Source organism: Flavobacterium sp. ASW18X (assembly GCF_005144745.1).
In the GTDB taxonomy this organism is placed as follows: domain Bacteria; phylum Bacteroidota; class Bacteroidia; order Flavobacteriales; family Flavobacteriaceae; genus Croceivirga.
On sequence record NZ_SWKK01000008.1, the window covers coordinates 1 to 115,343 of the forward strand.

Consider the following 115,343-nt stretch of genomic DNA (forward strand, 5'->3'; position numbering starts at 1 on the left):
ACATTAAGTTACGAAATATCACCAAGGTGACAAAGTAAATTGAGGTGATAAAAGGGTGGGTTTTGAGACAGTCTGACGGTCTGGTGTATGAGCAGTAGCGGGTTTTATACAAACACTTTTCGGATTGTAATATACTTTAATTTACATTGAAACCTTTGGATTAAGCACTTAAACCGCTATTGCTTATACACGTTGTTAGCCACTGGCTTTTTCTTCAAATTCTGGGCAATCCAATCGAATTTCGGTTACCTTTAATTCCTTTTGAAGAAGGTTGCAGTAGTTTAATCCATTATCTTTTTGATAAAACGTACACCCAAAGCAAGTCCGTTGGACAGTCAAAATTCCGCTTCGGTTTAATTTATAAATCAGTTCACTTAATGTGCTAAAAAGGCTTACTAATTCACTCTCGTTGAATTTGTCAATATGCTTTTTGAGAGGTTTAGCGAAATCGTTTGTTTCCTTAACCAATTTTTTTCCCAATTCGGTCAGCTGTAGTGAGTAGCTACGACTATCCGAAATTGAAAAGTCTTTTAAAACCATCCCTTTTTTGTCCAAAACCTTTACTGCATCGCTAATGGTTGGCTTGGTTACATTAAACTCTTTAGCTAAATGGCTTACATTACACAATTCCTGTTTGTGGAATGCTATGAAAATCAGTATCTGAATTTGGATTGGGCTTAAGCCTACCAATTTGGCTTTTTCCCACAACAACACCTTAAACACTTCTGAAATTCGTTCCAATCCTGCAACGATTTTGCTCGAAGTATCTATTTCCTGTTGTTTTGGGTTAAATAAGCTATTATCCATAAAAAAGTCCCGTTTGATTGACGGGACAAAGTTAGCAATCCTAATTAATTTAATCGCAGTTTTCCATTTCAATGATGTGAAAGCCAACATTCTCAATAGATGAAATTATCTGTTCGGTAGCTTGTTCGATGTGGCAGAACCTGCATTCTTTTGCCGTTAGATGCTTTGTGGCAAAAGGTTTTGTTTTTAGATATTGCTTTCCGAAACCAAAAATGGTTTCTTCGTCAGTAACTTCATTTGGCACGAGGATGTCAAAATGCATTACTTTTCCGTCTTCTCGCTGAACGTAGGTATCCCAAACTGAAACTTTCATTCTATTGTTTTTTTTACGGTGTAAGGCAATGATAAATCGCCACTTGCAACGCCAAACACTTCGTAAACGCCCAACATTGGCATATCGTCATTGCTCGTGTTCACTTTCATAAAAGCTGTAACACCATCATAGTTAAAATCTGATTGATTGTTCATTCTGTAATTTGGAACGATGAGCTTTATCGTATTTCCCATCGTGGTTACAGAAAACCCTGGTGAGTCCATATACATTGGCATTCCTGGATTTGTTGGTGGTAACACAACCGTTTTGTCCGCTTTTTTGAATTGTTTTACGGAAAGACCACCTGCGACTCTGTCGTCTTTGGTCAAGACCACCCAATGCGGATGCCAAACAAGTCCGTCATTGTCAAAAATCTTGTCGTTGTTCTCGTCCCAAAGCGGTGTGTCGTCAAAATCGGGATGCGATGTTAGTGCAAGTGCAACGATACCATCGGTTTGACCAAACCCTACATCAGTCGGTTTTAAAGTTGTTGGGAACACATAACCCAAAACAGGTGCGCCATCCAATTGTCCTGCCTTTGTTGGTGTAGTTTTTCCTGCTGTTCTGTTAACATCAATTTCCCAAACGGTTATTCCCAAATCAGATTTATGGGTCACACGAACATCTTTTATGGCAAAGTCCTCGTTTTTATATTCACTTTCCTGTGCACAGGACTTTGTTGTGCTGAAAAGCATTGTTGCTGAAAGTAATAATACTATTGATTTCATAATTTTAGATTTTAAAAGTTAGGATTCCATAACAATATTAGGAATCCTAACTATGTAGTTTAAAAATTTTAACCTTTTACATCATCCATTGATGCACCAAAGTTGATGTGTAACGTATTTCCATTTGGTGTTACCAAGGCTGGTACAGATTTTACACCTGCTTTTTCGGCTTCGGTAATTCTCGACCTTTCTTCGCCAATGTGTACCACTTCCACATTTTCTGCTCCGATTAAGTTTACTATGTCCTGTTCTGCACTTACACATACTGGACAACCTGCGTGATAAAAAATTGATTTGCTCATTTTCTGAATGAATTTAAACTGTTATTGCATTATTGCTCTGCAAATATAGTAAGGAATCCTAACTGTACAAATAAAATTTAAGATTTTACATAGACCCAACCTTGCCTTCCCGATTGAAATGTTACCTTTACTCTCTTGTAATCAGCCACTTCATATAAATCTGCTTTCTTTAATTCATCGGTGGAAATTTCGTAGAGTGTTCCGTTTACTCGGTCATTTGGGTCTTTACTTGGAACAGCAATTGGGTGAAACTCCTGTTCGCTTTTTTCAAGAACAGTTTTGTCTGTTATTTGAAGCTGTTCCAATTTAAAGCCTGTTAGTATTTCCTTTGTTCCATTCAGTTCTCGTCCGAACGATTCGAGCTGTACTTTTTCGAGTTGAAGTGTTCCGTATGAAAACAAGAGTTCTTTCAATTGCAGAATGTTTGTTTAGCTTGTGGCTAACAATTGAATATCCGTCATATTACTGATATTCCACATTTGGCATAAAGATAAACCAATTCTTATACACTACTGTTTTAAATAGTGCAACCGTCCAACCCATATAGTCAGTCTACTGTAATTCGCTAAAAGCAATCTCTTTAAAAGAAGTAATTACCTTATCGGCTAGGGTATAATCTTGATTTTTAGAATGTGGACTATCAAACGCTACCGCATAAATACCTGCGCTGTGTGCAGCTTTTATGCCATTGGTAGAATCTTCTATTACCATACAATGCGCTTTGTCGTAACCAGATGCTTCTGCCGCTTTTATAAAAATCTCTGGATGCGGTTTAGATGCTTTTAAGTCTGCCCCACTTAATTTTGCCACAAAATACTGGTCCAAATTAAACCGTTTAAAGACGTTATTTATGCTGGGCATACTGGCAGAACTTGCCAAAACCAAGGTAAGTCCGTTAGCGTAGTAATCCCTAATCAGGTCTAGAACGCCAGGTATAAGTTCTAAATCCGTATCTAGGGCAAAAAGCGACTTAAAGTGTTTGCGTTTGCTGGCTACCAAGTCTTTGGGGTGCGCATCTAGGTTAAATTCGGTCACCAGTTCCTCACAAATAGCCATGGTGGCCTTTCCAGTAAAACTTTGGTATAAAGCAGTAGATACATCTATACCAAATTCTTTGAACATGGCGTGGTAGGCTTTTGTATGCAGAGGTTCAGAATCTATGATTACCCCATCCATATCAAACAAAACTGCTTTTATCATCTTACAACAATTTGGTGTAAAAATAATAGGAATACTAGAGGAAACCCTCTTTTAAGCTACATTATAAAAAGCGCGCCTTAATTTGTGAATATTCACACTAATTCTGTTTAATTTTACGGGGTGATAAATTCAACAATAAAAGAAGTATATGAAAACCTACCCAATAGGTTGGTAGCGCAATATCCTGAATTGCCTTTTGAAAACCATTGCTATTTGCGTATTGCTCTAGATTGGCTATTTAAGGCGAAATGGGATACAAAAATTAACAGACCTGCCTATAAACACCTAACCGAAAAACAAAAGCTGCAACTACAGCTACTTTTAAAAGGTTACTTAACCCATAAAAAACAGCTTTTAGCACATCATAAAGCCTCTCTAACATATAGAAAATCATGGAAAAAACAGCTAACATTACCATTATAGGTGCTGGAGTAAGCGGACTGCTCGCCGCCAAAACTTTGGAAGAAAAAGGCTATAGCCCAACCGTTGTGGAGGCTACGGAAACAGTTGGCGGTAGAGTTAAAACCGATTTTATAGATAGTGTGCCTTTGGACCACGGTTTTCAAGTACTACTTACGGCCTACCCTATGGTACAAAAACACTTGAATTTAGAAGCGCTTAACCTCAACTATTTTAAACCTGGAGCCCTTTTGTTTTCTAACGGTAAAAGAGAACGTATTGGCGACCCACTTCGGGATTTTAGCGCTTTGTGGCCCACCTTGGTTGCAGAAGCGGGTACCTTTAAGGACAAATGGAAAATTTTTAAACTTTCGCTGCAATTAAAACGTACTTCACTAAACGACATTTTTGCATCTAAGGAAACCACTACACTTGCTTTTTTACAAGACTACGGTTTTACGGATAGCATAATCAATAACTTTTTTAAACCTTTTTTCACAGGCATTTTTTTAGAAGAAGAATTACGGACCTCATCCAGAATGTTTCAATTTGTATTTAAGATGTTTGGCGAAGGCCATGCAGCTGTTCCCAAAAATGGTATTGGCGCTGTGGCTCAGCAACTAAAAAACAGTTTAAAACAGACCACATTCCAGTTTAATACCAAAGTAAATTTTTCTGCAACGGGAAAAATCGCAACTGAAAAGGGCGAAACGATTACTACCGATGCAGTCCTCTGTAGCGCTCCGTTGCAAAGCGAAGTAGCCTGGAAAAGTTGCCATAATTTTTATTTTGAAACTTCAGAATGGGCTTTTGAACCCGGTATCATAGGATTACTTACGGCCCCAGAGACCTATGCCAACAACATTAATTACTTGTTCCAAACCAAAACACCCATACTATCGGTTACCGTGGTGAAAGAAAGTACCCATGCTGTAACTGATTTAGAACAATTGGTTCGTAAAGAATTAAAATTACATTGTGCCATAGAAACGGGTAGGCTAGTGAAACACTACCACATTAAAAAAGCATTGCCTGATTTAGAAAACATACGACAAGATTTTACACAGAAAAGGGACTCATCCAATAGCATTTTTATTGGTGACTATACCTTAAACGGCTCCTTGAATGCTGCCATCCAATCTGGAGAAGCAGGCGCCTGTGCAGTAATGAATCAACTACAACACACCTAATGGGTATGCTTGTGTTCTAGCAACATATCAAACGAAACCGTTTTTAAGGCTTTTTCATGGGTAGCCTCTAAAATTACCGGTGGTGCAACATGGGCAACGTAGGCTTCTTTCCAACGAGAAACACACAAACACCATTTATCACCAGGTATTAAACCTGGAAAATTATAATAGGGTATGGGTGTTATTAAATCATTGCCACGGCTTAATCAAAATGCTAAAAACTCTTTGGTCATTAGCGCACATACCACATGCGTACCCGTATCCATATCGCCCGTTTTGCAATAGCCATCCCGGTAAAATCCGGTTTTTGGTGCAAAACAACAAGGCTCTAAAGCGGTACCAAGAACGTTATTGGGCATTGTTTTCTTTTCGATACTTAGTTTCAGCAATGGTTTGCTGGTTTCGTAAGGCTTCAATAATGGACACATCAAAACGCACGCCATCAGCATGCATATCTGCCAAAGGACGCTCAATCATGTAAGGTGTTTTCTTTTTCATAGCAATTTTTTTCCGCTTCACCTTAAAAATAATCATTTTGTTTAATTTATTTGTCTTTTAATTAAACATTTAAGATTGATTTAATAGATGATATACTGAATTGTCTGTAACATTTAGTTTTAATTTGATACCTATCTAAAGCAAAGCTTGGCAATTTTTGTTAGCTTTAAGGCAAGGCAAAGCCTACCATTTTAAACCGTACTAATAACCAAGAAACACCTTTAATACATTGTTGTTTCTACTATAAACCTAAACTCTAAAACATGGATATCTTCGGAAAAATCAAGGAAAAGCTCAGTAATGAATTTATAGATATTATTGAGTGGCTAGACTACACGGACGACACCATTGCACACCGTTTTGAGCGGTACCAGAATGAAATTAAAAACGGCGCCAAACTCATCGTTAGAGAAGGGCAGACGGCAGTTTTTGTAAACGAAGGGCAACTTGCAGATGTGTTTACCCCCGGTACTTATGAGTTAACTACCCAAAACCTACCTATCCTTTCTACTTTAAAGGGTTGGAAATACGGTTTTAACTCCCCTTTTAAGGCCGAAGTTTATTTTGTGAACACCCATTTATTTACCGATGAAAAATGGGGCACTAAAAACCCAATTACCTTAAGTGACGACCGTTTTGGCTTGGTAGAGATACGTGCCTTTGGAACCTATGCCTTCCGTATTTCCGATGCGGGCAAATTTATTATTGATATTGTAGGCACGGATAACAACTTTACCAATTTTGAAATTAACGAGCATTTAAAAAGTTTAATCGCTACCCGATTTACAGACACCGTTGGCGAGGCCAATTTACCCATTGAACTGTATGCCGCCAATACCACAGAGCTTTCTGAAACGTGTAAGGAAGTAATGGCTCCCGAGTTCCAAAGTGTAGGTATTTCTTTAGAAAAATTCTACATAGAAAATGTTTCTATGCCAGAGGAACTTAAGAAAGAAATTTTTGAATATAGCCGCATAGACAAGTTAGATTTAGATAAGCTAACCAAGTTCAAAGCTGCCAAAGCTATTGAAGCTGCTGCCCAAAACGAAGGCGGAACCGCCGGTGCCGGTATGGGTATGGGCATGGGCTTTGTTTTGGCGCAACAAATGGGCGGTTTAATGAATCCGCAAATGGGCGGCCAAGCTGTTGCGCAGCAGCCTGCTACAACTGGCGCCGTACCCCCACCAATGCCGGTACAGGTACAATACTTTTATGCGGCCAACGGCACACAACAAGGTCCGGTTACGTTTGACCAATTAAAAACCTTATTTGCCAACCGTACCATTAATAGGGAAAGTTTGGTGTGGAAACAGGGCATGAGCAATTGGGCGCAGTTACAAGAAGTAGAAGAATTAAAGTCCTTCTTAGGAGGTAACACGCCTCCACCACTACCGCCAACAGCGTAATTAGCATATTTTATAAAACTAATTCATGGGCAGCAGCTTTGCTGCTGCTCACTTATAAAAACCAAAGCATACCCAGCTCATGGAAGCGGTGAATACTCAACAAACCGAACTTAAAAAACCCTGCATCAACTGTGGTGCAGAAATGAAATATAGCCCAGGCACTAAAAGTGTCTTGTGCGAATATTGTGGCCATACCGAAGAAATTCATTTAGACGAAAATGGTTTTGAAGAGCTAGAGCTGTATCCCTACCTTAAGGAAATGGGGGCGCAACGCCACTCCGAAGAAATTTCCATGCTCAATTGTAAAAATTGTGGTGCTACCCAGCATGTAGAAGAAAATTACAAATCGCTACACTGTGTATACTGTAGCATGCCTTTGGTTTTAGAAGACCAGTATAAAGAAGAATGGATTTTGCCGGGTGCCGTATTGCCTTTTCAAATAGATAAACAAAAGTCCTTTCAAATCTTTAAAAAATGGGTTAATTCACTTTGGTTTGCACCAGACAACTTAAAAAAAGCGGCATTAGACCCGCAATTTACCAAAGGATTGTATTTACCCTATTGGACGTTTGATGCCCAATTACAAGCCCAATATTCTGGTCAGCGTGGTGAGTATTATTATGAAACCAAACGGGTACGTAACAGCAATGGTAAAATGGTAAACCAGCGGGTACGGAAAACACGTTGGTATCCAGCCTCTGGCAGCGTAGCTGGTTTTGTAGACGATACTTTAGTGGAAGCTAGTAAGCAAAGAAAGGGCCGAGTTCCCAGTAAAATTGCTAGGTGGAACCTCAACTTATTACAGCCTTTTAACAGTAGCTTTTTGCGTGGTTTTGTAACCGAAAAATATACCATTCCCTTATCCCAAGGGCATTTGGCTGCCAAGGGCGAAGCTAAACGGATTGCAGAACGCTGGTGCAGACAAGATATTGGTGGAGATACCCAACGGGTAAGCAGTATGGATGTGCAATTATCAGAGGAAACGTTTAAGCACATCTTACTACCCGTTTATGTAAGTTCTTACCGGTATAACGGAAAGGAATATAACTTTTTTGTTAATGGCGAAAATGGAACCATTTCTGGTTCTAGACCGTATAGTGCTTGGAAGATATTTTTTGCCGTTTTAGTAGGGCTTATTATCATAGGAATTCTAGTAATAGTTGGCAGATAGCTTTCCATATATTTAATTTAGATTAAACCATTTTTTGAAAGCATTACCTACCAAAACCAACCGATTACATGCACTAGATGCGCTGCGCGGTATTATGATGTTATTGGGTATTGTATTACACAGCGCACTAACATATTCGGTTACCCCACATGGTGATGCTTGGTCTATTAAAGACCCTAATAGCACTAGTTTGGCAACGGACTTTCTGGTGTTACTGATTCATACCTTTAGAATGCCGCTATTTTTTATGGTGGCTGGCTTTTTTGGGGCGCTTCTTTTTTATGAAAGGTCTGCCCTAAAAATGATTAAAAACAGGTTTTCTAGAATAGTCTTACCCTTTATAGTGTTTCTAAGTCTTTTATGGCCTGTTATTGTTTTTGCTTTTGGGTATACCCACGGGGTGTTTCTAGCTAAACCAAAACCTCTAAAACATGCTTTGAGAATGTTATCATCCATACAGGATTTTATTCCAAAAAGCACCTCACATTTATGGTTTTTGTACTATTTAATGCTTATCACAATAGCCACTGTTCTCATCGCTTTACTATTAAGAACGCTACCTATATTAAAGATTAAAACAAAAGCGGTATTTAAGGCTATTCTTAAAAACCCTTTGATAAGAATCATCAGTTTAGCAACTATAGTTGGTCTATTGTTAAAAGTATTTGGCAGCAGCATGGTTGCTACTTCCGTGTCTTTAGTACCAGATTACCATACCTTCTCTTATTATTTTATATTTTATTTGCTTGGTTGGTTGGTCTACGCCTCCAAAGAACCCTTAACCCTATTTGTAAAATACAGCTGGCTCACTACGGGTCTTGCTGTTGTTTTTTCTATTGCTGAGGGTTTAATAATAACGGCCTATAATTTAAACCCTAGTGGAAACTCCAACCTACTCATTGCGTTTAGCGCAATTATTGTTAGCCTATTTATTTTTGGTTTAACAGGTTTGTTTGTACGCTATGCCAGTACACATTCTCCTAAACTACGGTACATTTCAGACGCTTCGTATTGGGTGTACCTCATTCACCTACCCATAACCGTGCTCATCCCCGCAGCACTTGCAAACTTATCCTTACCTGCATTAATAAAGTTTTTTATAGTGATTCTAGTCACCGGAGTTATTTGCTTTGTGAGCTACCATTACCTAGTACGAAACACCTTTATTGGTAAATTTCTGAATGGAAAAAGGTTTCCTTTAAAAGCGGTTCAAGACTAATACTGTCTGAACAAACTATGTTTTTACCAGCAATAGCTTTATAAAAACTACTAATCATTCGTAAAACTCATTTAAATTTTAAAAAACGACAGGATATTTTACAATATGTTAAAATAAACCCAAAAATTAATAGTTTAACTTAGTGACAAACCGATAATTATTGTTTCTAAATATATATACGTTTTAAATCTAGTAGTATGAAAATCAAATTAATCGCAATTCCAGTCCTAGCAATTGGTCTACTAACCGTTTCTTGTAAAGACAACAAAAAAGCAGAAGAAGAAATGGTTCAAAAACAAATTGAAACCATAGAATCTGTAGAAGAATCTGTGGATAGCACCATTACAGAAGTCCATGAAAAAGCGGTAGAGGTAGAAGAAATGATTCAAGAATTAGATAGTTTATAATTTAACATAAAACACAAACCATGAAAAAAATAATTATTGCAGCATTAGTGCTTTTGGCATGTTCTTTTAGTATGCAAGCGCAAGGCAAATCTCAAGAAGCTAAAGGTAAAGCCAAAGAAATGAGGGCTAAAGGCAAAGACAAAGCCGATAAACTTAAGGACGATGTAGAAGCGGAAACGGAAGAACTACAGGAAAAAGGCCAAAAAGGGAAAGAAAAAGCCCAAGAAATGAAGGAGAAGGCCAAAGGGAAGGCTGATGAAGCCAAAGACCGTAAAGATGAGCTAGACGAAGAGTTAGAAGATATGGATGAAGCTGCTTCTAAAAAAATTAAGGAGAAAAAAGAAAAATTAAAGGAAGCTAAAGAAAATAAAGGCAATGCCTATGGCAAAGCAAAAGGCGAAATGTCTGGTAAAGAGTTTGGTGCCTATAGAGCTTCTATGGCGAAAGAAAAAATAAAGGAGAGTGAGGCTACTTTAAATGAAGATGAAGCTATTTTAAGAAAAGGACGCCGTTCTGTAGAAGATGCTAAAAAGCGTGTAGAAGAGCAGAAGAAAAACAAAAAGGCTTCTCCTGAAGAAATTAGCATGAAGGAAGAAAAGATTAAAAAAGCGGAAGAAAAACTAGATGAGCTAGAGGTTTCTATTAAACGCGGAAAAGAAAAAATAAAAGAGAAGACGGAACAATTGAAAAAAGTTGGCACCCCTGTAGAGCAATAAAAAATAAAAAATCCCCGAAATTTCGGGGATTTTTATTTTTATTCAAACACCAGACAAACGGGACTATCCAAGGCTACCTCATGCAAAAAATTTAAAGTACCTTCTTTTTCATCTCGTTTAAACACGGTAATATTATTGCTCTTTTTATTCGCTACCAAAACAAACTTACCGTCTGGAGAAAGGGTAAAGTTTCTTGGCCAATCGCCTTCCACAGAAGTCCTGCCCACTAGACTAATTTTTCCAGTAGCTTTGTCAATTTTAAAAATTACCAAGGTGTTTTCTCCTCGGTTGCTCCCATACAAGAATTGCCCATCTGGACTCATATGAATATCCGCACAGGGGTGTGGACCAGCATAATCGGGGTCGATGGTGCTTTCTGTTTGCAAGGGCTGAAACTTACCTAATGCGTCTCTTTTAAATACCGTTAATGTTGCATTAAGTTCGTTGATAACGTACATAAAATTTCTGCTTTCATCAAAAACAAAATGTCTTGGACCAGCTCCTTTGTCTAAAGTTAAAGCCTCTTGCTCAGCAGGCACCCAACCATAAGGTTGTTTTGTATATCTTTTTACTTGGTCTAAGCCTAGGTCTGCAGCAAATAATCCATCCGCATTAAAATGAGCCATATGCACATGGCTTATGCCCGTAGTGTCTGGCGGATTATGATTAATTAATTGTCGGTCTCCTAATTGTCCATCTTCTAACAAATCAAAAATAGCCAGATTGCCCCCAGAATAGTTAGAGACTGCCAATTGACCAGATGGCGAATAGGCCACATGGCAAGGATTTGCCCCACCTGTTGCTTTCGCATTTAGCTTTTTTAACCCTTCGTTGGTCACCGCCAACGCCACAACACCACCGCTATCCCCGCCAAAGTCCGAAGACTCTTCTACAGCATACATCATTTTACCATCATAAGATAAAGTTAAAAAGGAAGGACTGTTTAGCTTTACCTCTAACTTTAAAGAATCTAAGGCACCCGTTATCGGATTAAATTGGATAGAATAAATGCCTTCGCTGCTACCGTTAGTATACGTACCTATATATATTTTTTGCATCTCTTGTGGTTTTTCTTTTTTACAAGCAGTAAATAATAAAAGTACTACGGCTAAAATGTGGTATTGCATTTTCATGTTTAGTGTGGTTTGTGGGCTTCTAAAGTAACTATTTCTAGCTAAAACCAAAGCAACCATTAACGTTCTTTATCTTTACGCCGTGGATAAAGACAGTATCATCTTAATTCTATGTAGCCTTGGTATTGCGCAAGGACTATTTTTGTGTGGTTATTTACTCAGTCTTAAAAAGGGGAATGTACTTGGCAATCAACTCCTGTCTTTAATACTCATTGGTTTAGTACTACGTATTGGCAAGTCTATTTTACATGTTTATATAGACCTAAGCCCTTGGCAACGTAACATTGGCTTGGGCGGCATACTACTGGTGGGGCCTAGTCTTTGGTGGTATGGAAAGGTGCTGCTTTTTAAATTAAAATCATTACCCAAAAGTGCTTACCTACACTTTATACCTTTTGGTCTATTTGAGTTGTTTTGTTGGTTAATTCCCAACGATGGTCAACTATGGGCCTATCTAACGTATTACGCCGTATTTGTACATTTAGCCATCTATATAGTATTGGCGATTCGCACCTTAAAATTTGGTAGCCCTTTGGCTTCCAAAGTTGCTATACGATGGTTTAGAAACTTGGTAATTGGTGTAGGTCTAATTTGGTTCTTTTATATCGGTAATATTTTAGGTATTGTCCCTTTTTACATCGGAGGAGCTCTTTTCTTTTCTTTTTTGGTATACGTGTTTTCTTTTTTAATGTTGAAACAGCACACCTTTACGCTAGAAAAATATGTGAACACAACTGTAGACCCCAAGGAGGTACGCCTTATCATCAATAAATTAGAACGGCTATTTACAACCGAAGCAACGTACCTACAACCCAACATGAATTTAGCTAGTGTTGCAGAACAATTACAGGTAACGCCTAGAGCATTGTCCCAAGCCATAAATGAAGTTTTGCACATGAATTTTTCGGAATATGTAAACTCCCATCGCATTAATAAAGCAAAACAACTTTTGGTACACCCTGATTATGCAGAAGAAAAAATTGCAACCATTGCTTACGATGTTGGTTTTAACAATCCTACTTCCTTTAATATTGCTTTTAAAGCAATAACCAAGATAACGCCCACACAATACAAGAAAGGCCACATTGCAGCGGTAAAATCATCTTAAAAATCATGATTTTTAAAGTTCAACCATGCTAAAAAAGGCAGTTTTGGCAAAAACAATTCTATGCGTTATTTGCTGTCACTGCTTTCCGTTTTCTTTCTGAATTGCATTACCAAAGATGCCACACCCGTATTTAAACCTGTACCTATTCCGGTAAAGAAAGTAGTTGTTGAAGGCTTAAACAAACCTTGGAGTATTGCCTTTTTATCAGAAGAAATAGCCTTGGTATCCGAGAAAAATGGTGCTTTGGTAAAAGTGAATTTAACCTCCCAAACAAAGACTAGCATCAAAGGTTTTCCAACGGATTTAAAAGATAGTATAGGAGCTGTAGATTTTGGTGACAATGCTGGTATTTTTGATGTATTAATAGACCCTAATTACAACCAAAATAAGCGAATCTTTATAGCCTATGCCGCTGAAAAACCTAATATAGGCAGCACTACCAAATTTATTTCCGCACGTTTAGCAAACGATTCGCTAACAGCTATCCAGACTATTTTAGTCGCTGCACCTTTTACTCAAGACAACTTTCATTATGGTGGCGGTATGGCTATTGGTACAGACCAAAAATTATACCTAACGGTAGGAGAACGTTTGTATTGGGAAGATGACGAGCCTACCACGCCTATTGCGCAGGATTTAAACGACCCCAGAGGTAAAATACATCGGTTTAACCTAGATGGGAGCATTCCAAAAGATAATCCCCTTATAGGTAAGGATGCTATTGCCAGTATTTACGCCTTTGGAATAAGAAACGCACAAGGCATCGCTCTAAATCCAAGCACCCAATCTTTGTGGTTTACAGAGCATGGCACCATACAAGGAGACGAGCTTGATCTTTTACAATCTGGTGGCAACTATGGCTGGCCTAGCAGAACCACCGGCAAATTACGGAGTAAGACCTATAAACCCCCTGTATTAGCAGACGGTAGTGTAGTTGAACCAGTCTGGTATTGGCAACATACGGTGGCGCCCACTGGCTTATGCTTTTATACAGGAACTACCTTTCCACAGTGGACCAACAGTCTATTTGTTCCTGGACTTTCTAGAGGGAGTCTATGGCGATTTAAACTGGATGAGGATGTACCCATTTCTGCAGAAGAATTGTTCTTAGATAGTCGAGTACGTTCTCGTAAAATAGCTCAAAGCCCTGCGGGTAAACTATACCTACTTACGGATGAAGAAAACGGAAAAATCATTGAAATAAAACCTAAAACAAACGAATTATGAAAAAAGTATGTATCGTCTTAACCCTATTCATTTCACTACTAAGTTTCGGCCAGAACGAGGTGGCTGCCATAACCACAACGCTAAATTTATACTTAGAAGGTTCTTCTTATAATTATCCAGAAAAAATCACTGAAGCTTTTTATAAGGATGCGCCTCTATTCTTATCCAAACCAGACCAAGAAATATGGCTTGTTAGTCCAGAAGCGTATGCTGGGTTTTACAAAAACAAAGAAAAAGGAGCGTATAACGGCAGGGCTACAAAAGTGCTTTCTATAGAAGTATTAAATGATATCGCCCTAGCAAAAGCGGAAATATATTTTGAAAAAACAAAAGATACTTATGTGGATATATTCTTGCTTAAAAAGCTATCAGGGACTTGGAAAATTATTAGCAAGGCAGCTACCAATACTACTCAAAACGAGTAATTAGTGCAATGTTCTTTTCACTTCTTTATATAAATAGATACCGGTGACAATTGTAGCAAGTACATCTGCTATAGAAAAAGACATCCATACGCCCAATTCTCCATAGATGGATGGCAACATTAAAATTAGCGGTATAAAAAAAATGCCTTGTCTGGTAAGCGTTAAAATTAATGCAGGAACAGCCTTGCCAATTGCCTGAAAATAAGCGGCTCCTATTAACTGCAAAGCAATTATAGGTGTAGCCAAAAATACCAAACGCATTGCTAGCGGTATGTGTTCCAAAACATAGGCGTTGATGGCCAAGGCTTGTTCATCTAAATCTGGCCTATCACTTAAAAATAACTGGGCAATTTCTTTGGGAAAAACCATTAAAATCACAAAAACCAATGTGGCAACCAAAGCGGCATATTTAATAGCGGTAATTATTGTTTTCTTTACCCGATCATATTTTTCTGCACCATAATTAAAGCCAGCAATTGGTAAAAAGCCCTGTGTAACCCCAAAAACAGGAAATAAGGCAAACATGAGCATACGCCCAATAATGGCATAAACCGCAACTAATGGCTCACCACCTAGATTAAAGAGAATATTATTCATTATTAAATACGTAACACTAGTAACTGCTTGTCTAGAAAGGGTTACAAAACCCAGAGAGCCTATTTCTTTTAAAATGGGTGCTTGTAATTTAAAATGCTGTGGACTTAGTTTTAATTCTGAATGTGAAGAAAGAAAAAAATAGAGTACATAGCCAAAACATAGCAAGTAGCCAGCAGTAGTAGCCCATGCAGCACCTTCCATACCCCAATTAAAAACATAAATAAAAATATAGTCTAAAAACAGGTTGCCAATGGAAGGAATTATCATGGCAATCATCGCAAATTTAGGTTTGCCTTCCGCTCGGATAACGGTATTACCCATCATACATAAGGCTAAGAAGGGCACCCCATATAATACTATTACATAGTACACTTTAGCTGGGTCAAAAATAGAACCTTTACCTCCAAAAGCAGGTATTAGTACATCTACAAAATAGAGTCCTAAAACCACCATAGATACGGTTACCAATAAGGTTAAGGTAATTTGATTGCCGAAGGTTTGTAAGGCTTTTTCTTTTTGACCTGCTCCTAGCGCTCTAGAAATTATACTAGACCCGCCAATACCTATGGCCATACCTAGAGCTGCTATGAAGAAAGAAACAGGTAAAACTACGTTAATAGCAGCGATTGCCATGGGGCCAATCCAGTTACCAACAAAAATAGAATCTACTAGGACATTGATAGACATTACTAAAATCCCGATAGAAGCTGGCACTGCCTGTTTTACCAGTAACTTACCAATGGGCGCTGTACCCAACTCTTCTGAAGAAACTTTGGCCATAGTCTATTTTTTGCCAAAGATACGTCTTAAAACAGCCTAAGCCATTTGTAACTTTTCTTTGTTTTCTTTTAATTGAGCGGCTATACTTGACCATAAATTGATGCGCTGTTGTAAAGCCTCTTTAGATACTTGTAATACCTCTTGCCACTTATGTTCATCCTCTCCACAGAGTTCAGTAATCATCTTTAAAGCCAAAGGACCATGCTCATCACCATCTAATTCTATATGTCTATTTAAATAGTACTTCATCTTAGGAAAAACAAGCTCACCGTTACGCTCTGCACCTGCAATAATATTTAAGAACATATCTGGGATTACATCTTCCCTACCAAAGGTAAAAGCTGCAGCGATAGTATGCACTTTATCTTCTTTTATAACATTGAAAGAAAAGTTTAAAAACGATTTTTCTGCAGCATTCAAAGGGGATGAATTTATATAACCCTGGATAGTTTCTAAATCTTTTATTCCCAGTAAAAATTGAGTTATCTGCTTAGTATTAGCCCCTACCTCTTCCATAGCATCTAAATACATGCTAAAGTGACTTTTAGGAACACCCAACTCATTGACATCCGTTTCTTCTTCTAAAACAATTTCATTAATAAACCGAGCAGTGGTACTATTGTTCACAGGTAACCAAGGCACTTGAGTACAGGTTAGCTTACGCTGTAATGCTTTAAGGAGCGACATAAAATCCCATACGGCGTACACATGGCTCTCCATAAAGCATTGAATGTCCTTTACATCCTCTAGTAAACTGTACAACTCGTGGTTTTTTAACGCTTCGCGCTGTGGCAATAGTGCTGTCTCAATTTGTTCAATCCTCGTCATTGTATCTTATCGTCTTTAATAAAAGCTTATCTAATATGCATTTGTGGCAAAGCATCTGTTGCCTGCCAATCCTTAATCCATTGAGTCATTAGGTCTACCCAATCCTGTCTATCATTTAGACATGGAATATGAATGTAATCCGTACCGCCTGCTTCCATAAATTCTTCTTTGCCCTCCATGGCAATCTCTTCTAAGGTTTCCAGGCAATCACTTACAAAGGCAGGGGTAATAACGGCCAATTTGGTCTTGCCCTCTTTTGCCAAACGTTCAAATTCAAAATCGGTATATGGTTTTAGCCACGGATCGTTGGGTAATCTAGATTGAAAGGAAGAACTTACCTTGTCTCTTGGCAAACCTAGTTCCTTAATTACCAATTCCGTAGTATCATAGCACTGATGGCGATAACAAGTCTGGTGTGCCACCGAATTAGTTTGGCAACAACTACCATCTATTTTACAATGAAACTTTGTGGGGTCAGACTTTCTAATATGTCTTTCTGGAATACCATGATACGAAAACAATACATGGTCATAGGCAAACTGGTCTAATTGCTCCTTTATGCTTGCCGCCAATACCTTTATGTAATCTGAATTACTATAAAAAGCAGGCAAAGTAGTGACCTTCATTTTAGGAAAATGTACCGATTGGTCTTCCAGTGCTTTTACCACAACTGTTTCATAGGAAGACATGGCATAATGCGGGTATAATGGCACCAATAACACCTCTTCTACTCCTTTATTGTGCAACTCTTGCAATCCTTCTTTAATACTACCACTACCATAGCGCATACCTAAAGCCACAGGCATGTCTAATTGCGCTGCTACTTTACTCTTAAAACGCTCAGAAATTACTATAAGAGGAGAGCCTTCTTCCCACCAAATTTTAGAATATGCTGCTGCGGATTTTTTAGGTCTTGTTTGCAAGATGATGCCCCGCACTATAATATTACGTAAGATTGGATTTACATCTATTACGCGTTCATCCATTAAAAACTCGTCCAAATACGGTTTTACATCTTTAGGGGTAGGACTATCTGGGGAACCCAGATTTACAAGAAGTACACCTTTTTTCATTGCTCTTTTTTTTCTGGATACAAAAATACAACAAGCCAGCGTATTCGTTAAGATGGGGTTAAATTGTTTTTTTATAGGCCATAAACAAAATTTATATGACGATAAAATCCTATATTTTGCAGAGACACTAAAACTATGAATGCTTTTTTATCTTCCTTACAAAAAGAATCCCTACTGTTTTTTGTAGCCACCTTAGTGCTTTTAATGTGTGTTTACGCCCTACTTTCTTATATTTTAAGAAGGTTTGGCAAACATCCCAAGTATTTATTGCCAAAGGGTACCTTTAAAAGGTTATCCATACCCATTATATTAATCTTACTTTCTATTTTAGTAAGAACACGTTCTTTTAGAAATTTACTCAGCTTAGAGCAATACGATTATTGGTTTAAAAAAGGCAGTACACTCCTTTTTATTTTTGCGTTTACCTGGCTTGTTATAATCCTAATTAAAGTTAGCAAGCAGGTAATTTTAAGCAGATATGATGTTGGTTCTGCCAACAACCTAAAGGCTAGAAAGGTTTACACGCAATTTACCATACTGGAGCGCATTGCCATATTTGTCATTGTTTTATTTGCCATGGGTGGTGCTTTAATGACTTTTGACGAAATACGGGAGATTGGCGTAAGCGTTTTTGCATCTGCAGGTGTAGCAGGTATCATCATTGGGTTTTCTGCCCAGAAATTTATCGGTACTATTATTGCAGGCATACAAATAGCCATTGCACAACCTATAAAATTAGATGACGTAGTTATTGTTGAGGGCGAATGGGGCCGTATTGAAGAAATAACACTTACTTACGTGGTTGTAAAAATTTGGGATAAGCGCCGCTTAATTGTACCTACCCCCTATTTTATAGATAAACCGTTTCAAAATTGGACCAAAACATCTTCTGAGATTTTAGGTACCGTATTTCTTTATACCGATTACAACGTACCGTTTGACAAACTACGTGAGGAATTAACGCGAATTTTAGAAAATACAGATTTATGGGATAAAGAAGTTAACGTCTTACAAGTAACAGATACCAAGGCCAATTATGTAGAAATACGTGCTTTAATGAGCGCTAAAGATTCTCCCACGGCTTGGGATTTACGTGTTCATGTACGCGAGAAACTGATTACCTATTTACAACAAAATTACCCTGAAAGCATTGCTCGTAATCGTGTGCTTCTTTGGGATAAAACAACTAATGAAAATGAGAATGAAGTTTAGCTTTATCTTATCCCTACTATACTGCTTAACACTACAAAGTCAAAGGGTTTATCAACCAAAAGACAGCATCCTTCTTAGTCAGAAGATAGCAGCCTTGCCTGATTATAAAAGTTTAACTTTAGAAAAAACGATTTTAGCGATTGGCAAAACCTATCTAGAAACACCTTACGTGGAGCAAACTTTAGAGGTAGCTGCTGATGAACCTTTAGTTATTAATCAGCAAGGCCTAGATTGTACCACTTTTTTAGAAAATGTATTGGCATTGGCACACACGGCACAACAGGATACTATTAATTGGGAACAATTTGTATCTACCTTAGAAACCATTCGGTATAGAAATGGTATTCGTGATGGCTATACTTCTAGATTACATTATTTTACAGAATGGATTAAAGACAACCAAAGAAAGGGTCTAGTTAAAGATATCACTAATGAACTAGGAGGTATTTCTCTTGAAAAATCCATCAATTTTATGGGTACTCATAGAGATTTATATCCACATTTAAAGGACAATGATGCTAATTACCAGAAAATTTTAGCGGCTGAATCTCAATTGGCAATGGAAGAAATATGTTATTTGCCACAAAATAAAATACGAAAAGCAGAAGCAAACTTGCAAACAGGAGATATTGTAGCCCTTGCCACTAATATCAAGGGCTTAGACGTAACCCATACCGGTATTCTTGTAAAAAAACCGAATGGTAGAATTTATTTATTACACGCCTCTAGCAAACAAAAAAAAGTGGTACTAAGTACGGTACCACTGGTAGATTACCTTAAGAGTATAAAGAGCAATATAGGTATAATTGTTGCTCGTCCTGTTTAATTTTCTTCTTGCCGGTCCATACACCAAAGCAGCGCTTCTAACAAGTGTTTTCTAAAGTGTGGCTCGTCAAAGGTAGCATCAGTATGGCCACTTCCGGTATAAAAGGCACGGCCGCCATCAAACTCATGATACCAAGCTATTGGATGGTTGTCTCCGTTAGTTCCGCCTTCATAACTTGTTTCGTCTAACTTCATCAAAACATTAATATCCGGATTTATATTCTTATAGTTATACCATTCGTCCGTACGTTCCCAAACACTAGGCAAGTGTGCTGTACAGGCATGCATTTTATCAACTACATTTATTCTAGCTGTTCTAACATTAGGATTGTTAGGATGACCCGCAAAGTAAGCACCTACCAACTTTCCATACCAAGGCCAATTATATTCTGTATCTGCAGCTGCATGTATGCCCATAAAACTACCGCCACCTTGTATATAGCGCTCAAAAGCCTTTTGTTCTTGGTCATTTAACACGTCCATAGTAGTATTTAAAAACACTACGCATTTATAGTTTTTTAGGTTTTCCAAGTTAAAATCTGCCGAAGTTTCTGTTTGCAAAACGATGAAACCATTTTCACGACCAATTTCTCTTAGGGTTTTTACTCCTTTTTCTATACTCTTATGCCTAAAACCAGCCGTTTTAGTAAAGGTTAATACCAACTCTGGAATCCTTGCCTCTTTAAATTTAGGATTGCTGTATTGCGCTGTAAGGTGTTGGCCCATAAAAACTACGGCCAACAATAGGGTAACTAACTTACTCATCTGTTATGTTTTAATAATGGAAGTTAAATATTTTTTAGGTGTAGTACCATATTTCTTTTTAAATGCAGCAATAAAATGACTAGCGGTACTATAACCCACTTTTAGGCCCACCTCGTTGACATTGTATTTACCGGATTCTAGCATTTGCCGCGCTAAATCCATTTTGTGGTCTAATAGGTATCCGTAAACAGAATCGCCATAAATCTGTTTAAATCCTTCTTTAAGTTTTTTAAGACTTAAGTTAATTTCTTCAGACAGCGCCTGCAGTGTCGGCGGTTCCATCATACGTTCTATAATAATGTCTTTCGCCTTTTTAATTTTACGCACGTTGTCTTCATCGGCTAAAAAGGGACATTGTTCCAAATCGGCATCCTCATTTCTGTTGAAATAAAGCGCTAACAACTCATACACTTTTCCCTTTACATACAATTTTTTAATAGAAGGATGCAGGTTATAGTGCATTAATTGACTAAGTACTACCGCCATTCCCGGAGTTAGCATCTCTTGGGCATAGTACTTTTTTTCACTATACGTTTCACTTAAAAAAGGGATTGCATTAGTATCCTGAGAAAAAAGGGAGTGGAATTTACGTATGGTCATCACCACAGAAAATACCCAACTATTGGGATTAAGTTTTAAGTGAATAGGTAAATCTTTCTGTGTATTGTATAATAATAATGAGTTTTCATCAGAAACATTTAAGTGGTAATTGCCTTGGTTAAAAAAGAACTTACCACTTCCTTTTAAGCTAAAATGAAACTGAATAAAACTACTGCTCAATTCATGATACACCTCTTTTTCTGTTTCTGTATCATTCTGAATTTTAAGCACATAAAAGTCTGGCTCCACAAACACCTGTTCATAAGCACCAATTGCGTTATTTTCTTCCATAGGAGTGCGATTTTAACTGCAGCGTAAATTTATTTAGAACTGCTCTAAATAATTTATAAGTCGATAAAACACCAGTAAAAATGATGCTTAACAAAAATAACGATAAAAGGGAAAGACAGTAAAAATCTACCGACAAAAATGGTACGGATAGCGTTATTTTTTAGTTAATGCACCTTGTATCTTTGCCGCTCAGGTTTTTGAGTAAATGAAGAATTACCATCTTTCTAGGCATAGTTCTTTCTACGCTATTGGTCTAAGCTATAAAAAAGCAGATGCCGAAACTAGAGGAAAGTTTAGTCTAGATGTTCCAAAAATAGACAGTATTACCCGTGACGCCAAGGCGCAAGGCGTAGACGGTCTATTGGTTATCTCTACCTGTAACCGTACAGAAATGTATGGATTTGCCCAGCACCCTTTTCAATTAATTAAAATTCTCTGTGAACATACTAAAGGTAACGTAGAAGAATTTCAAGAGGTGGCTTATGTGCATAAAAACCAAGATGCCATCAGTCATTTATTTAGGGTCGGCACCGGTTTAGACAGTCAGATTTTGGGAGATTTTGAGATAATCTCGCAAATAAAGCAAAGTTTTTATCGCGCTAAGAAACATCAAATGGCCAATCCATTTTTGGAACGTCTTTGCAATTCTGTTATACAAGCAAGTAAACGGATAAAAAATGAAACAGAGATTTCTTCTGGAGCTACATCTGTATCCTTTGCCTCTGTAAAATATATCCTAGAACACATCCCAGCTATTGAAGAAAAAAACATTTTGCTTTTTGGCACAGGTAAAATTGGAAGAAACACCTGCGAAAACTTAATTAAGCATACCGGTAATAGCCACATCACGCTAATTAATAGAACTAAGGAAAAAGCTGAAAAAATTGGAGGTAAATTTCATTTAACGGTAAAAGATTTTGGCGATTTACAGACTGAAATAAGAAAAACAGATGTTCTTGTAGTAGCTACAGGGGCGCAATTACCTACCGTTTCTAAAGCCCTTATCCACAACAAAAAACCACTATGGATTTTAGACTTATCCATCCCAAAAAATGTGGCAGATGATGTGGAAGAATTGGAACACGTAACCTTAGTACATTTAGACCAATTATCTAAAATTACTGACGAAACTTTAGCTATGCGCAAACAGTACATTCCTAAGGCAGAAGCTATAATCAAGGATATACAGCAAGAGTTTTCGGCCTGGTTAGAAACTAGAAAGTTTGCCCCAGTCATTAAGGCCTTAAAGAATAAGCTAAAAACCATCAAAGAAGAAGAGCTTAATTTTCAATCTAAAAAACAGCAAAACTTTGATGAAAAACAGGCAGATATGGTGTCAGAACGTATCATTCAGAAAATCACCAAACAGTTTGCCAATCATCTAAAAAATGACGCCGTGGATACCGAAGAGAGTCTACAACTGATCCAACAGGTGTTTCAATTGGAAATTGAAAAAAAATGAAAAAGCCCATCCGTATTGGAACCAGGGATAGCGAACTTGCCCTCTGGCAAGCAGAAACCGTACAACAAAAGCTAGAAGCTTTAGGCTATGATTGCATTTTGCACCCGGTAAAATCTACAGGAGATATTATTCTAGACAAACCTTTATACGAGCTTGGTATCACTGGTATTTTTACCAAAACTTTAGATGTTGCTTTAATCAATGGTGATATTGATATTGCCGTACACTCTATGAAAGACGTGCCAACTGCTCTGCCAAAAGGCATGATACAAACCGCCGTTTTAGAGCGTGAAGTTACTACCGATGTCCTAATCCACAAAGGCACCCATTTTTTAAAGGATGAAGACGGTAAAGCCACAATAGCTACTGGTAGTTTAAGAAGACGCGCACAGTGGTTGCACAAATATCCAAACCATGCCGTTACGGATTTAAGAGGCAATGTAAATACACGCTTGGTAAAACTGATTGAGAACAATTGGCAGGGAGCTATTTTTGCACAAGCAGGTCTAAAACGCATTAAATTGTTGCCTAAAGATGCGGTAGAGTTAGATTGGATGATTCCTGCGCCTGCTCAAGGAGCTATGGTCATTGTTGCCCTAGAGGCTAACACAGATGCTGTTAATGCTTCTAAAATGTTAAACCATGCAGAAAGTGAATTGGCTACCACTATAGAGCGGGAGTTTCTAAGAAGATTAGAAGGTGGCTGTACCGCTCCCATTGGAGCTTTAGCAACCGTAATAGACCAAGAGGTACAATTTAAAGGATGCTTACACGCACTAGATGGGACAGAAGTATTACAGGTAGAAAAAACACTTTCATTATCAGAAGCGAAGGGAATGGGAATCCATTGCGCCGATGAAATTTTAGCCAAAGGTGGTAAGGAGTTGATGCAAAAAATAAAAGATGAGCAAAACAATCCTATCGACTAAAATTTTAAAACCACACCAACAAGAACTTATTCTAAATTCAGGTTTGGGGTATGTTGCCTATGATGGCATTACTATAAATTTTATACCGATTGTTTTAGACTTTAATACAGACTTCTTTATCATCACTAGTAAAAACAGCGCTAAGGTTTTAGTAAATTACGTAAACACTCATTTAGAGAAAGAAAAAGGCCAAAACATTCCTGTATGCTGTGTTGGGGACAAAACAGCGGATTACTTAAAATCTCATGGATTCACTATAGCCGAACAGGCTAATTTTGGAACCGAATTAGCAGAACGTATACAGCAACATTATAAAGCCGCGTCTTTTACTTTCCTCTCTGGTAATTTAAGACATAATGCTATTCCAACAGCGTTACAGGAAAATAATATTCAGTACAAAGAAGTTACTTGCTATATCACAAACCTTGCACCCAAAAAATTTGAGCGAAGTTTTGATGGCGTGCTATTTTTCAGTCCCTCTGGTGTTCAAAGTTTCACCAGAGCAAATACATTAAAGGAGACAGAAGCCTTTTGTATTGGTCGTACAACAGCTGCAGAAGCTAGGAAATATACCGAAAAGATTATTATTGCAACAAAGCCTACTATAGAAAACGTAATTGTACAGGCGATAAAAACATTAAACTATGCTTAAAAACGATTTGTTCCTTAGAGCTCTTAAAGGTGAAACGGTAGACAGACCCCCTGTTTGGATGATGCGCCAAGCCGGGCGTTATTTGCCGGAGTTTATGGAATTAAAACACAAGTACGATTTTTTTACGAGATGTCAAACCCCAGAGTTAGCATCAGAAATTACCGTGCAACCCATTAAAAGGTATGGAATGGATGCTGCTATTTTGTTTAGTGATATTTTGGTAATTCCACAGGCTATGAATATAGATGTAGAGATGAAACCCAACTTCGGTCCGTACCTACCGAAACCAATTAGAACCACTAAAGATTTAGAACATGTTGTGGTACCAGATATACATGATAGTTTAGGTTATGTGCTAGATGCGATTAAAATGACCAAAGAAAAACTGAATGACGAAGTACCTCTAATTGGTTTTGCAGGTTCCCCATGGACAATTTTGTGTTATTGCGTACAAGGGCAGGGTTCTAAAAGTTTTGACATGGCTAAAGGCCTATGTTTTTCTGACCCAAATACAGCACATAGCTTGTTACAGAAAATTACTGACACTACCATTGCCTATCTAAAAGAAAAGGTAAAAGCTGGGTGTAATGCAGTTCAAGTTTTTGATTCTTGGGGCGGTATGTTGTCTCCCACAGATTACCAAGAATTTTCTTGGCAATACATTCAACAAATTGTAGATGCCTTGAAAGATTTAGCACCTGTTATCGTATTTGGTAAAGGTTGTTGGTTTGCTTTGAATGATATGGCAAAATCTGGAGCTTCTGCCCTAGGTGTAGATTGGACCTGCTCTGCAAAAAACGCTCGGTATTTAACAGGTGGTAATATTACGTTACAAGGTAATTTTGATCCTTCTAGATTGTTATCACCACCTAAAGAAATTAAGAAGATGGTCACCCAAATGATTCGTGAATTTGGGAAAGATAAATACGTGGTAAATCTAGGTCATGGTATTCTACCTAACATACCTTTAGAAAATGCAGGAGCATTTATAGAGGCTGTAAAACAATTCAAAGAATAATTTATACCATAAGTTATAATTTAAAATGAGGTTAAGACGATGCAACCGCTTAAAATTCTAAAACGAGTTTCGCTTTCCTCATTTTGGTTGTTAATAAAAATCGGGCTACGTTATCCTATGGCAATTTTACCCACGCTTAGCGCCACGAAAGTTTGCATGCAGACCGCAGACCAATGGTACGGAAAAGCTCATCATCTAAACGGTAAGGCTAACGCGTTTAGACATGCTTATTGGAACTATTGTATTGCTAAAAACTGCTACAATAAATCGTATACGATAGAGCACTCATTGCAGTACAGTAAATGGATAACAGACTGGCATGAAAAAGCCTTTCCGAATAGAGATTTGCCGAGAGCCATGGATTTACATAACAACAAAATTGGACGTTTGTTATTTAAATCGCATCCTAATTTGTCTTTAGAACAAGCGGCAGAAAAGTGCAGAATTTTAGCAGAGCAATCTGTATTTATTAAAAGCGTTCCAGAGATAAAAAATATTAAAAACCAAATGGTACATATTGTAAAATGACACTAAAAGATAAATTTTACCACTACATACAAAGCTTACAAGATAACATCACTACCGCACTAGAAGCAGTTGATGGCAAGGCAAAATTTAAGCAAGATATTTGGGAAAGACCAGAAGGCGGCGGGGGTAGAACTCGTGTTATAGAAAACGGAGCTGTTTTTGAAAAAGGCGGGGTAAATATTTCTGCAGTTCATGGGGCATTACCAGAATCTATGCAAAACTATTTTGGGGTTAAAGATGCAGATTTTTTTGCCTGCGGGCTGAGTTTAGTATTACATCCAAAAAACCCTTTTGTACCGACCGTTCATGCCAACTGGCGTTATTTTGAAATGTACGACAAAGACGGTAACATTGTTGACCAATGGTTTGGTGGCGGACAGGATTTAACACCATATTATTTGTTTGATGAAGATGCAGCACACTTCCATACTATCTGCAAAAAAGCATGCGATGCACATCATCCAGAATTTTACCAAAAATATAAAGAACGTTGCGATTCTTATTTTTGGAATACACACAGAAATGAAGCACGTGGTGTAGGAGGTTTGTTTTTTGATTATTGCAAAGCCAGTGAAAATATGAAAATGAACGATTGGTATAATTTTGTATCTGAAGTTGGCAATAGTTTCTTAGATGCCTATATACCAATTGTTACAAAACGGTTGAATACCCCCTATAATAATGACCATAGAAATTGGCAAGAAATACGTAGGGGGCGTTATGTTGAGTTTAATTTGGTGCATGATAAAGGCACCCTTTTTGGCCTTAAAACCAATGGTAGAATAGAAAGTATTCTCATGAGTTTGCCTCCACACGTACAATGGGTATATGACCACGCCCCAGAAAAAGGAAGTGAAGAAGAACGCCTCATTAAAGTATTGCAACATCCAAGAGATTGGGTTAACACATCTAATGTATAAATCCTATTAATTATTGAAAGTACAAACTATGTTTCCACTTATAAGAAATAGAAGACTAAGACAAAACGAAGCTATACGCAGACTAGTTCGCGAAACGTATATTACACCGAACGATTTTCTTGTTCCCCTTTTTGTAGTGGAAGGTAAAAATGTAAAAGAGGAAATCACTTCTATGCCCAACTACTATCGCTTTAGCTTGGACCTTTTAGAAAAAGAAGTAAAAGATTTATGGCAAATGGGACTATGTGCCGTTTTATTGTTTGTTAAAGTACCCGATAATTTAAAAGACAATAAAGGAACAGAAGCTTTAAATCCTGAAGGTTTAATGCAACGTGCTATTAAGACCGTAAAAAATGCATGTCCAGATATGTTGGTTATGACAGATGTAGCATTGGACCCCTATTCTTGTTATGGACATGACGGTATTGTGGCAGAAGGCAAAATTCTGAATGATGAAACAACCGAGGTATTGGCAGAGATGAGCGTAAGTCATGCCCAAGCTGGTGCGGATATTGTTGCACCAAGTGATATGATGGATGGTCGCATTTTAACTTTAAGAGAGGCCTTAGAGGACGAAGGCTATACCGATACTGGTATTATGAGCTACTCCGCCAAATATGCGAGTGCTTTTTATGGACCTTTTAGAGATGCTTTAGACTCCGCACCCGTTGCTATTAAAGATGTTCCTAAAGACAAACAGACCTACCAAATGGACCCAGCTAATCGTAGGGAAGCCATTAAAGAAACCGAAATGGATATCGATGAGGGGGCAGACATTGTTATGGTAAAACCAGGTTTATGTTATTTGGACATTGTAAGAGATATTAAAGATGCAGTAGAAGTACCCGTAGCAGTATATCAAGTTTCAGGTGAATATGCCATGCTTAAAGCCGCTGCAGAAAAAGGATGGCTTAACCATGATGCTGTGATGTTAGAGCAGCTAACAGCAATTAAACGTGCCGGTGCAGATATTATAGCCAGTTATTTTGCTAAAGATGCGGTAAAGCTAATAAGCTAACTACTAGAGTTCACTACAAAAGAAGCCCAATTCTTTAAGTGTATTTTCTATTGCATCCACATTCGCAAAAGTAGTTTCTACACGCAAAATATTATCGCAATCCTCAAGGTCAAAATTCCAACAACCTTGTGGCTTTATCAATCGATTTAGATAAGGCGCAACAAATCTAATGTTGCGCCTTTTGCGTACCGTAGTTTTGAATACCAAAACCTCCACTTTATCGCTCATAAAAATGGGGTGGTTCTATTCCTAAACTACGTAAGTAAACATAAGCTTGTGCTCTATGATGAATCTCATTATCTATAAAGTAAAAAATAGCAGATTGCACTGTCCCTTCATAAGTACCAAAGCTTAAATATACCCTATTATAATCCACGTTATCCATGGTGCTCCAATAGGCATTAATTTTAGCAGTTGTATCATCCCAGAAAGCCAACAATTTTTCTTTACTATTCTCATGATTCAGCTTTTCCTTTAATTCTACGGTTTTCTTTTCTACAATCTCTTGAATACCAGGAGCTGCAATACCTAAAAGCTCTTCTACCATTGCTGCAAAAGGTCTCATTCCGCCAATGCTGTAGCTAAATAATTCGTTTTCTGGAAAAGTCTCTATTACGCGTCTAGTTAAGCCTCTATGTCCTTGCCAATGTGCCAATAACTGAGCAGGTGTCAATACCGTATTTGTGGTTGTTTTTGTTGATGTTTCCATAAGTTTTCTGGTGTTTTAGATTTTCATAGGTCAAAACTAAAACCCCTTAGTGACAGCCCTTTGTCAGTAGTAAATACAGATTTTCATTTTTTAGATCTAGCTTGTAATATTTTGTAAAAAACAGATTCTAGTATCTTTACAATACACCACCAATTTATAACCAATGGAACCCGTAAAACGTTTTGATCGTATTGTTGCCATATTAATACAACTACAATCCAAGCGGATTGTAAAAGCCCAAGAACTGGCAGAACGTTTTCAAGTTACACTACGCACCATATATAGAGATATAAGGTCTTTAGAAGAGGCTGGCGTACCCATTTTAAGTGAGGCAGGAGTTGGCTATAGCATTATGGATGGCTACCGATTGCCTCCCATTATGTTCACCAAAGAAGAGGCAGCCAGCTTTGTGGCTGCACAAAAATTAATGCAACAACTAACAGACAAATCTCTAGGCGCCCATTATGAATCTGCTTTATTCAAATTAAAATCTGTTTTAAGAGGCAAAGACAAAGACTGGGTAGAAGCCTTAGAAAACCAAATTAGCTATGCTCCTTCTCATGAATTATTCAATGCTAAGGTTCCAGATGCCCTAGAAATCATCTTAGAAGGTATTGCGACTCAACACCAAGTACACCTAAGCTATACCTCTTTAAAAATAGAAGATGCTATAAATCGTATTATTGAACCCGTCGGAATATTTAACGAAAATAACTTTTGGTATATTTTAGCCTTTTGCCAATTAAGAAAAGACTATAGACAATTCCGCACAGATCGTATACAAAACATAAAAAGAACGGGTATTCCCTTTTCCAAAACACATCCATCATTAGAAGAATTGAGAAAACAAGAAGAACTTCCATTAACCAAAGTTCGTATTTGCGTAAGTCCAATAGTGGCTAAATTCTTAGGAAGTAAAAAGAACCATGGTTGGGTAAGTGAAGAAAAAACAACAGAAGGCATTGTAATGACATTTATGGTAGCAGATGTATATCATAATTTTGCACGGTGGTATTTGTCTATTGGGGATTATGCTCGCGTGCTAGAGCCTGAGCATCTTAAAAAACGACTTACAGAAATATTGTATGCTCAACTAAAAGCATTACAGCCCGAACATCGCTTAACAGAACCCCCACTGTATTAACCATAAAAGCAAGCGCACTTAAAAAGAAACGGTAGTTAATTAAATTTAGCGACCAAATACAAGATGTTTTTTATAACTTTCCGCTTACAGAAAATCATTAACAACATAGACTATAATGGGATTACTCATATTTTACGCCCTAATATCAATTTTCTTTTCCTTTTTATGCTCCATTTTAGAGGCGGTTTTGCTTAGTATAACGCCCACCTTTCTTAACGTTAAAAAGCAAGAAGGTAAAGATTATGCCACTACGTTAGAAGAACATAAAAAAGATATAGACAAGCCACTTATCGCCATCTTAACACTCAATACTATCGCACATACCGTTGGCGCAATTTTGGTGGGTGGGCAAGCGGAGGTTCTTTATGGTGCAGAAGGAGGTTATGGGGTTTTTATCATCTCTGCTGTTATGACCATATTAATATTAGTAGCCTCAGAAATCATTCCTAAAACTATAGGAGCTACCTATTGGAAAGGCTTGGCCAATTTCACAGCAAAAACACTAACTATAATGGTGTTTATTATGAAGTGGACTGGTTTACTTTGGATTTTACAATTATTTACAAAGCTTATAGGAAAAAAAGGAGCACACGGTAGTGTGTTGAGTAGAGAAGACTTTACAGCTATGACAGATATTGCAGAAGAGGAGGGTGTATTTCAAGAATCTGAATCTAAGGTAATTCGTAATCTGCTCACTTTTGACGAGATACAAGCCAAAGATGTAATGACTCCCAGAACGGTAATGAAAATTGCCTCTGAGGATACTACTATTGAGGAATTTTACCATAAGAATAAACCCCTACAATTTTCTAGAATACCTGTGTATAAAGACCGTATGGACAATATTACAGGATTTTTCTTAAAAGATGAATTACTAGAAAGTATTGTAAATAAGGAAGGAGATAAAACCCTTGGTTCCTTAAAAAGAGAAATATTAGTCACCAATAGAAATAAACCTATTCCACAATTGTTTGAAAAATTTGTGGAAAAGAATGAACACATATCCTTGGTAGTAGATGAGTACGGTTCTGTTAGTGGTTTAGTAACCATGGAAGACGTTATAGAAACACTATTAGGGCTAGAAATTATGGACGAAAGTGATAATGTAGAGAACCTACAATTGCTAGCTCGTAAAAATTGGGAAAGTCGTGCAAAACGTTTGGGCATAATAGATGTTCCGCTACAAGACCCAGAACCCAAAGAAGGTTCTGAACCTGCGCCACAATAATGGAAACTGCCGTAATAAAAACTCCTATAGGTTACGCTGAGTTTAAGGGCGACGAACAAGGTTTGGCTGCAGTTAAAGTTTTAGATACAGCTACCGTTACTGTAATACCAACCGTATTACAAGAAGCTGCCAATCAGGTTTTGGCTTATTTTGAAGGGTCTAGAACTACTTTTGACCTTAAACTAAATCCGCAAGGCACTGCATTTCAAAAAAAAGTATGGCAAGCCTTGTTAAAGATTCCTTATGGCACCACAACCAGTTATCTAGAACTGTCTAAAACTTTAGGTGATGTAAAAGCTATTAGGGCAGTAGCAGCTGCAAATGGCAAAAATCCCTTATGGATTGTTGTTCCTTGCCACCGCGTAATTGGGAGCAATGGTGAACTTACAGGTTATGCAGGAGGTTTGTCTCGTAAAAAATGGTTGTTAGACCATGAAAGTCCGGTTAAGCAAGGAAAACTGTTTTAAGGCAATATATTCTTAACCGTTAAATTTTGTACCTTGTAGTTTATGCTGAACAAACTACCTTTAGACCACATTCTATTTTTAGATATAGAAACTGTACCAGAGGAGGCAAAGTTTACCACCTTAAGTGAGGAAAAACAAGAACTATGGGCACACAAGACTGCTTACCAACGTAAAGAAGAAATTACTCCAGAAGAATTTTATGAACGCGCCGGCATTTGGGCTGAATTTGGTAAGATTGTATGTATTTCTGTGGGCTATTTTGTGCTTAAAGGAGAAGAACCAACGTTTAGAGTTACTAGTTTTCATGGTGATGAAGCCAAACTCCTAAAAGAATTTAAAAACCTTTTAAACGACCATTTTAACCAGGCTAGGCATGTGTTATGTGCGCATAATGGCAAGGAGTTCGATTTTCCTTATATCGCAAGGCGAATGCTAATTCATCAAATTTCCTTACCATACAAACTAGATTTATTTGGCAAAAAGCCATGGGAAGTACCCCATTTAGATACCATGGAGCTTTGGAAGTTTGGCGACTATAAACACTACACTTCTTTAAAACTCATGGCGAACGTTTTGGGAATACCATCCCCAAAAGAAGATATGGATGGCAGCATGGTACGTGGGGTGTTTTATGAAGAAAATGATATAGACCGAATTATTACCTATTGTGAGCTAGACGTAGTTACTACAGCACAAGTATTCTTAAAGCTTAGGTGCCAAGATGTGTTAGAAGAACATCAAATAAAAAGAATATAAAAAGCCCCATTTTCATAGGGCTTTTCAGGGGGATTACTTGTTAATCTAATTAGTTAAGGAGTACACATTAAAGTGTTTAGGGGGACCTTAGACGCTAACCGATTAACTGCTACTACTATCGCAAGACATGGTTATTAACTTTTATAAAATTTTGTGCTTTTGATTCCGCTATAGTCCATCACCGTAATAATGTACAAGCCAGATTCCAAATTAGACACATCTATATCACCTTTAGCTTTTCCGTTTTTTATGGTACCCCCAGCCATATTTATGATAGAAAACTGAGCATCTGTAGATACATCTGCATCTATTTGTAAATAGTTTACTGCAGGATTTGGAAAAACTTTTAAACTTAATTCAGCATTAGTTTGCACTGGGTTTGCTACAACGGAAGTTTCTTCGCCATTAAAAGTAAAATTGAACTCTTCTGAGTACCCAGAACTTAAATTAGCAGTGCAAACGGATTGCACTTTTACCTGATAATTATTACCTACGGTTAAATCTTCTAAAACAATTTCTCCATCCCACGTGGTTACGGTTGTCCAAGTATTGATGTTCTCACTTTTAAACTGCACTTCGTACAAATTATCGGTAGATAATGCATCCCATTTAATTGAAGCACTAGTGGCATTCGCTTTAAGTAAGCTTACGTTTTCTGGTGCTACCAACTGGCAGTCTGTTAATTTGATTCCAGAAACGATAACACTCACATCTTGAGAACCATTATACAATTCGCCCTTATGACTAATTGTTATCGTGTAAACACCTTCTGCATCGTTTACTTGTATTTTTTCAAATGGGTCTACTTTATTATCGCCTTTGGTAGCATCTGCACTTGCTTGTGCAGGATTTAATTTCCAAGGAAAGTAGGTATTGCTTCCTTTCGTTACACGGATATCCAAATCGTTAACCAAAGCAGCTTTCATATCATTTACTGTACCTCTATTTACCACGCCACTCTCTGGGTCTGTCCAAGAAATTGAAACTTCTAAAGGTTCCACACCGTTGGCGGTTACATCAAATTCTACCGTTTCACCATTAGTTAATTTAATCTCTCTTATTTCTGAACTAAAATCTTTGCTACGTATAACTTCTGCAGCTCTTTTTGTATTAATTAGACCCCAACCCATTTTATAATCAGGTCCCGGATTGGCAATGTCATCTGCCGTATGTAATGCCAACCCTTTAAGGGTAGCAGCTTTCATATAATTTCCTTCTAACTCTTCATGGTATTGTTGTAATAACAATAAGGAACCAGTAACACCTGGAGCCGCCATAGATGTACCCATAGCAGTTCTATAATTGGTATTGTTTGCAGAACCTGTAGTGTAGATAGATGTGCCATCACCAGAGATGTCCGGTTTTATTCTTCCATCGTCCGTAGGGCCAAAACTACTATACCCACTTACATTAGCTTTTTTAACATTACCATCTGCGTCTATTCGTGCATCTACACCAGCCACTACTAAGTTATTTTTTGCGGTAGTAAAACCTACAAGCAAATCAAAACCATCTTGAGTTCTACCAAAATTAGGAGTTGCATTATCAAAAGAGTTTTGGGCATTACCTGCTGCAGCCACCATTAAATAATAAGGTGCATTATACATTATCTTATCCCAGTCTTGAGCAATTTTAATGTATGCCCCAAAATACCAATCTGGAACTGCACTTGTAGTTATGCCGTAAGAATGGTTAGAAAGTAACAATCCTTCTGCAGCCGCCTCTGCAACCTCTACCTTATCTCTTGTCCAATTATGTGTTAACGCCTGTGCTCCGTAGGCAACACCTTTTGCTTTATTATTAACACCAGAAGAGATTAACGTACCTGTAACCATAGTTGCGTGGTTGTCTATTACATCACTATTATCTGCATTTAATACTCTACCACTATATTCAGTGTGGCTTTTTAATGCGATACCAGAATCCCAAACCCCAACTGTCATACCTTCTCCAGTAATACCCGCATTAAAAAAACCCTCTGCATATAAAGCATCAGCTCTAGACACTTTACTGGTTAAATCTGCATGTGTGGTATAAAAAAGTGGAGTACCATCCTCACCTATATCTGCTAAACCTACAACAGAACCATTCTCATCCGTAAAAGTTTTTCCATCTGCACCTTTCATCTTAAACATTGCCATTTTTTGTGCCGTTAAACTGTGCTCCTTAGTAAAAGAAGTAGCCAAGTTTTGTAACGCCTGTACATTGGTACTAGCCTTAATAGTAACAAGCTTTTCCGCAGTTTGCGCGCTACTGGTAAAACAAATAAAAATGCCTAATGTAGCCATTGCTATTTTTACTGATGAGTATAATCCCTTGTAATCCATAGTAGTAGGTAAGTAAGATTTGGACTACAAACATATATCAAACTCATCTATACGTCGATAAAACGCACAATTATTTCGATGAAATACACGCTTATAATAGATAAGTTGTTGTGAAAAACAGCAAAAGTGTTGTAAGAATTTTCTCTTATGCTTAGTTCTTTTTCAAAACCAGATAAACCGGAAAGTGATCGCTATATCCTCCTAAATAGCGTTTACCGCCAAACGTACGGAATGGGGTTCCTTTGTATTTACCTTTCCATTCTTTTAAAAAATGTGGCGCAAAAATCTTTGCCTTAGAAAAGCTATGGGTATTTGGTTCGTGATTTAAAAAAGAATGAGATACAATAATCTGGTCAAACAAACTCCATTTTCCTTTATAATTAGCACTCCCCAAATCTGGAGAAAGTAATTTTTCCATGGGATTAATGAACCAACCCGTTTTCATTAATGTTTTAATACTATCAGAATTAGGATCATCATTAAAATCGCCCATAACTAGTACATTGGGTTCGCCTTCCACCTGTCTAATTTGTTCTAATTTCTCTATAATAGTATGGGCAGCGGCAATGCGTTTATAGGCAGTTAGCTTAGCTCCGTCTCTACGAGAAGGCCAATGATTTACAAAAATATGTAGAGCTTCACCGTTCAACTTTCCGTGCACATAAAGAATATCCCGAGTAAAATCGCGCTCACCATTAAGGCTATTAATTAGAAGGGGAATGGTTTCGCTGCTTAAAACCTCAAAATTATCTTTTCTGTAGAATAATGCCGTGTCTATGCCTCTCTCATCAGGAGAATCATAGTGCACATATCCGTAATCCAAATTCTTTAAAGCGTCTTCTCCTAACAATCGTTCTACTACTCTTTTGTTTTCTATTTCTGCCACGCCAACTAGTACTGGTGGCGCAAGACCGTCATCTTCCCCAATCTTAGAAATCGCCTTAGCTAATTTTCTAGTTTTGGCTAGGTAACGCTTATTCTTCCATTTTTTAAAGCCTTTTTTGGTAAAATCATCGTCTAATATATGTGGGTCGTCCACGGTATCAAACAAATTTTCAAGGTTGTAAAAAGCAATTACATGTTGGTTTTCCATAATTTTTTAGAATAGCGCTACAAAAACTTACATACGGATTAAGTAGAAGAGGCAAATTACAAAAACAGAACGGAAACATTATGTAGCTTTGCATTTTGCTTTATATATGATTGAAAAGAAGTCTATTGAATATGAAAAGGCTGTTTTGGTTGGTGTCATCAATCAATTACAAAATGCTGAAAAAGTAGAAGAATATCTAGACGAACTGGAATTCTTAACTTACACTGCTGGCGGAGAAGTTACCAAACGCTTTGTGCAAAAGATGGATATACCCAATCCTAAAACCTATATAGGTACAGGTAAGATGGAAGAGGTACATGCCTATGTTAAAGAAAACGATATAAGTTCTGTAATTTTTGATGATGAGCTTACCCCTGCTCAACAGAATAATATAGAAAAATTATTAAAGTGTAAGGTAATGGATAGAACCAGCCTTATCCTAGATATTTTTGCGCAACGTGCAAAGACCAGTTATGCCCGTACACAGGTAGAACTAGCACAATATGAATATCTTTTGCCTAGACTTACTGGTTTATGGACGCACTTAGAACGCCAACGTGGTGGAATTGGTATGCGTGGACCTGGTGAAACAGAGATTGAAACGGATAGACGTATTGTTAGAGACCGTATTGCTTTACTTAAAAAGAAGCTTTCAAAGATAGACCGCCAGATGGAAACGCAAAGAGGCAACCGTGGCGCTTTAGTCCGTGTAGCCCTGGTAGGCTACACCAACGTAGGTAAGTCTACCTTAATGAACGTAATTAGCAAAAGTGATGTATTTGCAGAGAATAAGCTGTTTGCCACTTTGGACACTACGGTTAGAAAGGTGGTTTTAGGAAACCTTCCTTTTTTATTAAGTGATACTGTTGGGTTCATCCGCAAACTGCCTACCCAATTGGTAGAAAGCTTTAAAAGTACTTTAGACGAAGTTAGAGAAGCAGACTTATTACTACACGTAGTAGATATCTCTCATCCCAACTTTGAAGAGCATATTGCATCTGTAAATCAAATTTTAGATGAAATTGACAGTACGGACAAGGAAACCATTATGGTTTTTAATAAAATAGACCAGTACGTACCCGAAGTAATTGAGGAAGATGATTTAGAGACTGAAAAAACATCTGCCCATTTTACCCTAGATGAATGGCAAAAGACATGGTTTAATAAAATTGGAGACAATGCTTTGTTCATCTCTGCTCTGAATAAAGAAAATTTAGACCAGTTTAGACACCGCGTTTATAGAGAAGTAAGGGACATACACGTAACACGTTTTCCTTACAATAACTTTCTATATCCAGAAAACCTTGATGAATACTCCCAAACTGAGGAAGAATAGTTTTTCTGTCAGAAAAATTTAATAAAACGCTAAACCACAAAAAAAATAAGGTTGGCATCAAAAAATTTTGGGCAACGGAACCCTGCACTACATTAGCAGTGTTATTAATAGCTAGCCCCAAGGTTATTACTAACACCAACAAAATAGTATGAACTAACCTATCCAATCAAAAAAAGCCCGAACAAATGTTCGGGCTTTTTTTATTTTATATCCTAGGCAGCTTAGAAAGAGTAACTAAGACCTACGGTGTAAAAAGTCTGTAATTCGTTATCAGCTTCACCTAAAGCTACACCTTGAAAATTAGCAGCTTCCTGTCTACTGTTACGAAGACCAAAATCAAAACCTACTCCAATACCTTTCCAAAGGGTGTACGAGAAATTGTTAATCCAAGTCCAGTTACTTAAATCACTAGTTTCATAACTTAAGAAAGCAGACAAATTAGACTTAAAACCTATAGCTCCAATTTTACGTGTATAGTCAGCTACAATTTTAGCACCTAAAGAAGATTCAAATACAGAATCATTATCAGCAAAAACGAAGTTATAGTTCAATGGGTGTATTACTACAACCATATTAGTAATAGGAGTCCAAGTAGCACCAACCCCTAAATCTAAATAACCTGGGTCATTAAAATTATTCAACAATGTTGTTCTATACTCACCTAAAGCAGATATAGCAAATTTCTCACTTAATTTTCTACCGTATAAAGAAGTTACTTGAAATACATCTGTCAGAGCTTCAAAGTCTTCAGAATCTGTATCAATATCTTTGTTGTCTAACTTAACCCAACCAAGGTTAAGGTTTAAAGAGTTGTTCCAGAAAAACTTATCTTCTTTTAAGTTAGCAAATGCGTTACCTGTAATGGCTATATTACCAGAACTGTTGTTTGGTGCACCCTGTGCAAACCAATTATTGAAATTGGACAAACTACCACCTATGGTACCAAAAGCGCCAGTTTTCCAACCCGGTAATGCATCTATCTGTGCCTGTAAAGCATCTGCTCTACCTTGTATAGCAGCAATAGAATCTTTCTTTTCGGCTAGTGTTGCCTTTAACTCTTCTTCTGTCTGTGCTTGGCCCATCCAAACTCCAGCAACCGTAAGAACGGCGAAAAGTATTTTTTTCATAATGATTTGTGTTTATATTTTTAGAAACGCAAAAGTAAGAATAGTCACACTTGCCTTACAAGGAAAATTACTTTTTCTTGTACAAAGGCACCGCAGAACAGGCTTCTCCGTACATAACACTCTTAGCCACAGGCTGTATCTTTAACATGGCTTGCAGATACGCATTTTGTGGTACAGGTTTATGGCTACAACCTTTTATAATTACTGGTTTATCTTGAAATGTACTTACATCTAAATTAGATAGAATAGTTTGATACAAGCTGGTTTCTAAATCTTCTAAAGAACCCACAACTACTTGCTTAGCATACGGTTGTAGTTTGCTCACCAAAAGCATGTACGCCCAACTTGGAACTATAGCATCTGTACTACAATTTAGGGCTACATAGGTATCTTTGTATTGCTGCCAATCATGGGTGTCTGCTAGAATTCTAAAGTCTTTTTCCTTAAGGATGAGTTCTTGCCAAAGCCAATCTTTTATGTCTAAAACAACTCTTTTCCCTACAGGATAGTAATCTTCTAAATCAAAGACTTGCAGCTTGCTTTGGGCAACCCTATTTACTATTTCTTCTGCCATTTATTTGATGCTTACAGTAAGCCCAGTTCCAGTTTAGCTTCTTCGCTCATCAAATCTTGCGTCCAAGGCGGGTCAAAAGTAATTTCTACCTCAGCATCTTTGATTTCATCAATAGACTTTACCTTTTCTTCTACTTCTGCAGGTAAACTTTCCGCTACCGGGCAGTTAGGAGATGTTAAGGTCATTAGAATCTTAACCTCATGATCTTCGTTTACCAAAACATCATAAATAAGTCCTAATTCATATATATCTACTGGAATTTCTGGGTCATAAATGGTTTTTAAAACCAATACGATTTTCTCTCCCAATTCTGCTGTATCTAGTGTTGTTTCTTCGCTCATTTTATTTGTGTTTGATAGGCCACGGCATACAATTTCATCTGTTTGATCATGCTCACCAATCCATTGGCCCTTGTGGGTGATAAATGTTCTTTAAGTCCAATTTCATCTATAAATTGGGTATCTGCCTCCATAATATCTTTAGGCTTTTGATTGCTAAAGACTCTAATTAAAAGGGCAATGATTCCTTTGGTGATGATAGCATCACTATCTGCCGTAAAAAGCAATCTTTCATCTTCTAACTCAGCGTGTACCCAAACCTTACTTTGGCAACCTTTTATGATGTTGTCATCGGTTTTATATTGCTCATCTATTAAGGGGAGGGATTTACCCAACTCTATCATGTATTCATAACGCTGCATCCAGTCATCGAACATGCTGAACTCGTCTATAATTTCTTCTTGTATGGCCTGTATGGTCATGTAGTTTGCAATTTGTGTACAAAATTAGTGGATTTTAATCCCTTACTCAACTTTTTCAGAAAGTGTTAAGAGCCTAGTCATCAATTCTTCTAGTTCTTTGGGTGGGTGACCATGGTCAAATTCGTATGAATAGACCACCCCTTCAATCAATAATTCAAAACTTGCCAAAGCGGCGGCATCTACCATAGATTTACTTTGGTCTGGTTCTGAAATGTTCTTAAGGTCAATCGCTTTTAGTGCCATCACTAGAGATTCCTGCTCTTCTGCCTTTAAATTTAGGGTTTTAAATGTTCCTTGTCTTGTACTTCTATGTTTTAGGGTTGTTCCATCACAAACCAATTCTTTGTAAAAACCGCGACTTTCTGCCCTGTAATTTAAATTCCAAGTAGGGTTCTGATTACAATTTTGTTGTAGCATCAAAAGGGTTAAAATAGCAATACATGTTTTCATAGTTAAAGCTAACAAAAAAGGCATCTACGTTGGTAGATGCCTTTGATTATTTTAATGTATTGGGTTATGGTAGCATAGCTTCTCTGGCACCGCCAGCAGCAAAAAGTGCTCTCATACGTTCTTTTTGTCCATTACTAAACATGTACATACATTCATCATCTACATAATCCATATAGTTCATAGTCATGTCTGTTGTTCTACAGTGGGTAGTTGGAAAACTTGGACATCCGTAATTAGGACGGTCAGAAGATGGTGTATCAGATACAAAATCGTCTCTATTACATCTGCCGTCTCCCCAGATATGTCTAAGGTTTAACCAATGACCCACTTCATGAGTAGTGGTTCTACCACCATCAAAAGGAGCTGTTGCCGTACCGGTTGTTCCAAAGTATTGTGGCGAAACCACCACTCCATCCGTAGAGGAGCTACCCCCAGGAAATTGCGCGTATCCTAAGATACCACCACCAATATTACCTACCCAAATATTTAAATGTGTGCTTGGTGTTACCACATTGGAACCGCCTTGTGCATCAAACTTAATAGCATCACTTGTTCCAAAAGAAGTCTGGGAGGTTTGTTTTCTGATAACCTGATCCAAAGTAAACTGGATATCTGAATCTGCAACTACTGGACTAAACAAGGAAGGTACTTGGTTAATGTCGTTGTTGGTAGCGCTAAAATCGTCATTTAGTACGGCGATTTGCGAAGCAATTTGAGCATCTGAAATGTTCTGACTGGCATTGTTGTACAAGACGTGAACAATTACTGGAATGGTAATAGTGCCTAGGTTATCTTCAACGGGAGTATCACCTCCTCCGCCGTTGCCACCACCACCGTTGCCGTTACCATTACCTTTTTTGGCAGCAAGATATTGCCTGGTGTGCTTTTCAATATTATACATTTTTTGCTCTAAACCAGGATTGCTCTTAAGCTTCTGGTTCAACACTTTCATAGTGGAGCAATTTTTACCAGCATTTCCTTTACCCGCGCTGTTGGTTTCTGATTCAACATCATCTGTATACACAAAGAAGTCGCTCATATCTACTTGAACTTCTTGCGTAGCTAAAACATCACTTTCGGGGGATTGCTCCTTTTCACAGGAGTAAAGGACAACTGCCATTGCAGACAATGTTAAAATCGTCTTTTTCATAAATTAATGGGTATATAATGGTTATTATTTGCTGCAGAAGATACAAATAATTAACATTATCCCAATGTTTTGTTAAAATAAATATGAAATATTGAAACAAAGTTGTTATCCAACCAACATACTCTTAGCGCGTTCTACACCGGCTACAAGCGCATCTACCTCTTCTTTGGTATTGTAAAAACAAAAGCTTGCTCTTACCGTGCCAGGAATTTTGTAAAAATCCATTATGGGTTGGGCACAATGATGTCCCGTACGTACGGCAATACCCAATTTATCAAGAATGGTACCAATATCATATGGGTGAACACCTTCTATATTAAAAGAAATTACCGAAGTTTTATTCTGTGCTGTACCATAAATTTTTAACCCATCTATCTTGGACAATTCTGTGGTAGCATAATCTAATAGTTGATGCTCATAGTCCGCTATTGCTTCAAAACCTATGGTATTCATATAATCTAAAGCGGCGCCAAAGGCAATACCACCACAAATATTGGGTGTACCTGCCTCAAATTTATGTGGTAATTCTGCGTAGGTAGTTTTTTCAAAGGTAACCTCTGCTATCATTTCGCCACCGCCTTGGTACGGAGGTAGCTTTTTTAACCATTCTTCTTTACCGTACAGCATACCTACCCCTGTGGGTCCACATATTTTATGAGCAGAAACCACATAAAAATCTACATCTAAAGCTTGTACATCTGCTTTAATATGCGGGGCAGCCTGTGCTCCATCTATTAATACAGCCGCACCAACGTTATGTGCCGCCGTTATAATTTCTTCAATAGGGTTTATGGTTCCCAAGGCATTGGAAATATGGTTACAAAAAACCAATTTTGTTTTACGAGAGAGTAAATTATGATAGGTTTCCATTACCAACTCACCCTGCTCGTTCATCGGAATTACCTTAAGAATAGCTCCCGTACGTTCACAAAGCATTTGCCAGGGCACAATATTACTGTGGTGCTCCATGGCAGAAACCAATACCTCATCTCCCTTTTGTAACAAAGAAGAAAAACCGTTTGCTACTAAGTTTATTCCATGAGTGGTGCCCGATGTGAATATAATTTCGTGGGCTTTGGCGGCATTAAAATGCTGCTGAATTTTTTGTCTTGCTTGCTCATATTTATCCGTGGCCTCTTGCGATAACGCATGGACGCCACGGTGAATATTTGCATTGTAATTTTGGTAATAGTCTACTATCGCATTTATGACCTGTTGCGGTGTTTGTGAGGTAGCAGCATTGTCCAAATAGACCAATGGCTTACCGTTGACTTCCCTATTTAAAATTGGAAAATCTTTGCGTATTTGTGCTACATCAAAATCCACTTCTGTCATATAAAACTTTTATCCTATAAATCAAACCCAAGGTTTACTCCCAGCTTGCTGGCAATAAGCTTGTTGATTCTAACTTTCAATTCTGGTATACGCACACTTTCCAATACATTATTAGCAAAAGCATACATCATTAAAGCTCTAGCCTCTTTTTTAGGAATACCTCTAGATTGCAAATAAAATAAGGCATCCTCGTCTAATTGACCTATGGTACAACCGTGAGAACACTTTACATCATCTGCAAAAATCTCTAACTGAGGTTTGGTATTTACCGTTGCTTTATCGGATATAAGAATATTGTTGTTTTGCTGAAACGCATTGGTCTTCTGTGCAATTTTATCTACAATAATTTTTCCGTTGAAAACACCAGTAGAACTATCCCCATAAATACCTTTATAATCTTGGTGGCTTTCGCAATTAGGCTGCGCATGGTGTACCAAAGTGTAATGATCTACGTGTTGCTTTTCGCCCAAAATGGTTACTCCCTTAAGGGTAGAGTCTATATGCTCACCGTTCTGGTAATAATTCAAGTTATTACGGGTTAGTTTACCTCCAAAAGAGAAGGTATGTACACGTACTTGACTATTGGTTTTTTGGTCTATATAGGTATTGTCTACCAAAGATGCGGTAGGCGCATCGTTCTGTACTTTGTAATAATCTACACGAGCATCCTTAGCCGCAAAAATTTCGGTTACCGCATTGGTAAATACCTCATTTGTGGTTAAACTTTGGTGACGCTCTATAATTTGCACTTCTGCATTTTCTTCTACTACAATCAAATTTCTTGGTTGCAACATTAAAGCGGCTTCGTTACCCGTAGCCAAGTGCAAAATTTGAATAGGTTTTCTAGGGGCCTTACTTTTAGGTATGTAAATGTATGCTCCTTCCCTACTAAACGCTGTATTCAAGGTGGTTAATGATTCGTCTTTAGACGCTACCTTGTTAAAGTATTTTTCTATAACCTCTTTGTACATTGGCTTACTAAACGCAGCACTCATCAAACAAACATCCACACCATCATGTGTGGTTTCTGATAAGTAAGACGAATACACGCCGTCTACAAATACAATTTTATACGTGTCTATTTCGTGTAAAAAGAACTTCTTTACATCTTTGTACTCCAATGCATTGGTTTCTTTTGGAAAAATGCTGAAGTCTACCTTTTCTATACTCTTTAGCGAGGTGTATTTCCACGCTTCTTCCTTTTTGCTAGGAAAACCTTTTGCTTCAAAATTCTTAATAGCCTCGGAACGCACCTCATGTACAGGGTGGTCAAGGTCTACCTGGTTTTCAAAGGCCAAAAAAGAAGAAATCAATTTATCTTTCAACTCCATCTTCTACTGCTTATACCGTTTCTTCTTGTTTGATCCAGTCGTAACCTTTTTCTTCTAGCTCCATGGCTAGTTCTTTACCACCAGACTTTACAATTTTACCATTGTACAATACGTGCACATAATCTGGAACTATATAGTCTAACAAACGCTGATAGTGGGTAATTACCACAATGGCGTTGTCTTTGCTTTTTAATTTGTTAACCCCATTGGCTACAATACGCAAGGCATCAATATCCAAACCAGAGTCAGTCTCATCCAAGATAGCCAACTTAGGTTCTAACATGGCCATTTGAAAAATCTCGTTACGCTTTTTCTCACCTCCAGAGAAGCCTTCGTTAAGGGAACGAGATAAGAATTTACGGTCTATCTCTAGCAATTCTGATTTTTCGCGAATCAGTTTCAACATTTCATTAGCAGGCATGTCTTCTAAACCACGTGCCTTTCTTGACTCGTTGATTGCCGTTTTCATGAAGTTGGTTACTGATACACCTGGGATTTCAACAGGATATTGAAAAGAAAGAAAGACACCTTTATGTGCTCTTTCTTCTGGAGAGGCATCTTCTAAATCTTCACCATCTAAAACGATACTTCCTTTTTCTACTTCAAAATTTTCATTACCAGCAATTACGGAAGCCAAAGTACTTTTACCAGAACCGTTTGGCCCCATGATGGCATGTACCTCTCCTGGTTTAACGTCTAGGTTAATACCCTTTAAAATGGCTTTATCTTCTACACTTGCGTGTAAATCTTTAATTGTTAACATTCTTGCTTTTTATTTTTATCCTACTGATCCTTCTAAACTAATTTCTAATAACTTCTGTGCCTCCACAGCAAACTCCATTGGTAATTTGTTCAACACCTCTTTACTAAAGCCATTAACAATAAGTGCAATTGCCTTTTCTGTGTCTATACCACGTTGGTTGCAATAGAAAATTTGGTCTTCGCCAATTTTACTGGTCGTGGCCTCGTGCTCTATTTGTGCCGATTTGTTTTTGGTTTCTATATAAGGAAAGGTATGCGCCCCACACTCATTACCCATCAACAAAGAATCGCACTGCGAAAAGTTACGCGCATTTTCTGCCCTACTGTTTATTTGTACCAAACCACGGTAACTATTCTGGGATTTACCGGCAGAAATACCTTTAGAGATTATAGTACTCTTGGTGTTTTTACCCAAGTGAACCATTTTAGTGCCGGTATCTGCTTGCTGATAGTTGTTGGTTACGGCTATGGAATAAAACTCCCCGATTGAATTATCGCCTTTTAGAATACATGATGGATACTTCCATGTTACCGCAGAACCTGTTTCTACCTGTGTCCAAGATATTTTTGCGTTTTTCTCACAAAGCCCTCTTTTGGTCACAAAGTTGAACACACCACCTTTACCCTCTTTATCTCCGGGGAACCAGTTTTGTACCGTACTATATTTAATTTCTGCATCGTCTAGTGCAATAAGCTCTACAACGGCAGCGTGCAGTTGATTTTCATCTCTAGAAGGAGCAGTACATCCTTCTAAATAACTCACATAACTTCCTTCGTCAGCAACCACCAAAGTACGCTCAAACTGGCCTGTACCTGCTTGGTTAATTCTAAAATAGGTAGATAATTCCATTGGGCAACGCACGCCCTTTGGAATGTAACAGAAACTACCATCAGAAAAAACGGCAGAGTTTAATGCGGCATAAAAGTTATCTTTTTGCGGCACAACGGAACCTATGTGTTTTCTTACCAATTCTGGGTGCTCCTGTATGGCTTCAGAAATAGAACAAAATATAATTCCTTTTTCTGCTAATGTCTTTTTAAACGTTGTAGCCACGGAAACAGAATCCATAACTACATCTACTGCAACACCGGCTAATTTTTTTTGCTCATCTAATGAGATACCCAATCGCTTAAACGTGTCTAGCAATTCTGGATCTACCTCATCTAGACTTTCGTACCTTGGCTTCTTGTTTGGTGCAGAGTAGTATGATATGTCTTGAAAATCTGGTTTTTCATAATGCACGTTTGCCCATTCTGGCTCGTCCATCTCTTTCCAGATTTTAAAAGCTTCTAAACGCCATTGGGTCATCCACTCAGGCTCATTCTTCTTTTTAGAAAGCGCAACAACAACTTCCTCATTCAACCCCTTAGGAAAGGTTTCAGATTCTATGTCTGTATAGAAACCATATTCATACTCCTTGGTTTCTAATTCTTTTTTTAATTCCTCTTCTGTATACGCCATAACAATCTTACTGTTCTCTTTTTGGTATTTATCTGGATTTAAAGTGAAAAGCTTTCACCACAACCACAGGTTCTCTGGGCATTAGGATTGTTAAAAACAAAACCTTTACCATTCAAACCTCCTGAATATTCCAAAGTGGTGCCAACCAAGTATAAAAAACTCTTTTTATCCACCACAATTTTTATGTCATTATCTTCAAACACTTTATCGGTTTCTCCTACGGTGTTGTCAAAATTAAGTTCATAGGACAATCCACTACAACCTCCACTCTTTACTCCAACACGTACGTAGTCCGAACCAGCTTCAAAGCCTTCCTCTGACATCAATGCGGCCACTTTAGCCTTTGCAGTATCTGATACTTTGATCATGTTACAATTAGATTAATTATAAATAGCTTACAAATATAGTGGTTAAGACGTATTTTAACAGGATTCATAACATTATTATAACGAATATTTCCATAAGCGTTTTCTATGATTCAGATTATACCGATTGCCATCGTGTATGAATACCTATTTTAGGGAATTATTAAAAATCGTATTTAAAGAATTCATCCTACTTTTGCAGTATGTTAGAAGACAAAGAACAATCAAGAACACCTTTAGAACAGTTGGGCGAATTTGGCCTAATAACACATTTAACCAAAGACTTTAAACTAGTACAAGAATCTAGTGTTAAAGGAATTGGTGATGATGCCGCTGTTTTAAATCATAAAAACCAAAAAACTATAGTTTCTACAGATTTGTTGATTGAGGGCGTACATTTTAACTTGGCTTATATGCCACTAAAGCATTTGGGATACAAATCTGTGATGGTAAATCTGTCTGACATTTATGCTATGAATGCCACAGCAACCCAAATCACAGTTTCTTTGGCCGTATCTAACCGTTTTCCCTTAGAAGCTTTGGAAGAATTTTACGCTGGTGTAGCAACAGCTTGTAAAATTTATGGCGTGGACCTTATTGGCGGAGACACAACATCTTCTACAAAAGGAATGCTCATAAGTGTTACAGCTATTGGCGTAGCCCAAGAAGAACAACTGGTGTACCGCAATGGAGCCAAAGAGAACGATTTGCTTGTTGTTTCTGGTGATATTGGTGGCGCTTATCTTGGTTTGCAAGTTTTAGAGCGCGAAAACGAGGTTTTTAAAGTGAATCCGCAAAACCAGCCCGATTTAGATGCCTACAGTTACATTGTAGAAAGACAATTAAAGCCTGAAGCTAGAAAAGATATTGTTGAATTGCTAGCGAAATTAGAAGTGAAACCTACCGCTATGATAGATATTAGTGACGGACTTTCTTCTGAAATTTTGCATTTGTGTCAAAATAGCAATGTTGGTTGTGATTTATATGAAGATAAAATTCCTTTAGACCCCACGGTAATTGCCACTTCTGAAGAGTTTAAAATAGATAGCACGATGATTGCTTTGAGTGGTGGAGAAGATTATGAGTTATTGTTTACCATAAATCAAAAAGATTTTCCTAAGATAAAGGCCAATCCTAATCTTACAGTTATCGGTCATATGACAGAGAAAAGTATGGGCGCACAGCTAGTTACGCGTTCTGGCGCAAAAATGGAATTAAAAGCACAGGGCTGGAATTCGTTTTAATTAGGCAACCCGTCTGCGTTCTGTTTGCTTTTTAGACGCTCTACGGTTTCTTTTCTGGTACATTTCTTCTAGGGTCTTATTTATCTCCCTCATTTTATCCGTAAGAATGGTCAGTTTACCACGTTCATCCGTAGTTACTTGTTTTTGACAATGAATACAACGGTATTCTTTAATATGATGTGTCACTTTCTTAGACACAACAAAATGATGCCCAAAAAATTGACAGAAAATACCAGTAAGCTTATTGCCATCGGGGGTAATGGTTCCTTTCATACATCAAGGTTTAAATGGCACGTTTAGACTTGGGGCCTTAACAATGCGGTTATACAATATTAGGTTTGGTTCTTTATTATTGAAAACAGCTGAAAATCAACTGTAAACATACTTATGCAACGGCACTCCCCTTCTGTTTAGTATACGTTTTATCGTATTTTCTACAAAAATTTCGATAAAAGGCATATTTTCGACAAAATTCAGCAAATAATCGACGAACCGTTGCGGGCTTCAAGATACAAATACAGCGCTTATTAACAAATAATTAGTGATTAATGTTACGTAAAAAAGACACCTTACTTGTAGGTTTCGCCCTCTTTTCTTTATTTTTTGGTGCTGGCAACCTTATTCTACCCCCCTATTTAGGATTTACCTCCGGTATAGATTGGTGGGTAGTAACTTTGGGTTTTGTACTTACTGGTGTTGTCGTACCCATCTTTGGCATTGTGGCTCATGCCCGATTACAAGGCACCTTATTCGATGTCGGTAAAAAAGTATCTCCAACATTCAGTTTAATTTATGCCTACCTTATATATCTAATATCTATTTTACTACCTGCGCCACGTACTGCGGCTGTGACCCATGAGATAGCTATTGCTCCACTTTTTAATAGTCCCTCATGGCTTACAAGTACGATTTACTTTGCATTGGTATTTGTATTTGCCTTAAATCGCTCTAAAGTGCTAAGCATTATTGGCAAATTTCTTACTCCAGCCATCTTACTTATTTTGGCAGCAATTATTATTAGTGCAATTGTTGGTTTTGATAGCGCTCTTGCTCCTAGTAGTGTTGCGCATGGGTTTAGTACTGGTTTTTTAGAAGGATATCAAACATTCGATGCTATTGCTGCAGTAGTTGTAGGTGGTGTTATTATAATCTCTGTTAACCTAGATTTTAAGCAATTAGATGCCGCGTCCAAAAGGAAACTCATTGCTAGAGCTGGTCTTATTGCTGGTTTGGGTTTATTTGCAGTCTATGCTGGATTAATTTATACGGGAGCACATTTACAATCTGAGTTTATTGGGATTACGGACCGAACAGCCTTGTTATCCGAAATTAGCATCATTACGTTAGGCAATATTGCCTCCTTGCTTTTAAGTGTGCTAGTATCACTCGCCTGTTTTACCACGGCTGTTGGAATTATTACAGGTACCGCAGATTTTATGAAAGGAAGATGTAATGAAAGTCAATCTGTTTATATAATGACTGTAGCGCTTTGTTGCTTGATTGGTCTTTTGGTAGGCCAGTTCAACGTGGAATTTATAATTAAAGTCGCCGTACCTGCATTAATGTTCATTTATCCCGTGACTATAATCCTAATACTATTAAATGTAGTTCCAGATACACTTGGCAGCCCAAAAGTTTTTAAATGGGTTACAGCAACTGCTGTTCTATTTAGCACTCCCGATTTTCTTGCTACCATTGGGTATCCACAGCTGGGCAATATAGCAAGTGATTGGTTACCCTTGGCTAAATTTCAAATGGGTTGGATATTACCCTGTATGTTAGTATTTGCAATAGTCAATGCTACCAAAAAAATAGGCGCATAAAGCGCCCATTTTATCCTATGTAATGGCTGAAACTAGGCATTCATCAATTCCTCTATCTCTTCAGCTGCTAACGGTATGTTTTGCATTAGATTAAAAGGCTCACCACTTTCTTGGATAACCACATCATCCTCTAAACGAACACCAAAACCTTCTTCAGGAATATAAATACCGGGTTCTACGGTAAATACCATATTGGCTTTCATTGGTGTTTTTAAAGCCCCATAATCATGCGTGTTTAGACCGATATGGTGACTGGTACCGTGCATAAAATACTTCTTATAAGCGGGCCAATCTGGATCTTCGTTTTGTACCGCGGCTTTGTCTAAAAGACCTAATCCCAATAATTCAGACGTCATTATTTTACCAACTTCTTTATGATATTCTGCCCACAAGGTGCCTGGAACCAACATTTTAGTTGCCTGCTCTTTTACCCGTAAAACGGCATCATAAACCGCACGCTGTCTTGCCGTAAAACGCCCGCTCACAGGTATAGTTCGGGTCATATCACTAGAATAATTGGCATATTCTGCAGCCAAATCCATCAAAATAAGCTCTCCTTCTTTACACTCTTGATTGTTTTCTATGTAATGTAACACATTCGCATTATTACCAGAGGCGATGATAGGTGTATAAGCAAACCCCTTACTTCTATTGCGTACAAATTCGTGTAAAAATTCGGCTTCAATCTCATACTCAAACACACCAGGTTTAACAAACTCTAATACACGTCTAAAACCTTTTTCAGTTATATTACAAGCAATTTGCATAATCGCAATTTCTTCTGGCTCTTTAATGCCTCTAATTTCTTGTAATATAGGGTTGCTTTTTGCCCATTGATGCGCAGGAAAGTTTTGTTTGCATTTACGGATAAAACGGTCTTCTCTAGTTTGTGTTTCTACGGCTTGCCGGTAATGTTCGTTCGTATTAAAATAAATAGTTTCGGCCTCCGTCATCAAATCAAAGAAAATCTTATCAAAATCACTTAACCAATACACTGTTTGTATACCAGATACACGTGTTGCATCCTCCTTGGTAAGCTTAGCCCCTTCCCAAACCGCAATATGCGCATTGGTTTCTCTTACAAATAATAGCTCTCTATGCTTTGGATTTAACGCATCCGGAAAAAGTATTAATATGGTTTCTTCTTGGTCTGCCCCAGACAAATAAAACAAATCCCTGTCTTGTTCAAACGGCATGGTGGCATCGGCACCTATGGGATAAATGTCGTTAGAATTAAAGACTGCAATACTTTTAGCTTTCATGCGCTGCATGAATTTCTTTCTATTCTTAACAAATAACTGACTGTCTATTGGGTCATATTTCATACAAAATCTGTTTTTTTCAAAAGTAACGAATGCAGTCACCATTGTAAAATCTTAATTAAAAGGGCATCGCTATTAAAAGCAATAAATACTACTATTGGTAGACTACATAGTTATTATTACCTTTCTGCTCGACTAATCCCAACCTCAAAAAAATGAAACGTTTATTCCTTTTTGTCCTAATTATTGGCTTACATTTTTGTTATGCACAGCCCAGAGCTACTACAGAAAACTATGTTAAAGATGCATTAGAGGCAAAAGCCAAACTAGAAGAAGTTTCGCTGTTAAAAAATATATCCTTGACCAACATTGGACCAGCAATTATGAGTGGTCGTGTGGTGGACTTAGCGGTTAATGAAGCTGACCCTACGGAATTTTATGTAGCCTATGCTTCTGGAGGTCTTTGGCACACTAAAGACAATGGCATTTCTTTCACCCCAATTATGGATAATGCACCTACCCAGAATATTGGTGATATTGCGGTACACTGGGCCAGCCACACTATTTGGGTAGGCACAGGAGAAAATAATGCTTCTAGATCTAGTTACGCTGGAATAGGAGTATTAAAATCTACGGACAATGGTGCCACTTGGGAAAATATGGGTTTAAAAGACAGCCACCACATTGGCCGAATAGTCATTGACCCAGACAATCCAGATACTGTTATAGTTGGTGCTACAGGACATTTGTATTCTGCAAACGAAGAAAGAGGTATTTACAAAACAATAGATGGGGGTAAAACTTGGACTAAAACGCTTTACGTAAATGCAGAAAGTGGCGTAATAGACGTGGCTGTAGACCCTAAAAATTTTAAGACTCAATACGCCGCCACTTGGCAAAAAGACAGAAAAGCTTGGAATTTTATAGGTAACGGCTCAGGGTCTGCCATTTACAAAAGTTTGGATGCTGGTAGCACATGGAATAAAATAACACTAGAAGGCAGTGGCTTCCCTGCAAGTGAGGGTGTGGGCCGTATTGGATTGGCCGTTTTTAACGATTCTATTGTTTATGCGATATTAGACAATCAAGAAAGGAGGGCTAAAGCGCTTAAAAAGGTTGTTGATGGGGACAAATTAACCAAAGACGATTTTAAAACCATGAACAAACGCACTTTACTAGGTCTGGACAACAAGCGTTTAAATACGTTCTTAAAGACCAATGGTTTTCAAGAAAAATATCGTGCAGAGAATGTAAAGGCACTGGTACGTGATGGCTTGGTAGAGCCAGTGGATTTAGCCAAATACTTAGAAGACGTCAATTCACTCTTGTTTGATACTCCTGTGAAAGGTGCAGAAGTTTATAAAAGTACCGACGCCGGCGCCACATGGTCAAAAACACATGAAGATTACATTGATGACCTCTTTTATAGCTATGGTTATTATTTTGCTCAAATTGCAGTTGACCCTAGTGATAGCGAACGCATTTATTTAGCTGGTGTACCATTAATAAGGTCTACAGATGGTGGAAAAACTTTTGAAAGTATTAGCAAAGAAAATGTACATTCTGACCACCACGCCCTGTGGATTAATCCAAAAAAACCAGGCCATTTAATTAATGGTAATGATGGTGGTGTAAACATTACTTATACAGATGGTGATGTGTGGATGAAAAACAACCAGCCTAGTGTAGGGCAATTTTATGCTATTAATGTAGATAATGAGGAACCATACAATGTATATGGCGGCCTACAAGATAACGGAGTTTGGAAAGCTCCACATACCACTAAAATTAATAATGGTTGGCAAAGTAGTGGTAAAAATCCTTGGGAAATGCTAATGGGGGGTGATGGTATGCAAGTGCAAATAGATAGCAGAAATTCAGATATTGTTTTTACCGGATTTCAATTTGGGAACTACTATAGGATAGATTTAGCAACGGGCAAGCGCAATCCCATACAACCTAAGCATGAACTAGGAGAGAGTCCTTATCGTTTTAATTGGCAAACACCAATATTACTATCCCCTCACAACCAAGATATTCTTTATCTAGGAAGCAATAAGTTACACCGTTCTATGGACCAAGGTACTACTTGGCAAAGTATTTCTGAAGATGTAACTCATGGCGGCAAAAAAGGAAATGTTGCTTATGGTACCATCACAACAATTTCTGAATCTCCTTTTACCTTTGGGCTATTGTATGTAGGTACAGACGATGGTCTAATCCATGTTTCTAAGGATGGTGGACATAGTTGGACCAATGTTGCCAACCCATTACCAAAAAAATTATGGGTGACCGAAGTTGCAGCTTCTAAACACAAAAAATCTAGAGTCTACGCTACACTTAACGGGTATCGTTGGGATAATTTTGTGCCTTATGCCTATGTAAGCGAAGATTATGGGGTTAGCTGGAAAAATATTGTAGAAGACCTGCCAGCATCCCCAATTAATGCATTAGTAGAAGACCCTAGTAATGAAAACCTATTGTTTATAGGTACAGATAATGGATTATATGCTAGTTTGGACCGAGGCAACTCTTGGCATAGCATGCAAAATGGAATGCCTAATGTAGCAGTACACGATTTAGTTATACAAAAAAGAGACCAACATTTGTTAGTGGGCACCCATGGTAGAAGTATTTATAAAGCAGACATAGGCTTTTTACAAGAAGTAGACTTTGACCTTGACCGTGAAAAGCTACATGTATTTAAATTAGAAAACATAAAACATTCTGGGAGATGGGGAAATAGCTGGTCTTCTTGGGGAACTCCAAACACTCCTGGTCTTGATGTTAATTTTTATACCAATACCGCAGATACATTCCAAGCCAAGGTGAGTACCAAAGATGGCATTACCATAAGCCAAGCAAACCTAGAGGCTATTAAAGGATTTAATGTATTGCATTTTGATGTAGCTTTTGACAAAGAAGGAAAAAAAGCATATTTACAAAAAAACAAAACCACCTTAACAGAAGCTAACAATGGTAAAACGTACCTACCAAAAGGCGCCTATGTTTTAGAGGTTTCTGGCAATGGAAGCAAGCAAACCAAAGAATTTAAAATAGAATAAATGCAATTAAGCTTAAGCATACCTGCACTTTTGTTTCCTGCCATTTCTTTAACCATGCTGGCTTATAATGCAAGGTATTTGGCCATTGCGGCTTTAATTAGGCAATTGCACGTACAATTTTTAGAAACCCAAGCACAACCCCTAAAAAAACAAATAGAATTACTACGTAAACGTTTAGAAATAATAAAATGGATGCAAGCCACAGCTATTGCCAGTTTTTTGTTGGCTGCTGTAACCATGTTTTTAGTTTACGTAGAGCTCGAGCTCTGGGCGAATATAGTTTTTGGTTTTAGTTTAATATTCTTAATGGTTTCTCTGGTATTGTCCTTTATAGAGGTACAATTATCTACAAAAGCGCTGGGAGTACAATTAAATAGCATGGAGTAATGAAGTTAGTTTTACAAGAAGATTTACCACTACAAGAAGTAAGTCACGACCCAGATATAAAGAAAAAAGTGTTCTTGAATAAAGGCGATATTCCCCATTTGATGATGTTTAGCACTGCCACTTTTACTCCAGGGCAATCCGTAGAAACGCATAAACACGATACCATGACTGAAGTATTTTATATACAAAAAGGCATGGCAGAATTTACCGTTGAAGGCAAGAAATATATTTTAAAACAAGGACATTGTATTACCATAGAAGCTGGAGAGTATCACAGCCAAAAAAATCCTTTTGATGCTGATGTAACTTGGCTATATTTTGGGGTAGACGTAGGATAAATATGGACGATTGTGCATTTTGCCCAGTTAAACTGTGGTTTTTGTCTAATTTTTAAGAAATTTCTGTACTTTTTTGAGTATTTTGTTTACCCAAATTTTAAATTCCCCAAGCCTATGGAACGGGTAACAGATATTGCTTTTTTCAATAACATACGTGAAATTCGCGAGTACGAATTCGGAAAGTTTTATTTTTTTAACGGTCTTGTTATTTCAGAAATAGCAGAAGGTGCCACTTTTGCTTGGGAACATGCAGAAAAGGCTATTAAGGCCGCTCATGAAATTTTTGGTCACGATTTACCCATCATATACATCTCTAACAGAGTAAACAAATACAATGTGGTAGCATCTGATTGGATTAAATTTTACCAACATAGGCACAACTTAAAATACTACGGTATTGTAGGTAATAACAGTAAAAGCTTTGCCAGCTTAGTATTAGAGCGAATGTTCTTTAGATCTAGCATGCGCAAATTTAGTCACATACAAGACGCCATTGATTGGGCACAAAATTTGTTGGTAACAGATGTCGATTTAATTTTTGGCGAAAATAGCTATTGACCAATGTGAAAAATAGCGTCTCCCTGATTCACCACAGCTTGATTATTGATACAAAATACAAAGCCAGAATTTGGCGCAATAATATTTTTGCTTCGCTTGGCATACGTATCAGAAATTATCCCCATTATTTCACCTTTTTTTATAGCCATTCCATTTTTCACCTTTGGAATAAACATGCCTGCCCTTGGTGCACGCACCCATCTAGTCATTATCAAATGTTGACTAACGCTGGTTTTAGCATCTTTCACACCTTCTAACATTTTCAGATGATGTAACACATTTGTTATCCCTTGGCAGGCAATAGCAATGGAGTCACCATCAAAACGCATACTTTCACCAGCTTCATAAACAATAACTGTTTTCCCTTTTTTATAAGCATCGTTCCTAAAGGAACCTTTTATCAACTTAGAAGAAAAGTAAAAGGGCGCATTAAAAACTTCCGCAAGTTCTTTACCATTATCATCCCCTAAAGTGTAACGTACTTGCGGATGATTATGGCGTTGCCCTCCACCAGTGTGCAAATCAATAGCAATATCAATTTGTGGCAAGAGCTCATTGGCATAATTGTATGCAATTCTGCTAGCCAAAGAACCGTTTTTAGACCCTGGAAAACTTCGGTTTACATCTTTACCATCTGGCACATCTCTAGAAAAATGAATAAATCCAAAGACGTTTAAAATAGGAACTACAATGACCGTACCCCTACAAATGTTTAGCGTTTTGTCTGCCAACATTCGGCGCAGTGTTTCTACTCCGTTAATTTCATCCCCATGTAAACCAGCTTGCAGCAAAACCACTGGACCAGGATTTTTGCTATTAAAAACGTGGACGGGTATATCTATTAAAGTGCCTGTCGGGAGTTTGGCAATATCTATTTTTACAAGTTTATTTTTCCCAGGAGGCACCAATTCTGCCCCAATTTGCAACGTTCTATCAGCTCTTTCTTCCCACATGTCGTTCCATATATTGAATAATTCGCTTGGCCACATTAATACCCGTGGCAGCCTCTACTCCTTTTAGACCAGGAGACGCATTTACTTCTAATATCAAGGGACCATTGGCAGAACGAATTAAATCTACACCCGCAACCCCTAAGCCCAATAACTGTGTAGCTTGTAATGCAATAAACTTTTCTCGTGGGGTTAATTTTACCGCTTCGCCTAAACCTCCTCTATGAATGTTAGACCTAAATTCATCCATATCAGAAGTCCGCTTCATACTAGCAACTACTTTTTTACCAATAACGATAATACGTATATCTTCCCCGTTTGCTTCCTCTATAAACTTCTGAATAAGGATACTAGTATCCATTTTGTAAAAGGTATCAATAATGCTTTTAGCAGATTTTTTAGTCTCTGCCAAAATCACACCTAACCCTTGTGTACCTTCTTGCAGTTTTATAATTACTGGGGGGCCACCTAAAAGGCGTAATTGGTCTTCTATATTATTAGGATTAATACTAAAAAGCGTTTCTGGAATCGGCAACCCATTTTTAGCTAGAATTTGCAGTGTAGCCACTTTATTTCTAGCTCTACTAATTGCGGCAGACCTAGCAGTACTAAAAACTCCATTTATTTCAAACTGCTTAACAATTGCTGCGCCATGTTTGGTTACTTTAGTCCCTATTCTTGGAATTATTGCATCAAACTCATGAGTAACATCTTCAGAACCAAAAAAAATTTTAGGATTACCTTCTCCAAGTTTTACGGAGCATTTGGTGTGATCAATAAGTTCTACATAATGCCCAGCTTTTTGCGCTTCTTCTACCAAGCGTCTGGTAGAATGCACATGTAGGCTTACAGAAAGTATGGCAATGTCCATGTAAACGGCTTAGGGTCTGTTTTAGAGTATGAATATCGTTTAAAAATTTAAATCGTCTTTGTTTTTTTGTGATTTTAGTCTTTTGACGGTCCAGTTTGTTGAAGCAAAAACGTTTTAGAATCTAGGTTTTAAGAGATTTTATCAAACGTTTTCGTGCTTAGCTTATAACGTTTCTAAATAAGGTGTTTTGCGCTGTTTAAAACTTGTTAAAAACTTGATCCTGCCGTAAATTTGCTAGTAAAACTTATAACTAATGAGTGGATTGATAAAATCTTCAATTGCCAGAAAGCTAGTGATGGCCCTTTCTGGACTTTTTCTTGTGGTTTTTCTTACCCAACACTTTGTCATCAATTTTACTTCTGTTATAGCGCCAGAAACTTTTAATGCGTGGTCTCATTTTATGGGGTACAACCCATTAGTGCAATTTGTATTGCAACCCATCTTGATTGCTGGGGTTGTTATTCACTTTGTGATGGGCTTTATCTTAGAAGCACAAAATAAAAGTGCCCGCGGGGTTTCTTACGTTAAATACAACGGAAGTGCCAATGCATCTTGGATGTCTAGAAATATGATTTACACGGGCTTAGTGGTATTGGCTTTCTTAGGCTTGCATTTTTACGACTTTTGGGTACATGAGATGGCCTACAAATATGTAGAAGTTAAAGTGGAAGACCCTACAAGGTACCATGCGGAAACAGTTGAAAAGTTTGCGCCAATTTGGAGAACGGTACTTTATGTAATTTCTTTTGTACTACTAAGTCTTCACCTATGGCACGGGTTTGCTTCCTCTTTCCAGTCTATGGGAGTAAACAACAAGTACAGCCCGGTTATTCAAAAAATTGCTAAAATATTTGCGGTGGTAATTCCATTGGGCTTTGCCTTTATTGCTATTTACCACCATCTTAACCCAATAACACATTAATCATATGGGAGTATTGGATTCCAAAATTCCATCTGGGCCGTTGGCCGACAAATGGACAAAACATAAAAATGATATTAATCTGGTTAACCCAGCCAACAAACGTAACATTGATGTTATTGTTGTAGGTACAGGTCTTGCCGGAGGTTCTGCTGCAGCTACTTTAGCAGAACTTGGTTATAACGTAAAAACTTTTTGCTACCAAGATTCACCAAGAAGGGCGCACTCTATTGCCGCACAAGGTGGTATTAATGCAGCAAAAAATTACCAAGGTGATGGGGATAGCCCTTATCGCTTGTTTTATGACACCATTAAAGGTGGTGATTACCGTTCTAGGGAGGCAAATGTTTACCGTTTGGCAGAAGAATCTGCCAACATTATTGACCAATGTGTAGCGCAAGGGGTGCCTTTTGCACGTGAGTACGGTGGTTTGTTAGACAACCGTTCTTTTGGTGGTGTATTGGTATCTAGAACTTTCTACGCTAAAGGACAAACAGGACAACAATTATTGTTAGGTGCTTATGCTGCCATGAACCGCCAGATTAATCGTGGTAAGATAAAGTCTTACACCCGTCATGAAATGATGGACTTGGTCTTGGTAGATGGTAAAGCTAGAGGTATTATTGCAAGAAACTTAGTAACAGGAGAAATAGAACGTCATTCTGCACACGCAGTAGTTTTAGCTACTGGTGGTTACGGCAATGTATTCTTTTTATCTACCAATGCAATGGGTAGTAATGTAATGGCAGCTTGGAGAGCACACCGCAGAGGAGCTTTCTTTGCCAATCCTTGTTTTACGCAAATTCACCCAACCTGTATTCCGGTATCTGGAGAACATCAGTCTAAATTAACTCTGATGTCAGAGTCTTTACGAAACGATGGTAGAATTTGGGTGCCAAAGAAAAAAGAAGATGCAATTGCCATACGTGAGGGCAAATTAAAACCAACACAGTTAGCAGAAGAAGATAGAGACTATTACTTGGAGAGAAGGTATCCTGCATTTGGCAACCTTGTACCTAGAGATGTAGCTTCAAGAGCTGCTAAAGAGCGTTGCGATGCTGGTTTTGGAGTGAATAAAACAGGAGAAGCAGTATATTTAGATTTTGCTGCTGCTATTCAACGTTACGGTAAAGAAAAAGCGTTGACTTCTGGTATTAAAAATCCAGATGCAGCAACTATTACCAAATTAGGAGAAGAAGTTGTGGAAGCCAAATATGGTAACCTATTTCAGATGTACGAGAAAATCGTTGATGAGAATCCGTACAAAACTCCGATGATGATTTACCCAGCGGTACATTACACCATGGGCGGTCTTTGGGTAGACTACAATTTGCAAACCACCATTCCGGGTTGTTATGCCGCGGGTGAAGCTAACTTTAGCGATCACGGTGCTAACAGACTTGGTGCTTCCGCCTTAATGCAAGGTTTAGCTGATGGTTATTTTGTATTGCCTTATACCATTGGAGATTACTTATCTGATGATATTAGAACTGGAGCAATCCCAACAGATTTACCAGAATTTGAAGCAACAGAAAAAGCCGTTCGTGAACGTTTAGAGAAACTTAAAGCGGGTTCTGGTCAAAATTCCGTTGATTACTACCACAAGAAATTGGGTAAAATCATGTGGAACAAATGCGGTATGGCTCGTAACGAACAGGGTCTTAAAGAAGCCATTGAAGAAATTTCTGCCTTGAGAAAAGACTTCTGGGAAAACGTAAGAATTCCTGGGGAAATCAATGCTAAAAACGCCGAACTAGAAAAGGCAGGTAGAGTAGCCGATTTCTTGGAATTGGGTGAGTTGTTTGCAAAAGATGCTTTAGAAAGAAACGAATCTTGTGGCGGTCACTTTAGAGAAGAGTACCAAACCGAAGAAGGAGAAGCATTAAGAGATGATGAAAACTTTAAATATGTAGCAGCTTGGGAATACAAAGGCGAGCCTAAAGATGCCCAACTACATAAAGAAGATTTGGTGTACGAGAATATAGAATTAAAGACAAGATCTTATAAATAAAATTGCTATGAAATTATTTCTAAAAATATGGCGTCAAAAAGATGCCAGTACCAAAGGACAGATGGTAGACTACACCTTGGACGGGGTAGAAGGCGATATGTCCTTTTTGGAAATGCTTGATATCTTAAATGAAGATCTTATCAACAAAGGTGAAGAGCCTGTAGAATTTGATCACGATTGTAGAGAAGGTATTTGCGGTACGTGTTCCTTACAAATTAATGGAGAACCTCATGGTCCAGATAGGTTGGTAACTACTTGCCAACTACATATGCGTAAATTTAATGATGGGGATACCATAGTTATTGAGCCATTTAGAGCTAAAGCTTTTCCGGTTATTAAAGATTTAATTGTAGATAGAAGTTCTTTTGACCGTATACAGCAAGCAGGCGGGTATATCTCTGTAAACACCTCTGGTAATACGGTAGATGCCAACGCAATACCAATAGAAAAGCAGGCTGCAGATTCTGCAATGGATTCTGCTACTTGTATTGGTTGTGGTGCCTGTGTAGCCGCTTGCAAAAATGCAAGTGCTATGTTGTTTACTTCTGCAAAAGTATCTCAATTTGCACAACTACCGCAAGGCCGTGTAGAAGCTACAGACCGCGTAATGAACATGGTAAGACAAATGGATTTAGAAGGTTTTGGTAACTGTACCAATACCGGAGCTTGTGAGATAGAATGTCCTAAAGGTATTTCTTTAGAGAATATAGCTAGAATGAATAGAGAATATTTAGCTGCTAGCGTAAAAGGATAATTCTACAAATCATTTAAAAATAGGCCTGAATTGCAATTGTGATTCAGGCTTTTTTATGCACTTAAACGAAAAAATAGCTAAGCGTTCCCCGTTTAACGAGAAAAAGCAATAAAAAACCCGAAGGTTTAGTACATTCGGGTTAAAGCTTTTCAAGGGAAGTTTAGTTTGGTTCTTATAACATAAATAGTTTTTTAACCAACCTCATGAATCCGCTTAAAAAATCGGTGCGGTAAATCTGTATATCTTCTTCCATAGACACAGATTCGTGGTTAAACTTAGAAATCATTATTAAGGGTTTTTCAAGGTTAATTTGGGATTTTTTTCACACTTTTCAAATTTATTAACGAACTACTTTTCCACAAATTATATGTTGTAAGGCATTTCTTATTTGTTGTGAACTCTAATAAAATCAATATTTATAAGCAATCTTTAAGATACACAAAGAAAAAAAGTGCATAAAACTCAGTATAAATCATATTTAACACCGTTCTAATTATAACTATACAATTTTTTAACGTTTTTTCTGTTTATTATTAGCAAACCAAATTAACAAACTAAATATAACCAGTATCATTGGTCCCTACTATCGATGAAAAACCAGCTACACCCTCTGTTGCGTTCTCAGCTCGCTGCGTATGCCGCAATGCAACCGCAGACAGATATACCAGAAGAGTTTTTAAGCATTATAAGCAATACCTATTACACCCAAGAAAACCGACAAATACAGGAGTTAAGCGCTGTTGCCATGGGGTTAGACCCCAAGAAGCACCTAGAACAAAACATCCAAGCGATTGTAGATAATTTAAAAGAAGTCATATTTGAAACCGATTTAGAGGGCAACTGGCTCTATTTAAGTCAAGCCTGGGAAGGCCTTACTGGTTTTAAAACAGAGGATTGTTTAGGAAAACCCTTTTTTCAATACCTCACCTATTTAAAATCTAATGACCGCATAAAGTTAAAGCAACTGTTAACTACAGACTTTGACCGGTATACCAAAACTATAGAAGTCCTTACCATCAATAATAATAGACGATGGTTAGACATTTCTTTAAAAAAGAATTATGACCCAAATGGGCGACCCACTGGATGTATTGGTACTATTTGGGATGTTACTGCGCAGAAACAGGTTGAACGTGCCTTAAAACGCTCTAAAAATAAGGAAATACAAGCCAATAGAGCCAAAGATGAATTCTTATCTACCATCAGTCATGAAATCAGAACACCGCTTAATGCGGTGATTGGCATTACCCATCTATTGCTTTTAGAAAATCCATCAGAAGAACAATTAGAAAACCTAAATGTTCTAAAACACTCTTCTGAACATTTGTTGTCCTTAGTTAATGACATTTTAGACTTTGCAAAAATTGAAAGTGGCCACATAGAAATAGAAACCGAACGTTTTAATCTATGGAGTCATATAGAGAGTTTACGTACAACTTATGGCAACCAGGCAGAAGATAAAGGCATACGGTTTACCGTGAATCAGGATAAACAAATACCAGAATATCTTATTGGCGACTCTACTCGATTATTCCAAATACTAACCAACCTAATCAGTAATGCGATAAAATTTACAAGAGAAGGTGAAGTAGCACTAAATATTAGGCTAGAAGAAACAAAAGAAGAAAGCATAATCATTGCCTTTGAAGTTATTGATACTGGTATAGGTATTTCTACGGAAAAGCAGGAAACTATATTTGATGCTTTTTCACAAGCAAATTCTAGCACCACTAGGGAGTACGGCGGCACAGGATTAGGTTTGACTATTTCCAGAAAATTGTTAGAATTAATGGGCAGTACAATAGCCTTAAAGAGTGAAATTGATGTTGGTTCCGTATTCAGTTTTCAATTAGAATTCAAGACCAATACGCAAGATTACATTCCGACACATACATCCCAACTAAACCTTGATGATACCAATTTGGACGGATTATCAATATTAGTTGCAGAAGACCACAAGGTAAACATTGTAGTTATTAAAAAGTTTTTAGCCAAATGGAATGTAGCTGTAGACATTGCGGAAAATGGATTGATTGCTGTACAGAAGTGCGAAGAAAACCAGTACGATGCAATATTTATGGATTTACAAATGCCCATAATGAATGGTTATGAAGCAACAAAGATTATCCGCCGTAAAAATCTAAATATTCCAATTATTGCACTATCTGCCTCTGCAGAAGTGAATGTGAAGAAAGAAATAGCCATTTTAGGTATGGACGGGCACATTAGCAAACCCTTTAACCCAAATACCTTACGCACATTTTTGCAAAACATAAAAAAAGCGAAGGTAGATGGGTTAGTACATCCTTCAATGTGGAAGAAAAACTAGTTTAACATTTCTGGAATATCACCTTGGATAATAAGATGGCCTTCTGTTGCCGCCTGTATTTCTTCTACAGAAACATTAGGCGCTCGCTCTAATAATTTAAAGCCTTGTGGCACTACTTCTAGTACCGCTAAATTGGTTACAATTTTTTTTACGCAACCTACGCCCGTTAATGGCAAGGTACAGCGTTTTAAAAGTTTAGATTGTCCTGCCTTGTTAGTGTGCATCATCGCAACAATAATATTTTCAGCAGACGCCACCAAATCCATAGCACCCCCCATGCCTTTAACCATTTTACCTGGAATCTTCCAATTAGCGATATCACCATTTTCTGCTACTTCCATAGCTCCTAAAATAGTTAAATGAACATGCTTACCCCTAATCATCCCAAAACTTGTTGCTGAATCAAAAAAAGAAGCACCTGGCAATGTTGTAATCGTTTGTTTACCCGCATTGATGATGTCTGCATCTTCCTCTCCATCAAAAGGGAATGGTCCCATACCTAATACGCCATTTTCACTTTGGAATTCCACCTCAATATCCTCTCTAACCAAATTGGCTACCAAAGTAGGTATACCAATACCTAGATTTACATAATAACCGTCTTTTACCTCTTGGGCAATTCGTCTCGCAATTCCGTTTTTATCTAGCATTTTCTATGGGTCTTACGGTTCGTTGTTCTATTCTCTTTTCGTAGTCAGCACCCTGAAAAATTCGCTGAATAAAAATTCCTGGCACATGTATTTGGTTAGGATCTAAGTTCCCTGCAGGGACTAATTCTTCTACCTCTGCAACCGTAATTTGTGCAGCCCCGCACATACATGGATTAAAATTACGAGCAGTACCTTTAAAAATAAGATTACCTGCCGTATCTCCTTTCCAAGCTTTTACAAACGCATAATCTGCTTTAAAAGCTTCTTCTAGAACATACATCTTACCATTAAATTCTCGTGTTTCTTTACCTTCTGCTACCTCCGTTCCGTATCCTGCAGGTGTATAAAATGCTGGAAAACCTGCTTGTGCTGCCCTACATTTTTCGGCTAAAGTACCCTGAGGGGTAAGTTCCACCTCTAATTCTCCACTTAGCATTTGGCGCTCAAACTCATCGTTTTCTCCCACATAAGAAGAAATCATTTTCTTAATCTGTTTTTGCTGTAAAAGCAACCCCAAACCAAAATCGTCTACACCAGCATTATTAGAAATACAGGTTATGTCTTTAATTCCAAGACGGACCAACTGTGTAATAGCGTTTTCCGGTATTCCACAAAGGCCAAATCCCCCAAGCATAAAGGTCATTCCATCCTTTACACCCTCAAGGGCTTCTTCCACAGAGGATACAGTTTTATTTATCATAGTTTAGTTAATTCCTAAAAATCTAAATCCTCAATATCGTCCTCTACATCTGTATCTTCTTCTACCTCCTTTTGATATTTAGCACAATCTACTTCTATAGACAAGTCTTCTGGCTTATCAAAAGGATCCTTAGACACTCCTAGTTCTTCATTTTCATAATTCGCCTTCATATACATACCCCATATAGGTAATGCCATAGACGCGCCTTGACCATAAGTAATGGATTTAAAATGTGTTGCTCTTTCTTCTCCCCCTACCCATACTCCAGTAACCAAATTGGGCACCATACCCATAAACCAACCATCACTTTGGTTTTGTGTAGTTCCGGTTTTACCAGCAATTGGGTTAGATAGGTTGTAAGGATAGCCCGTTATAATTTCTTTATAAAGTGTAGCATTCTTATTGTAGGAATGTCTTAGTCTAGCACCAGAACCAAATTGTGTAACCCCCTCCATTAAATTAACCATGGCATAGGCAACATCTTTGCTTAATACGTCTTTAGTTTCTGGCACATACTCATATAGTACTGTTCCGTTTCTATCTTCTACACGCGTTACCATAACAGGTTTTACATAAACTCCTTGGTTCGCAAAAGTACCATAGGCACCAACCATTTCATAAACGCTCATTTCTGATACTCCTAAAGCTATGGCAGGGACTTCTGCAATTTCTCTAGTAATACCCATATTTTTACCGATACGAGCCACAGAACCAGGACCTACTTGGTCTATCAATTGCGCTGTAATGGTGTTTACCGAGTTAGCCAAAGCCTCCTTTAAAGTTAGCTTTTTCCCTGAATATTTACCATCAGAATTTTTAGGGCACCATGCATCTGGATTACCATGTTTTAAAGGCTCTATACAATATTGACTATCTGGCAACTGGTCACAAGGAGATAAACGCAACTGATCAATAGCTGCAGCGTAAACTAAGGGTTTAAAGGTAGAGCCCGCTTGTCTGGCTCCTTGTATAACGTTATCATATTGAAAGTGCTTGTAATCTACACCACCAACCCAGGCTTTTACATGACCTGTCTGAGGCTCCATAGACATCATTGCTGTACGCAAAAATGTTTTATAATACCGAATGGAATCTAGCGGAGTCATTATAGTATCTTTCTCGTACGAATCTGAATTCCAGTCAAAAACCGTCATTTCTGTTTTTTTCTTAAACGAGGCTCGGATTTCGTTTTCGGATTTGCCTTGACTTTTAAGCGTTCGCCATCTACTAGAAGATTTCATGGCACGCTCCATTATATTATCTATCTCATAATCCGCTAAATCTAAAAATGGTGTTGTAGGATTACGTTCTGGCGTATTTTGCACAAAAAACTCAGTTTGCAACTTTTTCATATGTGCTTCTACAGCATTCTCTGCATTTTGTTGCATTCTAGAATCGATTGTAGTATACACCTTTAGACCGTCTAAATAAATGTTATACTTTTCACCATCTGGCTTTGGGTTTTCTTTCACCCATTTATTAAGCCATTTTTGCATATACATTCTAAAATAAGTAGCCAGGCCCTCTCTATGTGATTCTGGATTAAAATTTAAATCCATCTTTGTTTTCTGAAGAGAGTCCTTTTCTTTTTCTGAGAGGTATCCGTATTTAGCCATTTGAGCCAACACCGTATTTCTACGATTAAAAACTAATTCTTCTCTCCTAATAGGATTGTAATAGGAGGAGTTTTTTAGCATCCCAACCAACATGGCAGATTCTTCAGTTTTTAAATCTTTAGGTTCTTTACCAAAATAGATTCTAGAGGCAGAACGTATACCATCCGCATTGTAATGAAAATCATAGATGTTTAAATACATCGCAATGATTTCCTCTTTGGTATAGTTACGTTCTAATCTAGTAGCTAGCACCCATTCTTTTAATTTTTGTGTGATTGCTTCGAACTTATTTCTTGAACGTACTCCAACAAACAATTGTCTGGCCAATTGCTGACTTATAGTACTAGCTCCACCTTTGCTACCTAAGTAAGCAACTGCTCTAAACGTACCCCTTGCATCTATACCAGCATGATCAAAAAAACGCGCATCTTCTGTAGCTACCAGCGCATTTACCAAATTCTTTGGCAATTGGTCATAAGGTACAGGCGTACGATTATCTTCTAAATAAAATTTACCTAGTGTTTCGCCATCAGAAGAAATGATTTCCGTAGCCAAATTTGTTTCTGGGTTCTCTAAATGTTGGTACTCTGGCATTGGACCTAAGGCACCCCAAGATGCCAACAAAAAAGGCGTAATGGCCAGTAAAATACCAATTAAAAAAAGTATCCAAAACCATTTTATAAATTTAAAATAGCTCTTTTTAGGGGTGTTTTTTGCAGTTGCCATGCCTATTTAATCGTTTCTATTTGTAATCCAACATCTGTGATTCCCGTGAGGTCTTCCACGCCATTTACGCTTCCATTTTTACGCATGGCATGTTGCACCTTTAAAGTATATACGCCAGAACTAGAAAAATTGATGTTCTCTTTTAGCCAAAGTTTACTTTCTTTAACGCTACCAGTACCTCTGCCTAACCATTCTCCTGTAGGTTGTGCCATTTTATATTCTAGGGTATCTACCAAAACTTGGTCATTTGGCTGTTGCAGTTCTGTAATTAAAAATAAATTACTGAACTCGTAGGTGTCATCGTTTCTTATATTGAGAAAAAGCTGGTATGTAGCCGTTGTATCTAGCTCTTTAAAAGAGAAAGTAAGGGTGTCTTTACTTTTCCAAACACCATTATTTAAAGCAATATACTCTGTATGAGCAATGTTAGTATTACATGCCAATAAAAGCAAAGCTAAACCAATAAGTAACAGGCTATTTTTCATTCTTTGCTGCAGGTTTGTTATTTCTTCTTCTCTTCCCTTTAGTTTTATTATTGGTATTTCTCCTTTTTTTGTTTTTATGCCGCTTTGGTTTATCAAATCTGGTTAGACTATCTTGCCCTACAACGTTTTCAAAAACCAATTTTTCTGCACGCTGTTCATCTACCTGAGCATAAGCCTCAAGACTTTCTATCTTCTCGTCTTTTTTATTTAGTTCCAATATTTCTATGACCTGCTCTTTCTTTAAAGCATGCCAGTTAGAGGCATCTCCCTTATAAGCAAACCACAGTGTTTCTTTAAAAATATCTACTTTTTGGCAAAAGGCGATTCCTTTCTCTGTCATTAATTTACTGTCTTGTGCCGGGAAATCTTGCAGTGCTTCCAAGTACATATCTAACTCGTAGTTTAAACAGCATTTTAATTTTCCACATTGCCCTGCTAGTTTTTGTGGATTCAGGGCTAACTGTTGGTATCTGGCAGAAGCAGTACTTACCGACCTAAAATCTGTTAACCAAGTAGAACAACATAATTCTCTACCACAAGAACCTACGCCTCCTAAGCGCTGGGCTTCTTGCCTGTAGCCTATTTGTCGCATTTCTATACGAATACCAAAGGCTTTGGCCATGTCTTTAATTAGCTGTCTAAAATCTACACGTTCTTCTGCCGTATAGTAAAAGGTGGCTTTAGAACCATCGCCCTGAAATTCTACGTCACTTAACTTCATTTGTAAGTTTAAGCTAATAGCAATTTCTCGCGAACGTTTTTTAATACCTTCTTCTCTGTCCCTACAATTGGTCCAAATTTCAATATCTTTTTCGGTAGCTTTTCTATAGATTTTTGGCAGCGCATTATCTGTGTGGTCTACGTTCTTTTTTTTCATCTGAACTTTAACCAACTCGCCCGTTAAGGTTACCATACCAATATCATGACCAGATTTGGCTTGGGTTGCCACCACATCACCAATGGCTAAGGGGATACCCTCTGCATTCCTAAAGAATTCTTTTCTGCTGTTTTTAAATCTTACTTCTACACAATCAAATGGCTTTTGTCCGTTAGGAAGAGACATATTGGAAAGCCAATCAAACACCGTAAGTTTATTACAACCATCCGTTCCGCAAGTACCATTGTTCTTACAGCCTTTGGGTTGCCCATCCTTACCGGTAGCGCAACTACTACATGCCATAGTATATATCTTGAATCAAGGAATTTTAAATTCCTAGACTAGGGTTCATAAAAAATTGTTGAAAGTAAAGATAGCACTATTTTGTTACTACCCTTGCTAGCGTTTAAACTTTAGCACTTCTGAGCGGCCCTTCTTAAAAATTTTATTGCTTGCTTTTTTACCTTTACGCAGCTCTTTTTGTTCCTCATACGGCAACGCATTTACCTCTTTACAAGCATCAGAACAACAATTGTCCATTTTTTCTTTACAGCTATCGCATTGAATAAAAAGTAAATGGCAAGCTTCATTTGCACAATTCGTATGTACATCACAAGGCGCTCCACATTGGTGGCAGTGCGCAATTACGTCGTCAGAAATACGTTCTCCCCTTCTGTGATCAAAGACAAAGTTTTTTCCTAAGAATTTATTTTCTAAATCGTTTTCTCTAACCTGCCTAGTGTATTCTATAATACCACCCTCTAATTGATACACATTTTTAAAACCTTTGTGTTTGTAGTACGCACTAGCTTTTTCACAACGGATACCACCCGTACAGTACATAACCAGTTTTTTATCTTCTTTGTAGGGTGCTAAATCTGCCTCAATAATATCTAAGGAATCTCTAAAGGTATCTACATCTGGTGTAACTGCATTTTTAAAATGACCTATTTCACTTTCGTAATGGTTCCGCATATCTACCAACACAGTATCTGGGTCTTCTATAAGCTCATTGAACGTTACCGCATCTACGTGAACGCCCTTATCGGTAACATCAAAAGTATTATCATCCAAACCATCTGCTACAATTTTATGACGCACTTTTACCTTTAATTTTAAAAACGATTTATTGTCTTGTTCTATAGCAATGTTTAAGCGTACACCTTCTAAAAAAGTGATGCTATCTAGATGCTTTTTAAACGCATCAAAATTCTCTGCCGGAACAGAAAGCTGTGCATTTATACCTTCTTTGGCTACGTATATACGACCTAGAACCTCTAGGGCATCCCAAGTTATAAATAGGTGATTCCTTAAAATTTCTGGATTACCAATGTGTGCATATTGATAGAAAGAGATAGTAAGCCTATCCTTGCCGGCTTCCTCTATAAGTTTTGCTCTTTCTTCTGCACTTAATTTATTGTACAGTTGCATGCTATACTAATAGTTTAAGTTAAAAGAATATTTTTAATTGAATGCAAAAATACATAAAGTAAGCAGGCCTCCAAAATATTGGACGCCTACTACTTACAACCATTTCTTTTTCATAGAAATATAATCATGGCCAGGATTGACCATGAAATAGAATTTGAGTTAGTCTATTAAAAGATGCTAAAAACTTTAATTGGTTGCGTTGGCTTAAAAAATGATAAAAGGTGGTATTTTAGACCTCTAATTTTCCATGTACTATGAGCAACGATAAAGAAGCAAAATTAAAAGCGCTAAAGCTTACCCTTGATAAATTGGACAAAACCTACGGTAAAGGGGCCGTAATGAAGATGGGAGACAGTGTTGTTGAAGATATTGACATAATATCTTCTGGCTCTTTAGGATTGGATTTGGCACTAGGAGTAGGCGGGTATCCAAAAGGTAGAATTATAGAGATATACGGACCAGAATCTTCTGGTAAAACTACCCTTACCCTACACGCAATGGCAGAAGCACAAAAGGCAGGTGGTATTGCTGCATTCATAGATGCAGAACACGCATTTGACCGCTTTTATGCTAAAAAACTGGGTGTAGATATAGACAACTTAATTATCTCTCAACCAGACCACGGTGAACAAGCTTTAGAAATAGCAGATAACCTTATCCGTTCTGGAGCGATAGACATTGTGGTGATTGACTCTGTGGCCGCATTAACTCCAAAAAGTGAAATAGAGGGCGAAATGGGCGATTCTAAAATGGGATTACATGCTCGTTTAATGTCCCAAGCTTTGCGTAAGCTTACTTCCACCATTAATAAAACACAATGTACTGTTATCTTTATCAATCAATTACGAGAAAAGATTGGAGTAATGTTTGGTAACCCAGAAACTACTACTGGGGGTAATGCCTTAAAATTTTACGCCTCTGTTAGGCTAGATATTAGAAGGTCTACCCAAATAAAAAGTACAGATGGAGAAGTTATGGGTAATAAAACCCGTGTAAAAGTGGTAAAAAACAAAGTAGCACCTCCTTTTAAAACTGCCGAGTTTGATATTATGTATGGCGAAGGTGTATCTAAAATTGGCGAGATTCTAGATTTAGGTGTAGCCTATGAAATTATTAAGAAAAGTGGTTCTTGGTTTAGCTATGGAGATACCAAATTAGGCCAAGGTAGAGATGCTGTTAAAAACTTAATTGACGATAATCCAGAACTAGCAGAAGAACTAGAAGGTAAAATCAAAGAGGCAATAGCTGCTTTAAAGGAATAAAATTTTCCTAAAATATTAGACCTTACGCAACCCCTAAACAAACGTAGCATCTTAATACTGTGAATTTAAGCAGTATGAAGAAGTATGTTTTAGGGGTTTTCTTTTTGGGATTGATATGTATGGCTGGGAGCTGTGATGTAGATACAGGAGAAAACTTTCATTTTGAAGCGCTACAAGTGACAAGTGCTGTAGTTCCTGATACCTTTATATTGAACCAAAACCACAATCTTGAAGTTTCTTTTTTAAGACCAGATGATTGTACGTTTTTTGAAGGATTTGATGTAACTTCAGAAACTGGGGGCTTTAGGTACATTACCGCTGTAGGTTCCGTTATTAATAATGATGAATGCTTAACGGCTAATGATACCGTTAGTGCAAACCTAACGGTAACTCCATTATTGAACGAGACTTATCATTTACGGTTTTTTATCGGCACTGACGCTGCGGACAATACACAATACTTAGAGTTTGATGTACCCGTAAAACAATAAATAGTAATACCAATAAATTACCTAACCAAAATTTTGAGTCTAGAAGAACTCATAAAAAACTGCAAAGCGCGCAAACAATCAGCACAGGAAGAGCTGTATAGAGCCTACTCTAATATACTCTTTGGTATTTGCTTAAAATATTCGCGCAACAAAACGGAGGCAGAAGATAACCTTCATGATAGTTTTATGACCATTTTTGACAAAATTGGACAATACAATCATAAAGGCTCTTTTGAAGGTTGGATTAAACGAATTACCATAAACACAGTTTTACAGAAATACAGAAAAGACCGCTATTTAGATGTGGTTACGGATAATTTGAAGGAAGAGGAAGTAGATGTAGAAGACAATTTTCCCAGTATAGATTTGGCGACCCTGTTAAGTTACATACAAGAACTGCCAAATAGGTACCGCATTACATTTAACCTTTACGTTTTAGATGGCTACTCTCATAAGGAGATAAGCGAAATGCTCGGAACCACTATTGGAACGTCTAAATCTAATTTAGCACGTGCCAGAATGATTCTTAAAGAAAAATTAGAAAAAGAAAATATAAATATTGCATAGCTAGATTATGAAGCAGAGGAATAATTTGGACGATATTTTTAAGGACAAACTAAAAAACTACCAGGCTCCCCCAGATGATGCCGTGTGGAATAAAATTCAGGCGTCTTTAAATGAAAAAAAGAAAAAACGAGTGATACCCATTTGGTGGCAAATTGGTGGTGTCGCGGCTGTTTTACTTATTACCCTTTTAGTGTTCAATCCATTTAAATCATCAGAATTGATAGAAGAGGAACAACTAAGGATAACTAGCACCAAAGAATTAGACGAAGTCAAAACCAAGGTAGATGATTCCTTGGATAATAAAGACAGCATACTGGTCATAGATTATACAAGCACAAACAACACCCAACAACGTAAAGAGGATAACCCTACTGTAAAACAAGGTGAGTATACCTCTAAACCCTACAATAACTCTTCAAAAAAATTTACAAATCTAAACTCTAAAACTAGTGGCATAGTTCATCAAGAAAAAAAGCAACTATCCAAAGCCCCTTTAAATGGCAGCGCTAATAATCCAACGGTCAATGCAATTGTAAGCAATCAAGATAAAAGCACTCCAAGAAATTTGGTTGAAGAAAAAACAAACCAAAATAAAATAACTATCAAAAATTCTGAGCAAGTATTACCATCTGTAGACAATCCTAATACCAACAAGACTACAGCTATTGTTCAAATTGATAAAGAAACTTCAGAAGATAAGCTAGACAAAGCCGGAAAAGACAAGAAATCTATTTATGATGTCCTAAAAGAGCAAGAAGAAAAGGCAATTACAAAGACAAACTCAGATAAAAAATGGTCTATTGGGCCTTCCATTGCCCCAGTATATTATAATAGCTTAGGAGAAGGCTCTCCTATACATTCTGCATTTGTCAGCAATACTAAATCTGGCAATCTGAATCTAAGTTACGGTTTAACAGTTTCTTACAACATAAATAAAAAGCTACAGTTGCGTTCTGGCATACATAAGGTAGACTATGGTTATGATACCAATGAGGTTGCATTTTCCCCTAACGCTCGAGCTTTTTCTGTAGGACAAATAGAAAATATAAATTACGAAAATACCGCTCGTTCCATTGTGGTAACTAGTAGTAAAAATAATGTTTCTGCAATAAAAGACAATCCAGAAATTGCGAGTAATGAAGTTGCCCCCCTAGAAGGCAGCATGGCACAACAAATGAATTATTTAGAAGTTCCTATGGAACTAAATTACGTATTAATTGACAAAAAGTTTGGTTTAAATCTAATAGGTGGCTTTTCCTCTTTGTTTTTACTAGATAATGCGGTTTCTCTAGAGTCTAACAATTTGGTGACAGAGGTAGGCGAAGCGAATAACGTAAATGACATTAATTTTAGCACCAATATTGGTATTGGATTAGACTATAAAATAAGTCCTGCACTTAAATTTAATTTAGAACCCATGTTTAAATACCAATTAAACACTTTTGAAAATAGCGCTGGTAATTTTAAACCCTATGCGGTAGGAGTTTACAGTGGATTACAATTTAAGTTTTAAAGAAGTTGGTTAGGTTGGTCGTTATGCGGCGAACTTTAAGCCCCACTTGGTAGTAAGGTGGGGCTTTTTAGTTGATTTCTGTTAACATCAGTGCTCTTATTTCATTCTTTATGATATTGGTATCTTCTACACTTAATTGGTCGGTAGCTCTGAAAGGGAAAATTTGCACTCTTAACATTCCTGGTGAACCCCCAAAAACTTCCCACGGCAATCTCTTTTTACAATCATAAAAAACCATTGGAACAATTGGTATATTATGCCGTATTGCCATTCTAAAGGCACCGTCCTTAAAGGTGTCTAATCTCACCTCCTTTTCTGGCACACCACCTTCTGGAAAAATACATATGCTTAACCCTTGGGATAATCGCCCCTGCACCGCTTTATAAACCGCAGCTCTGCTTTTGGCATTAGAACGGTCTACCAAAATACAAACGCGCTTATAAAAGAATCCAAATACGGGAATTTTTGCTAGTTCTGCCTTACCAACAAAAACAAAAGGGTTTTTACTTACATAAAGCATCAGCATAATATCTAACATACTGGTATGATTGGCCACCAACATGTAATTATTATGTTCTTCTAAATGTTGTTGCCATTTAATTTTGGGCAACATTCCCATACCAAATAGTATAAATTTAGCCCAAATGTTACGAGCCAGCCAATAAAACTGACGGTATGTTTTTTCTGATAAGGTTGTTAACAAGAGTAAAGGCGAAAAAATAAGCATAGGCAATGCTACTAATAGATAGAACCATATTCTGTAAAGCAAAAAACCTATATTTTTTAAAAATTTCAACATCATACAAAAGTAACCAAGCTACTAAAAATTTGGCGTATTCAACAAATCATAAGTCTTATAGATAAGTATTACCAACAATACTTTTGTAATCTTGCCTGCTTTGCTACATTTACCCCATAATAGAATTAAGATGGCTAGAATACTGACTGGGATACAAAGTACGGGTGTACCACATTTAGGTAATATTTTAGGAGCAATACAACCAGCAATTGCGTTGTCTAATGATCCAAAGAATGAATCTTTTTTGTTTATCGCTAACATGCATACGTTAACCCAAATTAAAAATGGCGAAGAACTAAGACAAAACACTTATGCTGTGGCTGCTACTTGGTTAGCTTTTGGTTTAGATATTGATAAATCCGTATTCTATCGCCAGAGTGATGTTCCACAAGTAACAGAACTTGCGTGGTATTTAAGTTGTTTTTTTCCCTATCAAAGATTAACCCTTGCACATTCTTTTAAAGATAAAGCGGACCGTTTAGAGGATGTTAATAGCGGATTATTTAATTATCCAATGTTAATGGCTGCAGATATTTTAGCGTATGACGCGGAGCTAGTTCCTGTAGGCAAGGACCAATTGCAACATATTGAAATGACAAGAGATGTTGCCAACCGTTTTCATAACCTTATGGGTGAAACTTTTGTTTTACCAGAAGGGCAAGTACAGGAAAACACCATGTACATTCCAGGTACTGATGGCCACAAAATGAGTAAGAGCCGAGGAAACACGATAAACCTTTTCCAAACCGATAAAAAGTTGCGCAAGCAAATAATGGGTATTGTTACGGATAGTATTCCTATGGAAGAACCAAAAGACCCAAATAATGATAACGTTTTTGCGCTTTATAAAATCTTGGCTAGCCAAGAACAAATAGAAGAAATGTCTGCCAATTACTTAGCAGGTAATTATGGGTATGGCCATGCAAAACAAGCCCTTTATGAGGTAATTCTGGAGAAATTTGCAGAACCAAGAGAGAAGTTTGATTATTATATGAATAATCTAAAAGAGGTAGACGAAGCATTAGCTATTGGAGCAGAAAAAGCCGCAAAAACTGCTAATGATGTTTTAGAACGTGTGCGCACCAAAGTAGGATATTAAGCACCGTTAACTACCCAAATTAGCTTATTTAAAAATCCTTTAGCTACTACATGCTAAGGGATTTTTAATACTATACACACTTCACCGATTAGAAATAACCTTAAAACAGCTAAACATTAAAAAATAGTGCACCAACCTTTCTGTATTACTTAACAATCGATTAAAAACGGTAAAACGTAGAAGTTGCATTACTGTGCGATCCGTAATAAAGCTCACATTAAAGCGAAAGCTGAAAAGAGAATGTTATTCAAATCACAGGATAGAGTTACTATAGCACTTCAAATTAATCTATTCTTTCGATGTCAAAATGAATTAAAACTAGAAACGCAGGAGAAAAGCACACTACATCGATGATTTTAGGCTTGATACAGTCTGGTTCAGTTCGTCGAAAAAATACTTTGGCGCCCATTCTTATTAGTAAATTAGTTGTTTACCTTGATAAATAACGTGTTTGACGGGCAAAAAATGCATTAAAATAGACTAACCTGTCTGACTTATTTTCTTAACGATAATAAGCAAGTTTTGATTAGATGGCTTCAAACATTTTACCAGGTAACGGTCTTATTACACCTTTCATCTCCATAGCCAATAATGTGGAAGAAGTTTTAAAAATTGGCAAATTACACTCCAAAGCAACGATATCTAGTAGCTGTTTACCGTTCAGCTGTAAATAGTCATAGATAGACTTTTCTGTTTCATTTAAATCTACAAATAATTGTTTTTGTATATGTTTATCCTTCTTATTTTCCACATCCCAACCTAGTAAATACACCAATTCTGCTGCAGAAGATAATAGTTGTGCCTTTTGCTGTTTAATTAACATATTGCAACCTGTACTAAATTTATCGGTTACCCTACCTGGTACCGCAAAGACATCACGGTTATAACTATGTGCACAATCTGCAGTAACCAAACTACCCCCTTTATCAGCAGATTCTACCACAATGGTAGCTTCACTTAAACCTGCTATTATTCTATTTCTTTTTAAAAAATTCTCTCGTTCTGGATTGCTTGTGCTCCAAAACTCTGTAAAGAAACCACCATTGGCTAGCACAGCGTTGGCATACTTTTTATGAGCCTTAGGATAAATTTGATTTAACCCATGTGCTAAACATGCTATGGTTTGCAATCCATGATTCATGGCCGCTCGTTGAGCGGCAATATCTATTCCGTAGGCAAACCCACTAACTATAATTGGGTCTAATGGCGCTATTTCTTCCATAAAAGATTCGCAAAAGGCTTGCCCGTAGCTAGTAATTTGTCGAGTGCCTACAATACTTATAACTTTTTTAGAGCCAAAATCTATGTTACCATCTTGAAACAGTAAGATAGGAGCATCTATACAATGCTTTAACCGTTTTGGATAAACTTCGTCTTTAAAATAAGTATATTGAATATTGTTTTCCTTAATGTATTGAAACTCTCGTTCGGCTTCTTCTAGATATACAGGATTAAAGAAGTCTTTCAGCATGACCTTTCCTAAACCATCTATTTTCTCTAGTGTAGTCAATTTCTCGTTAAATAGCGGTAAAATACCGCCGGTATACTCCAATAATTTTTTAGCATTTATATCACCGATTTTAGGAATGCGCTGCAATCTTAACAACCCAACCAATTCACTATCAGACAAGGAAGAATACATTCAAAAGTTTTTCACAAGATACCCAAAACTATATGTTAATAAAAAGTTAGGCATTAGTATTTATCTCTCCTTCATTTTTTGCAATATTTGCCCTTATGCGTTTGGAACACTATATAGCAGATTTACTTTACAGATACAATTGTGTAGTTATACCAGAGTTTGGTGCATTTTTAACAAATACAACTACTGCTCAGTTTGTAGACGGAACGCTATATCCGCCTTCTAAACATCTTTCTTTTAATCAACAGTTAACCAAGAACGATGGTTTGTTAGTTTCTTATGTAGCTAATGTTAAAAGCTTACCCTACGATGATTTGTTACATGAGGTCTTAAATGTGGCAAAAAACTGGAAAGAAAAGTTAGCCAATGGTGGTCGTTTAGACCTAGATAAAATTGGTTCTATTTGGATGGGTGCGGAAGGCAAATTGCAGTTTTCTCCAGAAAAGTCTGTTAATTTCTTAGCTGCCTCTTTTGGACTTACCGCTTTAGGGGCAAGCAAAGTAAAACGTGAAGCTTTAAAAGAAGCTATTATGGAATTAGAGGAACGTGCTCCTTTTACCATTACACCAGAGAGGCGTTCTAACGGCTTACGCCCCTACTATAAATATGCCGCTATTTTCTTGCTATTGCTAGCAACTGGTGTGAGTAGTTTTCAGTTTTATGCCAATGGTCAAGAAAAACAATTATTGGCTGAACAGGCAGCAGATGAAAAAGTAAATCATTATTTACAAGAAGCAACCTTTTTTCAATCTACACCTTTAGAATTACCTGCTATTGAAATTGCCGTAGCCAAAACTAATACCGAAGAAGTTGTAGACTACAAACATCATATCATTGCAGGAGCTTTTAGAATCAAAGCAAACGCTGACAGAAAAGTGGCAGAACTGAACAGAAAAGGTTTTGAAGCTCGTTACATTGGCACGAATCCCTATGGACTGCATCAAGTAGCATACCAAAGCTTTGTAGATGGCCAAGAAGCATTGCAGTTTTTGCGAAAAATAAAACAGTCGGTATCTTCTGATGCATGGATGGCATCAGAAAAATAATTCATCCTTACTTCTACACTGTAAAATACTTAACTACCTTTGCGCAAAATTGAAGCAATGCGCGTTAAAACACCTAGTGAATCTAGAACTGTAATGACCGATTTGGTCTTACCAAGTGAAACCAACCCACTAAATAATTTATTTGGAGGTGAATTGCTAGCGCGAATGGATAGAGCGGCGAGTATTGCTGCACGTAGACATAGCAGCCGTATTACGGTGACTGCATCTGTAAACCACGTAGCATTTAACAGAGCAGTGCCATTAGGCAGTGTTGTTACCGTAGAAGCAAGTGTTTCTAGAGCTTTTACTTCTTCTATGGAGATTTATATCGATGTTTGGATGGAAGACCGCATTAGCGGAGAAAGAGTAAAAGCTAATGAAGCTATATATACTTTTGTAGCTGTGGATGAAACTGGGGCGCCAACAGAAGTACCACAACTAAAACCAGAAACAGAATTAGAGCAACAACGTTTTGATGCTGCCCTGAGACGCAAACAATTGAGTTTAGTACTCGCAGGCAAACTAAAACCGAATGATGCGACTGAGCTTAAAGCCCTATTTGTAAAAGATTAAAAGTCGAAATTATCTGGGTCTGGACCAAATCTGTGCGCTTTATCCATCTGGTCTAACTGCTCCATATCTTCTGAACTCAATTCAAAATCAAAGATGGCTGCATTGGCAACAATACGTTCTTTTTTGGTAGACTTAGGTATGGTTATTACTCCTTTTTGCAAATCCCACCGTAATACAATCTGAGCAATACTCTTATTGTATTTTTTAGCCATCGCTTTAAAGGCATCCATTTCAAAGATTTTACCTTGCATCATAGGGGACCAGGCTTCGTATTGAATGTGATGCTCCTTACAAAAATCGAGTAACTCTTGTTGTACCAAATAGGGATGAAACTCCATTTGATTCACCATAGGAATTACTGCAGCATCTTCCATGACTTCTTCTAAATGATGCTGTAGAAAGTTACTTACCCCTATAGCCCTAATCTTCTTTTCTTTATATAAATCTTCTAAAGCACGCCAAGTTTCTTTAAACTTACCAACTACTGGCCAATGTATTAGATAAAGATCTAAATAGTCTAATTGCAAGCGCTCCAAACTTGCCTCGAATGCCTTTATAGTGCTATCATAACCTTGGTCAGCGTTCCAAACCTTGCTAACCACAAAAATGTCTTCTCTAGGAACATTGCTTTGCTGAATAGCTTTTCCTACGCCTTCTTCATTTTTATAAATAGCAGCAGTGTCTATATGCCTATAACCAGCCTCTAACGCCCATTTTACTGCATTAATTACCTCTTCACCATCTTCAGATAAATAAACACCCAAACCAAAATAAGGCATGTTTACGCCGTTGTGCAATTTAAATGTTCCTTGTAAGTCTGTTATGTTCATAGTATTACATTTGGTAAATCCAATGTTCTGGATTTAATTTTGTTGCATTCTGATATAAGTAAAACTTAAGTTTGGTGTCTCCATTTAGCGCATTGGTATACACCTCTCCCAAGGTTTGTTTACTTGTTACTTTTTGTCCTTTTTTTACGTAGACATTAGCCAGATTAAAATACATGCTTATATAATCTCCATGTCTTATATAAACCCCTTTCTGGCCCGTACGCAAGGTCATGATTTCTATGACTTCTCCCTCAAAAATGGCACGTGCTTTCTCCCCTTTGTCTGTAGTAATCGTTACTCCATTATTTTGGTGTTTTATTCCTGGATAAAGCTTATCTGCGTATACGCCAAAACCTTGACTTTTAACGCCTTTTTCTACCGGCCATATTAATTTACCTTTGTTAGAAGAAAAGTTGTTTGCAAGTAATTTAGCTTCCGGAGTCAATTCAAATTTAGCTACATTTTTGCTTCCCTTCTTTTTGTTAGAAGACACTATAGCATTTTTGATTAACCGTTCTATTTCCCTATCTATTCTACGAGTCTCCCTTTGCTTATCCTCAATAACCTTGGCATACTTACTTTCATTAGAGCGTATACTTTTTAGTAATTCCTTTTGTGAGGTAACTTCTTTAGATAATTGGTCTTTAACTTGCTTGTTTTCTGCAATCAACTGGTCTTTAACCTTACGCTGTTGCACCAAATCTTGATTAAGGGTCGTCAACTCATTAGTACGGGTTACAATAGCTTCTCCTTGCTCTTTACGGTATTTGGTATACTGCTTAATATATTGCATGCGCTTATACGCTTGAAAAAAGTTTTCTGAAGACAGTAAAAACATTATTCTATTCTCATCTGTTTTGTTCTGATATGATTTTTGGATAAGAACAGCGTACTCCTCTTTTAATTGCTTTAAGTCTTCTCTTAGTTTACTAATTTTACGAACATTTGCATTTATTTGTCTGTTCAATAAATTAGCCTGTTGGTTGGTAACTTTAATAAGCTCTTGGCGTTTATTTATTTTTTGGTCTAAAGCGTCCATTTGCTCCAAAACATTACCCTTTTGCTTCTTTTCTTTAAAAAGCAATCGGTTCATTTCTTTGATTTCTTTTTGTAACCGTGCTCGCTTTGCTTCTAGTGCTTTTTGTTCACTCGTTTGAGCAAAAAGGGTTGTAGCACAACTGACTAGAAGTACAACAAAAAGAATAATATGTGCTACTATATTCCTCATTAATTAAAGCGAAATCTCTTTAAAACCAGTTGGTATTTTATAAGGGAAATTAACTGATTTTCCCAACTCTACATTCTTATATTCCAAATTTATAGTGGTCTTTTCTTGACCCTCTAATACTAAAATATCTACAGTACTAGGTAAAACCTTTGACGCTACATCTTGATAGGTATAACGCATATCCAATTTTCTATTTTTAATAGATTGCTTTACCTCTTGCTTGGCAATTTTAAATGTGTTTGGTTTTAAATAGAAGAATATCTCATACAACGCCTTTTGTTGTTTTGGTGTTAACTTGTACGTATTCTCTACCAGTTGCACTTGGTACTTATCTTGTTTTAAATCTAAAATAGCATCCCCAACCAATAGATTTTGCACTTTGTTAAAATCCATTTCTGTGCCCAAAAGTTTACTTAAGTACTCAAAATCGCCATCAAAGTATTCATTTTCTAATTTGTTATAAAATGAAACTCTATCTGGAGTAATTAGTGCTTTGAACATACCAAAAGGTGCACTAAGTAAAATAGCATCATCTTTTTTCATCCGTAAACTTACACTTACCCCTTGGCTTTCATCTCCCTTACTATAATCAATTTTCACCTTAGCTGTTAGGGTGGTAAAATTTAATTGATTCTGATAATGTTGTTGAATGACCTTTTTTGCGGTAAGATTAGCATCTACCTCCCCTGTTGCTACCGCTCTTTTGGCCCCACAAGAGCCCAATAATAGCAGCAAAATTATAGCTACATTATATCCTGTAATTTGCTTTATAAGCTTCATTAAAAACCTGGTTTTATTTTACTAAGGTACAGATTTGCTTTAGCTGTATTGTGTAACGCGGTATACGCATCTGCTAAAGTTTGATAAATTTTATTGGCTAGCGCGATATCATCAAACAAATAATCCAAGCCCGTTTCTAAAATTTCTATCGCCTTATAATTATTCCCTTTATTTTGAAGTGCCCATCCATAAGCATAATAAAAGAAAGGTTGCATAGGATATGTTTCTACTGCATTTTCTGCTTGTAACAATACCAAACCAGAATTTTTTAATTGTATCTGTTGTGCCAAATTTAATTTTAAAGTCGCTACTGGGTCACTATTTCTAACCACACTAGCACTGACTTTAGTTTGTGCAATATTAGCCACGCGCTTTTTAAGAATTACTTCTATTTTGGCAGTTAAATCTGATTTAAAATTGTTTTCTGGCAACGTTGCGAGCACCTCTTTAGCTTTTATATACGCGCCATTTTTGTAGTATACTTGCGTTAAATTCTGCTGTAAACGCTTATTCTCTTCTGGGTAAGTTCCAGAAAGGGCGTCTAAAGTGCTAGATTGAGCATTAACAATGCTTACTAGCGTATCTAAATACCAATAATTTTCTGGTTCAGCATTCAAAGCATCTAAGGCCGCCTCTTGCGCTTTTAACCATTGTTTATCTAAGGCATAAGTCTTAGCCAATTCATGGTTTAAAACTGGTGTTTTATTAATAGCATAAGCTTCTAAAAACAGATTAATGGCACGGTCGTAGTTTTGTATACTTTTTTGCCGAAGCGCGTCAAAAAAAACATCTTGAAATCTATCTGTATATTCTTCTAGAAATACCTCCGCACTCTCTTGTACTTCTGGAAGGTTCTTAGAATCTTCGTCTTGGGCCATAAGCGGGGTACGGGTTAGCACCCCCAATACACTTATACCCAAAACGAATTTTCTAAATATCATATAAAATCCAATCGGTATTATTCTAATACAGAATAGTCCCCAATACTTATTGTTTCAAAATTGCCATTGTAAGTAACATGGTTACCTACCATTGCATTATCCAAATTAGCATTTTTAATTATGCTATTGGTTTGGATTAAACTATTTTTAACGGTGCTGTTTTCTATTGTGGTGTTTGCTCCTATAGATACAAAAGGACCCACAGTAGCATCTTTTAGAACCACATTTTCTCCAATGAAACAAGGCGGAATTATATTGGCATTCTCTTCTGTAACCGAATCTGCCACTAATTTTTCACCATCTTTTTCTAAAAATCCAAGCATGCGCTGATTGGTTTCTATTGTAACATTCTTGTTACCGCAATCCATCCACTCATCTACCTTGCCCGTTACAAAAACTTTACCGTCTGCCATCATGCGTTTAATACCATCATTTATTTGGTATTCTCCGCCATTGATAATATCGTTATCTAAAACGTACTGCAATTCTTTTTTAAGTACAGCGACATCTTTAAAATAGTAAATACCAATTACCGCTTGGTCACTAACAAAGCTTTCTGGCTTTTCTACTAATTCTACTATATGGTTATGCTCGTTTAAATTTACTACTCCGTAGGCGGAAGGATTAGGAACCTTCTTTGTCCAAATAACACTATCTGCATTTTTATCCAAATCAAAATCTGCCCGAATCAAAGTGTCTGCGTAGGCAATTACTGCAGGACCTGATAAGGAAGGTTCTGCACACATTATGGCATGGCCTGTACCTTTTGGGTCTAACTGTCTATAAATTGATGCTTTTGCGCCCAATTCTTGAGCAAGATTTTCTAAACTGCTTACCACCTCATCACCAAAAAAAGCAGGGTCTCCTAAAATAAAAGCTATTTCTTCTATTGGTTCGCCTAATACTTTTGCAATATCACTTACCAAACGGTGTACAATGGGTTTTCCTGCAACAGGAATTAGCGGTTTTGGAACGGTCAACGTATGTGGGCGAAGTCTAGAACCACGACCCGCCATAGGTACAATGATTTTCATGTTTAATATAATTGTTGCTCCCTTTTAGGGATGATTAGTATTTATGCTTATTAAAATAAAGTAGTTATTATTTTACACCTGTACTCCCAAAACCACCAGAACCGCGTTCAGTATCTGAAAGTTTATCTACTGAAACCCATTCTGCCCGTTCATGCTTAGCAATAATCAATTGGGCCACACGCTCACCATTTTCAATGACGAATTCTTCATTGGACAGATTGACTAAAATCACCCCTATCTCGCCACGATAATCTGCATCAACAGTTCCTGGTGCGTTGAGCACGGTAATCCCTTTTTTGGCCGCTAGACCACTTCTAGGACGTACTTGGGCTTCATAACCAACAGGAAGTTCTATAAACAAACCTGTTTTAACAATGGTTCGTTCTAAGGGTTTTAAAATGATTGATTCCTCTATGTTAGCCCTTAAATCCATACCTGCAGACGCCAAAGTTTCGTAATGCGGTAAAGCATGAGCCGATTTATTTATAATTTTAATTTCCACGTTTTAAGAATATTGCTTTTAACTTATCGCCTTCCATTTTATATATCAGGCCCAAAAATAGGCAAAGCATTAGGGATCCGACAATTAAGTTACGGTTAAAAATATAGAATGATGAAAAGGAGAAGAGAATTGACAATCCCCCATAAAATAAAATTTTACGCATATTATATGGAACTGGATACAATTTTTTGCCCAGATAATAACTTAAACACATCATTGCGGTATATGCACATAAGGTTGCTATTGCAGAGGCCATATACCCTATTTTGGGTATAAAAATAATATTGATGGCCAAGGTAATTATTGCGCCTATTACTGAAATAAACGCACCGTAGCGTGTTTTATCTGTAACCTTATACCAAACGGACAGATTGTGATAAATTCCTAAGAAGAAATTAGCAAGGACTATAAACGGGACAATTTTTAAGGCATCCCAAAAAGTTTCATTGGGGATTAAAACCAATTTAATTACATCTGCAAAAACAACTACTACTAGTAAAATGATACTCCCAAATATGACAAAATAATCTGTAATTTGAGCATAGCCTTTTTCCGGATTTTTAGAATCTGCATGACTAAAAAAGAAGGGCTCTATACCCAATCTAAAGGCTGTTGAAAATAGTGTCATAAATACCGCTAATTTGTAACATCCTGAGTATTTACCTATTTCTGATTTAGATATTTCTGCTGGCAACAGCCACTCTAATAAATACCGGTCAAAAACTTCATTAATGGTATACGCCATACCAGCGATTAAAACAGGTATAGCATAACGCATCATCCGTTTCCAAAGCACTACATCAAAGGTGTATTTGGTATCCAAATAAACACCACCAACCCATAAAAAAGCGATTCCACTAGAAATAGCATTAGCTAAGAATACATAACCCACTTGAAAATCTGGTATATACAAGGCTTTCCAAAGTGCATTGCCTTCTTCTTGCATTTCTGGTAATAAGGACAAGAATAATAGGTTTAACAACAGATTAAGTGCTACGGTAGAAACTTTTATTATCGCGTACCGCATAGGTTTCTCTTTAGCCCGTAACCATGCAAAGGGAATTATGGTTAGTGCATCAAAAGTTAGAATAGCCACTACAATTAAAAATACCGAAGCATCTAGCGATAAAAATTTTGCTATACCCTCATGGAATAGGTAAGACATTAATAAAAAACCTAAAGTTGTGGCACCTATACTAATTAAACTAGTAGACACCACATTAACCTTTCTTTCTTCTTTATTGAAAAAACGAAAAAAAGCCGTCTCCATTCCGTAGGCTAATACCACATTGCAAATGGCAATAAAAGTAAATACCAAAGAGGTTTCACCATAGGTGCTGGTGTTCATAACCCCAGTATGAAAAGGCACTAGAATAAATGAGAGTATCCGTGGTAAAACCGTGGCCAAACCATAAATAAATGTTTGTTTAAACAGTTTGTTGAGGATGCTCAATTGGGTAGATGTTTAACAGAAACCCCGAAGGAGTACTTCGGGGAAATTTAATAAGATAAAGGTACACAATTTTACGGCTATTGATATAGCTTCTTTTTTTGCACTTTAATACCTTCTAGCTTAACATATTTTAGTTCGCCATTTTCCAAATAGCTGACTACACATTCGTTTTCTGCCAATTCAAAAGGCAACTTTTCTTTTGGCAACGGCGGCGTATTCCCCACTTCTTTTTTAGGATCAGCATGCATTATTATGTCTGGCTTTGGGGCAGAAATAGTTGCGAAATTGGCAACAACTGAAGCAACGCCATTCACTTTTTGCCACTTTAAATCTGCAGATTTCTCTCGAAAATATGCCGTTTTAAAATCCACCTTACTTTTGTCCGATACATCTACTGGTATAACTAGTTTTATACCAGACCCACTTTCTGCTCTCCCGCCAACCCAAGATTGACATGTGACCGTACCCGTTGTAAAAGGCGGGTTTGTTACAAGGTCTTGTTGCGATTTACACCCTGTTAAGGAAAACAATAGAATTGTTGCTATGTAGGTAAGTGATTTCATATCTAAAATTTACTAATGATAAAGATAGAAAACCAAATTTAGTGCCAAACAAAAAAAGCCCCTGAAATATTTCAGGGGCTTTAGTAGAACAAATTGTTCTTATTAGTTGTTTAATGTAATTGATAAGGTGTCTGTCATTGAATCTATCTCATATGAGTTCCAATTTGGAATCAAACGAATTGTATACGTACCTGGAGCTAAACTGCTCCCGGACATAGGGCTATAATAACTGTAATTAATTTCATTACCATTTTGATCAAGTAGCACTAATCTGTATGAATTATAACCAACTGACATATTGTAGGTAGTAGCTAACTCTGTGATTGTAAAGGTATACTCCAACATGTCATCTGTATCTGATTTGGTAAATTCTATATTATATGATTGTGAAAATGGTAGTGTAAGCTCTCCCAAATCAAGGTCCGTTGAATTAGGGTCAGCTATAGCTAGTTTTAAAATTCCAGAATTACTGTAGTAACTATTAATTGAAATAAAATATTTACCTGGGACATTAAAATTTCCATAAACCTTTCCATAGCTTGAATAACTTGTATTTATATAATTGCCATTTTCAGATATAATCTCAAAATTTAGGTCTGTATTAGCATAAAAAGAAAAACCTGTAGCTTCTGCAACATCAATAGTATAAGTAATCCTAGAGTCTGGCTCTACTGATAAGTCAAATGTAGTTTCTAAAATTTCATTAGTACTAAGTTGACCTAAATCTAGATTCGTTTCTTCTGAATTTTTAAAGTTGAAATTAATGGTTCCCGAATCTGTTTGGTTATAATAACTATTAAGGTAAACCAAATAAGTTGTCCCTGGAAACAAGCTTGGAACTTTTATGCCTCCGCTTGTACTAGAATAATTAACATAATTACCATTTTCGTCTCTTATATATAAATCATAGTAATTATCAACGGTGATTATTGCGCCAATTTCTTCTTCTACCGTGAATTTATAAATTATGGCATTATCAATTTCTTCACTTAAATCGAATATGTATGATTCAGTAAACGGAGCAATAACATTGCCTAGGTCAACGTCAGATAAATTAGCATCCGCAAGTTGAATGGTAACTGTTGAATTACTTTGCGAATAATAGGACCCTACTTCCACATAATAATTTCCGACCTCTAAATCAAGACCATTAATAGAATGGTAGCTAGAATTTATCAAATTACCATTTTCATCTCGTAAGTTTACATCCATATTATTAGCTTCTATTCTATAATCTGAAGGCTCTGTAATAGAAAATGTAAATCCAATTCGGTCGTCTGGCTCTTCTTCTGCTATAGAAAATTCTTGTGATGTAATAGATGGAAAATCCAATGGGCCCAAATCTATATCCGTAGCTCTAAATTCATAGACTTGCTCTATATAAGTTTCTTGTGCAGATCCATCAGAAGCAACCACTTTAATTGTTATAGGTTCGTTCAGTAAATCATAGAAATTGTTGTTATAATAATAATAACCCCGGTTGTAATAACTATCCACACTTGTATCGTCCGTAATCAGTTCATCATTAATGTAAACCGTATAAACAATTGAATCTCCGTCAGGATCATCCGTTAAGCTCCAAAAAATCTCTATGCTGTCATAGCTATAGAAATTAAAATAAATGTTTTCAAACTCAAATTCGTTAGGAGAGCGATTTACATTCAATGTTTTAATTGTACTTTCATTAGAGAAGGAACCATTTCCATCATAGGCTCTTATTTCTATTCCCAATACAACATCAACGCCGCTTTTACCTGCAAAATTGGCAACTCCATTTTTAAATGTTTTACCCTTATTTCCCTGATTTGATATATATTCCTGAACGTCTATTTCCACAGAGGTTTCCAAATAATCAGCAACCAATATTTCATTATTCACTATTACTTCATAAGTAACAGAATCGCCATTATCATCTGTTGCCGCATCCCAAGTAATGTTTACTAAAGTACCTTCAACAACCGTTGCCTTTATATTAGTTACTCTTGATGGAGGTACATTAACATAAACCTCTTTGACTTCCTCCTCTGAATCATCCTTGGAACACGAAAAAAAAACCCCTAAGCAAAAAAGGGTAATAAATAATCTAGTAATCTTCATTTTAATTAGGTTGGTTATAAATATTAGTACATATCGTTGAACAGCCTAAACCTCCGTTAAACGGCTTAAACGTCTCCAAATTCATATGCCAGAAGGTTAAATATAAACTTAATTGTTTAATAGAAAATAATCGGCATAAAAAAAGCCCCTGAAATATTTCAGGGGCTTTAGTAGAACAAAACGTTCTTATTAGTTGTTTAAAGCTTCTGCTCCACCAACGATTTCTAGAATCTCGTTAGTAATAGCTGCTTGTCTTGCCTTGTTGTACGTTAAGGTTAACTGGTCTCTTAACTCACCAGCATTATCTGTAGCCTTGTGCATAGCTGTCATACGTGCACCATGCTCACTAGCAAAAGAATCTCTAATTCCTTTGTACAATTGTGTTTTTAAGGACTTAGGGATTAACTGCTCAATAATCTCTGGCTTAGAAGGCTCAAAAACGTAATCTGAAGCAACTACATCACCTTCTGATGCAACCGGTACAATAGGCAAAAATTGCTCTGTGGTAACCACCTGTGTTGCAGCATTCTTGAACTTATTATAGATGATAAGTATTTTATCGTACTCACCGGCCACAAAACGTTGCATTAAATCTTCAGCAATTATTGCTACATTTTCAAAAGTTAAGTCATCATAAACCGAACTATGGTTAGCAATTACCGTGTCTGCTTTAGCAAGGGCATCATTGGCTTTTTTACCTATGGCAACAAAGTCTACTTGCTTACCTTGATATTGTTGCTTTAAAGCTGCGGTTTGTTTTATGATATTGGCATTAAACGCACCACAAAGACCTCTGTTAGAAGTAATGGCTACAACCAAAACCTTATTAACCTCTCTGTTTTCTGCATAAGCACTGCCCGCATCACCTTCTAAACTAGCACTTAAACTTTGCAACAACTCCGTTAATTTATCTGCATAAGGACGCATAGCGGTAATGGCGTCTTGCGCTTTTTTAAGCTTAGCAGCAGATACCATTTTCATGGCACTGGTAATCTGCATGGTAGACTTTACCGATGAAATCCTATTACGTATTTCTTTAAGATTTGCCATCCTTTAGATTAAAATTTAAGCTTTATATTTTGCAGAAAGTTCTTTACTAACAGCTGTTAAAGTTTCTATAACCTCATCTGTAAGTTTACCTGCTTTTAAGGTATCTAAAACACCTCTGTGTTTAGCATTTAAGAACTCTAAGTAATCTCTTTCGAACTCTTTTACTTTATCTACCGGCACATCTCTTAGCAAGTTCTTAGAACCAGCAAAAATAATCGCTACCTGGTCTTCTACCGTAAATGGGTCGTTCTGCGCTTGCTTTAAGATTTCTACGTTACGCTTACCTTTTTCAATTACGTTTAAGGTAGCTGCATCCAGGTCAGAACCAAACTTAGCAAATGCTTCTAGTTCACGGAATTGTGCCTGGTCTAATTTAAGCGTACCAGATACTTTCTTCATTGATTTAATCTGGGCAGAACCACCTACACGAGATACAGAGATACCTACGTTAATTGCAGGACGTACACCTTGGTTAAATAAATCTTGCTCTAAGAATATCTGACCATCTGTAATAGAAATTACGTTGGTTGGGATATAGGCAGAAACGTCACCCGCTTGTGTTTCAATAATTGGCAATGCGGTTAAAGAACCTCCACCTTTTACAATTGGCTTTAACGATTCTGGCAAATCGTTCATGTTCTTTGCAATTTCATCATCCGCAATAACCTTAGCCGCACGCTCTAATAATCTTGAGTGCAAGTAGAAAACGTCATCAGGGTAAGCCTCACGTCCTGGTGGTCTTCTTAATAACAAAGACACCTCACGGTAAGCAACGGCTTGCTTAGACAAATCATCATAAACAATCAATGCTGGTCTACCTGTATCACGGAAGTACTCACCTATTGCAGCACCGGCAAATGGAGCATATACTTGCATTGGCGCAGGATCAGATGCGTTTGCAGCTACAATTGTAGTATACGCTAAAGCACCTTTTTCTTCTAATGTTTTTGCAATAGCAGCAACGGTAGAAGCTTTTTGACCTACAGCAACGTAGATACAGTATACAGGCTCACCTGCATCATAAAATTCTTTTTGGTTTAGAATGGTATCTATACAAACGGTTGTTTTACCTGTTTGACGGTCACCGATAACCAACTCACGCTGACCACGACCAATAGGAATCATGGCATCAATAGATTTGATACCTGTTTGCATTGGTTCATTTACTGGTTGACGGAAGATTACCCCAGGCGCTTTACGCTCTAGTGGCATCTCATAAGTGTCTCCAGAAATTGGACCTTTACCATCTATAGGGTTACCTAAAGTATCTACAACACGACCAACGATACCTTCACCAACTTTGATGGAAGCAATACGTTGTGTACGCTTAACAGTAGCACCTTCAACGATTTCTTTTGAAGGACCTAAAAGCACCACACCTACGTTATCTTCTTCTAAGTTTAATACGATACCTTGCATACCGCCATCAAACTCTACCAACTCACCATATTGTGCGTTAGATAGACCGTAAACACGTGCAATACCATCACCTACTTGAAGTACAGTACCCACTTCATCTAAAGAAGCAGATGCTTCAAATCCTGATAATTGCTCTTTTAAGATTGCTGATACCTCAGCTGCTTTTACTGCTGCCATTGTTATAGACTATTTGTAAATTCCCTTTTTAAACTTTTTAATTTGCTTGCTACACTTGCATCGTATTGTAAGTCGCCCACACGTAGTACAAAACCACCAACCAAGGCTTCGTCAACCTTGTTTTCCAAGGTTACTTTTTTGCCGGTTAAACTAGCTACTTGCGCCAATATTTTATCTTCCAATGCTTTTGTTAAAGGCACGGCAGATGTTACATATGCCACATCTTCCCCTTTACGTTGCTCGTATTGGGCTATATATTTTAAAGCAACCTCGTTCAACAAATCCAAACGTTTGTTGGCCATTAAGGTGTCTAATAAACCCATGGTTATTTGACCACCATCTTTAAAGATAGCTTTTAAACTAGCTTTTTTGATTTCTGACTTTACGACGGGGCTGGAAAGAACTTGTTTAAGTTCATTGCTTTCTGCAATAGTAGCAATGATATCTTTCATGTCTTTCTCTACCTTATCAGCGGCCTTTTGCTCCATGGCAAAATCTAGCACCGCCTTGGCGTAACGTGTAGCTGCTCTTGAATCGCTCATAGGATTCTTTTCTTACTATTAATTTAATTTGATATCACCCAACATGTTTTCTACAAGCTGTAATTGCTTGTCTTTGCTGGACAATTCTTCTTTGATTACTTTTTCTGCGATATCTACAGAAAGGGTAGCCACTTGTGATTTGATTTCTGCCATAGCCGCTTTCTTTTCGCTTTCAATTGCAGCTTGTGCTTGAGCAATCATCTTATCACCTTCTACTTGGGCTTGCTCTTTTGCGTCAGAAATCATTTTCTCTTTGATTTCTCTCGCTTCCTTCAACATAGATTCGCGTTCTGCTCTTGCCTCTTGCAACAATCTATCGTTATCTGCCTGCAAGTTTTGCATTTCTTTACGCGCATTTTCAGCAGCGTCTAATGCATCTTGGATTCCTTTTTCCCTTTCATTCAAAGATTGCATTATTGGTTTCCATGCAAATTTTGCTAGCAAGAAAATCAACACCAATAAAATGATGGCTTGCATTACAAATAAGCCCGGTGAAAAATCGTTTAACAAATCCATTTTAAAATACTTTTATCAATTATTATTTAATCGTAAATGTTTTAAAAACACCTCCTGCAACCAACCGTTGCAGGATGGATGTTCTTTGTAATTACCTTCCTAAGATCAACGCACCAAAGGCCAAACCTTCTAAAAGTGCACCGATGATGATCATCGCAGTTTGGATTTTTCCAGCTGCTTCTGGTTGACGAGCGATACCTTCCATCGCTTTACCACCAATCTGACCCAAACCGATACCACCTCCGATAACGATTAATCCAGCTCCAATTAAGTTGTACATAGTAATTGACTTTATAAATAATTAAACAATAATAATTCTAAACAAAATTCTCTCTAACGTCTTCCACATCAGAAACCTCATGGCCATGTGCATCGTGCTCATGTTCATGGTCATGCTCCGCAACCGCCATTCCGATAAATAAGGCAGAAAGCATTGTAAAGATAAACGCCTGTAAAAACGCCACCAACAATTCTATTACCGTGATGAACAAGGTTAACACAAAAGAGATTCCCGTAGAGCCTACAGCTCCAAAAGAAGATTTAAGCAATATCATTAACGCAATTAAGCTCATTACCACAAAGTGGCCTGCAGTAATATTGGCAAACAAACGAATCATCAAAGAGAATGGTTTTGTTAACATTCCCAAGATTTCAATTGGCATTAAAATAATTTTCATGGGTACCGGTACGCCTGGCATCCAGAATATATGTTTCCAATAATCTTTGTTTGCACTAAATTGAACAATCAAAAATGTAAATAAGGCTAAACAAAAGGTTACAGCAATATTACCGGTAACATTAAAACCAAGCGGCGTCATCCCCAATAGGTTCAATACCCATATAAAGAAAAATACCGTTAACAAGAAAGGCATAAAGCGTTGGTATTTATCCTCCCCAATATTTGGTCTTGCAATTTCATCTCTCACATATAAAACAAGAGGCTCCAAAACACGACCAAAACCAGTTGGCACACTTTTATTTTTGTATTGCTTAGCCAAAGAAGCGAAAGCCCACACCAATAATAAACCCGCTAACAACATACCAAAAACACCTTTAGTGATGGAAAAATCTAACACTTTATGCGCATTGGTAGGGTGGTGCGCTTCATCAAAAGCAACCTTATTAACCCCGTTATCTAATTCGTATATTTTTTCGTGAATCTTTACAAATCTAGACCCTCCTTTTTCTACAATCACGTTTCCTGCATCATCATGATGAAAAGCAGAAGACATGAACGTTTGCAATCCATTACTAGACCAAACAATTACAGGCAACGGAAAACCAATGTGCTTACGTTCGCCGTGAGAATCAGTGTAGGAAAATAAGTGAAAATCGTGCGCATCTTTAAGGTGATGCTGAATATACTCGTTAACCTCTTCTTTTGTGTTTACTTCACCGCCATCAGTACTAGCGTGTTCCTTATCAGAATAAGCGAATAATTGGATAGAAAATAATAGTGCAAAAAGCAAACTAGTAATACCTAGATTTTTCTTCATCATGATAAATTTCAAAAATGAGGCTCGTCAAAATTTTGCGCAAAAGTAATACATCTTGCTGTAATCCAAACCATTTTCATCGAATATTGTTTGATGTATCTATTTTCATCAAGATTTTAGCGATGAAATACACCTCTACAAACAATGAAATAAAGAATGGTATTAATAGCGAAAGCAATTCTGACTTAGGTGTTTCCTCTTCTGCAAAGAGTGGTTCTTTGAATAATAAAACAAACAAACCCATTTTTATAAATAGTGCAGCCAGATAGGCAATACCAAGAGAATTGACTAGACTTTTTACCGTGGATAAAGCTTGGATACCTACCACTAATAAGGCAGAACATATAAAATGAAAAAAATAGGTTCTTGAAAGAAAGTCTAGAAATGGACCCTCTTCTAAAAAAAACTTGGTGTGGATACCATACGCTACAGCACCTACACCAAGAATTACGAATAAACTTTTTATACTATGTTTCAAAGTAGACTATTTACCCATGGATATTGCTTTTTTAATTACAAGCCCCATGGCCATAAAAACAGCCAACAAAGTTATGATTTCTTCCCAATACGCAGTATTGAATTTACCATCTACCCATTCTCCAAAAAGATTACCTAGGTAAATAGTAGCCCCCATTTGAATGGCGACACCAGAAAAACTGGCTATATTTTTTAATAGCTGTTGTTTTTCGTTAGGACGCTTTTGCGGGTTCATTCTGTCTTTGCCCCTGTGGTTTAGGAGCATTCATGTTAACCTTACCCATAGTACACGTAGCATTAAATGTTGCTCCCGGTTCTACCGCTAGTTTTGCAACATTTACTGTGCCTTCTATTTTAGCATCACTTTTTAAAGATAATAGCTCCGATACATAAAGTTCCCCATTAAAGTTTCCTTCTATATCTGCGTTTACACACTCCACTTTACCTTTTATTAGGCCACCTCTACCAATAACTACCTTACCAGAAGTTTTTACATTACCTTCTAGCTTGCCATCTATTCTAAAGTCGGCCTCAGAGGTAATATCTCCTTTAATTACAGTGTTCTTTTCAATTCTGTTGGGTTGACCACCACCAAAGCCCTCATTTGGGCGTGGCTTTTTATTGTCTGAAAACATTTTACTCACGGTTTTGGGGTTAAAATTTGAGATTTATAAGCTTCTAAATTCTTATGAACTAGTATGGTTTGGTAGTTCTTTGATAAAATTACGAAATTCTTATCCGTAATTCTGTAATCCTTATTGTTTTTTATAAGTTCTGCAAAACCTAAAGCAAAATCTTTGCTTTTAAAGCCGTGCACTACCACAAATTGGTCTTCCAGGTTATAAATGTCTTTGGATATTTTATTCTTATACTTTAGTTCTTCTATCGCTTTTACTAAACGCTCTTTTAAGGCCAATGCTGCAGTATTATTCGCATTTTTAAACGGAAAAACCACTTTCCAGTTACCAGAACCTTTGGAGCCTGTCTCTGGACTAAATTCTTTGCTTTCTAATTTAGGAAGTTGCTCTGCAACTATACGCTCCGCTTTTTTACCTTCTGGATTATTAGGATAGGTCAAGGCTACATAATTTAGCGCCTCTTTAAATGCCTCATAACCCTGTAAACGCCCAATGGCATTCGCTTTCAACAACTCAAATTTAGGAACTATGGGGTCTCCTGTAAATCTATTAATTAATTCTTGAGATGCCGTGATAACCTCTAAAAACTGTTGCTCTTCGTACTTTTTAAAAAGCGCAGCATATTTGGCATCTGGACTATCTGCGTTGGCATCTAAAACCGCTTGAGGATTTAAAAGAATTTCTGCGTATCTACTACCTGCATGGTTCTTGATAATATCTTGTTTCATGGTTGTAGCTAAAGCGCTACCTTCTTCCTCATAAATCTTATATAAATTGTATTTAGAAGGCAAAATCAATCGTTCTTCTGGATTTTCTTGAAGCACCCGCTCCAATTTACCTGCAGCTAATAAATTCTCTTTAAACTTTTCTTTGTAAATAAGTCCTAATTGGTAGTTGGCAAAATTACGCTCCGCTACCAAGCTGTCTATGATTTTAGTGTCCGTTGGTACTTGATTTAGATAGTATTCCAAAGAGAACTTTTCATTAGCTGGCACTAATTTTTGGTCATCTGCTGCAACCGGTTCCCCAGTAGCTTCTGATATAGCCACTTTACTTTTATTACTCCAACGCCAATCGTCTTCCAAGGTCCTATCTCCCCATTGGGTTCTAAAAGCTGTTGCTCCTTTACCTAAGCTCACCACATTGTAAAAGTAAAATTTGCCCTGATTTGCCTTACCACCGCTTGTTTGTGCAAATTGTGCAAAACCGGCATTGGCGCGCTTTTCTTTTTCTTTTTCTAAGGCTTCCTCTTTCGCTTTTAATTCGGCAATATAATCTTCAAAATAGGCCTTCCGTTCTGTCTCTGGCATATCATAAATAGTGATAACACTATCTGCATGCTGCACTATATCTTCATAAGCTATGACATCTTCTAGGTTATCAAACTTCTTTTTAATTGCTCGGTACTTTTTGGTGTTTTCTTTAAGGTTTTGCAAAACACTATCGTAATATGCACCTGCATTTTTATAGGCATTCTGGTCAAAATTATAAGCCGCTAAGGTTTCATAATTTAAAGCATTCAATTTTTGATCTTGCTGTGTAGCTTTAATGGATTTGTTGTAGTACGCTATAGCCAAGCTATCATTGCCTTTTTGTAAGTGAAATTCTGCTACCTGACGGTAAATTTTATCTAAAAAGGGTCTGTTTTCTCTATTTTCTTCTAGGTCTGTTAGATACTCATGCAAAAACTCCTCATTCTCTGGTTTAAGTTCAAGATTTTGAATCTTTTGTAAATGTGCATTGATCATATACACTCTAGGGCTTTTTCGGTTCAAAGCTATCACCTTATCAAAAGCATAATTAGCGCTATCCTTATAGCCTAATGTATTATATAATTGTCCTATAATGTATAAATACCTTCCTTTTTCTTCCTTCTTTTTAGTGTAAGCTTGTGCTATCTTTAGTTTCTGAATAGCGGTATCTTTTACCCCAATTTCTAAAAAAGATTGTGCCAAAACTGCATTTGCATCTGCATATTCTTGATCTTTTAGCTGTTCAAATTTTTGAAGTCTTTTTAAATTTTTTATCGCCAACTCTGGATTGCCTAAACGCATATTCGTTTTTTCTCTCCATATTGTGGCTTCATTCAGTTTATCGCTTGCTTCGTATTTTTTAAGAATATAGTTGAAGGATTCCAAAGCTGGAATGTAGCGTTGGTCAAAATACCTAGCCTTACCCAACAATAAAAAAGCTTCGTCTGTTTGGGGATTACGCTCAATATCCTTTATATCCATACTATGCTTCTGTATGGCCTTTGTTGCCTTTTCTTCTGCACGAATAAAGTTTGGGTTATTGTTTTCTGAGTCTAATTTAATCTCATCAGTTACCGCAAGACGTTCTACGGGTAAAATGTCCCAAAAATCATCTCGGTAAGACGCATTTAATTCTTCTCTACCTTCTTCAAAGGCGATGTTACCATTGTACAACGTGTTGTACTTGGTATTTAAAGCGTGCCAATTTCTATTGATAAAGGCATCTTTTTTAGTAGAACAACCCAAAGAAAACAAAAGGGCGGTTGCAACAATGTATTTTGTGTTAATTTGAAGCTTCAAAGTATTGATCTTTCCTACCTATGCATAACTAAAAAAATAGCTGTTTAGTATAGGATTCATCGATAAAATGCAACTATACCAATTCTTCTCCCGCAAAAAACTGTTCCAATTCTTTTAAAGTAGCTTCTGATGTTATGATGTCTTTCACCAATTCACCTTTATTCAGCACCACAATACGCTCGCAAACTTCGGTTACATGGATAAGGTCATGACTAGAAACTAATACTGTTACCCCTGCTTTGGCAGCCAAATCTTTAATTATGCTTTTTAAGCGAATTTGTGTAGTAGGATCCAAATTTGCAAAGGGCTCATCAAGAATTATAACTTCTGGATTCCCTATAAAACTTGCCACAATACCCACTTTTTTCTGGTTTCCTTTAGATAAGTCGCGCAGATACTTTTTCTGACCCAAAATCTCCCCATGAAAAAAATCTTGAAACTGTGCTAATAACGCATTAACATCTGCACGGTTTTGCCCCCTTAACTCGCCAATAAAGTAAAAATACTCCTCCGGAGTTAGGTAACCGATTAAGAAGGTTTCATCTATAAAAGCAGCGGTAAAAGGTTTCCAAGCTTCGCTTTGGTCTACACGTACCCCATTATTTTCTATATGCCCTGTGGTGGGTTGTATTAAATCTAGCAGCAAACTAAACAGCGTGGTTTTACCCGCTCCATTGTTGCCAACCAAACCTATACTTTGGCCTTTTTCTATGGTTAATTCAGGTATATTTAAAACGGTTTGCTCACCGTAGGTCTTGCTTAAATCTTTGGCTTGTATCATTATAGTTATGGATTGATGGTTATTATTTATGATTTTTGTTTGTAGGCCTGTAGGGTTTTATACTTTTCTTTCTTATAGATTTCTTCTATCTTATTAAACACTTTGTTTTTAAAAATGAATCCACAAAGTCCTACTAATGCGACTAGAACATAGCCCCCTATTTCGCTAATTAAAAAATGACCTAAAGCGTAAATAATAATAGGCAATAAAAGTTTAGGTAAACTCAGTAATAAGGTTTTACCGTTAAAAGCTTGTTTATCCCCAAAAGCTTTTTTGTTGCTCGTTAAATCTACTGGCATTTTAATATAAGCGCCACCCCAAAGTACAAGATGACTATTGATACCAAGGTTATATATACCCCCTACCAAACACGCAGCATAAGCTTGCCAACCAAAGTACAAATACGGAGTTGCCAGAATTGTGGAGATTACCGTTGCCATTAACACCAAGTACCATTTGGAATCTAAATACTCCCTGTATTTTATATTCTGACTCATCATTAGGGGATAGTAGCTGCTATCCCAACTGGGTACAAACTGACCAAATGTGAAAAGAAAACCCCCAGTAACAAAAATACCTGCAAAAATCTTCATAAATGAGTTGTCGTAAGCTTCTATACCTCCTGTAAAAAACAAAAGGCCATAAAACAAGAACAAAACGCTCATCAGTACAGCGGTACGTGACCGTTTATTTCGTTTAATCAAGCGAATATCGTTCTTTAAGAAAGTGCCCAGAGCGCCATATCGGTTAAGCCAGTCCATTTCCTCTGTTTTTGCTTCAGCAGTTTTCTTAGCCAATCCAGCATCTAAATACATTCGGTTCAAAAAATGGTTGTGTGCTCCAAAATACAGTCCAATAGTTAACAACCAAGGTACAATTGCTGTCCACGGCACATCATAGAAAACATCAAAAATGGGCTGTGTATAACTAGTAACATCAAACAAACTATAGTATTGGGATACACCCAACAATACAAATACAGCAACAATACTATAGAAAACTACGTCTTTACTATTTACAAGTACATTTAAAAAGTTGGCCGCATAGATTAGTGCCATTGCAGCCAAATGCCAACCTATTACTCCAATGGCGGTGTAATCTTTTATTAAAAGAATTATACTAAAAGGTATAAAGAAAAAAGCATGTGTCCAATTAAAGAAAGAACTTGCTGTTTGCCCCAATATAAAGTGTACTATTTTGGACTTTTTTATAGGTTGATACAGTAAGGGTTTTATGTTGGCTACAGGCATTTTTTGTAGCATGTAACGGAACATAAAATCGAATGCCAAATAGTAAACAAGAAACTTATTGACCACTCTAAGTGGGTCTCCCCAACCCTGTTTTTCTATTAAAAAAAAGGCGCCTACCCCAAAACCCAGAAGATATATCGCGACAAAAAAAGCGCCAATACCCATGAATATTTTAATCCATAATTCGGTTTTAAAAGAAGCTTTTCTAAAAAAAGATTTCCATTGAAGGTTTAGTAAACGTTTAAACATGGTTGGTGGTGTTGTTTGGTTCTATGAGTAGGTAATTTACATTAATTGTTACATTAGTATACCAGTTTGTATTCTGGATACACTTCGGCCAATAATTCTTCTGCCTTAGCAGGTATTATGTATGCACTTAAGATATAAAGCAGTACAGAAACAACTACTAATGCGGACCATAACAGCAATCCCCAATTGGTGTCTAATAATCCAAGTGAATTATTAAAATTTAGCAAATGAATGGGCAACAAAATTACTTGTAAGTATGCTCCTAAATTAAATATCAATTCTTCTAGCAACCATTTTTCAGGTTTATGATTTAGCTGTTTTTTTAAATGGAATGTTCGGATTAGTGCAACACTGGCCAATACCATAAAAAGACCTACTAAAATTTCAAACTTAATGGCATTTAGAATCTCTGACCCTAATACGATATAGAGCAAAAAAATTGCTCCCATTACCAAAATAATATTGGGAATTGAAAACCATTCATTAGTGTAGCGCCAAAGTAGCCGTCTATATTTTTTATTCATAGCGGTGGTTTTCTTTTCTACCACCTCCATAAAGCCAAACACTCCAAATTTTTTAAATTCTATCTCCAAACACTGCTCAAAAGAACGTTCTGGATAACCGTTCCATTGCGCTTCTATGCCCTGAGCCAAATGGTCTACCAATTCTATTTGTACATCCAAATGTTCTACATAATGTGAACGCACGAAGCTGTGTAGCGTTTCTATTTGTTCTTGTGTCAAAGTTTTTTTCATTCCACTCTTAGCTTTTCAACTGTTCTTAGATGGTTTAGTGCAAATTGGAAGAGAAACCTTGAAAATACGATAGCATAAGAATGGAAAATCAAGCCAACATAACTCAAATGTTCTCCTTTAAAAATCCCAATAATGTTAGAAACTAATGGATTATACAACAGATAAGCAAATGCCATGCCTACACAATTTATCTTGAACAAAAACTGAAAACTAGATTTTTGCTTAGTTTTTAAAATCTGAAAATGATAAAAGACCAAACCAAATAAAATTGAAAATTCTATAATACCGATAACTATTTCAAGAAGTTGTGAACCTTTGGTATTTAATATAAAAAAGAACAACACTACAGGAATACAATATAATAGACTTAATAAATAGGCCTTTTTTATTGTTTTGACTGTTTTGCTAATTACCAATTTTGGTGCTGTCCACGCCAAACCAATCCAATATGAATGGGATAGTTTTAAATCGTCTTTCCAATTCATCTTTTCTTCTTCTAAAGCATTTTTAAAAGATATTTTACGATTTCTCATTTTATCCTCAATTCCAGAAATCATGTGATCAAATACTTCTAATTTTACATCTTGATGTACCAGGCCAACCCTTTCTAAATAGTTGTTAACGGTTTTTATTTGTTCTGCTGTCATTGTTATCATAACAATTTCCATTTAGGATTCAACAAGGTTTCCATACTGCGTATAAATTCTTCCAACTCCGCCAGACGATTCACCGTTTCCTTTTCGCCTTGCTCTGTTAACTTATAGTATTTGCGTAAACGGTTATCCACTTTTGCCACCTCAACATCCAACAAACCTTCTGCTTCTAATTTATGAAGTGCCGGGTACAAGGCACCTTCTGTAATCTTTAGCTCGCCTTTTGTTAATTGTTTTACTTTCTGGGTTATTTCGTACCCATACATTTTACCCTCCTCATCTAACAATTTTAGGATGATGGTACTCAAACTCCCTTTGTACAACTTTGAATTTGCCATATCCAAATATACATAAATTTCTTATGCATAAGTTTTTTAGGTATTAAAATTAGTGTTAGCTTTCCTTAGCTTTGCAAAAATTTTATTTGCTATGAGCGATTTTCATCCATTATCCGTTGCTGCAGTAACCAATTTAACACCAAATTCGGTTGCATTAACTTTTAATGTTCCAGAGAACTTAAAGGAAACTTTTTCTTTTACCGCGGGGCAATACATCACTATTAAAAAAACAGTGAATGGTAATGAGGTAAGAAGGGCCTATTCTATCTCTTCTGCTCCTAGTTCTGGCAAATTAACGGTTGGTATTAAAAAAGTTGAAGGGGGTACTTTTTCTGTCTACGCCAACGATGAAATTAAAGTGGGTGATGTTTTAGAAGTAATGCCACCAGAAGGTCGTTTTGTATTTGAACCGAGCAACGAAACAAAACATGTTGCCGCCTTTGCCGCAGGTAGTGGTATAACTCCCATAATTTCTATAGCTCAAACGGTTTTAGAAAGCCATGAAGAAAATACGTTTGTTCTTGTTTTTGGCAACCAAACGCCAGCAGAGACCATGTACCATACCACACTTTTGGAATTAAAAGGGCAGTTTCAAAGCCGATTTCACATAGAGTGGGTGTACAGTAAAAGCACGGAACCCGATTGCCTTTTTGGGCGTATTGAAAAATCTACCGTAAATCTTATTCTTAAAAACAAATTTAAGGAGACCACGTTTGATGCCTTTTATCTATGTGGTCCAGAAGCGATGATAAATACAGTGTCCGATACGCTAAAAGAGGGCGGTATAGCTGTAGATAAAATTCATTTTGAATTGTTTACCGCTTCAGAAACGGAAGACACCTTGGCCCAAAATTTAGAAGGCGCTACCCAAGTAGAAATTTTGCTAGATGATGAGACCTTCAATTTAAATGTAGAAAAGAAAACCATTCTTTTGGATGCCATTTTAAAAGAAGATATAGATGCACCGTATTCTTGCCAAGGCGGCGTTTGTAGCAGTTGTATTGCGCGGGTTACCGAAGGTAAGGCAGAAATGGTGAAAAATCAGATTTTAACCGATGGGGAGATAGCAGAAGGTTTAATCCTAACCTGCCAAGCCCATGCCACCACGCCAACTTTAAAAATAGATTTTGACGATGTGTAAAGTTTAATTTTTAAGCTGCGTAAATAATTGTTCAAGATTGGTAAATTCTTTCTTGACCTGACTTACACCAATAGCACCACCAGAAAATCCAGAAGTTGCTTTAATCAATTGCAACTTGGCTTCGTTTTGCCCATTAAATTCTATATATAGTTGAAGTTTAAAATATTTGTAGAAAGCACCTAAAAGAATGCGCAAAATTCTGTTACCCTTTTCATAGGTGCCATTGCTTTTATCTCCTTGAATTAACTGGTAACCACGATTCGCCAAGAGTTAGTGCACTTGTTGCGTAAATTTCTCTTTTTCTACCTCAGAATAATAAAAAGTTTTTTGATTCTTTACATCGGGGTCTCTTTTTACTAAAACAGCCATTGGTTTTCTTTTTTGTTGGTGTAAAACTAACGCGGTTTACCATCGTATGGTATCCCTGAAAACTGGGTTTATGGCTTGTTCTTATCTAAATAAGCATCCATAGCAAAGTTGGCGGCATCATAGCCAATGGTAAACGCTTTTTCTATACCTTTTTTGTCTAAAACGCCTATTTGGTCTAACTGCGCCGGCTCTATCAAAATATCGCATTCACAAATTTTCTCCCTACAAGAAGCGTAAATCATAAGGCCTGTTATACGGCTCGTAAGTTGCAGTGAATTGCTCAGGTCCTTTTTTTGTAATCTACCATTAACAGATACATTACTGCCAACGACTAAATCTGCGCCTTGCTCTACATATTCTTTTGGAAAATTGTTCATAATGCCACCGTCTGCGTACAATACCTTATCTATTTCTACAGGACTAAAAACGGGAGTTAAAGCTGCGGAAGCCAGTAAGGGCATAATTAACGCCCCTTGGTTAAATACCTTTTCTGTTCCTTGTAACAAATCCGTTGCTACCACATGTAAGGGAATATTTAACTGTTCAAAAGAATCATGCGGGAAAAATTGTTGAAAAACATTAAAATAACGTTCGGTATCTATAAGTCCCGGTTTCCCAATAGCAAAAAAACTGTACTGGAATAAGGGTGTCTCTTTAAAGAAGGCCAACATTTCGTCTATCCTATTACCATTTGCATACAAAGCGCCAACCAAGGCACCAATACTTGCACCTGCTACACTCTGGGCTTTTACTTCTCGCTCTTGCAGTACTTTTAATAAGCCAATATGGGCCATGCCTCGAATGCCTCCGCCAGATAAAACCAGTCCTATTTTCTTTCCAGTAAACATGAAGAAATTTTATAGGTTAAAAGTACTGTTTCACAACTAATTATTTTGCGCTTACAGTTTAAAAAAAAGTTTTGTTTATTTTTTCTTCAACAGTAAAACCTTAATTAAAATAACTCCGTAGGTAACAAAAAAGAAACAAGAATAGATTTTTAAGAAAAAACCTGTAATTTAAATTCAAGTATTACGAACCAATACCCATAACAAACGTTTAGTTTGCATAAAAAAGCCCATCATACCGCTATTTTAATCTTTGCACAAAGTGCAAAATTAGAAGCCTTACGTAAACCCATTCGTAATGGTGAGCTAGTATTTGATGCCTTAAACAAGCAAACGCTTTCCATAGTCCAGGCCACAGGCTTACCCTATTTGGTTTGGGACGAAGAAAAACAAATTGGCGAAACCTTTGCCGAACGTTTTTCTAACGCATTACAGGCCGTTTTTGACAAGGGCTATAAAAATGTAATTTCTATTGGTAACGATAGCCCTAATCTAACAGTATCCAAACTTAAACAGGCCTACAAGCAAATCTGCAAGGGCAAAACAGTTTTAGGTCCTTCTACGGATGGCGGCGTCTACCTAATTGGTATTCATAAAGACCATTTCAGATACAACGATTTTAAGCGCTTGCCTTGGGAACGTATTTCGCTTTTTAAACGTATTTCCGAATCTTTTGGCTTAGCCGGTGAAATTCATCAGTTAGAAACTTTGACCGATGTTGATTCGGAAACCGATATTCTTGAGATACTCCAAAAACCCATCACACAGTCTTTAAAAAGAGCTTTAGTGCTTGGCCTATCCAGACAAGCAGCCCCTAAAACGTACACACACCTTAGCCATACAACACACTACCTGTCTACCTTCTATAACAAAGGCTCTCCCCAGTATACCTAAGCAGTCCCCCCAACCTACATTTTAGAAATCTCAACATCACAAATGAAAAATATACTTTTGGGTATGTTATTGTGCGTTTGCACAATTACCCATGCACAAATCAATATAAGCGGTACGGTTACCGATGCCAATCAGCAACCCTTACCCTTTGTCAATATCTTACTTTTACAATCTACAATTGGTGCTACTACAGATACCAATGGCAATTTTTCTATGGAACTACCCGCAGAAGGTGGTCAGTTGCGTTTTTCGCTATTGGGCTTTACGTCCAAAACGATAACCATTACCAGTGCTAGCAACAACCTCAACATTACATTAGAAGAAAGCTCAGAACTGCTCAATGAGGTTGTTTTGACCGCACTTGGTTTGGAACGCGAAACCAAAGAATTGGGTTATGTAGTACAAAGTTTGGATGCCCAAGGGGTAACCGAAGTAAAATCGGTAAACTTTTTAGATAACCTAACCGGTAAATTAGCCGGGGTAACCATTAACCAAGGGCCAACGGGTGTAGGGTCTTCTAGCCGCATTAGCATACGGGGCGAAGCTTCCTTCAGCAATAACAATCCACTGTTTATCGTAGACGGCGTACCCATTAATAACAACACCGTTTTTAACTTTACCAATGAGGCGGCGGCTGGTTTTCAAGAGGTCGATTTTGGTAACGGTGCCATGGAGGTGAATCCAGATGATATTGAAGAAGTATCTGTTTTAAAAGGCCCAAGTGCAGCCGCATTGTATGGCACAAGAGCAGCCAATGGCGTTGTGGTGATAGCTACAAAAAACGGCAGCCAAAGCAAAGGGTTAGGAATTAGCTACAACACTAGCCTATTTTTGGAAAGTGCTTTTCAGTTGCCCGACTTTCAGAATAACTACGGCCAAGGAAATTCTGGCCAATTTGAATATGTAGACGGTCTTGGCGGCGGTATTAATGACAATATTACTTACAGTTGGGGACCACGATTGGACCAAGGCACTTTGATTCCACAGTTCGATAGTCCTGTGACCCTTGCTGACGGCACGGTAGTTCGCGGTGGTGATACTGCGCTTTACAATGGTTTGCCCATTACGGCAACACCTTTTGTTTCTAACCCAGATAACCTCAAGGATTTTTACGAAACCGGTACCACTTTCATCAACAACTTGGCTATTTCTTCCAGATTTGATAAGGGCAGTTACCGTCTATCGTTTACCGATTTGCGTAGCGAAAGCATTATTCCGGGAGTAAATTTAGACCGCCAAACGGTTGCTGCACGACTCAATTTTAGACCTACGGATAAGCTTCAGATTAATTCATCCATCAACTATGTAAATTCGCAAAGCGATAACCGCCCCTCTAATGGTTACGGTTCTGAAAATGTAAATTACTCTTTGGTGGCGTGGGGTCCACGTTCCCTAAACATTGATAGTCTTAGGAATTACTGGCAACCCGGCCTAGAGGGTAGACAGCAATATTCTTTTAACTATACCTTTTTTGATAACCCCTTCTTTATTCTACATGAGAATCGAAACTCGTTTAACCGAAATCGAGTTTTCGGGAATGTTTCGGCAAAATATCAGATTACTCCACAACTATCCGCTACGGTTCGCAGCGGTATGGATTATTCCGATGAAACCCGGCAACTGCAGCGGGCTTATAGCTCTAACCGCTTTCAAAATGGAGGTTATGCGGAACACGATGTGTTTTTTAGGGAAATCAATACGGACTTTCTTTTAAATTATACCAATCGCTTTAACGATTTTAAAGTTGCTATTTCTTTAGGTGGTAATCGATTGGACCAAAAGGCATTTACGAGCCAGTCCCAAACCACCAGTTTGGCACAACCAGGTATTTTTAGATTAAGTAATGCAGCATCCCCAGTAGAAGTTTTTGAATTTGAATCTAACAAACGCATCAACAGCTTTTATGGTTTGGCCAAAATAGCTTACAAAGATTTTCTGTTTTTGGATATAACCGGTCGTAATGATTGGTCCAGTGCCTTGGCTACGCCATTTTCGGTAGACAATGTTTCGTTTTTCTATCCATCCGTTTCTTCTAGCTTTATTCTTTCGGAGGTTGCAGCACTGCCTTCAGCTATTTCGTTTTTAAAACTTAGGGCCAGTTGGGCACAAGTAGGTAACGATACCAATCCTTACCAAACTTCTGGTGCTTTTGTGGCACAGACCCCTTATTTAGGACAAGCAACGTTTAGCGAACAGAATTTTATCGCCAATCCCAACCTACGTCCGGAGCAAACCTCGGCCGTAGAATTTGGGGCCGATATTCGTTTTTTTGGCGACCGTTTAAATTTTGATGTGTCGTACTACGATGCACTGACCAAAGACCAGATTTTATCACTGCCCATTGGTATTGCCTCGGGCTTTAGCCAACAAGTGGTAAATGGCGGCGAAGTGCGTGCCAAAGGGCTAGAAGTTATTTTGAATGCTACGCCAATAGTTACTGATAATTTTAAATGGAACAGCACCTTAAATTTTAGTCGTTCTAGAACTACCGTAGAAGATTTACCACAGGAAGATGGGCGTTTAACCTTGGCATACTCCCGTATTTACGATAGTCAAAACCAAACGGTATTTTTACAAGTGGAAGAAGGCGGCCGTATTGGGGATTTGTACGGCACGGGCTATTTAAGAAATGAAAATGGCGATTTTATCCTAACGGAAGAAGGCCGCTACATCCCAGATAACAACCTGCAAAAACTAGGTAATTACAATCCAGATTTTATGCTAGGTTTCAACAATCAATTCAGTTATAAGAATTGGGATTTGGGCTTTCTGTTAGACTGGCGTCAAGGGGGTATTATCGTATCCCGTACGCGTGCTTTAGGTAATGTGGGCGGTCAATTGGCAGAAACCGCGTTTAGGCCAGAAGAAGGTATTGTGCCACAAGGCGTAGTTAATACCGGTACAACAGAAAATCCGGTTTATGTAGAAAACACGGTGGCGGTAACCCCAGAAAGTTACTACCGCCAGTTTTATGACCGTAACCATGAAGAAAACAATGTGTATGATGCTTCCTTCTTAAAGTTACGCCAAGTAGCCTTGGGCTATACGTTCAAAAACTTGAGTTTTTTACAACAAAATGCCAGTTTGCGCCTATCGCTAATTGGTCGTAATCTTTTTGCGATTACAGAAAACCCACATTTTGACCCTGAGCAATTTGCCGTACAGGGTAATGGATTCATAGGTGGTGTAGAAGACATGTCTTACGCCACCACAAGAAGTATCGGTTTTAAAGCAGGTTTTAATTTTTAAGAAGGTATCCAAATGAAAAATAGAAATAAAACAATTAGTATAGTAGTTGCTTTGGTGCTTTCTACCGCTTTATTCCAAGCTTGTACCAAAAATTTTGAAGACATCAACACCAACCCCAATCAGCCCATTGCTGTAGAACCCAATTTATTGCTTCGCCAAGTTATTTATGATTATGGCGAACAAATGTCTTACGAGGGTTTTACCGCTGGTAATTTGTTGGGCCAGTATAGCACCGCCTTAGATTTTAATCTTTTTGACCGTCACGATTTAAAATCTCCTCAGTTGGGGGGTAATCCTTGGCCAATTATTTACAAAAACCTAAGGGATAATGAGTCCATTTTAGAACTGGCTTTGGAAAACCCTACCCATGAAGTTTATGAAGGTCCGTCTAGAATATTAAAAGCCTATATGGCGATGGCCCTGACGGATTTGTTTGGAGATGTTCCTTATTATGAGGCTTTTCGAGGTGATGCAGCTACGGTTACCCCAGCCTATGACGCACAAGAAACCATTTACTTAGGCGAAGAAGGCATTCTGGATAATATTGATAAAGGTATTGCCGCCTTAGAAAATTATGAGGGTACCATTGCTTTGGAAGGCGATATTTTATTTGAAGGCGATTTAGATGGATGGATTCGCTTTGCGAATTCTTTAAAACTTAAAGCTTTAGTGCGTATTGGCAATCAACTAGACCCAAGTACGGAATTGCAGGCCTTGTTCGATGCGGGAAATTTTATTTCCCTGAACGAAGAAAATGCAGTGTTCGATTTTACCAACGGAGAACCCAATAATTTTAGGTTGGCGCGCTTGCGTATTGGCGACTTTAACAATTTTGTGCTGTCGGAAACTATGGAAGATATTTTAAAGGATTTGGAAGACCCACGCATAGCCACTTTTTATAGACCTTTTGCCAATAGTGATTCCGCAGATTTTAACGGGTTACTCAACGGTATCGATGCTTCACAAACTTCTATTAACCTAGCGGACTACTCTTTGCCAGGGACTATTTTTAGGGAGGAAACCGGCAGATTAGACGCCAATTTTATGACGGCATGGGAAACCCATTTTTTATGGGCAGAAGCAGCCGAACGTGGGTGGATTACCGCCAATAGTACAGAATTGTATAACACTGCCGTTACCCAAGCCTTTGCCTATTGGGGCACCAATTTGCCCAACACCTACTTAGGAGGACCCGCCGCTTTAGCCAATGGCGATGCCCTGCAGCAAATAATCACCCAAAAATGGATTGCCAATACTATTAATGGGTATGAAGGTTGGATAGAATTTAGAAGAACCGGGTTTCCGCAGTTACGAACAATCTCCGCCAGTTTAAATAACGATGTAATTCCCGTTCGTATGCCTTATCCAGCAGAAGAGCAGGCACTAAACGCAGAAAATTATGAGGCGGCGGCGGCCAATACCAATGATAACAGTATAAATACCCCCGTTTGGTGGGATAACGAATAACATGCGGCCCAATTTAGACATAGCACTTTTAAATCTTAACCCCGGTAGTATTGGTATACTACAATGGGGTTTGGTGCTTTTGTCTAGCTTGGCATTCATCCTATTATCACCACTAGCTAAAAATACCGAACAGTTTTTTAAGGCTCAGGTCAACCAAAAAGCGCCCAACACCTTTATGCTTATGGGTAGCTTGGTTATCTCTTGGATTTTTGCCAAAAGCATTACCAATGCGGCCAATTTGGGATTGGCCTATGGTTTGGTAGGCGGTGTTGCCTATGCGGCTTATTACCTTAGTTTTATAGTTGCTGGTTATGTTATTTACCAAATGCGAACCAAAGGCGGATTTACCAGTATACACCAATTTTTGACTACCCGCTTTGGTAAAGGCGCCATGTTCTTGTTTTCGGTACTTATCGCTATTCGGCTTTTTAACGAGGTATGGAGCAATACCATGGTCATTGGTTCCTATTTTGGAGAAATGGGTAGCCTGCCCTATTACAGTTCCATCCTAGTTTTTACGGTGTTAACATTAGTCTATGCCTTGAAAGGAGGATTGAGTAGTAGTATTTTTACGGATGCAATTCAGATGGTCCTATTTGCTGTTTTACTGTTTGTGGTTCTTGGTACCATTTTTTCATCGGAGAATAATTTTACCCCAGCTACGGTAATTACTTCTGGAGAGTGGAAATGGGAAATGGGAATAAACCTTCTTCTAGCGGCCGTGTTACAATCATTTAGTTATCCCTTTCACGACCCCGTGTTAACAGACCGTGGCTTTATTAGTAAGCCAAAAACAACCTTAAAAGCCTTTTTATGGGCAGGCTTGGTTGGCGGATTATGCATTATACTGTTTAGTATAATTGGCATATATGCACAACATCAAAATATGGTAGGCCAAGCTGCTGTGCAGGTAGCCAAAGCTTTTGGTGCTATTATCTTATTGGTCATTAACTTTATTATGATAACATCCGCAGCTTCAACACTGGATTCTACCTTTTCTTCTTTTTCCAAACTCGCCACCTTAGATTTGAATTTGGGAACAAGCTTAAGCTTTGGCAGGTGGGCAATGGTGGTCATTGCTATTTTAGGAACGTTACCCATTTTTATGGATGCAGAAATTCTATCGGCCACTACTATAAGTGGTACCATGGTAATTGGCCTAACCCCTGTTTTTGTATTGTGGAAAAAGAAAGTTTCTACTGCCAACTACTACTTGAGTGTTATTGGCGGTCTAGTCTTTGGATTTTTATTGGTTTTTGGGGTGTTCCCAAACGCCCTCATTTTTACCCATGGCAAATATGCCGATTTACTTTGGGTTAATTTTTGGGGTATTCTCGTGTCTTTCCTCTTATATTTAATACCGCTATGGAGAAGAAAATAATGCATTTGGAGGTCCAAACGGATCGAATACTGGTATTCGGTGGGGTTTACAGCAACCTACAGGCCTTGCAAGAACTAAAAAGCATTGCAGAAGCAGAAGGTATTGCGCCGGAACACTGCATTTGTACAGGAGATATTGTGGGTTATTGCGCGCAACCAGAAGAAACTGTTCAGCTGTTTAGAGAATGGGGCGCATTGAGTATTTCTGGGAATGTGGAACAGCAGTTGGCAGACGGAAGCGACGATTGTGGCTGTGATTTTACCGAAGGTAGCCGATGCGATGTTTTTTCCAGAACGTGGTTTCCTTTTTCAAAAGAGCAGTTATCCAAAGATGCTATCGAGTGGATGGAAACGCTTCCAGAACATCTACGATTTACGTTTGCCGGTAAAAAAATTACCGTAGTACACGGTTCATACGAACAGGTGTCCGACTTTATATTTGAGTCCACTTCAGTAGATAAAAAACAGGTTAGTTTTAGTGCATCGCAAAGCGATGTTATTCTTGCTGGGCATTGCGGATTACCCTTTCATCATGAATTTGACAATAAATTGTGGTTAAATCCTGGTGTTATTGGTATGCCTGCGAATGACGGTACCCCGCGTGTTTGGTATATGCTGCTTGAAGAGGTAGAGGGCGAATTAAAATATACCCATCGTTCTTTTGAATACGATTACCACACGGCAAAGCAACTAATGCACATCAACTTTTTACCCGAAGCCTACGCAGATACGCTGCAGACCGGACTTTGGGACAATATGGAAATCTTGCCCGAATTAGAAAAAATGGCGCAGGGTATTCCTATCGATTTTAATACAAATTCCAAAACAAATAAAAACACAAAACAAAATACCATGGCAAATAACTATTACGACCCAGCAGACTTAAGAAAATTTGGAAAAATCACTGAATGGAGTGAAGAGCTTGGCACCAAATTTTTTGACTATTACGGTAAGGTTTTTGAAGAAGGCGCACTAACTGCTAGAGAAAAGTCTTTAATTGCCTTGGCCGTTTCTCACGTGGTTAAATGTCCATATTGTATAGATGCTTATACAAAAGATGGCCTACAAAAGGGGATTACCAAAGAAGAAATGATGGAAGCCGTGCATGTTGGCGCTGCCATAGAAAGTGGAGCCACCTTGGTACATGGTGTACAAATGATGAACAAATACAATAAACTATCGCACTAATGGAAAAGAGTATCATGAACGACCTGAAAAAGGCGAAAAAACCGAAGCTAAAAACGCTACAAGCCCGGGAAAACGACCTTGCACAACCCAATAAGCAGTTAGCCATATTAAACGGAGGTCTATTTGCCGATGGTGAATTACCATATTTTAAGGATAAAATTAGTGAGATAGGACAATTTCCGCTTCGCCCTAATAAATTGGAAATTCTACAGATAAACGTAGGGTATATGTGCAACATTACTTGTGAGCATTGCCATGTAGATGCGGGCCCTACCAGAAAGGAAATCATGACGGTGGAAACCATGGAGCAATGCCTAGAAGTAATTAGAAATACAGGGGCGCATACCTTGGATTTAACAGGTGGCGCACCAGAAATGAACCCTAATTTTAGATGGTTTGTAGAAGAGGCTTCCAAAGCTGGTATTAAGGATTTTATCGTGCGGTCTAATTTGTCCATCATTTTGGCCAATCCAAAGTTTAACGACCTGCCAGAATTCTTTAAAAAACACAATGTACACGTTGTATCTTCCCTACCGCATTATACCCGTGGAAAAACTGATAAACAGCGTGGCGACGGGGTTTTTGACAAATCGATTAAAGCGTTACAACTATTGAACGAAGTGGGTTATGGAATGCCAGACAGTGATTTACGTTTGGATTTAGTTTACAACCCGTCTGGAGCCTATTTACCTGGTGACCAAATGGCCTTGGAGCGCGATTTTAAAAAGGCATTGGACGAAGATTTTGGTATTCAATTTCATAATCTATTTGCCATTACCAATTTGCCCATTTCCCGTTTCTTGGATTACTTAATAGCATCTGACAATTACGAGGATTACATGTATTCTTTAGTAGAAGCTTATAACCCGTCTGCGGTGAGCAGTGTTATGTGTACCAATACTATTTCCGTTAGTTGGGATGGTTGGCTTTATGATTGTGATTTTAATCAGATGTTGGGCTTAAAAGTGGCCAATAAAATAAAACACATTAAAGATTACAATGAGGATTTGATCAATGATAGAAACATCATCATTTCCCAGCATTGTTATGGTTGTACCGCAGGAGCGGGAAGTAGTTGCCAAGGAACGGTGGCGTAAGAGCGTATTTTACTAAAGTAAATCCGTTATTTTAGCAACAACGTCATCTGGCGTAATGGTCTCGATGGCCTTGTCATATCCTTCCGGAAACTTATTACCGTATACGGATGTTGGTAGTAATGGAAAGGTATCTAGGTTTGGTAAAATACTATGTGATAAAGGTTGATTATAAGGAACAAAACCCGCATAGGGATGGGTAACACCCCATAAGGTAACCACAGGCACCCCGTAATTTGCCGCAAGATGACCGTTACCACTGTCCATGGCTAACATAACCGATAGGTTTGCAATAAGGTCCAATTCCGCCTTAAAAGGCACACTAAACGTCATATTGACTACTCGGTTATTGAATTTACTAGCCAAGGTATCTAACAGTTCCTTTTCTTTGGGTCCACCACCAAAAAGTAGCACTTGGGCATTGGTTTGCACAAGCAAATCACGAATAACTAATTCAACTTTATCTAGCGGATACATTTTGCTTTTGTATGTCGCAAAAGGAGCTATACCTATCAAACGGCTTGAAGTATCAATACTGCTGGCTATTTCTTGTGGTAGAATTGGTTTTGATAACACCATATCCTGGGTAAGGTCCACAGCAAAACCCAGTCTGCGAAACACATCCGCGTAACGCTCATGACTGCTCTTAAGCAGTCGCATAACCTTGTTGGTTGGGCGGGTTAACGCCTTTTTTTCATTTCTTCCTTTGTCAATTTGGATAACCGGTACACCAACACTTTTAAATAAGATTCTCAGCACATTACTACGCAACACATTGTGCAAGTCTGCTACGGCATCAATCTTTAATTTTTTTAAACTAGAAAACAATCGGTATAAACCATAAATGCCCTTATGCTCACCTTTTACATCTGCATGCACAACGGTAACCCGTTGCAAATCTTTAAAAATAGGTGCAAAGCTATTTTTGGTGAGTAGGGTTATGCTTAAATTCGGATGGTTTTGTATAAGCGATATTAAAACTGGTATGGTCATGGCCACGTCTCCCATAGCAGACAACCTAATAACCAAAAGATGCTTGTATTTAGGCTTTTTGCCCACGTAGCACAGGGTTTAGTTCGTCATCGTTATACATTTTCATTTGCTTGTAAACTTTCATGTATTTTTTACCCGCTTCTATATCTGCCAACAATTCGTCTATAGCGGTAGATAAATCCTTTTTTTGTTCTAGTAAGACGTTTAATTTGGCAGCACATTCTTTACGGTGTTTTTCTGTAGCATCCGCACGTTCTGCCTCCTCTTTCATGTGGTAAATTTTAAGTGCCAATATGCTTAATCTATCAATAGCCCACGCCGGACTTTCGGTATTAATACCAGCATTAGCTTTAATTTCTACCGATTGGTATTTGTGCAAAAAATAACTATCTATGAACTCAACTAAATCAGTACGGTCTTGATTACTCGCATCAATTTTTCGTTTCAACTCCAACGCGGCAACAGGGTCAATGCTCGGGTCACGTATTAAATCCTCAAAATGCCATTGCACGGTATCTATCCAATTCTTACGATATAACAAATGTTCAATACTATCCTTATCATATGGATTTTGAAACGGTTGGTCTACAGTATCTAATACATGATAGGCACGTATGCTTTCTTCAAATATGTTGAAGGCGTTTTGGCTAAACATAAAACTATTTTTTACAAAGATAAGCTATTGTAATAGGGATATACAAAGCAATACCACTGGTACAATAATCAGGGTTATTAAAAACAATTCCTTAAATCTAGGCCTCTTAATAGTGTCTGTATAATTTGCGAGCACAACCGCAACAGGAAAGAATGAGTAAATTAACCTAGCATACACCTGTGCTGAGACTAAGAATAGTAGCATAAATGCAAGAATTAGATACGCCATAACAATTCGTAAAATAAGAACTTTTCCTTGTCTACGATATCCAATTTTACCAAAAATAAAGAATGCAAAACCTAATGCAAGCACCACATAACTTAAGATGACATAGTTGGGATTAAAAACCAGATAAAACTCAGGACTAATCTTTAGATAGGACCATAATTCTGCAAAGCTAAATATGTTTAATACTACCGCTAAGGTTAACATAACAACCGTAAATAGAGCTGCAATGGGCATTAACCATATTCGTAATTCTTTACTTAAAAACATACCTATAGCAATGTAGATAGGGATACTAAAAACGATACACCACGAATCAAATAAACAGGCTGCAAATAACCAAAGGGAAGCTTCAAAAACTTTTTCTTTACCTCTTTTTTCCGATTTCAAGGCAAGTGTTCTACTAACGGATAACAAAAGAAAAAAAGATGCAATTAGAATCTTCGGTACAACTAATACCTTATAGAAGAAAACCACCAGAACCAGGTAAAAAAACATCGCTAGCGAATTGGTTCTTGTCAACTTAAACAACCGGACTAATTGAGCAATAAGGTAGATAGATGCCAGCAATGCTATGTTACCCAAAAGAGCTATTTCCCATAGGTCCGCTATCGCATTCTTTCCCATGCTAACATACCAAACCAACCAAAAAGCTAAGGCTCCTGAGCCTAACAGAATACCATAATGTACAGGTTTGGTTCTATCAAAAAATGTAGAAATCATAAATTGATCGTAGGAATATTAAGCCTAATTACTATTTTTGTGCCGTAAATATACAGTATATCATGAGCAATTTATTTTACGGAATAGAAGACTTGTTTGTTAATGTGCTTTTTAAGCCATTAGACGCTTTACGATTTATGGATAGCTGGTGGGCCGCCAACACCTTAAATTGGTTATTTATGATTATTGGAGCCGTAGCGATGGTGTACTGGATGGGTCAATTGAAAAAATTCAATGACAATAACGAAGAGGACAAGACTAGCACCTCTCACTCCTTTTTATAGGTCGAATCCAATATCTTTTCGGTAATACATACCTTCAAAATTGAGGGTTGAAACATTTTTATAGGATGTTCTCAACGCCTCTTCTTTTGTTTCGCCGAGCGAAGTTACCGCAATTACCCGACCGCCATTTGTTACCAATTTACCATCTTTAGCTGTGGTACCCGCATGAAATACTAGTGAATCTGATACCGTATTTGCACCAGTAATTTCCTTGCCTTTTTCATAAGCTTCTGGGTAACCACCAGAAACTGTCATCACAGTGGTAGCAAATCTTGGGTCTATGTCTAATGAAACTTGGTCTAGGGATTGATTACCAACGGCCAGAAGTAAATCCATTAAATCCGATTTAATCCTTGGAATTACCACCTCTGTCTCAGGGTCGCCCATTCTTACGTTGTATTCAA

119 protein-coding genes and 2 pseudogenes (1 of these 121 running past the window's edge) are annotated in these 115,343 nt (G+C 37.5%); 50 read left to right on the forward strand and 71 right to left on the reverse strand.

All coding sequences use genetic code 11. From position 1 onward, the window contains the following. Window positions 1-195: 195 nt before the first annotated feature. From FBT53_RS05440 to FBT53_RS05465, 6 genes are all read right to left on the reverse strand, one after another. Window positions 196-807 (reverse strand): MarR family winged helix-turn-helix transcriptional regulator, encoded by a 612-nt coding sequence (locus FBT53_RS05440; RefSeq protein WP_136950593.1) that lies wholly within the window; start codon window positions 805-807, stop codon window positions 196-198. 49 nt (window positions 808-856) lie between these two features. Beyond that, complete coding sequence (locus FBT53_RS05445) at window positions 857-1,120, reverse strand: DUF2024 family protein (protein WP_136950165.1); 264 nt, start codon at window positions 1,118-1,120, stop codon at window positions 857-859. Continuing rightward, window positions 1,117-1,848: a hypothetical protein gene (locus FBT53_RS05450; protein ID WP_136950166.1), complete on the reverse strand. Its 732-nt coding sequence runs from the start codon at window positions 1,846-1,848 to the stop codon at window positions 1,117-1,119. Before FBT53_RS05450 ends, FBT53_RS05445 begins: the two co-directional genes overlap by 4 nt. A gap of 68 nt (window positions 1,849-1,916) precedes the next feature. Further along, window positions 1,917-2,150, reverse strand: coding sequence for a thioredoxin family protein (locus FBT53_RS05455; protein ID WP_136950167.1), 234 nt, complete (start codon window positions 2,148-2,150; stop codon window positions 1,917-1,919). A 77-nt stretch (window positions 2,151-2,227) separates the two neighbouring features. Further along, the gene (locus tag FBT53_RS05460; RefSeq protein WP_136950168.1) at window positions 2,228-2,563 is read right to left on the reverse strand and encodes a gamma-glutamylcyclotransferase family protein; all 336 of its coding nucleotides are present in this window, start codon (window positions 2,561-2,563) and stop codon (window positions 2,228-2,230) included. A 139-nt stretch (window positions 2,564-2,702) separates the two neighbouring features. Further along, window positions 2,703-3,350 carry an HAD family phosphatase gene (locus tag FBT53_RS05465; RefSeq protein ID WP_136950169.1) on the reverse strand — a complete coding sequence of 216 codons (648 nt, stop codon included), beginning with the start codon at window positions 3,348-3,350 and terminating at the stop codon, window positions 2,703-2,705. A 120-nt stretch (window positions 3,351-3,470) separates the two neighbouring features. Here FBT53_RS05465 and FBT53_RS05470 point away from each other — a divergent pair, with 120 nt between their 5' ends. Continuing rightward, entirely contained in the window at window positions 3,471-3,773 is a 303-nt protein-coding gene (locus FBT53_RS05470; protein ID WP_240729770.1) for an acetyltransferase, read from the forward strand. Continuing rightward, the gene (locus FBT53_RS05475) at window positions 3,743-4,939 is read left to right on the forward strand and encodes an FAD-dependent oxidoreductase (RefSeq protein WP_136950170.1); all 1,197 of its coding nucleotides are present in this window, start codon (window positions 3,743-3,745) and stop codon (window positions 4,937-4,939) included. Before FBT53_RS05470 ends, FBT53_RS05475 begins: the two co-directional genes overlap by 31 nt. On the opposite strand, the pseudogene FBT53_RS05480 reads toward FBT53_RS05475, so the two are convergent. Together FBT53_RS05480 and FBT53_RS16065 are read right to left on the reverse strand one after the other, a co-directional pair. Further along, window positions 4,936-5,298 (reverse strand): annotated as a pseudogene (locus FBT53_RS05480) (DUF2237 family protein). The gene FBT53_RS05475 and the pseudogene FBT53_RS05480 overlap by 4 nt on opposite strands. Beyond that, window positions 5,288-5,437 carry a hypothetical protein gene (locus tag FBT53_RS16065; RefSeq protein WP_157832792.1) on the reverse strand — a complete coding sequence of 50 codons (150 nt, stop codon included), beginning with the start codon at window positions 5,435-5,437 and terminating at the stop codon, window positions 5,288-5,290. Before FBT53_RS16065 ends, FBT53_RS05480 begins: the two are co-directional and overlap by 11 nt. A gap of 263 nt (window positions 5,438-5,700) precedes the next feature. Here FBT53_RS16065 and FBT53_RS05485 point away from each other — a divergent pair, with 263 nt between their 5' ends. The 5 genes from FBT53_RS05485 (at window position 5,701) to FBT53_RS05505 (ending at window position 10,356) form a co-directional block, all read left to right on the forward strand. Then, window positions 5,701-6,843 carry an SPFH domain-containing protein gene (locus FBT53_RS05485; RefSeq protein ID WP_136950171.1) on the forward strand — a complete coding sequence of 381 codons (1,143 nt, stop codon included), beginning with the start codon at window positions 5,701-5,703 and terminating at the stop codon, window positions 6,841-6,843. A gap of 79 nt (window positions 6,844-6,922) precedes the next feature. Further along, entirely contained in the window at window positions 6,923-8,014 is a 1,092-nt protein-coding gene (locus tag FBT53_RS05490) for a DNA helicase PriA (RefSeq protein ID WP_136950172.1), read from the forward strand. A gap of 34 nt (window positions 8,015-8,048) precedes the next feature. Beyond that, a complete protein-coding gene (locus tag FBT53_RS05495; RefSeq protein ID WP_240729772.1) occupies window positions 8,049-9,233 on the forward strand; it encodes an acyltransferase family protein in 1,185 nt (394 codons plus the stop codon). 197 nt (window positions 9,234-9,430) lie between these two features. Next, complete coding sequence (locus tag FBT53_RS05500) at window positions 9,431-9,640, forward strand: hypothetical protein (protein ID WP_136950173.1); 210 nt, start codon at window positions 9,431-9,433, stop codon at window positions 9,638-9,640. Between the two features lie 20 nt (window positions 9,641-9,660). Then, the gene (locus FBT53_RS05505; protein ID WP_136950174.1) at window positions 9,661-10,356 is read left to right on the forward strand and encodes a hypothetical protein; all 696 of its coding nucleotides are present in this window, start codon (window positions 9,661-9,663) and stop codon (window positions 10,354-10,356) included. A gap of 38 nt (window positions 10,357-10,394) precedes the next feature. Here FBT53_RS05505 and FBT53_RS05510 read toward each other — a convergent pair whose 3' ends face one another. Next, window positions 10,395-11,489, reverse strand: a complete 1,095-nt coding sequence (locus tag FBT53_RS05510) for a lactonase family protein (protein WP_240729773.1) — start codon at window positions 11,487-11,489, stop codon at window positions 10,395-10,397. Window positions 11,490-11,571: 82 nt separating this feature from the next. Here FBT53_RS05510 and FBT53_RS05515 point away from each other — a divergent pair, with 82 nt between their 5' ends. Genes FBT53_RS05515 through FBT53_RS05525 form a run of 3 tightly spaced genes read left to right on the forward strand, consistent with a single transcriptional unit; the run spans window position 11,572 to window position 14,249 of the window. Continuing rightward, complete coding sequence (locus FBT53_RS05515; protein ID WP_136950176.1) at window positions 11,572-12,597, forward strand: AraC family transcriptional regulator; 1,026 nt, start codon at window positions 11,572-11,574, stop codon at window positions 12,595-12,597. Window positions 12,598-12,657: 60 nt separating this feature from the next. Then, on the forward strand, window positions 12,658-13,824 hold the full coding sequence (locus tag FBT53_RS05520; protein WP_136950177.1) for a PQQ-dependent sugar dehydrogenase: 1,167 nt from the start codon (window positions 12,658-12,660) through the stop codon (window positions 13,822-13,824). Beyond that, window positions 13,821-14,249 (forward strand): nuclear transport factor 2 family protein, encoded by a 429-nt coding sequence (locus tag FBT53_RS05525; RefSeq protein ID WP_136950178.1) that lies wholly within the window; start codon window positions 13,821-13,823, stop codon window positions 14,247-14,249. The genes FBT53_RS05520 and FBT53_RS05525 overlap by 4 nt, the downstream gene beginning before the upstream one ends. Here FBT53_RS05525 and FBT53_RS05530 read toward each other — a convergent pair whose 3' ends face one another. The 3 genes from FBT53_RS05530 to hemH are packed head-to-tail and all read right to left on the reverse strand — an operon-like array spanning window position 14,250 to window position 17,527. Further along, window positions 14,250-15,626, reverse strand: coding sequence for an MATE family efflux transporter (locus FBT53_RS05530; protein ID WP_136950179.1), 1,377 nt, complete (start codon window positions 15,624-15,626; stop codon window positions 14,250-14,252). A 36-nt stretch (window positions 15,627-15,662) separates the two neighbouring features. Continuing rightward, window positions 15,663-16,454, reverse strand: a complete 792-nt coding sequence (locus tag FBT53_RS05535) for a DUF3050 domain-containing protein (RefSeq protein ID WP_136950180.1) — start codon at window positions 16,452-16,454, stop codon at window positions 15,663-15,665. Between the two features lie 26 nt (window positions 16,455-16,480). Beyond that, window positions 16,481-17,527, reverse strand: coding sequence for a ferrochelatase (gene hemH / locus FBT53_RS05540; RefSeq protein WP_136950181.1), 1,047 nt, complete (start codon window positions 17,525-17,527; stop codon window positions 16,481-16,483). A gap of 135 nt (window positions 17,528-17,662) precedes the next feature. Here hemH and FBT53_RS05545 point away from each other — a divergent pair, with 135 nt between their 5' ends. Both FBT53_RS05545 and FBT53_RS05550 read left to right on the forward strand, forming a co-directional pair. Further along, entirely contained in the window at window positions 17,663-18,739 is a 1,077-nt protein-coding gene (locus FBT53_RS05545) for a mechanosensitive ion channel family protein (RefSeq protein WP_136950182.1), read from the forward strand. Then, complete coding sequence (locus tag FBT53_RS05550) at window positions 18,723-19,565, forward strand: N-acetylmuramoyl-L-alanine amidase-like domain-containing protein (RefSeq protein ID WP_240729774.1); 843 nt, start codon at window positions 18,723-18,725, stop codon at window positions 19,563-19,565. Before FBT53_RS05545 ends, FBT53_RS05550 begins: the two co-directional genes overlap by 17 nt. Here FBT53_RS05550 and FBT53_RS05555 read toward each other — a convergent pair. Together FBT53_RS05555 and FBT53_RS05560 are read right to left on the reverse strand one after the other, a co-directional pair. Beyond that, window positions 19,562-20,329: a ThuA domain-containing protein gene (locus tag FBT53_RS05555; protein WP_136950184.1), complete on the reverse strand. Its 768-nt coding sequence runs from the start codon at window positions 20,327-20,329 to the stop codon at window positions 19,562-19,564. The two genes, FBT53_RS05550 and FBT53_RS05555, sit on opposite strands and share 4 nt — an antisense overlap. Before the next feature lie 3 nt (window positions 20,330-20,332). Then, on the reverse strand, window positions 20,333-21,220 hold the full coding sequence (locus tag FBT53_RS05560; RefSeq protein ID WP_136950185.1) for a helix-turn-helix transcriptional regulator: 888 nt from the start codon (window positions 21,218-21,220) through the stop codon (window positions 20,333-20,335). A gap of 205 nt (window positions 21,221-21,425) precedes the next feature. Here FBT53_RS05560 and hemA point away from each other — a divergent pair, with 205 nt between their 5' ends. From hemA to hemB, 7 genes are read left to right on the forward strand one after another with little or no spacing between them, the layout of a single operon-like run. Continuing rightward, entirely contained in the window at window positions 21,426-22,682 is a 1,257-nt protein-coding gene (gene hemA / locus FBT53_RS05565) for a glutamyl-tRNA reductase (protein ID WP_136950186.1), read from the forward strand. Beyond that, entirely contained in the window at window positions 22,679-23,611 is a 933-nt protein-coding gene (gene hemC, locus FBT53_RS05570; protein WP_136950187.1) for a hydroxymethylbilane synthase, read from the forward strand. The genes hemA and hemC overlap by 4 nt, the downstream gene beginning before the upstream one ends. Further along, entirely contained in the window at window positions 23,586-24,263 is a 678-nt protein-coding gene (locus FBT53_RS05575) for a uroporphyrinogen-III synthase (protein WP_136950188.1), read from the forward strand. The genes hemC and FBT53_RS05575 overlap by 26 nt, the downstream gene beginning before the upstream one ends. After that, complete coding sequence (gene hemE, locus FBT53_RS05580) at window positions 24,256-25,281, forward strand: uroporphyrinogen decarboxylase (protein ID WP_136950189.1); 1,026 nt, start codon at window positions 24,256-24,258, stop codon at window positions 25,279-25,281. Before FBT53_RS05575 ends, hemE begins: the two co-directional genes overlap by 8 nt. 39 nt (window positions 25,282-25,320) lie before the next feature. Next, window positions 25,321-25,809: a hypothetical protein gene (locus tag FBT53_RS05585; protein ID WP_169630318.1), complete on the forward strand. Its 489-nt coding sequence runs from the start codon at window positions 25,321-25,323 to the stop codon at window positions 25,807-25,809. After that, a complete protein-coding gene (gene hemF / locus FBT53_RS05590) occupies window positions 25,806-26,729 on the forward strand; it encodes an oxygen-dependent coproporphyrinogen oxidase (RefSeq protein ID WP_136950191.1) in 924 nt (307 codons plus the stop codon). Before FBT53_RS05585 ends, hemF begins: the two co-directional genes overlap by 4 nt. Before the next feature lie 28 nt (window positions 26,730-26,757). Beyond that, window positions 26,758-27,747: a porphobilinogen synthase gene (gene hemB / locus FBT53_RS05595; protein ID WP_136950192.1), complete on the forward strand. Its 990-nt coding sequence runs from the start codon at window positions 26,758-26,760 to the stop codon at window positions 27,745-27,747. Window positions 27,748-27,750: 3 nt separating this feature from the next. Here the strand turns inward: hemB and FBT53_RS05600 are convergent, their stop codons facing one another. Together FBT53_RS05600 and FBT53_RS05605 are read right to left on the reverse strand one after the other, a co-directional pair. Beyond that, window positions 27,751-27,975 (reverse strand): hypothetical protein, encoded by a 225-nt coding sequence (locus FBT53_RS05600; protein ID WP_136950193.1) that lies wholly within the window; start codon window positions 27,973-27,975, stop codon window positions 27,751-27,753. Continuing rightward, window positions 27,965-28,456, reverse strand: a complete 492-nt coding sequence (locus FBT53_RS05605) for a DinB family protein (protein ID WP_136950194.1) — start codon at window positions 28,454-28,456, stop codon at window positions 27,965-27,967. The genes FBT53_RS05600 and FBT53_RS05605 overlap by 11 nt, the downstream gene beginning before the upstream one ends. Window positions 28,457-28,619: 163 nt before the next feature. Here FBT53_RS05605 and FBT53_RS05610 point away from each other — a divergent pair, with 163 nt between their 5' ends. From FBT53_RS05610 to FBT53_RS05625, 4 genes are all read left to right on the forward strand, one after another. Next, the gene (locus tag FBT53_RS05610) at window positions 28,620-29,600 is read left to right on the forward strand and encodes a YafY family protein (protein ID WP_136950195.1); all 981 of its coding nucleotides are present in this window, start codon (window positions 28,620-28,622) and stop codon (window positions 29,598-29,600) included. Between the two features lie 115 nt (window positions 29,601-29,715). Then, entirely contained in the window at window positions 29,716-30,828 is a 1,113-nt protein-coding gene (locus FBT53_RS05615) for a CNNM domain-containing protein (RefSeq protein WP_136950196.1), read from the forward strand. After that, window positions 30,828-31,295 (forward strand): methylated-DNA--[protein]-cysteine S-methyltransferase, encoded by a 468-nt coding sequence (locus FBT53_RS05620; RefSeq protein ID WP_136950197.1) that lies wholly within the window; start codon window positions 30,828-30,830, stop codon window positions 31,293-31,295. Before FBT53_RS05615 ends, FBT53_RS05620 begins: the two co-directional genes overlap by 1 nt. Before the next feature lie 42 nt (window positions 31,296-31,337). After that, complete coding sequence (locus FBT53_RS05625; RefSeq protein WP_136950198.1) at window positions 31,338-32,051, forward strand: 3'-5' exonuclease; 714 nt, start codon at window positions 31,338-31,340, stop codon at window positions 32,049-32,051. Between the two features lie 134 nt (window positions 32,052-32,185). Here the strand turns inward: FBT53_RS05625 and FBT53_RS05630 are convergent, their stop codons facing one another. After that, window positions 32,186-34,378, reverse strand: a complete 2,193-nt coding sequence (locus tag FBT53_RS05630) for a S8 family serine peptidase (protein ID WP_136950199.1) — start codon at window positions 34,376-34,378, stop codon at window positions 32,186-32,188. Window positions 34,379-34,529: 151 nt separating this feature from the next. Continuing rightward, entirely contained in the window at window positions 34,530-35,471 is a 942-nt protein-coding gene (locus FBT53_RS05635) for an endonuclease/exonuclease/phosphatase family protein (RefSeq protein ID WP_136950200.1), read from the reverse strand. Between the two features lie 106 nt (window positions 35,472-35,577). On the opposite strand from FBT53_RS05635, the gene hflX reads away from it, so the two are divergent. Next, entirely contained in the window at window positions 35,578-36,807 is a 1,230-nt protein-coding gene (gene hflX / locus FBT53_RS05640) for a GTPase HflX (protein ID WP_136950201.1), read from the forward strand. 221 nt (window positions 36,808-37,028) lie between these two features. Here the strand turns inward: hflX and FBT53_RS05645 are convergent, their stop codons facing one another. The 11 genes from FBT53_RS05645 to FBT53_RS05695 all read right to left on the reverse strand — a co-directional run bounded on the left by FBT53_RS05645 (window position 37,029) and on the right by FBT53_RS05695 (window position 46,126). Then, the gene (locus tag FBT53_RS05645) at window positions 37,029-37,934 is read right to left on the reverse strand and encodes a DUF3078 domain-containing protein (RefSeq protein WP_136950202.1); all 906 of its coding nucleotides are present in this window, start codon (window positions 37,932-37,934) and stop codon (window positions 37,029-37,031) included. A 67-nt stretch (window positions 37,935-38,001) separates the two neighbouring features. Beyond that, window positions 38,002-38,508, reverse strand: a complete 507-nt coding sequence (locus FBT53_RS05650; RefSeq protein WP_136950203.1) for a DUF2480 family protein — start codon at window positions 38,506-38,508, stop codon at window positions 38,002-38,004. 11 nt (window positions 38,509-38,519) lie between these two features. Then, window positions 38,520-38,849, reverse strand: a complete 330-nt coding sequence (locus FBT53_RS05655) for an SUF system Fe-S cluster assembly protein (protein ID WP_136950204.1) — start codon at window positions 38,847-38,849, stop codon at window positions 38,520-38,522. Continuing rightward, on the reverse strand, window positions 38,846-39,268 hold the full coding sequence (locus tag FBT53_RS05660) for a SufE family protein (RefSeq protein WP_136950205.1): 423 nt from the start codon (window positions 39,266-39,268) through the stop codon (window positions 38,846-38,848). Before FBT53_RS05660 ends, FBT53_RS05655 begins: the two co-directional genes overlap by 4 nt. 42 nt (window positions 39,269-39,310) lie before the next feature. Beyond that, window positions 39,311-39,718, reverse strand: a complete 408-nt coding sequence (locus FBT53_RS05665; RefSeq protein WP_136950206.1) for a hypothetical protein — start codon at window positions 39,716-39,718, stop codon at window positions 39,311-39,313. Between the two features lie 64 nt (window positions 39,719-39,782). After that, window positions 39,783-40,868, reverse strand: a complete 1,086-nt coding sequence (locus FBT53_RS05670; protein WP_136950207.1) for a zinc metalloprotease — start codon at window positions 40,866-40,868, stop codon at window positions 39,783-39,785. A gap of 105 nt (window positions 40,869-40,973) precedes the next feature. After that, a complete protein-coding gene (locus tag FBT53_RS05675; protein WP_136950208.1) occupies window positions 40,974-42,203 on the reverse strand; it encodes an aminotransferase class V-fold PLP-dependent enzyme in 1,230 nt (409 codons plus the stop codon). Window positions 42,204-42,217: 14 nt separating this feature from the next. Further along, window positions 42,218-43,534 (reverse strand): Fe-S cluster assembly protein SufD, encoded by a 1,317-nt coding sequence (gene sufD / locus FBT53_RS05680; RefSeq protein WP_010516156.1) that lies wholly within the window; start codon window positions 43,532-43,534, stop codon window positions 42,218-42,220. A 10-nt stretch (window positions 43,535-43,544) separates the two neighbouring features. Further along, window positions 43,545-44,297 (reverse strand): Fe-S cluster assembly ATPase SufC, encoded by a 753-nt coding sequence (gene sufC, locus FBT53_RS05685; protein ID WP_010516158.1) that lies wholly within the window; start codon window positions 44,295-44,297, stop codon window positions 43,545-43,547. Window positions 44,298-44,312: 15 nt separating this feature from the next. Then, entirely contained in the window at window positions 44,313-45,758 is a 1,446-nt protein-coding gene (gene sufB, locus FBT53_RS05690; RefSeq protein ID WP_136950209.1) for a Fe-S cluster assembly protein SufB, read from the reverse strand. Window positions 45,759-45,796: 38 nt separating this feature from the next. After that, window positions 45,797-46,126: an iron-sulfur cluster assembly accessory protein gene (locus FBT53_RS05695; protein ID WP_136950210.1), complete on the reverse strand. Its 330-nt coding sequence runs from the start codon at window positions 46,124-46,126 to the stop codon at window positions 45,797-45,799. A gap of 200 nt (window positions 46,127-46,326) precedes the next feature. Here FBT53_RS05695 and thiL point away from each other — a divergent pair, with 200 nt between their 5' ends. Beyond that, window positions 46,327-47,367, forward strand: a complete 1,041-nt coding sequence (gene thiL / locus FBT53_RS05700) for a thiamine-phosphate kinase (RefSeq protein ID WP_136950211.1) — start codon at window positions 46,327-46,329, stop codon at window positions 47,365-47,367. Here the strand turns inward: thiL and FBT53_RS05705 are convergent, their stop codons facing one another. After that, window positions 47,368-47,640: a hypothetical protein gene (locus FBT53_RS05705; protein ID WP_136950212.1), complete on the reverse strand. Its 273-nt coding sequence runs from the start codon at window positions 47,638-47,640 to the stop codon at window positions 47,368-47,370. It abuts the gene before it with no gap. 275 nt (window positions 47,641-47,915) lie between these two features. On the opposite strand from FBT53_RS05705, the gene brnQ reads away from it, so the two are divergent. Then, window positions 47,916-49,190 (forward strand): branched-chain amino acid transport system II carrier protein, encoded by a 1,275-nt coding sequence (gene brnQ / locus FBT53_RS05710; RefSeq protein ID WP_136950213.1) that lies wholly within the window; start codon window positions 47,916-47,918, stop codon window positions 49,188-49,190. A gap of 32 nt (window positions 49,191-49,222) precedes the next feature. Here brnQ and FBT53_RS05715 read toward each other — a convergent pair whose 3' ends face one another. Further along, the gene (locus FBT53_RS05715) at window positions 49,223-50,515 is read right to left on the reverse strand and encodes an aminopeptidase P family protein (RefSeq protein ID WP_136950214.1); all 1,293 of its coding nucleotides are present in this window, start codon (window positions 50,513-50,515) and stop codon (window positions 49,223-49,225) included. Between the two features lie 152 nt (window positions 50,516-50,667). Between FBT53_RS05715 and FBT53_RS05720 the strand changes: the two genes are divergently transcribed. The 4 genes from FBT53_RS05720 to FBT53_RS05735 all read left to right on the forward strand — a co-directional run bounded on the left by FBT53_RS05720 (window position 50,668) and on the right by FBT53_RS05735 (window position 54,800). Then, the gene (locus FBT53_RS05720) at window positions 50,668-53,517 is read left to right on the forward strand and encodes a glycosyl hydrolase (protein ID WP_136950215.1); all 2,850 of its coding nucleotides are present in this window, start codon (window positions 50,668-50,670) and stop codon (window positions 53,515-53,517) included. Beyond that, window positions 53,518-53,904: a DUF2721 domain-containing protein gene (locus FBT53_RS05725; RefSeq protein ID WP_136950216.1), complete on the forward strand. Its 387-nt coding sequence runs from the start codon at window positions 53,518-53,520 to the stop codon at window positions 53,902-53,904. It begins immediately after the preceding gene. Continuing rightward, complete coding sequence (locus tag FBT53_RS05730) at window positions 53,904-54,242, forward strand: cupin domain-containing protein (RefSeq protein ID WP_136950217.1); 339 nt, start codon at window positions 53,904-53,906, stop codon at window positions 54,240-54,242. The genes FBT53_RS05725 and FBT53_RS05730 overlap by 1 nt, the downstream gene beginning before the upstream one ends. Window positions 54,243-54,356: 114 nt before the next feature. After that, window positions 54,357-54,800 carry a hypothetical protein gene (locus tag FBT53_RS05735; protein WP_136950218.1) on the forward strand — a complete coding sequence of 148 codons (444 nt, stop codon included), beginning with the start codon at window positions 54,357-54,359 and terminating at the stop codon, window positions 54,798-54,800. Here the strand turns inward: FBT53_RS05735 and FBT53_RS05740 are convergent. After that, window positions 54,794-55,753 carry a succinylglutamate desuccinylase/aspartoacylase family protein gene (locus FBT53_RS05740; RefSeq protein WP_136950219.1) on the reverse strand — a complete coding sequence of 320 codons (960 nt, stop codon included), beginning with the start codon at window positions 55,751-55,753 and terminating at the stop codon, window positions 54,794-54,796. The two genes, FBT53_RS05735 and FBT53_RS05740, sit on opposite strands and share 7 nt — an antisense overlap. Beyond that, window positions 55,734-56,621 carry a RimK family alpha-L-glutamate ligase gene (locus tag FBT53_RS05745; protein ID WP_136950220.1) on the reverse strand — a complete coding sequence of 296 codons (888 nt, stop codon included), beginning with the start codon at window positions 56,619-56,621 and terminating at the stop codon, window positions 55,734-55,736. The genes FBT53_RS05740 and FBT53_RS05745 overlap by 20 nt, the downstream gene beginning before the upstream one ends. 253 nt (window positions 56,622-56,874) lie before the next feature. Here FBT53_RS05745 and FBT53_RS05750 point away from each other — a divergent pair, with 253 nt between their 5' ends. The 4 genes from FBT53_RS05750 to FBT53_RS05765 all read left to right on the forward strand — a co-directional run bounded on the left by FBT53_RS05750 (window position 56,875) and on the right by FBT53_RS05765 (window position 62,634). Beyond that, window positions 56,875-57,543 carry a succinate dehydrogenase cytochrome b subunit gene (locus FBT53_RS05750; RefSeq protein WP_136950221.1) on the forward strand — a complete coding sequence of 223 codons (669 nt, stop codon included), beginning with the start codon at window positions 56,875-56,877 and terminating at the stop codon, window positions 57,541-57,543. A 4-nt stretch (window positions 57,544-57,547) separates the two neighbouring features. Next, entirely contained in the window at window positions 57,548-59,551 is a 2,004-nt protein-coding gene (locus FBT53_RS05755; protein ID WP_136950222.1) for a fumarate reductase/succinate dehydrogenase flavoprotein subunit, read from the forward strand. A gap of 7 nt (window positions 59,552-59,558) precedes the next feature. Continuing rightward, complete coding sequence (locus FBT53_RS05760; RefSeq protein ID WP_136950223.1) at window positions 59,559-60,305, forward strand: succinate dehydrogenase/fumarate reductase iron-sulfur subunit; 747 nt, start codon at window positions 59,559-59,561, stop codon at window positions 60,303-60,305. A gap of 589 nt (window positions 60,306-60,894) precedes the next feature. Beyond that, window positions 60,895-62,634 carry an ATP-binding protein gene (locus FBT53_RS05765; RefSeq protein WP_136950224.1) on the forward strand — a complete coding sequence of 580 codons (1,740 nt, stop codon included), beginning with the start codon at window positions 60,895-60,897 and terminating at the stop codon, window positions 62,632-62,634. Here the strand turns inward: FBT53_RS05765 and FBT53_RS05770 are convergent. The 6 genes from FBT53_RS05770 to FBT53_RS05795 form a co-directional block, all read right to left on the reverse strand. Next, entirely contained in the window at window positions 62,631-63,284 is a 654-nt protein-coding gene (locus FBT53_RS05770) for a 3-oxoacid CoA-transferase subunit B (RefSeq protein ID WP_136950225.1), read from the reverse strand. The two genes, FBT53_RS05765 and FBT53_RS05770, sit on opposite strands and share 4 nt — an antisense overlap. Beyond that, complete coding sequence (locus tag FBT53_RS05775; protein ID WP_136950226.1) at window positions 63,274-63,984, reverse strand: CoA transferase subunit A; 711 nt, start codon at window positions 63,982-63,984, stop codon at window positions 63,274-63,276. Before FBT53_RS05775 ends, FBT53_RS05770 begins: the two co-directional genes overlap by 11 nt. Before the next feature lie 14 nt (window positions 63,985-63,998). Then, the gene (locus FBT53_RS05780) at window positions 63,999-66,326 is read right to left on the reverse strand and encodes a penicillin-binding protein 1A (RefSeq protein ID WP_136950227.1); all 2,328 of its coding nucleotides are present in this window, start codon (window positions 66,324-66,326) and stop codon (window positions 63,999-64,001) included. A gap of 2 nt (window positions 66,327-66,328) precedes the next feature. Then, a complete protein-coding gene (locus FBT53_RS05785) occupies window positions 66,329-66,811 on the reverse strand; it encodes a gliding motility lipoprotein GldH (protein WP_136950228.1) in 483 nt (160 codons plus the stop codon). Continuing rightward, window positions 66,801-67,991, reverse strand: coding sequence for a regulatory iron-sulfur-containing complex subunit RicT (locus tag FBT53_RS05790; RefSeq protein ID WP_136950229.1), 1,191 nt, complete (start codon window positions 67,989-67,991; stop codon window positions 66,801-66,803). The genes FBT53_RS05785 and FBT53_RS05790 overlap by 11 nt, the downstream gene beginning before the upstream one ends. A 96-nt stretch (window positions 67,992-68,087) precedes the next feature. Next, window positions 68,088-69,119, reverse strand: a complete 1,032-nt coding sequence (locus FBT53_RS05795; protein WP_136950230.1) for a rhodanese-related sulfurtransferase — start codon at window positions 69,117-69,119, stop codon at window positions 68,088-68,090. A gap of 254 nt (window positions 69,120-69,373) precedes the next feature. Here FBT53_RS05795 and recA point away from each other — a divergent pair, with 254 nt between their 5' ends. The 4 genes from recA to FBT53_RS05815 all read left to right on the forward strand — a co-directional run bounded on the left by recA (window position 69,374) and on the right by FBT53_RS05815 (window position 72,952). Further along, a complete protein-coding gene (gene recA / locus FBT53_RS05800; RefSeq protein ID WP_136950231.1) occupies window positions 69,374-70,381 on the forward strand; it encodes a recombinase RecA in 1,008 nt (335 codons plus the stop codon). A gap of 74 nt (window positions 70,382-70,455) precedes the next feature. Continuing rightward, a complete protein-coding gene (locus FBT53_RS05805; protein WP_136950232.1) occupies window positions 70,456-70,872 on the forward strand; it encodes a hypothetical protein in 417 nt (138 codons plus the stop codon). A gap of 33 nt (window positions 70,873-70,905) precedes the next feature. Next, entirely contained in the window at window positions 70,906-71,439 is a 534-nt protein-coding gene (locus tag FBT53_RS05810) for an RNA polymerase sigma factor (RefSeq protein ID WP_136950233.1), read from the forward strand. Between the two features lie 7 nt (window positions 71,440-71,446). After that, window positions 71,447-72,952: an outer membrane beta-barrel protein gene (locus FBT53_RS05815; RefSeq protein ID WP_136950234.1), complete on the forward strand. Its 1,506-nt coding sequence runs from the start codon at window positions 71,447-71,449 to the stop codon at window positions 72,950-72,952. Between the two features lie 67 nt (window positions 72,953-73,019). Here the strand turns inward: FBT53_RS05815 and FBT53_RS05820 are convergent, their stop codons facing one another. Beyond that, entirely contained in the window at window positions 73,020-73,751 is a 732-nt protein-coding gene (locus tag FBT53_RS05820; RefSeq protein WP_136950596.1) for a 1-acyl-sn-glycerol-3-phosphate acyltransferase, read from the reverse strand. A 130-nt stretch (window positions 73,752-73,881) separates the two neighbouring features. Between FBT53_RS05820 and trpS the strand changes: the two genes are divergently transcribed. Then, complete coding sequence (gene trpS / locus FBT53_RS05825; RefSeq protein WP_136950235.1) at window positions 73,882-74,850, forward strand: tryptophan--tRNA ligase; 969 nt, start codon at window positions 73,882-73,884, stop codon at window positions 74,848-74,850. A 526-nt stretch (window positions 74,851-75,376) separates the two neighbouring features. On the opposite strand, the gene dprA is transcribed toward trpS, so the two are convergent. Beyond that, window positions 75,377-76,492, reverse strand: coding sequence for a DNA-processing protein DprA (dprA, locus tag FBT53_RS05830; RefSeq protein ID WP_370323674.1), 1,116 nt, complete (start codon window positions 76,490-76,492; stop codon window positions 75,377-75,379). Between the two features lie 95 nt (window positions 76,493-76,587). Here dprA and FBT53_RS05835 point away from each other — a divergent pair, with 95 nt between their 5' ends. Together FBT53_RS05835 and FBT53_RS05840 are read left to right on the forward strand one after the other, a co-directional pair. Further along, window positions 76,588-77,538: an SPOR domain-containing protein gene (locus tag FBT53_RS05835; RefSeq protein ID WP_136950236.1), complete on the forward strand. Its 951-nt coding sequence runs from the start codon at window positions 76,588-76,590 to the stop codon at window positions 77,536-77,538. Window positions 77,539-77,595: 57 nt separating this feature from the next. Beyond that, complete coding sequence (locus FBT53_RS05840) at window positions 77,596-78,111, forward strand: acyl-CoA thioesterase (protein WP_136950237.1); 516 nt, start codon at window positions 77,596-77,598, stop codon at window positions 78,109-78,111. Here the strand turns inward: FBT53_RS05840 and FBT53_RS05845 are convergent. The 24 genes from FBT53_RS05845 to FBT53_RS05960 form a co-directional block, all read right to left on the reverse strand. Continuing rightward, window positions 78,108-78,941: an aldo/keto reductase gene (locus FBT53_RS05845; RefSeq protein ID WP_136950238.1), complete on the reverse strand. Its 834-nt coding sequence runs from the start codon at window positions 78,939-78,941 to the stop codon at window positions 78,108-78,110. The two genes, FBT53_RS05840 and FBT53_RS05845, sit on opposite strands and share 4 nt — an antisense overlap. Window positions 78,942-78,945: 4 nt before the next feature. Next, window positions 78,946-80,169, reverse strand: a complete 1,224-nt coding sequence (locus FBT53_RS05850; protein WP_136950239.1) for a murein hydrolase activator EnvC — start codon at window positions 80,167-80,169, stop codon at window positions 78,946-78,948. A 3-nt stretch (window positions 80,170-80,172) separates the two neighbouring features. Then, window positions 80,173-80,949, reverse strand: coding sequence for a DUF4292 domain-containing protein (locus FBT53_RS05855; RefSeq protein WP_136950240.1), 777 nt, complete (start codon window positions 80,947-80,949; stop codon window positions 80,173-80,175). Then, complete coding sequence (locus FBT53_RS05860) at window positions 80,949-81,827, reverse strand: hypothetical protein (RefSeq protein WP_169630319.1); 879 nt, start codon at window positions 81,825-81,827, stop codon at window positions 80,949-80,951. Before FBT53_RS05860 ends, FBT53_RS05855 begins: the two co-directional genes overlap by 1 nt. An 80-nt stretch (window positions 81,828-81,907) precedes the next feature. Next, on the reverse strand, window positions 81,908-82,924 hold the full coding sequence (locus FBT53_RS05865) for a sugar nucleotidyltransferase (RefSeq protein WP_136950242.1): 1,017 nt from the start codon (window positions 82,922-82,924) through the stop codon (window positions 81,908-81,910). 67 nt (window positions 82,925-82,991) lie between these two features. Then, the gene (gene dut / locus FBT53_RS05870; RefSeq protein ID WP_136950243.1) at window positions 82,992-83,426 is read right to left on the reverse strand and encodes a dUTP diphosphatase; all 435 of its coding nucleotides are present in this window, start codon (window positions 83,424-83,426) and stop codon (window positions 82,992-82,994) included. Further along, entirely contained in the window at window positions 83,416-84,879 is a 1,464-nt protein-coding gene (locus tag FBT53_RS05875; protein ID WP_136950244.1) for an oligosaccharide flippase family protein, read from the reverse strand. Before FBT53_RS05875 ends, dut begins: the two co-directional genes overlap by 11 nt. Window positions 84,880-84,956: 77 nt before the next feature. Next, on the reverse strand, window positions 84,957-85,442 hold the full coding sequence (locus tag FBT53_RS05880; protein WP_136950245.1) for a hypothetical protein: 486 nt from the start codon (window positions 85,440-85,442) through the stop codon (window positions 84,957-84,959). A 102-nt stretch (window positions 85,443-85,544) separates the two neighbouring features. Continuing rightward, window positions 85,545-87,539, reverse strand: coding sequence for a hypothetical protein (locus FBT53_RS05885; protein WP_136950246.1), 1,995 nt, complete (start codon window positions 87,537-87,539; stop codon window positions 85,545-85,547). Window positions 87,540-87,728: 189 nt separating this feature from the next. After that, entirely contained in the window at window positions 87,729-88,589 is an 861-nt protein-coding gene (atpG, locus tag FBT53_RS05890; RefSeq protein ID WP_136950247.1) for an ATP synthase F1 subunit gamma, read from the reverse strand. A gap of 15 nt (window positions 88,590-88,604) precedes the next feature. Then, the gene (gene atpA, locus FBT53_RS05895; RefSeq protein ID WP_136950248.1) at window positions 88,605-90,185 is read right to left on the reverse strand and encodes a F0F1 ATP synthase subunit alpha; all 1,581 of its coding nucleotides are present in this window, start codon (window positions 90,183-90,185) and stop codon (window positions 88,605-88,607) included. Between the two features lie 2 nt (window positions 90,186-90,187). Continuing rightward, window positions 90,188-90,727, reverse strand: a complete 540-nt coding sequence (gene atpH / locus FBT53_RS05900) for an ATP synthase F1 subunit delta (protein ID WP_010516226.1) — start codon at window positions 90,725-90,727, stop codon at window positions 90,188-90,190. An 18-nt stretch (window positions 90,728-90,745) separates the two neighbouring features. Next, complete coding sequence (locus FBT53_RS05905; RefSeq protein WP_136950249.1) at window positions 90,746-91,243, reverse strand: F0F1 ATP synthase subunit B; 498 nt, start codon at window positions 91,241-91,243, stop codon at window positions 90,746-90,748. 91 nt (window positions 91,244-91,334) lie between these two features. After that, entirely contained in the window at window positions 91,335-91,523 is a 189-nt protein-coding gene (gene atpE / locus FBT53_RS05910) for an ATP synthase F0 subunit C (protein ID WP_136950250.1), read from the reverse strand. A 37-nt stretch (window positions 91,524-91,560) separates the two neighbouring features. After that, complete coding sequence (atpB, locus tag FBT53_RS05915; RefSeq protein ID WP_136950251.1) at window positions 91,561-92,739, reverse strand: F0F1 ATP synthase subunit A; 1,179 nt, start codon at window positions 92,737-92,739, stop codon at window positions 91,561-91,563. Between the two features lie 76 nt (window positions 92,740-92,815). After that, a complete protein-coding gene (locus FBT53_RS05920) occupies window positions 92,816-93,217 on the reverse strand; it encodes a DUF6168 family protein (RefSeq protein ID WP_136950252.1) in 402 nt (133 codons plus the stop codon). Window positions 93,218-93,223: 6 nt separating this feature from the next. Then, on the reverse strand, window positions 93,224-93,451 hold the full coding sequence (locus FBT53_RS05925) for an AtpZ/AtpI family protein (RefSeq protein WP_136950253.1): 228 nt from the start codon (window positions 93,449-93,451) through the stop codon (window positions 93,224-93,226). Next, the gene (locus FBT53_RS05930; protein ID WP_136950254.1) at window positions 93,429-93,851 is read right to left on the reverse strand and encodes a polymer-forming cytoskeletal protein; all 423 of its coding nucleotides are present in this window, start codon (window positions 93,849-93,851) and stop codon (window positions 93,429-93,431) included. The genes FBT53_RS05925 and FBT53_RS05930 overlap by 23 nt, the downstream gene beginning before the upstream one ends. A gap of 5 nt (window positions 93,852-93,856) precedes the next feature. Beyond that, window positions 93,857-96,406: a hypothetical protein gene (locus tag FBT53_RS05935; protein ID WP_240729775.1), complete on the reverse strand. Its 2,550-nt coding sequence runs from the start codon at window positions 96,404-96,406 to the stop codon at window positions 93,857-93,859. Between the two features lie 73 nt (window positions 96,407-96,479). Beyond that, window positions 96,480-97,187: an ABC transporter ATP-binding protein gene (locus FBT53_RS05940; protein WP_136950255.1), complete on the reverse strand. Its 708-nt coding sequence runs from the start codon at window positions 97,185-97,187 to the stop codon at window positions 96,480-96,482. Between the two features lie 26 nt (window positions 97,188-97,213). Beyond that, window positions 97,214-98,686: a DUF5687 family protein gene (locus FBT53_RS05945; RefSeq protein WP_136950256.1), complete on the reverse strand. Its 1,473-nt coding sequence runs from the start codon at window positions 98,684-98,686 to the stop codon at window positions 97,214-97,216. 53 nt (window positions 98,687-98,739) lie between these two features. Beyond that, complete coding sequence (locus FBT53_RS05950) at window positions 98,740-99,441, reverse strand: hypothetical protein (RefSeq protein ID WP_136950257.1); 702 nt, start codon at window positions 99,439-99,441, stop codon at window positions 98,740-98,742. Continuing rightward, window positions 99,438-100,097 carry a hypothetical protein gene (locus tag FBT53_RS05955; protein ID WP_169630320.1) on the reverse strand — a complete coding sequence of 220 codons (660 nt, stop codon included), beginning with the start codon at window positions 100,095-100,097 and terminating at the stop codon, window positions 99,438-99,440. The genes FBT53_RS05950 and FBT53_RS05955 overlap by 4 nt, the downstream gene beginning before the upstream one ends. After that, window positions 100,094-100,432, reverse strand: coding sequence for a PadR family transcriptional regulator (locus FBT53_RS05960; protein ID WP_080317770.1), 339 nt, complete (start codon window positions 100,430-100,432; stop codon window positions 100,094-100,096). Before FBT53_RS05960 ends, FBT53_RS05955 begins: the two co-directional genes overlap by 4 nt. Window positions 100,433-100,523: 91 nt before the next feature. On the opposite strand from FBT53_RS05960, the gene FBT53_RS05965 reads away from it, so the two are divergent. After that, entirely contained in the window at window positions 100,524-101,573 is a 1,050-nt protein-coding gene (locus tag FBT53_RS05965) for a ferredoxin--NADP reductase (RefSeq protein WP_136950259.1), read from the forward strand. A 3-nt stretch (window positions 101,574-101,576) separates the two neighbouring features. Here the strand turns inward: FBT53_RS05965 and FBT53_RS05970 are convergent, their stop codons facing one another. Continuing rightward, window positions 101,577-101,840, reverse strand: a complete 264-nt coding sequence (locus tag FBT53_RS05970; protein ID WP_136950260.1) for a hypothetical protein — start codon at window positions 101,838-101,840, stop codon at window positions 101,577-101,579. A gap of 170 nt (window positions 101,841-102,010) precedes the next feature. Further along, window positions 102,011-102,790: a patatin-like phospholipase family protein gene (locus tag FBT53_RS05975; protein WP_136950261.1), complete on the reverse strand. Its 780-nt coding sequence runs from the start codon at window positions 102,788-102,790 to the stop codon at window positions 102,011-102,013. A gap of 213 nt (window positions 102,791-103,003) precedes the next feature. Here FBT53_RS05975 and FBT53_RS05980 point away from each other — a divergent pair, with 213 nt between their 5' ends. The 7 genes and pseudogenes from FBT53_RS05980 (at window position 103,004) to arsS (ending at window position 112,062) form a co-directional block, all read left to right on the forward strand. Beyond that, window positions 103,004-103,681, forward strand: coding sequence for a DUF2064 domain-containing protein (locus FBT53_RS05980; protein WP_136950262.1), 678 nt, complete (start codon window positions 103,004-103,006; stop codon window positions 103,679-103,681). 42 nt (window positions 103,682-103,723) lie between these two features. After that, window positions 103,724-106,930: a SusC/RagA family TonB-linked outer membrane protein gene (locus FBT53_RS05985; RefSeq protein WP_136950263.1), complete on the forward strand. Its 3,207-nt coding sequence runs from the start codon at window positions 103,724-103,726 to the stop codon at window positions 106,928-106,930. A 12-nt stretch (window positions 106,931-106,942) separates the two neighbouring features. Further along, complete coding sequence (locus FBT53_RS05990; protein WP_136950264.1) at window positions 106,943-108,397, forward strand: SusD/RagB family nutrient-binding outer membrane lipoprotein; 1,455 nt, start codon at window positions 106,943-106,945, stop codon at window positions 108,395-108,397. Window position 108,398: 1 nt separating this feature from the next. Further along, window positions 108,399-109,778 (forward strand): sodium:solute symporter, encoded by a 1,380-nt coding sequence (locus FBT53_RS05995; RefSeq protein WP_169630321.1) that lies wholly within the window; start codon window positions 108,399-108,401, stop codon window positions 109,776-109,778. Then, window positions 109,778-110,386: pseudogene (locus FBT53_RS06000) on the forward strand (metallophosphoesterase); the annotation flags it as partial. The gene FBT53_RS05995 and the pseudogene FBT53_RS06000, both read left to right, overlap by 1 nt. A gap of 243 nt (window positions 110,387-110,629) precedes the next feature. Further along, window positions 110,630-110,965: an arsenosugar biosynthesis-associated peroxidase-like protein gene (locus FBT53_RS06005; RefSeq protein WP_010516278.1), complete on the forward strand. Its 336-nt coding sequence runs from the start codon at window positions 110,630-110,632 to the stop codon at window positions 110,963-110,965. Then, entirely contained in the window at window positions 110,965-112,062 is a 1,098-nt protein-coding gene (gene arsS, locus FBT53_RS06010) for an arsenosugar biosynthesis radical SAM (seleno)protein ArsS (RefSeq protein WP_169630322.1), read from the forward strand. Before FBT53_RS06005 ends, arsS begins: the two co-directional genes overlap by 1 nt. A gap of 12 nt (window positions 112,063-112,074) precedes the next feature. Here arsS and FBT53_RS06015 read toward each other — a convergent pair whose 3' ends face one another. Genes FBT53_RS06015 through FBT53_RS06025 form a run of 3 tightly spaced genes read right to left on the reverse strand, consistent with a single transcriptional unit; the run spans window position 112,075 to window position 114,655 of the window. After that, complete coding sequence (locus FBT53_RS06015) at window positions 112,075-113,118, reverse strand: glycosyltransferase family 9 protein (RefSeq protein WP_136950265.1); 1,044 nt, start codon at window positions 113,116-113,118, stop codon at window positions 112,075-112,077. After that, window positions 113,102-113,707, reverse strand: coding sequence for a DUF4254 domain-containing protein (locus FBT53_RS06020; protein ID WP_136950266.1), 606 nt, complete (start codon window positions 113,705-113,707; stop codon window positions 113,102-113,104). The genes FBT53_RS06015 and FBT53_RS06020 overlap by 17 nt, the downstream gene beginning before the upstream one ends. Window positions 113,708-113,731: 24 nt before the next feature. Next, a complete protein-coding gene (locus tag FBT53_RS06025) occupies window positions 113,732-114,655 on the reverse strand; it encodes a hypothetical protein (RefSeq protein WP_136950267.1) in 924 nt (307 codons plus the stop codon). Between the two features lie 62 nt (window positions 114,656-114,717). On the opposite strand from FBT53_RS06025, the gene FBT53_RS06030 reads away from it, so the two are divergent. Further along, on the forward strand, window positions 114,718-114,939 hold the full coding sequence (locus FBT53_RS06030) for a hypothetical protein (RefSeq protein WP_010516289.1): 222 nt from the start codon (window positions 114,718-114,720) through the stop codon (window positions 114,937-114,939). Here FBT53_RS06030 and purD read toward each other — a convergent pair. Further along, window positions 114,934-115,343, reverse strand: the final stretch of a protein-coding gene (purD, locus tag FBT53_RS06035) for a phosphoribosylamine--glycine ligase (protein WP_136950268.1). The gene runs 862 nt beyond the window's last position; 410 of the gene's 1,272 nt are visible here — the last part of the coding sequence; its start codon lies off the right edge, out of view; it ends in the stop codon at window positions 114,934-114,936. The genes FBT53_RS06030 and purD overlap by 6 nt on opposite strands.

What these genes read in the sequence shown, in the direction of transcription:
- FBT53_RS05545 (WP_136950182.1), top strand. Translation starts at nt 17,663, where the DNA reads ATGAATGCTTTTTTATCTTCCTTACAAAAAGAATCCCTACTGTTTTTT.
- FBT53_RS05990 (WP_136950264.1), top strand. Translation starts at nt 106,943, where the DNA reads ATGAAAAATAGAAATAAAACAATTAGTATAGTAGTTGCTTTGGTGCTT.
- hemH (WP_136950181.1), bottom strand. Translation starts at nt 17,527, where the DNA reads ATGAAAAAAGGTGTACTTCTTGTAAATCTGGGTTCCCCAGATAGTCCT.
- FBT53_RS05740 (WP_136950219.1), bottom strand. Translation starts at nt 55,753, where the DNA reads ATGTGGGAAGAAAGAGCTGATAGAACGTTGCAAATTGGGGCAGAATTG.
- hflX (WP_136950201.1), top strand. Translation starts at nt 35,578, where the DNA reads ATGATTGAAAAGAAGTCTATTGAATATGAAAAGGCTGTTTTGGTTGGT.
- FBT53_RS05845 (WP_136950238.1), bottom strand. Translation starts at nt 78,941, where the DNA reads ATGAACATAACAGACTTACAAGGAACATTTAAATTGCACAACGGCGTA.
- FBT53_RS05445 (WP_136950165.1), bottom strand. Translation starts at nt 1,120, where the DNA reads ATGAAAGTTTCAGTTTGGGATACCTACGTTCAGCGAGAAGACGGAAAA.
- FBT53_RS05455 (WP_136950167.1), bottom strand. Translation starts at nt 2,150, where the DNA reads ATGAGCAAATCAATTTTTTATCACGCAGGTTGTCCAGTATGTGTAAGT.
- FBT53_RS05995 (WP_169630321.1), top strand. Translation starts at nt 108,399, where the DNA reads ATGCGGCCCAATTTAGACATAGCACTTTTAAATCTTAACCCCGGTAGT.
- FBT53_RS05840 (WP_136950237.1), top strand. Translation starts at nt 77,596, where the DNA reads ATGCGCGTTAAAACACCTAGTGAATCTAGAACTGTAATGACCGATTTG.
- sufD (WP_010516156.1), bottom strand. Translation starts at nt 43,534, where the DNA reads ATGGAGTTGAAAGATAAATTGATTTCTTCTTTTTTGGCCTTTGAAAAC.
- atpB (WP_136950251.1), bottom strand. Translation starts at nt 92,739, where the DNA reads ATGAAGAAAAATCTAGGTATTACTAGTTTGCTTTTTGCACTATTATTT.
- FBT53_RS05630 (WP_136950199.1), bottom strand. Translation starts at nt 34,378, where the DNA reads ATGGATTACAAGGGATTATACTCATCAGTAAAAATAGCAATGGCTACA.
- FBT53_RS05765 (WP_136950224.1), top strand. Translation starts at nt 60,895, where the DNA reads ATGAAAAACCAGCTACACCCTCTGTTGCGTTCTCAGCTCGCTGCGTAT.
- FBT53_RS05735 (WP_136950218.1), top strand. Translation starts at nt 54,357, where the DNA reads ATGGAACGGGTAACAGATATTGCTTTTTTCAATAACATACGTGAAATT.
- FBT53_RS05560 (WP_136950185.1), bottom strand. Translation starts at nt 21,220, where the DNA reads ATGGAAGAAAATAACGCAATTGGTGCTTATGAACAGGTGTTTGTGGAG.
- FBT53_RS05985 (WP_136950263.1), top strand. Translation starts at nt 103,724, where the DNA reads ATGAAAAATATACTTTTGGGTATGTTATTGTGCGTTTGCACAATTACC.
- FBT53_RS05750 (WP_136950221.1), top strand. Translation starts at nt 56,875, where the DNA reads ATGAGTGGATTGATAAAATCTTCAATTGCCAGAAAGCTAGTGATGGCC.
- FBT53_RS05855 (WP_136950240.1), bottom strand. Translation starts at nt 80,949, where the DNA reads ATGAAGCTTATAAAGCAAATTACAGGATATAATGTAGCTATAATTTTG.
- FBT53_RS05695 (WP_136950210.1), bottom strand. Translation starts at nt 46,126, where the DNA reads ATGATCAAAGTATCAGATACTGCAAAGGCTAAAGTGGCCGCATTGATG.
- FBT53_RS05550 (WP_240729774.1), top strand. Translation starts at nt 18,723, where the DNA reads ATGAGAATGAAGTTTAGCTTTATCTTATCCCTACTATACTGCTTAACA.
- hemC (WP_136950187.1), top strand. Translation starts at nt 22,679, where the DNA reads ATGAAAAAGCCCATCCGTATTGGAACCAGGGATAGCGAACTTGCCCTC.
- FBT53_RS05530 (WP_136950179.1), bottom strand. Translation starts at nt 15,626, where the DNA reads ATGGCCAAAGTTTCTTCAGAAGAGTTGGGTACAGCGCCCATTGGTAAG.
- sufC (WP_010516158.1), bottom strand. Translation starts at nt 44,297, where the DNA reads ATGTTAACAATTAAAGATTTACACGCAAGTGTAGAAGATAAAGCCATT.
- FBT53_RS05850 (WP_136950239.1), bottom strand. Translation starts at nt 80,169, where the DNA reads ATGAGGAATATAGTAGCACATATTATTCTTTTTGTTGTACTTCTAGTC.
- FBT53_RS05950 (WP_136950257.1), bottom strand. Translation starts at nt 99,441, where the DNA reads ATGAAAAAAACTTTGACACAAGAACAAATAGAAACGCTACACAGCTTC.
- FBT53_RS05575 (WP_136950188.1), top strand. Translation starts at nt 23,586, where the DNA reads ATGAGCAAAACAATCCTATCGACTAAAATTTTAAAACCACACCAACAA.
- FBT53_RS05790 (WP_136950229.1), bottom strand. Translation starts at nt 67,991, where the DNA reads ATGGCATGTAGTAGTTGCGCTACCGGTAAGGATGGGCAACCCAAAGGC.
- FBT53_RS05670 (WP_136950207.1), bottom strand. Translation starts at nt 40,868, where the DNA reads ATGAAAAAGACGATTTTAACATTGTCTGCAATGGCAGTTGTCCTTTAC.
- FBT53_RS05625 (WP_136950198.1), top strand. Translation starts at nt 31,338, where the DNA reads ATGCTGAACAAACTACCTTTAGACCACATTCTATTTTTAGATATAGAA.
- FBT53_RS05520 (WP_136950177.1), top strand. Translation starts at nt 12,658, where the DNA reads ATGCGTTATTTGCTGTCACTGCTTTCCGTTTTCTTTCTGAATTGCATT.
- FBT53_RS05475 (WP_136950170.1), top strand. Translation starts at nt 3,743, where the DNA reads ATGGAAAAAACAGCTAACATTACCATTATAGGTGCTGGAGTAAGCGGA.
- FBT53_RS05965 (WP_136950259.1), top strand. Translation starts at nt 100,524, where the DNA reads ATGAGCGATTTTCATCCATTATCCGTTGCTGCAGTAACCAATTTAACA.
- FBT53_RS05905 (WP_136950249.1), bottom strand. Translation starts at nt 91,243, where the DNA reads ATGGATTTGTTAAACGATTTTTCACCGGGCTTATTTGTAATGCAAGCC.
- FBT53_RS05930 (WP_136950254.1), bottom strand. Translation starts at nt 93,851, where the DNA reads ATGTTTTCAGACAATAAAAAGCCACGCCCAAATGAGGGCTTTGGTGGT.
- FBT53_RS05745 (WP_136950220.1), bottom strand. Translation starts at nt 56,621, where the DNA reads ATGGACATTGCCATACTTTCTGTAAGCCTACATGTGCATTCTACCAGA.
- FBT53_RS05865 (WP_136950242.1), bottom strand. Translation starts at nt 82,924, where the DNA reads ATGAAAATCATTGTACCTATGGCGGGTCGTGGTTCTAGACTTCGCCCA.
- FBT53_RS05730 (WP_136950217.1), top strand. Translation starts at nt 53,904, where the DNA reads ATGAAGTTAGTTTTACAAGAAGATTTACCACTACAAGAAGTAAGTCAC.
- FBT53_RS05780 (WP_136950227.1), bottom strand. Translation starts at nt 66,326, where the DNA reads ATGGCAACTGCAAAAAACACCCCTAAAAAGAGCTATTTTAAATTTATA.
- FBT53_RS05860 (WP_169630319.1), bottom strand. Translation starts at nt 81,827, where the DNA reads ATGGCCCAAGACGAAGATTCTAAGAACCTTCCAGAAGTACAAGAGAGT.
- FBT53_RS06025 (WP_136950267.1), bottom strand. Translation starts at nt 114,655, where the DNA reads ATGATTTCTACATTTTTTGATAGAACCAAACCTGTACATTATGGTATT.
- FBT53_RS05940 (WP_136950255.1), bottom strand. Translation starts at nt 97,187, where the DNA reads ATGATACAAGCCAAAGATTTAAGCAAGACCTACGGTGAGCAAACCGTT.
- FBT53_RS05490 (WP_136950172.1), top strand. Translation starts at nt 6,923, where the DNA reads ATGGAAGCGGTGAATACTCAACAAACCGAACTTAAAAAACCCTGCATC.
- atpA (WP_136950248.1), bottom strand. Translation starts at nt 90,185, where the DNA reads ATGGCAGCAGTAAAAGCAGCTGAGGTATCAGCAATCTTAAAAGAGCAA.
- FBT53_RS05880 (WP_136950245.1), bottom strand. Translation starts at nt 85,442, where the DNA reads ATGAAATCACTTACCTACATAGCAACAATTCTATTGTTTTCCTTAACA.
- FBT53_RS05725 (WP_136950216.1), top strand. Translation starts at nt 53,518, where the DNA reads ATGCAATTAAGCTTAAGCATACCTGCACTTTTGTTTCCTGCCATTTCT.
- FBT53_RS05775 (WP_136950226.1), bottom strand. Translation starts at nt 63,984, where the DNA reads ATGATAAATAAAACTGTATCCTCTGTGGAAGAAGCCCTTGAGGGTGTA.
- FBT53_RS05500 (WP_136950173.1), top strand. Translation starts at nt 9,431, where the DNA reads ATGAAAATCAAATTAATCGCAATTCCAGTCCTAGCAATTGGTCTACTA.
- FBT53_RS05755 (WP_136950222.1), top strand. Translation starts at nt 57,548, where the DNA reads ATGGGAGTATTGGATTCCAAAATTCCATCTGGGCCGTTGGCCGACAAA.
- FBT53_RS05485 (WP_136950171.1), top strand. Translation starts at nt 5,701, where the DNA reads ATGGATATCTTCGGAAAAATCAAGGAAAAGCTCAGTAATGAATTTATA.
- FBT53_RS05585 (WP_169630318.1), top strand. Translation starts at nt 25,321, where the DNA reads ATGCAACCGCTTAAAATTCTAAAACGAGTTTCGCTTTCCTCATTTTGG.
- arsS (WP_169630322.1), top strand. Translation starts at nt 110,965, where the DNA reads ATGGAAAAGAGTATCATGAACGACCTGAAAAAGGCGAAAAAACCGAAG.
- FBT53_RS05615 (WP_136950196.1), top strand. Translation starts at nt 29,716, where the DNA reads ATGGGATTACTCATATTTTACGCCCTAATATCAATTTTCTTTTCCTTT.
- FBT53_RS05535 (WP_136950180.1), bottom strand. Translation starts at nt 16,454, where the DNA reads ATGACGAGGATTGAACAAATTGAGACAGCACTATTGCCACAGCGCGAA.
- FBT53_RS05510 (WP_240729773.1), bottom strand. Translation starts at nt 11,489, where the DNA reads ATGAAAATGCAATACCACATTTTAGCCGTAGTACTTTTATTATTTACT.
- atpH (WP_010516226.1), bottom strand. Translation starts at nt 90,727, where the DNA reads ATGAGCGATTCAAGAGCAGCTACACGTTACGCCAAGGCGGTGCTAGAT.
- hemB (WP_136950192.1), top strand. Translation starts at nt 26,758, where the DNA reads ATGTTTCCACTTATAAGAAATAGAAGACTAAGACAAAACGAAGCTATA.
- hemF (WP_136950191.1), top strand. Translation starts at nt 25,806, where the DNA reads ATGACACTAAAAGATAAATTTTACCACTACATACAAAGCTTACAAGAT.
- FBT53_RS05795 (WP_136950230.1), bottom strand. Translation starts at nt 69,119, where the DNA reads ATGCAACTGTACAATAAATTAAGTGCAGAAGAAAGAGCAAAACTTATA.
- FBT53_RS05605 (WP_136950194.1), bottom strand. Translation starts at nt 28,456, where the DNA reads ATGGAAACATCAACAAAAACAACCACAAATACGGTATTGACACCTGCT.
- recA (WP_136950231.1), top strand. Translation starts at nt 69,374, where the DNA reads ATGAGCAACGATAAAGAAGCAAAATTAAAAGCGCTAAAGCTTACCCTT.
- FBT53_RS05610 (WP_136950195.1), top strand. Translation starts at nt 28,620, where the DNA reads ATGGAACCCGTAAAACGTTTTGATCGTATTGTTGCCATATTAATACAA.
- FBT53_RS05815 (WP_136950234.1), top strand. Translation starts at nt 71,447, where the DNA reads ATGAAGCAGAGGAATAATTTGGACGATATTTTTAAGGACAAACTAAAA.
- FBT53_RS05440 (WP_136950593.1), bottom strand. Translation starts at nt 807, where the DNA reads ATGGATAATAGCTTATTTAACCCAAAACAACAGGAAATAGATACTTCG.
- FBT53_RS05835 (WP_136950236.1), top strand. Translation starts at nt 76,588, where the DNA reads ATGCGTTTGGAACACTATATAGCAGATTTACTTTACAGATACAATTGT.
- FBT53_RS05450 (WP_136950166.1), bottom strand. Translation starts at nt 1,848, where the DNA reads ATGAAATCAATAGTATTATTACTTTCAGCAACAATGCTTTTCAGCACA.
- FBT53_RS05760 (WP_136950223.1), top strand. Translation starts at nt 59,559, where the DNA reads ATGAAATTATTTCTAAAAATATGGCGTCAAAAAGATGCCAGTACCAAA.
- FBT53_RS05770 (WP_136950225.1), bottom strand. Translation starts at nt 63,284, where the DNA reads ATGCTAGATAAAAACGGAATTGCGAGACGAATTGCCCAAGAGGTAAAA.
- FBT53_RS05820 (WP_136950596.1), bottom strand. Translation starts at nt 73,751, where the DNA reads ATGTTGAAATTTTTAAAAAATATAGGTTTTTTGCTTTACAGAATATGG.
- FBT53_RS05960 (WP_080317770.1), bottom strand. Translation starts at nt 100,432, where the DNA reads ATGGCAAATTCAAAGTTGTACAAAGGGAGTTTGAGTACCATCATCCTA.
- FBT53_RS16065 (WP_157832792.1), bottom strand. Translation starts at nt 5,437, where the DNA reads ATGAAAAAGAAAACACCTTACATGATTGAGCGTCCTTTGGCAGATATG.
- FBT53_RS05645 (WP_136950202.1), bottom strand. Translation starts at nt 37,934, where the DNA reads ATGAAAAAAATACTTTTCGCCGTTCTTACGGTTGCTGGAGTTTGGATG.
- FBT53_RS05600 (WP_136950193.1), bottom strand. Translation starts at nt 27,975, where the DNA reads ATGAGCGATAAAGTGGAGGTTTTGGTATTCAAAACTACGGTACGCAAA.
- FBT53_RS05635 (WP_136950200.1), bottom strand. Translation starts at nt 35,471, where the DNA reads ATGGAAAACCAACATGTAATTGCTTTTTACAACCTTGAAAATTTGTTT.
- atpG (WP_136950247.1), bottom strand. Translation starts at nt 88,589, where the DNA reads ATGGCAAATCTTAAAGAAATACGTAATAGGATTTCATCGGTAAAGTCT.
- trpS (WP_136950235.1), top strand. Translation starts at nt 73,882, where the DNA reads ATGGCTAGAATACTGACTGGGATACAAAGTACGGGTGTACCACATTTA.
- FBT53_RS06030 (WP_010516289.1), top strand. Translation starts at nt 114,718, where the DNA reads ATGAGCAATTTATTTTACGGAATAGAAGACTTGTTTGTTAATGTGCTT.
- FBT53_RS05955 (WP_169630320.1), bottom strand. Translation starts at nt 100,097, where the DNA reads ATGATAACAATGACAGCAGAACAAATAAAAACCGTTAACAACTATTTA.
- FBT53_RS05785 (WP_136950228.1), bottom strand. Translation starts at nt 66,811, where the DNA reads ATGAAAAATAGCCTGTTACTTATTGGTTTAGCTTTGCTTTTATTGGCA.
- FBT53_RS05555 (WP_136950184.1), bottom strand. Translation starts at nt 20,329, where the DNA reads ATGAGTAAGTTAGTTACCCTATTGTTGGCCGTAGTTTTTATGGGCCAA.
- FBT53_RS05925 (WP_136950253.1), bottom strand. Translation starts at nt 93,451, where the DNA reads ATGAACCCGCAAAAGCGTCCTAACGAAAAACAACAGCTATTAAAAAAT.
- dprA (WP_370323674.1), bottom strand. Translation starts at nt 76,492, where the DNA reads ATGTATTCTTCCTTGTCTGATAGTGAATTGGTTGGGTTGTTAAGATTG.
- atpE (WP_136950250.1), bottom strand. Translation starts at nt 91,523, where the DNA reads ATGTACAACTTAATTGGAGCTGGATTAATCGTTATCGGAGGTGGTATC.
- FBT53_RS05975 (WP_136950261.1), bottom strand. Translation starts at nt 102,790, where the DNA reads ATGTTTACTGGAAAGAAAATAGGACTGGTTTTATCTGGCGGAGGCATT.
- FBT53_RS05620 (WP_136950197.1), top strand. Translation starts at nt 30,828, where the DNA reads ATGGAAACTGCCGTAATAAAAACTCCTATAGGTTACGCTGAGTTTAAG.
- FBT53_RS05465 (WP_136950169.1), bottom strand. Translation starts at nt 3,350, where the DNA reads ATGATAAAAGCAGTTTTGTTTGATATGGATGGGGTAATCATAGATTCT.
- FBT53_RS05885 (WP_136950246.1), bottom strand. Translation starts at nt 87,539, where the DNA reads ATGAAGATTACTAGATTATTTATTACCCTTTTTTGCTTAGGGGTTTTT.
- FBT53_RS05660 (WP_136950205.1), bottom strand. Translation starts at nt 39,268, where the DNA reads ATGACCATACAGGCCATACAAGAAGAAATTATAGACGAGTTCAGCATG.
- FBT53_RS05525 (WP_136950178.1), top strand. Translation starts at nt 13,821, where the DNA reads ATGAAAAAAGTATGTATCGTCTTAACCCTATTCATTTCACTACTAAGT.
- FBT53_RS06005 (WP_010516278.1), top strand. Translation starts at nt 110,630, where the DNA reads ATGGCAAATAACTATTACGACCCAGCAGACTTAAGAAAATTTGGAAAA.
- hemE (WP_136950189.1), top strand. Translation starts at nt 24,256, where the DNA reads ATGCTTAAAAACGATTTGTTCCTTAGAGCTCTTAAAGGTGAAACGGTA.
- FBT53_RS05505 (WP_136950174.1), top strand. Translation starts at nt 9,661, where the DNA reads ATGAAAAAAATAATTATTGCAGCATTAGTGCTTTTGGCATGTTCTTTT.
- thiL (WP_136950211.1), top strand. Translation starts at nt 46,327, where the DNA reads ATGTTAGAAGACAAAGAACAATCAAGAACACCTTTAGAACAGTTGGGC.
- brnQ (WP_136950213.1), top strand. Translation starts at nt 47,916, where the DNA reads ATGTTACGTAAAAAAGACACCTTACTTGTAGGTTTCGCCCTCTTTTCT.
- FBT53_RS05665 (WP_136950206.1), bottom strand. Translation starts at nt 39,718, where the DNA reads ATGAAAACATGTATTGCTATTTTAACCCTTTTGATGCTACAACAAAAT.
- hemA (WP_136950186.1), top strand. Translation starts at nt 21,426, where the DNA reads ATGAAGAATTACCATCTTTCTAGGCATAGTTCTTTCTACGCTATTGGT.
- FBT53_RS05945 (WP_136950256.1), bottom strand. Translation starts at nt 98,686, where the DNA reads ATGTTTAAACGTTTACTAAACCTTCAATGGAAATCTTTTTTTAGAAAA.
- FBT53_RS05805 (WP_136950232.1), top strand. Translation starts at nt 70,456, where the DNA reads ATGAAGAAGTATGTTTTAGGGGTTTTCTTTTTGGGATTGATATGTATG.
- sufB (WP_136950209.1), bottom strand. Translation starts at nt 45,758, where the DNA reads ATGGCGTATACAGAAGAGGAATTAAAAAAAGAATTAGAAACCAAGGAG.
- FBT53_RS05705 (WP_136950212.1), bottom strand. Translation starts at nt 47,640, where the DNA reads ATGAAAGGAACCATTACCCCCGATGGCAATAAGCTTACTGGTATTTTC.
- FBT53_RS05715 (WP_136950214.1), bottom strand. Translation starts at nt 50,515, where the DNA reads ATGAAATATGACCCAATAGACAGTCAGTTATTTGTTAAGAATAGAAAG.
- FBT53_RS05720 (WP_136950215.1), top strand. Translation starts at nt 50,668, where the DNA reads ATGAAACGTTTATTCCTTTTTGTCCTAATTATTGGCTTACATTTTTGT.
- FBT53_RS05650 (WP_136950203.1), bottom strand. Translation starts at nt 38,508, where the DNA reads ATGGCAGAAGAAATAGTAAATAGGGTTGCCCAAAGCAAGCTGCAAGTC.
- FBT53_RS06020 (WP_136950266.1), bottom strand. Translation starts at nt 113,707, where the DNA reads ATGTTTAGCCAAAACGCCTTCAACATATTTGAAGAAAGCATACGTGCC.
- FBT53_RS05675 (WP_136950208.1), bottom strand. Translation starts at nt 42,203, where the DNA reads ATGACAGAAGTGGATTTTGATGTAGCACAAATACGCAAAGATTTTCCA.
- FBT53_RS05655 (WP_136950204.1), bottom strand. Translation starts at nt 38,849, where the DNA reads ATGAGCGAAGAAACAACACTAGATACAGCAGAATTGGGAGAGAAAATC.